Here is a 113,866-nt window from a genome sequence, read left to right on the forward strand (position 1 = left end):
ACGACCTCGCCGGGCGGCTGGAGGGTGTAGACAACTCGATCCAACGCCCGGCGAGGCCCCTGTCAACACCCCGCGCCGCTGCGATCTCACGCCAGGTTACGAACAGAACCTATGGAATGGCGCTTAGAGCAAAGGTTCGGGGTCGGCGGTTCCGGTGACCGGGAAAGCGACCTGGATTCCGCCCGACCCGGAACTCGTTCCGCCGACCTGGAGAGTTCCCGTGAGCGGCGTTAAGGTTCAGACAAGCTATCTACGCGGTTATGCTGGCTCTATCGATGCGAACGCGACGCGCTCGCTTGGGGAGATCCGGCGATACTGTGAGACGCATTGCAAAAACACCAGCGGCATGGATGGCACGCTGCGGCCGGCGCGCTGGATCACAGGGCAGATGGCCGACCATATGCTCGACCTGATCGGCCGAGCGGAACGGACGCTCACTGGAACGGCGAGCGACCTCCGGTCCTCCGCGACGTTCTACGACCAGGCCGACGAGAAGAGCGCCGAAGCGGTATGGGCTGCGGCTGATAAAGGGTTCTGGGACAGCACCGGTGTTCCCAAGAATTATCAAGAGAAGAACGCTCAGTGGTCGTCCGGCCAGGACGCGAAGTTTTCGCAGGGGGCGACGTTCGTGCTCAGGCCGCCCGCCGAGCACCATGAAGCGCAGGAACTCCGTCACCAGGTGCATGGAAAAGTGTCCTGGATCGACAAGATAATCAAGTACCTCACCGGCCAGGACCTGCTGACCAAGGTCATGCCGATTGTTCTCGGGGACTGGGGTGCTCTGCGTCGCGTCAGCGAGGCTTGGGGCCAGTTGGCGACTGCCTTTCGGGCTGTCGGTGATGATTTGTCGGAGGGGCTCAGCAAGGTCTCCTCTCATTGGGACAGCAGCGCTGACGGTCGCTCCGGGGCGTCCCGGAACTTCGACTACCAGATCAAAGGGTATTTGATTCCGGCTTTCAATGAGGTGGCCAAGATCTGCGAGGCGTTCCGGGACGCCTGCCAGTTCATGGCGACCTTCTACGAGGACTGCTGCCGAGACCTCATATTCTTGCTGAACTGGTATGGGAAGAAAATCAGGAAAGCTTGGATCGCGCTGAAAAGCGCCTACGGCATGGGCCTGTGGCCGTTGCTGAAGAACACCACCAAGCTGATTTCGGCACTATGGCGGGCAATTGAGGACCTGATTGAGTTGATCAAGACCGAGTATCAGAAGTACGAGGATCTCGTGAAGCTTCTGATTTCCGGTCACGAGGCCTTGCTGGGACGGTATCGGTTGAATGCGTTCCCGGAGACCGGCAAGTGAGATTTCTCGATCGGCACGGCGTTCGCTGGCGCCTCGGGCGCCGGTACTTGCCGTGGCGTCCGCGGGCTCACCCGTTTCTGGCGCGCAACGGCGATCTGATCACTGACATGGACGATCCGGTCAGCACTGTGATCAACGTGGCGTTGCTGTTTCTCGTACTGCCCTTCGCGATCTGGTTCTTCTTCTCCTGGACGTTCGCCTTGGCGCTGACCCCGTTCGTGGCCCTGGGAAGGATCCTTTTCCGCCGCCCGTGGCCGGTCGTCGCCTTCCGAGCCGGCGGCGTCTGGGAGTACCGGGAGTACACCCAGAGCTGGACAGAGGCCGGCCGTTTGATGAAGCAGGCCCGCGCTGAGATCGATGCCTACGGGCAGGCGTACTGCCTGACCGGCGGCATTGGTCAAGCCGATTCCGCCGGTACAGCTGCCCCCATCGGACAGGTCGCTCCTCCTGGCTCATACGGGGTGAATAGTCAGCAACGACCAGAGAATTGGGGGTCCTAGAGCGGGGGGCCGGTCAGGATGCCGTTTTGTACCAGGGTGCGGACGGCGGTGGACAGGGTTTCCGGGGAGACGTCCGGGAGGTGGGCGTTGTTGGCTTGGATGTGGGCTACCAGGGCCGGGTCTGGGGCGACGTTGTGGGTGCGGAGGTAGTAGGCGGTGGCTTCGGGCCAGAGCCAGGTGCCGTCGGTTCGGTAGCCGGAGGGGACCACGGACGGGTGGGCGTCGTCCAGGAGATCGGGGCCGGGGGCGCCGCCCGGGTAGACGACCGGGGCCTGCTCCAGATAGGCGAGGACGGTGTCGCGCTGGTCGGCGGGGACGGGCGGACGCGACGGGGCCAGGTCGGGCGCGGGCAGCGGGAAGGTCAGGCGTAGGGACTGCTCGTAGGCCGAAGCTTGGGTGACCAGGGCGTCCAGGGACGGGGACTCGGACTCGGGGGCGTCCGGGGCCAGGGCGCGGATCGCTTCCAGGGGTGGGACGCGGCGGGCGAACGCGTCGCGTAGGGCCTCGTAGAAGCCGCCGGACGCGTTCGTGCCCGCCAGGCCCGCGTCGGCGCGGGGGAGGTAGGCCGCTGCCTGGTCGGATGCCCACAGGTATCCGAGGATCAGGCCGTCCTCGCCGGATACGGGGCGGTAGGTCACCGGGCCGGACGCCTGCGTCGGGTAGGTCGGCGGCAGCTCGACGGTCAGGGGGCCCCAGCCCTTGGCGCGGTCGACGGGCGTGCCGTCGGGGAACTCGCCGTCCTGGATCAGGGGGCCTTCGGCGGGGGCGAGCTGCGGGTTCGCCAGGGACTGGACGGCGGCGAGGGAGTCGGCGCGCTGCGGGGACACGCCGGCGGGGACGCCGCCGGCGCGCGGCTCCGGCGGGACGCCGATCCAGTGGCGGATCGCCTCGCGCGCGGGGACGTCCTGCGCGGCGGCGGCCTCCAGGCGCTCGGCCCAGACGAGCGGGGCGTCGAAGGCCCGCTGCATGGTGTCCAGGCGGCGGACGAAGCTCGCCGCCCGGTCGGTCTCGCTCGCCCACAGGTAGCCGATCGGCTCGCCGTCCAGCACCACGGGCAGGTACTCGACGGGCTTGCGGGTGTAGGGCTCGTACTGCTGCATGGAGTCCTCTGCCGGATCAGGTTCGGATCAGCGCGACCGCCGCGCCGCGCGTCGCGTCGTCCACCTCGGGGGGCCGGAACCCGTTGCCGCGCGCGTGCGCGACGAGCTCCGGGTCGGGCGCGACGCCGTGCGCCTTCAGGTAGTAGCCGACCGCGCCGGACCACACCCACGTCCCGTCGGTGTGGAAGGTGAGCGGGACGCGCTGGGCGCGCTCGGAGTCCAGTTCGTCCGTGTCGAGGCTGCGCGCCGCCAGGACGATCGGGGCGCGTTCGAGGTACTGGACGAGCGCGTCCCTCTCGTCGTCCGGGACGTCCGGGCGGGTCTCGCCGTCCGGCGGCAGCGCCGGCCCGGCGAGGCGAAGGCCCTCGTGCCGGGGCGCCGTCTCGTAGGTGATCTCGTGGACGTCCGGGAAGGTGAGGCGGAGGGTGGCCGACGTCCACGGCTCGGACGCGCCCTGCTTCAGGACGGCGAACATCTCGTCCAACGCGGGCGGAGCGGCGAACGTGACCGTCCGGCCGTCCAGCCCGGTGACCTGGACGGACGAGCCGTCCGGCGCGTAACGGACGACACTTTCCGCCCATCCGGACGGCAGGAAGAGCCCGAGCAGCTGCGTGATGTCGCCGAGGAGCTGCTGCTGCTCGTCCGGCGTCAGCGTCCGGTCGACCGAGCGCGGCGCGCCGCCGAGCCACACCGGCAGCCAGTCGCGCGGGAACGCGGCCAGGTCGCGCCGGTACGCCTCGCCGCCGAGACCCGGGTCGAGATCGGCGTCGAACCACGTCCGGTACGCGCCGGGCGGCTCCAGCATGAACCGCATCCCGAACCAGGTGCCCGCGCCGGGCCGGTACATCATCGACCGCAGCTCGGCCGCGACGCCGAGGAACTCGCGCGGTGCCTGGAACTCGCGCACCGAGCCGTCCGCCATCACGACCGCGAGCGCGGCCCGCGAGGCGCCGCCCGCCATCGCGACGCGCAGGTCCACCCGCCGCCACCCGGACGGGGCGAGCGACGCCATCGCCGTCCCCATCCACTGCACGAGCTGGTCGTACCGCGCCTGGTCGTACGGCCACGGCCCGTACCCGGCCGGCGGCCGTTCCGCGGGCCCCTGAGTCATCGCTTCCGCCTCCTCGATCCGCCCGATCCTAGTGCTTTCCCGACAACCCTCATCCGCCCGGCCAGAGCCCTGCGAAGCCCCCTACCGAAGCAGACCCCGCTCCCGCAGCGAAGCCCGCTACCGCAGCGCAGCCCGCTACCGCACCGAAGCCCGCTACTGCAGCGGGGCCCGGACGAGGCTCAGACGGCGCAGCTCGATCGGGTCGTTGCCCTCGCGCTCGTTCCAGGCCCGGTAGTTCCAGCCGTCGGGGGACGCGATGCCGTAGCCGTCGCGGAAGGCGGCCGCGATCATGTCGGTGAGCCGCCGGTACGCGGCCGAGGACGCGGGCCACGGCAGGCGGTACCACCAGTCCTCGTGACCCTGCCGCGGGTCGGGCGCGTTCCACCCGGCCGCCGCGATGACCTGCCGCGCCTCGGGGGACGCCTGGTCGTCGGGGGCCAGGTAGGTGTTGTCGCACACGTACGCGACGAGACCGTCGTCATCCTGAGCGAACTGCGCGAAACGCCCGCCGTCGTCCCGCTCACTGATCACCAGGAGCGCCCCCGCCGGAAGCGCCGCGAGGTCGTCGGCCAATTCCGCCGCGAACGTCTGCCAGTCCATCGTCAACCCGTTCCTCTATCGCTCTCGGCCTGGCCCGGGTCAGAGCCCCTGGCTCACGGCCCAGTCGTGTTCGGCGAGGTAGTCGTTGCGTGCCAGACCCAGGGTGACCAGGGCCGTGTCCCGCATGAGGCGGATGGTCGTCTCGGCGCCCTTCCAGCGGATCTCCGCGTCCTCTCCGGGGATCCGGGACGTCGGCTCGCCGAGCACGGCGGTCGCCGCCTCCGCATCGTCGGTGAAGATGTCCTGCAACTCGCGCAGGCCTTCGGGAGTGTCGTCCGCATACCCGCAGACCGCCACGGAGAAGTGGGTGACGGCGCCCTCGGCGGAAAAGTCGACGTCGCCGGTGGAGAAGCCCATCGGCGTGGTCAGCGTCGCCGTTCGCTCGCCCCGGCCGTCCACCTGCCAGCCGAAGTCGGCGGCCAGAGCGTCGAGGTCCTCGGCGCGCCAGGACCACGCCAATTCCTTCAGCCGCCGGACAAGATCACTGAATTCTTCCCGGTTGATCCGCTCGCTCATGAACGCCATCCTAGCTGCCCGTCAAACCGGAGATCGCGCCCGGCGTATGCGGTCGGCCGTTGCGGGAGAGGTCGAATTCCGAGTAGTGCACGTTGCCCTTTGCGTCGGCGTGCACGTGGTAATAACGGATTCGCAGCGTTCCCTCCTTCAGGCTCTTCAGCAAATCGTCCCGCAATTGCTGGTTCCTGGGATCGGCCAGGGCGGCCTTCAGGTCCGGGTCGCGGGCGAGGATCCAGTCGAGGTATTCGGGCGAGCCCTGCTCGGCCTTCTTTCCGCCGTCCACGAGCCGACCGCCGAGCTGCGAACCCGCGCCCTTGGCCTCCACCACCACGAGGGTCGGTGGATTGCCGCGGACGTGGGCCGTCACGTCGAGAGTGCCGGGCATGCCGGGCTTGTTCTCGATCGGCGTGATCTGCTCCCCGCGCTGACCGTGCCGGGCGAAGTCCTCCGCCGCGGCCATTCCGAGCTCCTCGCTCTTGCGGACGAGCTTCTTGGCCTCCTCGTTGTACCTGATCGCTTTCTCGCGAACCTCGCGGAGGCCCTCGATCCGGCGGCGCTTCTCCTCGGGCGAGAGCGAAGGATCCTTCTCGATGTCCCGGCGCGCGGACCGGATCTTCGAATCCATCTTGCCCTCGCTGAGATCACTCATCTTCTTGATCCCGTGAGGCTCCTCGCGGAAGCTCTCGGCGCCGAGAAGGTGCAGGATCTCGTCCCTCAGTCGCTCCTTCTCCGCGACGAGATGGTTGCGCTCCTCCACGAGCCGCTTCAGCGTTCGCTCGGTCTCCTCGGAAGGCTTGTACGGGTTCGGCTCGCCCTCGGTCGCCTTGTGGTCGTAGGGCCGCTCCTTGAACGGGTCCGCCACCCATCGGCCGTTATCGCCGTGGAGGCGATGGGTGAGCTCGTTCCGGAAGGTGTTGTCCGGGTCACCGTTGAAGTGGAGCTTGCCGTCCTCTGTGCGGTAGGTGCCGTCCGAATCGCCGTCCCGGTGCAACCGGCCGTCCTCGCCCCGGTGGAGCGGCGGCTCCTGGTCCTGGTCCGGGGAGCGCTGGGGATCGTCGTCGCCTCGGGCTCGGGCGTGGTCGGGGGGTTCCTCGGACGGGTGGGTCGTCGAGTCGTGGCCGGGGGCGTGGCCCCGGCCGACCGGGTCGTTGCTGCCGTCCGGGTAGTGGGTCTTCCACTGGCCGTTCGGAGGCCAGTCGGGACGCAGGCGGCCTTCGGGGTCGTGGTGGCCGGACGAGGCGAACATGTTGCCCTCGTGGTCCGACCAGGCCAGGCCCTCGGGCGCGGTGACCCTCACGCCCAGGTGGTGGGCGAGCTGGCTGGCGAAATCGCCCTCCCCGGTGTGGCAGGAGAGCAGGAAGATCTCCTTACCGTTCCAGTTCGGGTCGTGGTAGATCAGCTCGGCCAGGTCCTTGGCGGAGATCTTGTGGCCGTTGATCGTGATGCCGTCCGGGCCGCCGTGCGCGTCGATCACGTAGCGGTTCGGGTCCGCGGCGATCCGGCGGGCCAGCTCGCGCATCGCGTGGTCCTCGGGACCGTAGAACGAGCGGCCCGACGGGGTCTCCTCGCTGGAGCGCCAGATGTCGTGCAGGTGCTCCGGGAGGTTGCGGGGGACGTCGTCCGGGTGCTGCGGCTGCTCGTCGTGATGCTGCTGCGGCTCGTGCTCGTTCTCGTGCGGCGGACGGTTCGTCCCCTCGTGCTCCTGATGGGGGGACGTCCTGCGGTCGTTGCCGCCGCCGTGGCCCGGGCCCGTGCCGGGGCGCTCGGCGGACGGCGTCCGGTCCGAGGACGTCGGCGTGCCTTCCGAGGACGTCGGCGTGCGGTCCGTTGTCGGGGTGCGGTCCGTTGTCGGAGTGCGGTCCGTGGACGGTGTCCGGTCCGTGGTGGGACCGCGGTCGTTGGTGGACGGCGTCCGGTCGGAGGACGTCGGGGTCCGCTCGGACGTCGTGGGGCCGTGGTTCGTCGTGGACGGATCGGTGGACGGGGTCCTGTCCGTGGACGACGGAGTGCGGTCGTTGGTCGGCGTCCGGTCCGAGGGGGTGGGGTTGTTCTCCGTGGGGGGAGTGCGGTCCGGCGCGGGTGTCCTGTCCGTGGGGGACGGGGTGCGGTCCGACGACGTGGGGGTGTGGTCGGTCGTCGGGGTCCGGTCCGTGGGCGTCGGCGTGCGGTCTGTCGGGGTCGGGGTCGGGGTGCGGTCTGCGGTGGGCGCCGTGTGGTCGGTCGGCGTCGGCGTCCGGTCGGTGGGCGTCGGGGTGCGGTCCGTGGTGGGGGACGGGGCGCGGTCCGGGGTGGACGTCGTGTCCGGCGCGCGGTCGGTCGGGTGCGTCGTGGTCGGGGTGCGGTCGCCGGACGGGGTGTGGTCCGTGGTCGGCGTCCGGTCCGGGGTCGGGGACGACGCGGAGTGGTCCGGGACGGTCGGCGTCCGGTCCGGGGTGGACGCCGTGGGCGTCCGGTCCGTGGCCGTGGGGGTGTGGTCGGGGGACGGGGTGTTGGTGGACGTCGCCGGCTCCGGGCGGGCCGTCGGGTGGGACGGGCCGGGCTCCGGCGGCGGGCCGTGCGGGACGACCCGGGCGTGGACGTCGTAGACGGGGTTGCCGTGGCTGTCCCAGCCGACCTGGTCGACGCGGGTGATCTGGTACTGGGTGCCCCGGGGCAGGACGAGTTCGCGCTGGTCCGGGTAGCGGCTGTCCCGGCCCATCCAGACGCCGTGGGTGCCCTCGGGGAGTTCGAGGTGGAGCTGGAACTTGAACGGGTTGCCGTCCACGACCGCGGGGCTGTTGCCGAGGGAGGTGGACATGTAGCCGGGCTCGGTCTGGGTCGTCCCGACGAGTTCGCGCGGGTCGCGGTTGCCGAGCGGCGAGCCGTCGCCGGTCTGCATGAAGGAGATGTCGTGCAGGCCGCGGCGCGCTTCGAGGGGTTCGGGCAGCGTGTGCGCTAGCGCGTTGTCCAGCTCGTTGATGCGGTTGTAGAAGACCTCGGCGTTCGGACGCTCACCGAAGTAGTCGGTGTAGAAGTCGAAGTGCGCCGCGCCGTGGGCGATCCCGTTGAGCGCGCCGTTCGGGTCCGGCGAGCTGAGGATGTAGCGGAGCAGGTCGCGCTGGTAGGGGTTCAGGTCCGGGCGGTTCCACATCTCGTGGACCTGCCGCAGGTTCGGCGGATGGCCGTTGTTCAGGAAGTTCAGGTGCGCCTGGGCGATGTGCTGCTGCTCCAGCTGGCTGAAGAAGTGCCCGACGTCGCCCGCGCCGGGGCGCAGGAAGCCGTTCTGGATCGACTGCTGGGTGTACCACTCCAGCGCGTTCCGGTGCTCCTCGGACAGGTTGTCGAAGACGTGTCCGAGGTGGTCCTCGCCGTAGCGCTCGCCCTCCTCGTCGGTGTCGAAGCGGCGGACGCCGTCCTCGTCGACGTGGCCGGGGCGCGGGTCGGGCTCCGGCTCGGTGCGCGGCTGCGCGGACGGCTCGTGGTTCGCCGGGGCGTGCTCGTTCGGGCGCGCCTCCGGCGTGTGGGTCGTCCAGCCGGAGGAGGTGGGGCGGCCGTGCTCGTCGATGTGGACGGGCCCCTGCGGCGTGACGACCTCGCGGCCCAGCTCGTTCGCGACACGCTGGCCGAAGTCGCCGCGTCCGGTGTCGTCGGACAGGAGGAGGACGTCCCGGCCGTTCCAGTTCGGGTCGTTGCGGAGGGTGTCGGCGAACTCCTCCGGCGTCATCCGGTGGTCGCCGACGGACGGACCGTGCTCGTCGCCCGGCGCGTCCGCCACGTAGTACTTCTCGTGCGGCGGGAGGCGGTCGGCGTTCGGGTGCGCCGGGTTGCCCTCGGCGTCGTGGAACGACCGTCCCGACGGCGTCTCGTCGCTCTGCCGGAAGTGGTCGCGCAGATGCTCCGGGACGTTGTCGGGGACGGGCCGCGGCTCATGGTCGCGCGGCGTCGGCTCGCGCTCTTCGGGGGTGGACGGCTCGTGGTCGCGCGGCGTCGGCTCGCGATCCTCGGGCGTGGACGGCTCATGGTCGCGCGGCGTCTGCTCGCGGTCCTCGGGCGTGTTCGGGTCACGGTCGCGGGGGCCGGGCTCGCGGTCCTCGGGGTTCGTACCGTCGTGGTCGCGCGAGGTCGGCTCGTGCTCTTCGGGAGCGTTCGGTTCGCGATCGCGCGTGGACGGCTCGTGGTCGCGGGACGCCGGGTCGCGGTCCTCGGGCGTGGACGGCTCGTGGTCGCTCGACGCTGGGTCGCGGTCCTCGGGAGTGGACGGTTCCTGGTCGCGCGGCGTCGGCTCGCGGTCCTCGGGGGTGGTCGGGTCGTGGTCGCGCGTGGTGGGGTCGTGCTCCTGCGGGGTCGCGGGGTCGTGTTCCGGCGTGGGGCCGGACTCGTGCTCCTGCGGCGTCGCCGGCTCGCGGTCCTGCGGGTTGGCGGGGTCGTGCTCTTGGGGCGTTGCGGGGTCGCGGTCCGGGGCGGGGCCGGATTCGTGGTCTTGCGGGTTCGACGGGTCGTGCTCGACGTTCGACGCGGGGTCGGGGGCGTTCTGCGGGTCCGTGGGCGTGCGGTCCTCGGGCGCGGGGGACTCGTCCTGCTGCGGGGACTGCTCGTCGGGGACGTGTTCGACCGGGGGCTGGTCGCTGTGGATGACGCCCTGGTCGTCCACCTGCGGGCCCGTCGTGCGCTGGTCCTCGCGCGGCGCGCGGTTGTCGGGGCGCGGCGACGGCTCGCCGCCGTTGCCGTTGGCCGAGGACGAGGTGGACGGCGGACGCGTCGTGCTTTCGCCGGACGGGCTCGCGCCGCGTCCCGCGGGGGACGAGCCGTTCGGGGCCGCGCCGTCGCCGCCGGGCATGAAGACCGGCATCGGCGTGACCGCCGGGCCGCCGTCCGCGTTCTGCGGGTCGCCGGTGTGGTCGCCTTCGCCGTCCGCGCCGTTGCGGTTGCGCGTCCCGTCGGGGGACGAGGACGACGTGGACGGTCCGGCGAGGTTCGTCCCGCGCGGGTTCGAGCCGCCGCTGCCCGTGGGCGACGGGGTCGTCCCGGACGGCGTGGACGACGGTCCGCCCGAGCCGGACGGACGGTCCGACACCGACGGGCCCGACGAAGACGGACCGGACGCGGACGGTCCAGAGGAAGACGGTCCAGACGAAGACGGGCCGGAGGTGGAGGGGGCCGCGGACGACGGGCCGGACGAGACCGGGCTCGCGCTGGACGGTCCGGAGGACGTCGGACCGGCGGACGTCGGTCCGGTTCCGGACGGACCGGACGCGGACGGTCCGGGACCGGACGGACCGCTGTTCGGGGACGTGGACGGCCCCGGTCCGCCGTCGTGCGGCATCCCGGACGGCGACGGCCCGGAGGACGAGGACGACGGCTGCGACGAGTTGTTCGTGGACGGCCCGGGATCGTCCCCATGCGGGTAGGACGCCAGGTCGGTGTGCGGCGTGTTGTTCCCGCCGCCGTTCAGCATCGACTCGATGCGGTTCCCGCCTCCGCCGGACGAGTCGTGCGACGGCGAAGAGGACGAGTAGTCCCCGCCGCCGCTGTGCGACGGCCCGGACGACGAGGACGGCTCGCTGCTCGGCCCCGGATCCCGGTAGGAGGCTGTGGTGGGCGAGTTGTCGTGCCCGCCGGAAGACGACGGCCGGTCGCCGCCGCCACCGCCACCGCCGTTGTCGTTCCCGCCGTGCGAGGAAGGCGACGTCGAAGGCTCGGAGGACGGCGAGGACGACGGCGACGACGACGGCGACGACGACGGCGACGACGACGGCTCGGAGGACGGCGACGACGAAGGCGAGGACGACGGGTCGGACGTGCTCGGCTCGTTCGTGGTGACCGGGTCGGTGGACGGGGTGTTCGTCGGCTCGGTGCTCGGCTCCGTGGACGGGCTGGTGTTGGTGTCCGGGGCGTGGATGCCGTTGTTGTACTCGTTGAGCCCGCCCTTGGCGCCGCCGATCGCGCCGCCGAAACCGCCGGACGTGCCGCCCTTCGCGGCGGCCTCCAGGTCGATGTCGCGGCCGTGCGCGAGGTCGGTGGCCATGGAGCCGAGCGCGCCGCCCGCCGCGCCGCCGATGGCCTCGCGGGTCGCGCCCTTGAGCATGTTGCCGACCGCGCTGTCGGCCGCGCCGGACAGGCCGGGGATCTTGCCGACGCCGTGCCCGACCGCGCCGCCGACCGCGCCGCCGATGGCGCCGTCCAGCATGGACGTGCCGACCTGCTTGAGGTCGATGCCGTCGCGGTGGCCCTGGGCGACCTGGATGCCCTGGATCAGCAGGTCCAGCCCGCCGCCCTGGAGCAGGCCCATGATCGCGCCCTTGGCGATGGAGGAGAGCAGGTTCTCGCCGAGCCGCTCCAGCAGCTGCGTCGCGATCGTCCGCGCGGTGGCCCACGCGCCCGCCTCGACCGCCGGGATCGCCGCCGTGGACGCGCCGAACGTCGCGAACGCCGCCGCGATCAGCCAGGCGATCTGGATCGCCGTGATGATCAGCAGGGCGATGAACATGTACTTGCCGTACTCGATCTCGGTGGCGCCCTGTTCGAGCACCTTGCCGAGCGCGTCGCAGGCCTCGGCGAGCTTCGGCAGGATCTCGGGGTCGGTGGTGGTCCACTTCTCCCAGTTCTTGCGGAAGTTCTCGGCCGCGCCGCTGTCCAGGCTGCCGAGCACGTCGCCGGCGGCCCGGTTCAGCTCCCCGATCAGGGAGGTCACGTCGGACGACGCCGTGTGCCACGCCTCGGCGGCGCGCCGCATCGCGGTCTCGTCGCCTTCGGGCCAGTCCGTGCCGATGAGCCAGGACAGCCACTTGACCTCGTCGGGGATCTCCATGCCCACGGGAAGGCCACCTCAGGGGAGTTCGGGGAGCGGGGGGACGTGCCAGACCGTGATCGACCGGCCGGGAAGGGCCGGGGCGGCGGCGGTGCCTGGCGGGGGTACGACCGCGTCCGCCCCGCCGTCCGCGCGGGGACGGCGGGGCGGGACGGGGTCAGCGGATCTTCGAGTGGTGCTCGGCCTTGTCGTAGTTGTCGGCCATCTCGTCGACGCCGCTCTTGATGCCGTGCAGGGCCTTGCCGAGGTCGCCGAACGACTTGAGCATGTTCGTCGCCGGCGTCTCGTAGTTCTTCGCGAACTCCTGGCCGGTCTTGTCGTTGCCCCAGCACTTGCCCTCGGCCGAGAGCTTGGTGTTGAGGCGGGTGAAGATGTCCTTCAGGTGGTCCGCGCCCGTGTCGAACCCGGTGCCCGCCTTGCGCAGCGCCTTGGTGTCGACTTCCAGGTATCCGCCGTCGCTCATTTGCCCAGCAATCCGTAGTGCTCGCGAATGGAGTCCATGTCGAACTTCTCCGGCAGCAGCTTGCCGAGGTCGGGGATGCCGCCGCCCGGCGCTCCGGCGGGCGCGACGTCCTCCATGATCTGGCGGGTCTGCTCGGCGACGTCCTCGGCCGCGTTGTTGGACGCCTCCAGCACCGCCTCGGACAGCTCGGTCGAGGCCAGCTTGCGGTACACGCGGGGGTCGAGTTCCAGCGCGGTGAGCCGGCCCTGCCGGTCGACGGTGACGCGGACCATGCCGTCGGCCGCCTCGCCGGTCGCCTCGATCGTCGCGAGCCGGTCCTGGAGCCCCTTGAGCTTGTCCCGCTGCTCGCGGTACTGGCCCAGAAGCTCGTCGATGTGCGCCTGCCACTCAGCGCGCATGCCGCTCCCTCCTGGTCGTCCGTCCCGGTCGTCCGTCCCGATGACGTTACATGGGCACTTGCCGGAGTTCGACCTAAAGTCTTCCTAGTTCTTCCAGATCAGCGTGTTCTGGACCTCGACGCCCAGTTCCGCCGCCGTCAGGTTGACCGGTCCGGACGCGCCGCCGACCGCGCCGCCGCGCGCGTAGTAGGACTGCGCGAACACGACGCTCGACCCCTGCGAGTACGTCCGCGTCCAGCGCTCGGGGTCGCCGCGCAGCACCGGGATGCCGCTGCTCTTGGCCGGGCCGAGCAGCTTCGGCTCGGCGTGCAGGTCGATCGAGCGGACGACGGCCCGGGCGTCCAGCGCGGACTCGAACTTCGCGATCGACAGCACGGTGATGATCGTCCGGGACGGGTTGACGTACACGCCGGACGCCATCCGGCCCGTGCACGGGTGCGTCCGCAGCGTCGAGAGCATCTGCGTGTTCGCGCGCGCGACGCACGACTCGTAACGGGTGCCCTCCTGGGTGAAGGTGTTGCCCTTCGCCGTCCGGATCGTCCGGGTGAGGATGCTCCACGGGTCGGCCGAGCCCCCGCCACCGCCACCACCGGCGGGCGAGGTCGGCGAGATGCGCGACGAGGGCGGCGTGTAGGACGGCACGGAGGACGGCGGCGGGACGATCGCCACATGCCGCTTCGGCTTGTCGTCACCGGACAGCAGGACGAACGCGCCGACGCCGCCGACGATCACCACCAGGGCGACGACGCCGAGGATGATCGCGAGCGCCGCGCCGCCGCCACCGCTCCGGGGCGGCCCCGGCGGCGGGAACCCCGGCGGTCCGGGCGGCGCCATCGGCCCGCCCGGGGATGCCACCGGGCCGCCCGGCGGCGTCATCGGCCCGCCAGGCCCGCTCGGCGAGCCCTGCGGGGCCTGCGGGAAGGGCTGCGGCGGCCCGCCCATGGCCTGGTTCGGTGGGAATCCCGGCTGGCCAGCAGGGGGCTGGCCGGGCCACTGAGGGTTCAATGCACACTCCGGACGAGGGGTTGGGGATCACCGTGGGCCTGGCGGGGTCCGGCAAGACTAACGGCAGTTCCGTGGCGGCTTCGTCCTGTTTTCGACGGACGGGACGGGCGATCGGTGCCGTCCGAATTCCCTCCGCTGCGAATTACGGGCCCGTTCCAGGCCGCGCGCCGGTCCGGACCGCCGACCGGACGCCTCCCGGCGCAGACGCGAGTCACCGGGGAAACCTGAGCCAGACGCCTGCGGAACCCGAGCGAGACGCTTGATAAACCCGAGCGAGACGCCTGGTAGGCCGAACGGGACGCTTGGGAAACCCGAGCGGGACGCCCGGTAGGCCGAGCGGGACGCCTGCGAGGGCCAAGCGAGACGCTTGGGAAACCCCGGCGAGACGCCTGGTAGGCCGAGCGGGACGCCTGCGAGCTCCGAGCGGGACGCCTGAGCGGCCCGAGCGGGACGCCTGCGAGGTTCGAGCTTGATCCCCGAGAGGCCCGAGCGGGGCGCTGCGAGATTCGAGCGGGACGTGCGGGAGACCCGAGAACGCGCGATCTCTCGGGCCGCGCGCGGTGCGTTGGGCGACACGAGTCTCGTAGGCTTGCCGATCGAGGGAAGGGAGGCAGGTGACCGACTCCAACTGGCAGCTGGCCGTACTGCGCGACCTCGGCGCGGCCCAGCGAGGCTTCGCCGACACCGCACCTGCCGAACCCCGTCCCGCCCCTGCTCAGATACCGGATCCGGCCGAGATCGCCGGGACCGCCCAGGTCGCCGCGCAGCATCCGGGGCAGGATCCGGTGACGGGGACGGGCGGTTTCCCCGGCATGCCCGCGTCCGCGCCGCCCGCGCCCGCGTCCTCCGCGCCCACGCCGTCGGCGGCTGGGCCGTCCGTGCCGTCGGCGTCCGGGGCGTCTGCGTCCGGGATGTCCGGGACGCCCGCATCCGGGGTGCCCGCTTCCGGCACTGCCGCGCCCGGCTTCGCCGCGTCCGGTACCGGCGCGGCCGGTGTTTCGGGGAGCGGCGAGTATCCGACCGGAGCCCAGCAGCCGCCCACGCCGCACGCCGACGCGCCCGTCGCAGGCCCCGCCGCGTCCTCGGACCTCGGAACCGCCACCGGCCCGGCGTCCGGCCCGGACGCTCCGTGGGGCGCGCCGCCGAGCGCCGACCAGCCGTCCACCGGCGGGGAAGGCTTCCCCGGCGTCCAGGACGGCCAACCCGCCACGAGCGGCGCACCGGGCGGCGACTCGCCCTGGAGCGCGCCTCCCGCGTCCGGTGATCACCCCGAGAACAGCGCCTGGAACGCGCCCGCCACGAGCGAGACCGGCGCCCAACCCGACACCGCGTGGGGCGCGACGGCCGGTGGCGACAAGCCGCTCGCCAGCCAGGACGACACCGCCGCCGGCGACGGCGCCCAGCCCGCGAACACTTGGGGCACCGGAGAGAGCGGCCAGCCTGCGAACGCGTCGGGCGACACTGGCCAGTCGGCGAATACGACCGGTGCGTCCGCGGCGGGTGACGGCGCCCAATCCACGAACGCGTGGGGTGCGCCTCCCGCTGGCGAGGGGGGCCAACCCGCGAACGCGTGGGGTGGGCCTGCTGCCGGTGAGGGTGGCCAACCCGCGAATGCGTGGGGTGCGTCTGGCGCCGGAGAGGGCGGCCAGCCTGCGAATGCGTGGGGTGCGCCTCCGGCAGGGGAGGGTGGTCAGCCCGCTAATGCGTGGGGGACGCCTGCGCCTGGGGCTGGCGGGGAGCCGAACTTGCAGGGGGAGGCGCCTTGGGGCGCGCCGCCCGCGACCGGCGGGAGCGGTGAGCAGCCTGCGCAGGACGGGTTCCCCGGAGTCGCCGCCCAACAGGACGCCCAGCAGAACGCGCAGCCGCTGAGCGCCCCGCCCGCCGCCAGTCCGGACGGCGGCTGGGGACAGCCCGGCGGCAATGACGACCCGTCCGGATTCCCCGGCGTGCAGGGGCAAGGTCCCGAGGCCGGACGTCCGGACGGCGCGACCGGTCAGCCCGGGGCCGGGCAGCCGGGCGCCGGGCAGCCCGAGCCGCTGCTTCACTCGGACTTCGCCTGGGAGGCCGCGATCAACCCCGTCCTCGGCGGGACGGAGCAGCAGGACGAGGCGCAGGCCCGGGAACAGCAGCAGGCCGCGCAGGCCCAGCAGCAACAGCAGCAGCCGGTGCCGGGTCCGCAGCAGCAGGCCCCGCAGGCCGCGGCCGGAGGCCCGCACCCGGCGGACGAACTCGTCCGCAAGAACGTGCACGGCGACAAGCTCGGCCGCCGACTCGGGCGCGGGATGCGCAAGGCGGTCGGCGGCGGGTCCGCGATGACCGCGCAGCAGCAGGCCGCGTTCGCCGACCTGATGGCGCGTCCGGTGCCGAGCTTCCGGCAGATCGCGGTCGCGAGCGTCCGCGGCGGCGCCGGCAAGACGACGATGGCCGCGCTCCTCGCCAGCGAGCTGGCCCGCAACCGGCAGGACCGGGTCGTCGCGATCGACGCGGACGCCGAGCTCGGTTCGCTGCCGCTGCGCCTCGGGCTCGTCCCGCAGCTGTCGCTGACCGAGCTGGCGCAGGCGAACCCGGCGACGTTCGACGAGGTGTCGCGGTTCCTGACCCGCACGCCGGACGGCCTGTGGGTGCTGTCGTCCACGCGCGGCGGGCGGATGTCGCAGGAGTTCTCGATCCAGACGTTCCAGCGGGCGCTGAGCTCGGTGAGCCGGTTCGTCAGCGCGGCCGTGGTGGACTGCGGCGCGGGCATCCTGACCGAGGTCAACCAGGGGGTCATCGCCCAGACGCACGCGCTGGTGCTGGTCACGCCGGGCACGGTGGACGGCGCGCTCAGCGCGCGCGGGGCGCTGGAGTGGTTCGCCAACAACGGAAGGCAGCACGTGTTCCAGCGCGCCGTGGTGGTCATGGTGTCGCACGCCCCGCAGATCAACGCCGACCTCGGCCGGGCGCAGGAGATGCTCACCGCCTGGGGGCTGCCGGTGGTGCACGTCCCGTACGACCGGCACGTGGCGACCGGCGCGGCGCTCGACCTCGACAAGATCGGCGGCGCCACCCGGCAGGCCACGACCAAGATCGTGTACCAGGCGTTCGCGCGCTCGCTCGGCCTGCCGGGGGTGGCCGGATGAGCCTGGACTTCGTGGCCCTCGCGCGGCGGCGGCCGGACGTGTTCGCGGTCGCGGACGGCCTCGCCGCGATGGGCGAGCCCATCCACATCCGGGGCGGCGAGCACGAGCCGCCGACCCGCCTGTTCGACGCGGCCGGACGGCTCCTCGTCTCGATCGAGGAACCGGTCGAGGTGACCGTCGCGAGCGAGATCGCGCGGCTGCTCGGCGCGGAGTTCGCCGCGCGGGTCGGCGCGCCGGTCTGGTGGGTGGACGTGCGGGCCGTCGCCGACATCCCTGAGGCCGCCCGCGTCGCGCGCCGCTTCTCCGACGCGCTCGTCCACTGGGTCGGCGGAACGGTCTACCCGGACGGCGAGTCCGACGGCCCGGCCCGGAGCTGGCGCGCCGAGGGCGCGTCCGGCGAGGACGCCTCCGTACCCGGCGTCATCGGCGGCGCTCCGGGCGTCTCCTGACGAGCGTCATCGTCGGCGCTCGGAAGCGCGTCCTGACCGGTGTCATCGTCGGCGCTTTGGGCGTCTCCTGCTTGGCGTCATCGGCGGCGCTCTGAGCGCGTCCTGCTCGGTGTCATCGGTGGTGCTCCGGGCACGTTCTGACCGGCGTCCATACCGGGCGACGCGAGATTGATGGTGTGATCTACGTCGCGTTCGGCATGAGGCGGGAGTAACCGGGTAGTTGCGGCGCGGGGTCGGATGTGGAACGAGGGCCGTCGCGGGAGGGGTCCCGCGGCGGCCCTCGGTGTGTCCACCGGTTCTCGACGCATGTGCGGCCGCCGTCAGCTCCGACGTTCCAGCGCGACCATCGTCACCGCGCCCTCGGGCTGACCCCGTGTCCCAGGCTGGCTACGCCCGACGCGCTCCCGGCCTGGCCGCCGCTGACGTCAGCGCGGGCTGGTCGCCGTCGGCGTCTGTGCGGGTGGGTGCGGAGCGGTGAGCGGGGTGGGTTAGGACGCGTGGGGGTTCTGGAGGTGCTGGAGCAAGCGGCGGTGGCGCTGCCAGCCCTCCGGGGAGCGGCCGTCGCCGAGCGGGAACAGCGTCATCGGCGCGCGCGGCGGCCCGACCTGCTGGCCGGGGATGCCCTGCGGCGCGGGGACGGCACCGGCGACGGCGAGCGCGACGGGCGCGGCGGTGCCGGTCCAGCGGGGCTCGGTGGTGAGGTCGGCGCGTCCGGGAGTGAGCTGCACGAGCAGGGACGCGACGGGCCGGTCGGCCGCGATCGCGCCGACGAGCTGGGGAAGGTGCGCGAGGGGCGGCGGATCCTGCGGGGCGTAGCCGACGGTGACCGTGGTGGCCTCGTTCACCGCGCCGCCGCCCGCCGCCGTGAACGCGCAGACCGCCTGCGCGGGGCGCGGGCCGTCCCCGGCGACGACGACGCGCGACGACTCCCGGTTGCGGACGTGCTCGGTGAACCGGTCCGGACGCCACGGCTCGGCGACCGGCTCGGACGTCCCCCAGCCCAGCGGGGACTTGCCGGTGAGCAGTTGCAACATGCGCTCGACGGTGCCGCCGACCTCGCCGTCCGCCGCGCCGTGCCGGACCCGGTAGATCAGACCTAGCTGCGCCCCCACCGGCCCGGACGGCCGGGAGGTGAAGCCGGGCGCGTAGTCGCGGGCGTCCGGGACGGGCTCGAAGGCCGCGCCGTTCCAGCGCATCGGCCGTCCGGTGAGGCCCTCGTAGTAGCCGTCGCCGTCGCGGATGACCCAGTGCGGGCCGGAGGCGGCCGCGCCGAGCCGCAGCGGGAGCGTGATCCGGGACCCCGGCGGCGTGACGAGCTGCACCGCGCGCCCGGACCCGGCGCAGTCGGCGAGCGCGCCGACCAGCCAGGCCGACAGCGGTACCACGGGCCGGTCCTGGAGGACGATCATTGCCCGTTCGGTCAGTGCGTCCACGGTGCTCATCGTTGGCGAAGTCTATTCCCGCCGGGGCACCGCGCCGTGCGGCGGGACGCCCCGCGCACCGCCGTAACAGGACGAATTTCGCGTGACACGCGGGATGGAAGACAGAGATGTGCTGAAATGTCCGCGATGCCGGAGGAGAAGCGCGCCCGGACGGGCCACAACGCGCCCCGGGCCGCACCCCCCACGCGCCCCGGCCCTCCCGGCACGCCCGCCCCCGGCCCGACCCCGCCGGGCCGTCCCATGCAGCCGGGCCACACCGCACCACCCGAACGTCCCGCGTCCTCCGGGCACCACCCCGCCCAGCCGGGACGTCCCACGCCGCCCAACCGCCCTACCTCCACCGATCGCCCCGCACCTTCGGCACGTCCCGCGCCCTCCGGTCGCACCGCGCAATCAGGACGTTCCGCGCCGTCAGGTCGTCCCCCGTCGCAGGGACGTCCGGCGTCGCAGGCGTCTGGTCGGTCGGGAGCGTCCGGGCGGGGTGCGGGGTCGGGCGGGGCTGGAGCCTCTGGGAGGCGGGCCGGGAAGCCGGCGCATGGGGCTGTGGCGGCGGAGCGGGCGGGGGCGCATGCGTTGCCGCCTGCGCGGATGTCGTCGCGGTCGGTGTTCGAGAGCGAGCCCGTGCCGCCCGGGGGCGGGGAGCCGCCGCACCGGACGGGACGGGCCTGGCGTGTCCTCGGCATCCTCTCGATCGTGATGTCGGTGGTGCTCGTCGCCGGGAGCATCACGGCGTACGCGCTGTGGCGGCGGATCGACGGGCAGATCGGGCGGGAGAACGTGACCGGGCAGCTGCCCGCGAACCGTCCGCCGAAGCTGAACAACGCGATGAACATCCTGCTCATCGGCTCGGACTCGCGGATGGGCGCGAACGCGCGGTACGGGACGGAGGTCGGCGAGCGGTCCGACACGACGATCCTGCTGCACCTGTCGCCGGGCGGTGACCAGGCGATCGGGATCAGCTTCCCGCGCGACTCGATGGTCCGGATCCCGGACTGCAAGCGCAAGAACGGCAACGTGATCCCCGGCCGGCTGGACATGATCAACTCGGCGTTCGCGCAGGGCGGGTCGGCCTGCACCTGGGCCACGATCGAGTCGCTGACCAAAATCCATATCGACCATTTCGTGAAGGTGGACTTCACCGGGTTCAAGCGGGTCGTGGACGCGCTCGGCGGCGTGGAGATCTGCGTGCCGCGCCGCATCGACGACCCGAAGGCCGAGCTGCACCTGCGCCGGGGCCGCCAGATCGTGCACGGCGACCAGGCGCTCGGCTACGTCCGCACCCGGTACGTCCTCGGGGACGGCTCGGACCTCGGCCGCATCCGCCGCCAGCAGCAGTTCATGGCGTCGGTGGTGAAGAAGGCCACCGACAAGGGGATGCTCAAGGACCCCGGCCGGGTCTACTCGTTCCTGTCCGCGGTGGCCAAGTCCATCAAGGTGGACGACGAGTTCACCATGCAGGCCATGGAGCGGCTGGCCACCGGGCTGCGCGGGATGAGCGCGGGCAAGGTGCGGTTCGTGACCGTCCCGGTCGAAGCGTACCCGGCGGACAAGAACCGGGTGCAGTTCGCCCAGGCGCAGGCCGAGCCGCTGTTCGAGGCGATCCGGCACGACAACGCCCCGCCCGCGCCCGCCCCGCCCGCCGCGGGCAAGGGGCCGGGAGGGCCGGCGGGGCCGGGAGGGCCGGCGGGTCAGGCCGGCCAGGCGGGTCCGCAGCAGCGGCCGGTTCAGGCCAGGCCCGTCCCGCCCGCCCAGGTGAAGGTGACCGTCCTGAACGCCACGTCCGAGCAGGGCCTGGCCGGACGCGTCGGAGAGCAGATCAGGGGCCGGGGATTCCAGGTCGTCAAGGTCGGGACGAAGAAGGGCGGCGCGCACCCGAGGACCGAGATCCTCTTCGGTCCGGGCGCGGACCGGCAGGCGGCCGCCCTCGCGGCGGCGGTCCCCGGCCATCCGCCGCGCGCGTTCGCGTCGGGCACTCCCGGCATGGTCTACCTGGTCATCGGCACCGACGGCGCGGACGTCGGCCCGGCGGCGCGGCGTCCGCTGCCGAAGGTCCCGGGGGAGATCCGGGCCGACCGGGACGTCTGCGGACCCCAGTGAGTACCGCGTCCGCAAGTGGCCGGTGAGCGGCCCGGAACGTAGCGCGACAGTTGTCGTTGACGCTTAACGTTCACTGAGAGATCTGACCAGAATAGACGGATTGGCGGTATCTTGTCCGCGCGCCCCAACATCCGTCACTCCCGCCTCGAGAGTCATGCAGTCCGAGCCATTCTGTTTGCTCATGACCGTTTACGGCGGCGACCGCCCGGAGTACCTCCGGGACGCCTTCCGCAGCGCGGTGCACGACCAGACCCTGCGTCCCGACCAGGTCGTGCTCGTCCAGGACGGCCCCGTGTCGCCCGGTCTGACGGCATGCCTCCACGAGCTGATCGCGGCCAGCCCGGTCGAGGTCACCTTCGTCGGCACCGAGGACAACCGCGGCCTCGGCCCGGCCCTGGACCTCGGCCTGTCGGTCTGCCGCCACGACATCGTCGCCCGCATGGACGCCGACGACATCGCGATGCCGCACCGCTTCGCCGTGCAGGTCCCGATCGTCCGGGACGGCGCGGACCTGGTGGGCGCGGGCCTGCTGGAGTTCGGCGCGGACCTGGACGACATCGTCGGCCTCCGAACCCCGCCGAGCAACCCGTCCGACATCGCCCGCTACGCCCGGCTGCACGACCCGTTCAACCACCCGACCGTGGTGTACCGGCGGCGCGCCGTCGCGGCGGCGGGCGGCTACGGAGACCTGCCGCTGATGGAGGACTACTGGCTGTTCGTCCGCATGATCGCCGCGGGCGCGCGCGCCGTGAACGTCCCCGAGCCGCTCGTCTACTACCGCGTCGGGAACGGCGCCTACGAGCGCCGCGGCGGCCGCGACCTGCTCCGCTCCGAGCTGCGCCTCCAGCGCGAGATGCTCCGCGCCGGCCACCTCAGCCGCCCCCAGTACGTCCGCAACCTGGTCGTCCGCGGCGGCTACCGCTTCGTCCCCACTGCGATCCGCCGCCCGGTGTACCGCCTGGTAGTGGCCCCCTACGGCGCCCGCCGCAACCGCACCCGCATCCGCGAGCAGGCCGAGCAGGCCGAGCAGATGAAGGCGCTCTCCCTCGCCCCCGCGCCGCAGCCCTCGGCCCCGGCCGATCCCGGCTGCTAGCCGTCCCGGACGCACCGAGCCCCCGAAGACGCACTACGTCCCCGAAGACGCGCTTGAGGCGTCTCCGGGGGCGTAGGGAGCGGATCAGCTCGCCGGACGGCTCCAGAGGACGGGACGGTCGCCCGAACCGTCCACCGAACGGCCGACGCCGATCAGCTTGCCGCCGAGCGGGGCGAGCCCGGTGATGCGCTGGTCGCCGTCGCCGCGCAGGCCGGTCTCGTTTGTGTCGGTCGCGGTCCAGGCCGTTCCGTCCGGAGAGGTCAGCGCGATCACGTCGGCGGCGCCGTCACGGCCCGTCGTGCCGGTGGCGGTGAAGCCCTTGGTGCCGGCGGCGAGTGCGGTGACGACCAGCCCGCCGCGGTTGCCCGGGGCGGGCAGCGGACGCCAGTTCCGCCCGCCGTCGCTCGACACGTAGCCGAGCCAGCCGGGGCCCTGCGGCGTCGCGACGGTGCCGGTCGCCACCAGCGTCCCGCCCTGCTGGGCGACCTGCGTCAGGAAGCCCTCGGAGCTCCCGGACGGCAGCCGGAGGGTGCGCAGCCGCCACTGCTTGCCGTCGGACGAGGTCCAGACGCCGGGCTGGTTGCCGCCCTTGGCGAGGTGGACGCCGCCGACCGCGGTGTATCCCGACGCTCCGCCGGTGACGCCCAGCATCCACCGGGTGTCGCGGCCGCCCGTCAGGTCGTCGCGGCCCGCGCCCCGGCCGCGCTCCCAGCGGGAGAGGTCGGCGGAGAACCAGGTCGCCGCCGACGGCCCCTCCGCCCCGACGATCACATAGCCGGACGGCCCGCTCGCCACCGCCGCCGTCACCGGCTGCGCCGGTCCCGAGCCGTGGAAGGCGGCGCCGGCGTCGGCGGCCGTCCAACTAGTCCCGTCGGGCGAGGTGGTGACCAGCGCGTGGCCCTGGTCGGAGCCGACCGCGACCCAGCCCTTCGCGCCGCCCGCCACCGCGGTGAGCCGCTGCGAACCCGCCCGCGTGAACGCCGCGCCCTGGCCGGTCGCGGGACGCCAGGTGGAGCCGTCGCCGGAGACCCACGCCGCGGCGTCGCCGCCCGCGCTGCCCACCGCGACGGCACGGCCGGAACCGGCCGCGACCGCCGCGACGGTGTGGTCGCGCCGGAGCGCGCCGGGCACCTTGGCGAGGTCCACCTCGCGCACGGCGCCGCCGTCCCAGACGGCGAGCAGCGCGTCCCCGTCGCCGCCCGTGCGGTGCCCGACCGCGACCGCGTGCCCGCCCGCGGACGTCGCGTCCTCGACGAACTGGCCGGACCGCACGGCGAGCGCGCCGCCGTCCTGCCAGGTCATGCCGTCGCGGCTGCCGGACACCAGCAGGTCGCGGCCCCGGTCCACCAGCGCGGAGTAGCCCTCCCCGTCGCCGAACAGCCGGACCGTCGAGCGGTAGCCGCCCGGCGCGAGGCGGCCCGCCTGCTTCCAGGACGTGCCGTCGGCCGAGGTGAACACCTGCCCGTAGTTCCTGCCGCCCTCGTTGACCTCGCGGACGGCCGCGAACCCGGACGGTCCGCCGCCGAGCACCAGGCCGTGCGAGCCCTTGGGCACCGGGGCGTCGGCCGCGGTCCAGGACCGTCCGCCGTCGTTCGAGCGCCACAGCCGCCGGACGCCTCCGGCCTTCTTGTTGTCGGGGGTGACGAGGCTCTCCATCACGACGGTCTGGTCGGTCGCGACGGCCTCGATCAGCCGCACGGCCCCCTTGCGGGTGGTCATGCCGATCTGCTGGACACCCCGGCGCGCCTCCCAGGACGTGCCGTCGGGCGAGCGCCACACCACCGGCTCGGCGTCGGACTGGTCGCCCTTCGCCGAGGTCTCGCCGATGGCGACGTAGCCGGCGGCGGTGGCGATGACGCGCTGCACGTGCGCGTTCGGGCCGAACACGTCGCCGACCGCGTCGGGCTGCCGCTTCCAGTCCTTGCCGTCGGCGCTGGTCCAGACGACTCCGCCGCCGCCCGGCCGGGTGCCGACCGCGACCCAGCCGCGCGACGAGCCGCCGACCGCCCGCGCGACCTCGCCGCGTCCGGGCACCGCGCCGTTCGCGCCCTGCACCGTGCCGGGGGTGAAGGACTTGCCGCCGTCGCCCGACACCAGGAACAGCGGGCGGGCGTCCTGCGGGTCGCTCTCGCCGCCGACCGTGACGACGGTCGAACCGGCCGCGGCGGTCCCGGCGAGCTCCTGGTCGCGCCCGTCACCGGACGCGCCGCCGGACGTGGGGAAGACCGAGTCGCCGACGCGTACCCCGGCCTTCGCGTCCTTGTCGTCGCCGCCGAACTTCATGAACGCGAACACGCCTCCGGCCGCCACCGCGGCGACGGCCAGCCCGGCGGCTCCGAAGACGAGGACCTTGCGGCCGGCCCCGCCGCGCTTGGCCTTCGTGCCGCCCTTGTCCGCGCCGGGCGTGCTGCCGCCGGTGCGCCAGGGTTCGTCGAACTGCGGGGGCGGTGCGACCGGCGCGTCCGGACGGGGGATGTCCATCCGGGTGCCGTCCATCCGGGTGCCGTCCATGCGGGTGGCGTCCATGCGGGCGGCGTCCGGACGCGGCAGGTCGCTCTGCGTCACGTCGCGCGGCGGGCTGGACGAGAGCGCGCCCGGCGAGGGTCGGCGGTCCGGGATCTCCTGCGCGTACGGGAAGGGCTCGGCGGCTGCGGGCCGTGCCGGAGGGATCTCCTGGGCGTACGGGAACGGAGCCGGTTCGGCCGTCTGGCCGGACGGGGTCTCCTGCGCGTACGGGAACGGTTGCGCCGGAGGGATCTCCTGCGCGTAAGGGAACGGAGCCGAGGCAGCGGACGGCTGCGCCGGAGGCTGCTGAGCAGAAGGAATCTGCTGCGTCGGGGGCTGCTGCGCTGGCGGCGTCTGCTGAGCGGGAGGAGTCTCCTGCACAGGCGGGGGCGGCGCGGGGAGTTCCTGCGCGTACGGGAACGGCTCCGGCTGCATCGGGAGGTCCGGCAGAAGCCCGGCGTCCGGGCCCGGTCCGTAGGGGTCCTGCCACTGCGGGGGAGGCGGGGCGTCGGGAGTCCCCCCGGCGGACTCGTCAGGAGCCCGGTCCTCGTCCGGCCGCTGGTTCGGAGTCCCGGGTGAAGTCACGCCCATCTCCCTGGTTGCCTGGTGTACGCCTCCGGATCATAGCGAGGCGATACGGATGAAAAGGCACGGTTCGGGCGGTGATCAGCGGTGACCGGTGCGCACGAGCAGCGTCAGGCGGACTCCCGCGGACGCCCAGACGCCCGCCGTCCGCCAGGGGCCGGCCTCGCCCAGCACCTTCCGCCGCTGCCCGGCCGCGTTGCCCGGCCCCGGACGGACGGCCCGGGACGACATGATCCACACGCGGTCGGCGGCGGCCAGCGCGGGCAGCATCGCCTCCGGCGGCGAATCCACGCCGACGTAGTTCCCCGCCCGGACCGGATCGACGGCCAGCCCGACGTCCCGCACCCGCCGGAACGCGTCCGGGTAGGCCAGCGAGCCCCAGCGGACGACGCCCGACAGGAAGACCATCGTGTCGCCGGGCCTGGCCTGCTGCCGCAGGACGTCCGCGGCGAGGCGCAGGTCCAGCCTGCTGTTCTCGCGCCTGATCTGTCCCTGGTGCGGCAGGCTGAGGTCCGCCAGCAGCGCGACCGTCGCCACGAGCGCCGTCATCCCGAGCCACCGGCCGGACGTCCGGCGGCCGAACCGCGCCACCCGCGCGAGCGCGAGGCCGACCAGCAGCGCCAGCGCCGGGACGCAGAAGAACACGTAACGGGAGAGGAAGACCGGGCTGCCGACGAACGACCAGGCCAGCAGCACCGCCGGCGGGAGCAGCAGCCACGGGACGGCCAGCGCCGCCGCCGGAATCCCCTCGCGCCCCGGCCGCCCGTCCGCTCCGGGCTGCGCTCCGGCTCCAGGCCGCCGGCCCACGATCGCGCCGACGACCGCGAGCACCGCCACCGGCAGGATCATCGAGCGCGTCCCGGCGAGGAACTCCGCCAGGTTGACCACCGTGGACCCGTTCGGCGGCTTCAGCCATTCCACCTGTTTCCGCTGGCCGGCCGCCGCGAGCACGAACGGGGCCAGCCCGGCGCCGGCGGCGACGGCCGCGATCAGCCAGCGCCACAGCAGCCCGGTCTCGCGGCGTCGTGCGAGCGCCAGCGTCACCAGGTGCGCCGGGACGAGGAGCAGCGCGTCCAGGTTGAGCATGCCGAGCAGCAGCACCGAGGCCGTGTAGCCGGCGAGCCAGGGGCCGCGCCTCCGCACGCCGTCCGCGCAGCCCCGGAGCAGCAGGTAGGACGCGAGGACGGCCACCGCCGCGACCAGCGAGTAGGAGCGGGCCTCCTGCGCGTACCGCGACACCGTGGGCAGCCCGCCGTAGGCGAGCCCGGCCGCCAGTCCGGCGGCGGTCCCGCCGAGCCGCCGGCCGAGGACGACGAGCCCGGCCGACGCCGCGGCGGCGGCAAGCGCGCTGGGCATCCGCAGGGACCACTCGCCGATGCCGAACACGTCCGCCCAGGGCCGCATCAGCAGGTAGTAGGTGGCGTGGACGAGATCGAGCCGATCGAAGACGCGCAGCATGTCGGGCAGCGGACGGCTCACCGCGCTCACCGTCGCCGCCTCGTCCGTCCAGTAGGACGGGCGGCCAAGCTGCACCAGGACGACGGCCAGCGTCGACGCCGCGGCGACGAGCGGGGCGACGAAGCCGGGCAGCGAGCGGAGACGGGCGGGCGACAGTCCGCCCCGGGTCAGCGCGCCCCGGGTCAGCGCGCCTCGGATCCCGCCCGCCGGGGGCCGCGTCGTCAGTGCCATCGAAGGTTCACTCCCGGGGGCCGGGATGATCGTCCGGCGTGGGCGGCGGCAGGGCGGTGGATCCGGCGGCCATGCCGTCGCGGTCCAGGCCCGCCTCGCGCAGCACCGAGCTGTTCGGACGGGGGCGGCCGAGCACCCCGGCCCGGACGCCGCGCGCGAGGGCGCGCCGGAGCACGGCCCGGTCGGCGGATCCGGCGAAGGTGTGCGACCAGCGCCGCAGCGTGGATCCGGCGTACAGCGCCCGCTCCGCGGGGGCCAGGCCGGGGCTGCGGGTGAACAGCCAGATCTTGTTGCGGACCTCGTAGAAGAACCGCTCGCCGGGATCGGCCTCGGTGCCGCCGAACGTTCCGGTCTTGTGGACGACCCGGCTGTCCGGGCAGTACAGGCCGCGCCGTCCCCGCAGCAGCCGGGTGGTGAACTCGAAGTCGTCGTTCCACAGGAAGTAGTCGGCGACCGGCAGCCCCCGCTCGCGCACGACCGCCGCGTCCACCAGCAGCGAGACGAAGGACGCCGACCTGATCGGACGGCAGCCCACCGCCCGCGCGGCCTCGCGTTCGGCCTTCGTCGCGCCGGGCTTGTCGCGCGGGGTGTTCATCGGGTGGTCCCGGCCGTCGGTCCACAGGACCCTGCTGGCCACCACGGCCGGCGGGGTTCCGGCGTACCGGTACCGCGCCGCGACCAGGGCCGAAAGGGCGGACGGCTCGGGCACGGTGTCGTCGTCCATCAGCCAGATCAGGGAGGCGCCCCGGTCCAGCGCCCGCGCCATCCCGGCGGCGAAGCCGCCCGCCCCGCCGATGTTGCGCGAGGTGCGGAGGATCTCCAGCGGGAACGGGTCGCCGGCGGCGTCGCACCGGGCCCGCAGCAGCGCGTCGGTTCCGTCCGACGAGGCGTTGTCGACCACGATCACCGCGTCCGGCGGGCGGGTCTGCGCCGCCAGGGCGTCCAGTGCCTCGGCCAGCAGCCTGCGCCGGTCGTAGGTGACCAGCACGGCGACGACGGACATCAGCCGGCCGCCCGGCGGGTGAGGCGGGGGCGGTCGTCCTCGGGCTCCTCGCCGTCGCCCTCGTCGCCGGTCTCCGGCGGCGGCGGAGGAGGCTCGACGCCCTTGAGCCGCTCCATCATGTGCCAGTAGCCGACCCGCAGCCGCCAGACGGCCGGGTTGCGCTCGCTCATGTGCCGGGCCATCAGCTTGGGCAGCGCGGTCCCGCGCTGCTCGTTCCGCTCGGCGTGCAGTTCCCCGAGCTCCTGGCGCAGGGCGGAGATCCGGTCGAGCAGCGCCAGGATCGTGTGCGACGCGGCGTCCACGACGGCGGCCGGGTCGGGCGGCGGCCGCTCGCCGTCCTCGCCGCGCTCGGGCGGGAGCAGTTCGGCGAGGTCGCCGACCACGTCGTAGCCGGCCTCGCGGACCGCCTCGACGAGCTCCTTGGCCTGGACCTCGGCCCAGGCCCGGCGGTCGGGGGGCAGCGGGACGCGGCCGGGCTCGCCCTGGCCGGGCAGCACCTGCAACGCCAGCAGGTCGGTGACCAGCCGGTGGTACAGCCACATGGGGACCTCGTCGTCGACCGCGTGGTTGACCGCGCGCAGCAGTTCGGTCTCGGTCCAGCTCAGCGACGAGTTGGAGCGCGCCGAATCGACGTCCACCGTGCTCGGGTCGGCGCCCACGATGCCCGCGAACCGCTCCCAGAGCAGCGTGCGCGGCGCCCCCTTGCGCGGGACCGTCAGCACGTGGACGCGCTCCGGGGGGACGTGCGCCGACCAGCGGCCGAGCACCTCGGGGATGTCGTGGACCCGCCAGAACCAGGCCGCGGCGGCCTGGTCGCGGGGGCCGTCGATCACCTCGCCCAGCCAGTGCCCGAAGTCGTAGTGGAAGCGGTGCTTGACGTACTCCTGCCACTCCGAGGGCAGCAGCCCGGCCAGGTCGCGCGCCGAGTACACGACGTGGACCGGCAGCGGGGCCAGCGACCGCACCGCGCGGGCGGCGGCCCGGGCGTCGGCCGCGGCGATGACCTCGTTGGAGATCACGGCGACCCGCGCGTCCGAGGCCTTGATCTCGGCGACGAGCGCGTCCCAGGCGCCGGTCCAGTCCGCCGCCGGGTCGCCCTCCTCGGGGACCAGCCCGCGCAGGTCGCGGGTCGCGCGCACGTGCGCGGCGAACGAGCCGCCGGGGAGGAGCACGCCCTGCTCGGCCAGCGTCGCGGCGTTGTTCCACAGCAGGCTCTGCAGGAAGGTCGTCCCGCTCTTCGGCGCGCCGATGTGGAGGAAGACGGCCGGTCCGGACGAACCGCCGGAGCCCGTGGCCGATTGCGGGCTGGGGTGGGCCTCGGCCACCTGAGTCTCCCCATTCCATGCTGACAAAGTTGGACGATTCTGTATCTTAACTGCGCACCACCGTTTGACAGGGCAAAGCTCCCAAAAGTCACGATGCGGCACCCGAGTGGCCGTGGAAAGTCGAGCCGTGAACGCTGATCTAGTTGTCGTGGGCTCCGGATTCTTCGGGCTCACCGTCGCCGAGCGCTGCGCCGCGGAACTGGGGCTCCGGGTCCTGGTCCTGGAGCGCAGGCAGCACCTCGGCGGCAACGCCTACAGTGAGCCCGAGCCGCAGACCGGCATCGAGATCCACCGCTACGGCGCGCACCTGTTCCACACCTCCAACGAGCGGGTGTGGGAGTACGCCAACCGGTTCACCGCCTTCACCGACTACCGGCACCGGGTGTACTCGACCTACAAGGGCCGCGTCTACGCGATGCCGATCAACCTCGGCACGATCTGCTCCTACTTCGGCCGCGCGTTCAGCCCGGACGAGGCCCGCGCGCTGATCGCCGGGCAGGCCGCGGAGGTCACCGACCCCGCGAACCTGGAGGAGAAGGCGATCTCGCTGATCGGACGGCCGCTGTACGAGGCGTTCATCCGCGGCTACACCGCCAAGCAGTGGCAGACCGACCCGCGCGAGCTGCCCGCCGAGATCATCTCCCGGCTGCCCGTCCGCTACACCTTCGACAACCGGTACTTCAACGACCGCTACGAGGGCCTGCCCGTCGACGGCTACACGGCCTGGCTGGAGCGGATGGCCGACCACCCGAACATCGAGATCCGGCTCGGCACCGACTTCTTCGACGTCCGGGACGATCTCGCCGGGTCCGTCCCGGTCGTCTACACCGGCCCGCTGGACCGCTACTTCGGCTTCGCCGAGGGCGAGCTCGGCTGGCGCACCCTCGACTTCGAGACCGAGGTGCTGCCCACGGGCGATTTCCAGGGCACCTCGGTGATGAATTTCGCGGACGAGGACGTCCCCTACACTCGGATCCACGAATTCCGGCACTTCCACCCCGAGCGGACGCACTACCCGTCCGACCGCACGGTGATCATGCGCGAGTTCTCGAGGTTCGCCCGGCGCGGCGACGAGCCGTACTACCCGATCAACACCCCCGCGGACCGGGCCCGGCTGCTGCGCTACCGGGAGATGGCGCGGCGCGAGGACGGCGTCCTGTTCGGCGGACGGCTCGGCACCTACAAGTACCTCGACATGCACATGGCGATCGCGAGCGCGCTCGGCATGGTCGACAACCGGCTGCGGCCCCACTTCACCGAGGGCGCGCCGCTGATCAGCGGAGGAATGGACGAGTGAGCGACACCACCGACACGGCCGCGGACGGGCCCGCGGCGGCCGCGACCGACGGCCTGCGGGTGCTGCACCGGGTCATCATGCCCGCCGAGCGCGACCTGGACGTCCTGCGCCTGTACGTGGACGGCAACGCGGTCTTCGGCCGCCGCTCGGTGGACCTCGCGGGGGCCGCCGAGCAGGTGCTCGCCGAGCAGGACACCGGGACGGGCCGCCCCGCCGCCGGGTACCGGCCGTCCTCCAAGGACGACAGCGCGGAGATCATCGGCCGGCGGAGCATCGTCGTGCCGTCCGGCGCGCGGGTCTCGTTCTGCTCCTACTTCAACGCCTTCCCGGCCGGGTACTGGCGGCGCTGGAGCACGGTCGAGACCGTCCGGCTGCGGCTGGCGGTGCGCGGCGAGGCGACGGTCCTCATCTACCGCTCGACCGGCAAGGGGCACCTGGAGCGGATCAAGGCGCTCCAGTTCGACTCCGACACCTCGGTCGAGCGCAGCGTCGACCTGCCGCTCGCGCCGTTCATCGACGGCGGCTGGTACTGGTTCGACATCATCGCCGACGGCCGCACCGCCGTGCTCGACCGCGCCGAGTGGTGCGCCGCCACCGAGCGGACCACGCCCGGCACCGCCACCATCGGCATCACCACCTTCAACCGGCCGAAGTTCTGCGTCGAGCAGCTCGTCGCCCTCGCCGGGGCGGGCGACGTCCTGGACGTCGTCGACGAGATCATCGTGGTGGACCAGGGCACCGACCGGATCGAGGACCACCCCGACTTCCCGGCCGCCGCGGCCGCCCTCGGCGACCGGCTGCGCGTCATCGACCAGGCCAACCTCGGCGGTTCCGGCGGCTTCGCGCGGGCCATGCACGAGACCGTCGAGGCCGGGCGCAGCACCTACACGCTGCTGCTGGACGACGACGTCATCCTCGAACCCGAGGGCATCGTGCGCGCGGTCACCTTCGCCGACCTCGCCCGCGGCCCGATGATCGTCGGCGGCCACATGCTGGACCTGTACAACCGGTCGGTGCTGCACGTCTTCGGCGAGACCATCGCCCGCTACCGCTGGTGGATGGAGCCCGCGCCGAACACCTTCCTCGGCCACGACCTGGCGCACACGCCCCTGCGGCACACGCCGTGGCTGCACCGCCGCGCCGACGTGGACTACAACGCCTGGTGGATGTGCCTCATCCCGGTCGACGTCATCCGCAAGATCGGGCTGTCGCTGCCGTTCTTCATCAAGTGGGACGACATCGAGTACGGCCTGCGCGCCAAGGAGGCGGGCATCCCCACCGTGTCGCTGCCCGGCGCGGCGGTCTGGCACGTCCCGTGGCACTCCAAGGACGTGATGACCGACTGGCAGGCCTACTTCACCGAGCGCAACCGCATCGTCACGGCGCTCGTCTACTCCCCGTACGAGCGCGGCGGGAACATGCTCAAGGAGAGCCTGTTCATCACCATCAAGCACGCCCTGGCCATGCAGTACTCCACGGCCGAGCTGATGCTCCTCGCCATCGAGGACGCCCTGAAGGGGCCGGACGACCTGCACCCGTCGATCGTCACCAAGATGGGTGAGCTGCGCGAGCTGCGCGCCGGCTTCATCGACGCCCGCGCCGAGAGCGACCTGGACGCGTTCCCGGCGGTGCGCCGCCGCAAGCCCCCGCGCAAGGGCCGCGGCGTCGCCCCGCCCAAGGACCGGAAGGCGATGATCCGCACCGCGCTGCTCGGCGCGGCCCGCCAGCTCAAGCCGGTGGACCAGCACCCGCGGACCCACCCCGAGGCCGTCGTCCCGCACGTGGACCAGACGTGGTGGCTGCTCACCAAGTTCGACAGCGCCCTGGTCTCGTCCGCGGACGGCACGAAGGTCGCCTGGTACCAGCGCGACCCGCGCCGGTTCTGGTCGCTGATCCGCCGCGCCAACGCGCTGCACGCCCGCCTCATGAAGGACTGGGACTCGCTGAGCGCCCGCTACCGGGCGGCGCTCCCCGAACTCACCGCGCCCGAGGCGTGGCGGGCCACCTTCGCCAAGGCGGACAAGCCCGCGCCCGCCGCCAAGTCGGCGGCCGCGGTCAAGGCCGCCGCGGCCGTCGAGGCCGCCACGTCCGCGCGCGTGGACGTCCCCGCCGTCTCCCTCGACTCCGCCGCCGACGCCGCCCCCGGCGCTTCCCCCTCGCCCGTCCCCGAACCCGAGCGTCCTGCGTCTCCCATGTCCGAGCAGCCCGCGCCTCCGGCGGCTGAGCGTTCTGTGCCTCCGGCGGCTGAGCGTCCTGCGTCTCCCGCGTCCGAGCAGCCCGCGCCTCCGGCGGCTGAGCAGCCCGCGCCTCCGGAGGCTGAGCGTCCTGCGCCTCCGAAGGCGGAGAGCGGCGGGGCCGGCTGATGTCCGCTTCGGGGGACCAACCGGACGGTGCCGTCGCGGACCCCGCGGCGGCGCCGGCCGACGCGGGGGCGACGGCGTCGGCGGGCGCCGGCCGAGAGGCGGACCCCGCCGCCGAGCCCGGGCTGGTCGCGCCGGGGCAGGGCGGCGGCCTGGGGGACGTGTTCCGCCGGCGCTACCTGCTGCGCCTCATCGTCCGGCGGGAGCTGCGCGCCCGCTACCAGGGGTCGCTGCTCGGGTTCGGCTGGTCGTACGTGCGGCCGGCCGCGCACTTCTCGGTCTTCTACTTCGTGGTCGGGCAGTTCCTCGGCATGAGCCAGCGGGTCCAGCACTTCCCGATCTTCATGTTCTCCGCGCTGGTGCTGGTCTCCTTCTTCAACGAGACGCTGATCAACGGCACCCACGCGGTGCTGGGCAACGCGGCGCTGGTGCGCAAGGTGTACCTGCCGCGCGAGCTGTTCCCGGTGGCGTCGCTGCTGGTCTCGCTCGTCCATCTGGTGCCCGGCGTCGGGATCGTGCTGGTCGTCGCGGCGACCTGGGGCTGGTCGCCGTCGCCGGTCGCGCTCGGCTCGGCGGTGCTCGGGTTCCTCATCGTCGCGACCCTCGGCCTCGGCCTCGGCCTAGCCTGCGCGGCCCTGCACGTGTTCTACCGGGACACCGACAAGGTCGTGGACATCGCGACGCTGTTCGTCACCTGGTCGGTGCCGATGATCTACCCCTGGCACGTCGTCCGGGACACCGCCCCGCACTGGGCCGCCGAGCTGTACCTGGCCAACCCGCTGGCCGAGGCGGTGCTGCTGTTCCAGCGGGCGTTCTGGTGGCCCACCACCGACCGGACGTTCGCGTTCCCGCCGCACCTGACCCGCGACGCGCTGGCCGCGCTCGCCGGATCGGTGCTCGTCCTGGTCGCCGGGCAGTACATCTTCGCCCGGATGCAGCGACGCTTCGCCGAGGAGCTCTGAGGTGACACAGGCGCTGGTGCTCGACCGGGTGAGCAAGGAGTTCACCCTGCGGCACGCCCGGTCGATCAAGAACATGACGGTCCGGGCGCTGCGCCGGGAGCGGCTGCGCGACCGGTTCACCGCGCTGAACGAGGTGTCGGCCGAGCTGGCGGTGGGCGACTCGGTGGCCCTGCTCGGCACCAACGGGTCCGGCAAGTCCACCCTGCTGAAGATCATTTCAGGGGTGCTGCCGCCGGACCGCGGCCGGGTCCTGGTCCGCGGCCGGGTGGCCGGCCTGATCGAGGTCGGCGCGGGCCTGCACCCCGAGCTGACGGGCCGGGAGAACGTCTTCCTCAACGGCGCGATCCTCGGCATGGACCGGGCCGAGACGCTGGCCAAGTTCGACGCGATCGTCGAGTTCGCCGACATCGGCGACTTCCTGGACCAGCCGGTCCGCTTCTACTCGTCCGGCATGTTCATGCGGCTGGCGTTCTCCATCGCCGTCCACACCGACCCGGACGTCTTCCTCATCGACGAGGTCCTCGCGGTCGGCGATCCGCTGTTCCGCGAGAAGTGCATCGCGCGCCTCACCGAGTTCCGCGCCAGCGGCCGCACGATGGTGATGGTCGCGCACGACGTCAGCCTCCTGCGCGACCTGTGCTCCCGCGGCATCTTCCTGGAACGCGGCCAGGTCGTCTGGGACGGCGACATCGACACCGCCGCCGACCTGCTCGTCCGCAAGCGCAAGGAGAGGCGCGCCGCCATCGCCGCCGGGAGGACCGCGTGACCCGCCCGATGACCCGTCCGGACGCCCGCCCCCGGCTCCGCGAACTCGACCTCCTCCGCTTCGTCGCCGCCTTCGCGGTGCTCGGCCACCACTACGTGGGCCGCATCGCCGGATGGGGGCCGGAGAACTACTGGAAGCTGCCCGGGCTCGCCCGGGTGACCGCCTACGGCAACCTCGGCGTGGACCTGTTCTTCCTGATCAGCGGGTTCGTCATCCTGATGAGCGCGTGGGGGCGGACGGTCGGCGACTTCGCCGTCTCGCGGGTCACCCGCATCTTCCCCGCGTACTGGTTCGCCGTGGTGCTGGCGCTGGTGGTGTTCAAGACCACGGGGTTCACGCAGGTCCCGCCCGAGGCGGACGGGCGCGGACCGCTGCGCGCGCTGTTCCCGAACCTGACGATGCTGGAGTTCGGCACGGACACCAAGCCGATGGTGTCGGTGTTCTGGACGCTCGGCATCGAGCTGCACTTCTACGTGCTGATCGCGCTGCTGGTCTGGCGCGGACTGACCTACCGGCGCTGCGTCACCTTCATGATCGTGTGGCTGCTGGCCGGGGTGTTCGCCCAGGAGGCGCACTTCGAGCCCGGCGTGGTGATGCTGTTCCCCGCGTGGGCGCCGTACTTCGTGGCCGGCATGGCGTTCTACCTGATCTACCGGTTCGGCTCGAACATGGCGCTGTGGATGATCGCCGCCTGTGGCTGGGCGCTGGCCGTCTGGTACCGCAGCACGATCGTCAACCCGGACATCAAGCTGCCGCCCGAGCACGACCTGGTGATCATCACGGTGGTCTCGCTGATCTTCGTGGTGATGGCGCTGGTCGCCACGCGCCGGCTGTCCTGGCTCGCGGTGCCGGGTGCGACCGTCCTCGGCGGCCTGACCTACCCGCTCTACCTCATGCACGAGACGCTCGGCATGCCGATGCGCGACTGGTTCCGCGACCGGCTCGGGTACTGGTCGCAGCTGGTCCTCGGCGTCGCCGTCGCCCTGCTGGCCGCGTACCTGGTGTACCGGCTGATCGAGCGTCCGGCCCAGAAGTGGATGCGGCCGAGGCTGGCCGCGGCGCTGGCCCAGATCCGCGACCGCTCGGCCGCCGCCGAGGCTCAGGAGGCCACGGCGCACGCGCCGGCTTCGCCGCACGTGCCGGCACCCGCGTTCGGTCCCCTGCCCGTCCCCGCAACCGCGCCTGGACAGATGCCCGCCTCCGCAACCGCGCCTGGACAGATGCCCGCCTCCGCAACCGCGCCTGGACAGATGCCTGTCCCCCCGACCGCCGCCGGGCAGGTGTCCGCCTCCGCAACCGCGCCTGGACAGATGCCTGTCCCCCCGACCGCCGCCGGGCAGATGTCCGCCACCGCAACCGCGTCCGGTCAGGTGCCGACGCCCGGTCCGGCGGCGCATGGGCGGCCCGAGCCGGAGGCGTCGGCGCCTGGGCTAAGTTGATGGACGGCCCGGTGGTGTCCGAAAGGTAGGGAAGTGTTCCGTTCGAGGGTGCGGCGCCTGATGTGCGGCCTGCTCGCAGTCGTGCTGCTCCTCAGCGGATGCGGCGCCGACCGCAAGGAGCGGAGCAAGCCGAAGGCCAAGGGCGGGACGGCGTCGCCGGCGCAGGGCGGGCGGAAGCCGAACATCCTCTACGTCCTCACCGACGACCTGTCGTGGGATCTGGTCGACTACATGCCGAACGTCAAGCGGCTCCAGCAGCAGGGCATGACGTTCTCGAACTACTTCGTGGCCGACACGCTGTGCTGCCCGTCCCGCGCGACGATCCTCACCGGGCGCTACCCGCACAACACCGGCGTGCTCAGCAACGACCCGCCGACCGGTGGCTACGACGTGTTCAACCAGCGCGGCAACGAGCAGTCCACGTTCGCCGTCGCGCTGAAGAACGCGGGCTACCGGACGGGCCTGATGGGCAAATACCTCAACGGCTACGAGTCCACCAAGAAGCAGGGATCGTCCCGCACCTACGTCCCTCCGGGCTGGACCGAATGGGACGTCACCGGGCTCGGCTATGCGAATTACAACTACGACCTCAACAGCAACGGGACGCTGACCCACCACGGCTGGAAGCCGGGCGACTACCTGAACACCGTCATCTCCGGTAAGGGCGTCGATTTCATCAACCGCTCGGCGGACGCCAAGCAGCCGTTCCTTTTGGAGATGTCCACGTTCTCCCCGCACGGGCCGGCGACCGCGGCTCCCGAGGACAACCATAAGTTCCGGTCGCTCAAGGCCCCCCGGACGCCCGGCTTCAACGAGCCCGACATCGGGGACAAGCCCGGCTGGCTGCGCCGCTACCCGCTCCTCCGGAAGAAGCAGATCGCCGACATCGACGAGGCGTTCCGGCAGCGCGTCCGCGCCGTCCAGTCGGTGGACCGGATGATCGGCAAGCTGCTCGACACCGTCCGGGCGCGGGGGCTCGCGGACGACACCTACGTCGTCTTCAACTCCGACAACGGCTACCACCTGGGGCAGCACCGGCTGGAAGAGGGGAAGCTGACCGCGTACGACACCGACATCAAGGTGCCGCTGATCGTCGCCGGTCCCGGTGTCAAGGCCGGCGCCGTCGAGTCCCGCTTCGCCCAGAACACCGATATCTGCCCCACCTTCCAGGACCTCGCGGGCCTCACTCCGCCCCCGTCCGTGGACGGCCGCACTCTCGTTCCGCTCCTGCACGGCCAGCCGGTGACCGGTTGGCGTACGACCGCCTATATCGAGCACCTCGGCCCGCGCTTCAACAAGGACGACCCCGACCTGCCCAAGCAGTTCGGCGGCAACCCCCCGACCTACCACGCCGTCCGCACCGCGAACGAACTCTACGTCGAATACGAGAACGGCGACCGCGAGTATTACGACCTCACTCGCGATCCCTGGGAGCTGGGCAATCTCTATCCCCAGGCTCCAGCGTCACGCAAAGCCGAGCTCAGCGCTCTGGTCAACGAATACCGGACGTGCGGCGGCCCCAACTGCCGCAATCTCTGACCGGTCCCGGAACCGTCAGGACAGGGGAAGGGCGTTCTTCCAGAGACGGTACGTCCAGACGCCCCAGCGCCCGTCCGGCGTCCAGCCGTCGGCGACGGTGTGCACTACCTGTAGAAGACGTGCCGGGTCTATCCCTCCTCGACGACGGTGGGCGCGTAGGGCGAGCAGGGCCGTCGCCGACGTCTTCAGGCCGGTGAGGGCACGCTTGCTCCCGCGTGGGCGTCGGTTCACGTGGTGCTTCCCTTCAGGTGGGCGCTGAGCCAGCGGAGGACCTGCGGGAGGACGCGGTTCCAGGTCTCGAAGTTGTGGCCGCCGACCGGGAGGGTGAGGGCGTCGGCGCGCATGGGCGGTTTGACCAGGGAGAGGAACTTCTTGGTACCGGCCTCGTTGGTCTCGCCCTGCTCGCTGGTGGTGACCAGCGTGGAGATCGGCGGGGTGGGCAGGTTGCGCAGCCGCCAGAGCAGGTCGTTCTCGTTCCGGACGGCCTGGCTGCCGCCGTACAGGTCGCCGGTGGTCACGTCCTTGATGGCGTTGTAGTAGCCGGACATGGACGCGGCGGCGGAGAAGACGTTCGAGGCGCGCATCGCCAGCTTCAGCGCGCAGTAGCCGCCGGTGGACAGGCCGAAGACGCCCCAGCCCGTGCGGTCGGCGGCGACCGGGTAGGTGTTGCGGATCGCCTCGGGCAGGTCCTGGGTGAGGAACGAGGCGGTCTGCGGGCCGCCGAGGACGTCCATGCACTCGGTGTCGCGCCCCTGGCCGACGACCGGCCGCAGCAGCACGTAGATCGTCGGCTGGACGCGGTTCGCCTTCAGCTCGTCGAGGGCGGTCTGCGGCACCTTAACGTTGGTGACGAGGTTGCGCACCGCGCCGGGGTATCCGCTCAGGCCCACGGCCACGGGGTAGCGGCGGTTCTTCCCGTCCGGCTGGAAGTACTGCGGTGGCAGGTAGACGTAGGCGCGGGCGTGCAGGCCGGAGCGGACGCCGCGGATGTCCACGGTGTCCAGGCGGCCGTCGGTCTGCGGGGAGCCGCCGAAGGACAGGTCCGGGTCCCGCTGGATGATCTCCGAGGCCGCCGACGCGTTGCCCTTGGTGGACGGCACGATGCGGCCGCCTCCGCCGCCGCCGGCGCCCGCGAGCTCGCCCCAGGTCGCGTAGAAGCTGAAGTGGCGGTTCACCATGACGAGCACGAGCAGGATGACGAGGACCTGCGTGCCCGCGAACGCGCCGAGCCGGGCCAGGACGGACACCGGTCCCGGGCGGGCCAGCCGCCGCCAGCCGGCGACGATGCCGGTCACCGCGGCGAGCACCGCGACGATCAGCAGGATCAGCAGCGGCCAGCCGGTCAGGGACACGGATGCTCCTTGGGCGGTCTGGGGTGTCCGGAGGTGGTCAGGGGAGATTATCGGCTTTGTGATTCTTCTGATGATGCGGGCGAGATCCTTTACGATGCCGGACTTTGACGCGATCTCCAGGAGGTGCCGTGAAGCTCCCGTCCCGCCGCTCGGCGGCCGTGGGAACCGCGCTCGCCGTCGTCGTCGCAGGTGGGGGCGCCGCGGCCTGGGCGACCTCGTCCGAGAGCGGTCGCCCGGCGCCCGCCGGCCTGTCGGCGGACGCTTCCGCCGCCGCGTCCGGGCCGAAGCTGGTGATCCCGACGACCTTCGCGGACCCCGGCGTCCTCAAGGTCGGCCGGACGTACTACGCGTACTCGACCAACACCAAGGGCAGGACGCTGCCGGTGGCCACCGCCGCGTCGATGCGCGGACCGTGGAGCATCCAGCCCGCTGACGCGCTGCCCAAGCTCGGCGCGTGGGCGTCCGGCGGTCTGACCTGGGGCCCGGACGTGGCCCGGCGCGCGGACGGCTCGTACGTCCTCTACTACACCGCCCACAGCAAGGCCCGCGGCACCGGATGCGTCGGCGCGGCGGTCGCGAAGAGCCCGCTCGGACCGTTCAGCCCGGTCGGCACGGGGCCGCTGGTGTGCGACGCGCCCAAGGAGGCGAGCTGGGGCAGGCTGCGCGGCGAGATCATCGGCGCGGCGGCCTACGGCGAGAGCGGACGGCGCTACCTGGTCTACAAGGTCGGCTACAACGGCGCGAACCCGTGGAAACCGTCCTTCCTGCTGCTCCAGAAGCTGTCGGCGGACGGCCTGCACCGCGTGGGCGCGCCCCGCGTCATCCTCAAGCAGACCAACGAGCCGTACACGACCGAGGCCCCGTACCTGGTCAAGCACGGCGGCTCCTACGTGCTGTTCTACTCGTCCGGGCTCTACAGCCGCAGCAAGTACGAGACGCGGTACGCGGTGTCTTCCAAGCTGGGCGGCCCCTACAAGAAGGCGGGGACGCTGATGACGACCCAGAGCCTTCGGGGCAAGGTCAACGGCCCCGGCAGCGCGTCGGTCCTCCGCGACGGCAACACTTGGTGGATCGTCTTCCACGGCGCGCTCGACTATCCCGCCCACCCGACGTGGCCGTCCAAGGCCGAGCGTCCGAACCCGCTCGTGCGCGGGATGTACGTCGCCGAGCTCGGATGGTCCGGCTCGCGCCCGCACCTCCGGTGAAGCACCGCCAGCCTTCGCTAAAGCGCCCCAAGCTCCGATGAAGCGCCCCAACCTCCGATGAACCCGACGAAGAGGTCTCATGCGTAAGTCCCTGATCGCAGTCTCGGCGGCCGTCGCGGTCGCGGCCGTCGCCGGTGGCGCCGCCGCGTGGCCGCCGGGCGGCGAGCACCGGTCGTCCGCGCTCTCCGGGGCCGACTCCGCGCGTGCCGCGAGCGCGCCCCGGTCCGTGGCGAAGGTGATGTCCCAGGGATTCGCCGACCCCGGCGCCCTCAAGGTGGGACGGACGTACTACGCCTACGGGACGAACGGTCCGTCCCGCCACATGCCGGTCGCGTCCGCGCCGTCCGCGCTGGGGCCGTGGAAGCTGAACGGCGCGGACGGCCTGCCGAAGCTCGGCGCCTGGGCGAACCCGCGCAAGCCGGTCTGGGCGCCGGACGTGTCGCGCCGTCCGGACGGCTCGTACCTGCTCTACTACACCGCCTGGAGCGACAAGTACGCGCACATGTGCGTGGGCGCGGCCGTCGCGGGAAGCCCCGCGGGACCGTTCCGGCCGGTGGGCGCCGGCCCGGTCGAGTGCGTCGCCCCGAAGGCCGCCCGGCATCCGGGGACCAAGCCCGGCGAGATCATCGACGCGTCGGCGTTCACCACCGGCCGCGACCACTACCTGCTCTACAAGGTCGGCTACAACGGCGCGAAGCCGTGGAAGCCGTCCTTCCTCGTGATCCAGAAGATGACGTCGGACGGGACACACAAGTCTGGCGCGGCCAAAGTGATCCTCACCGAGACGAGCGAGCCCTACACGGTCGAGGCCCCGTACCTGGTCAGGCACGGTAAGTCCTACGTGCTGTTCTACGCGGCGGGCTTCTACGGCAACGACACCTACCAGACCCGCTACGCGGTGGCGTCCAAGCCGACCGGCCCGTACAAAAAGGGCGGCGTGCTGATGAGCACGTCCAGTCTGGGCGGCAAGGTCCACGGTCCGGGCGGTGCGACAGTGCTCAACGACGGCGGGACCTGGCGCGTCTTCTTCCATGGAGCGCTCAAGCAGAAGCCCCTCGTCCGCACCCTCTACACGGCCCAACTCGCCTGGACCGGCAGCCGCCCGTCCGTCCGCTGACGGCCGTCCTCCCGCCTCCGGAGCGGTCGCTCGGGTGGGTGATTACGGGGGAGTGGTGGCCGGATGTGGACAAGGGGGTGGGGAGTTTGGGTGATCTTGCGGCAGGTGGGGCTGGTGACTGGATTGGCGAGCCAAGTCGGGCATCAGGGGCCGTGTTCGGTTGAACGGGGCGCGCGGGGCGGGGTAGGTCTTTAGTCTGGGCGGGAGGAGCCTCAGCCGAGCCCGCCCCGAAGAGCCCGCACCGTCGTAACCAGGGGTCTGCCGACGTGACCGAAGTGCCGAGCGGTTCCGCGAGGGCGCGGATGGTCCAGGCTGACCGGCTTTACGTCGGGTGGCGGTACGCGCAGGTGCATCCGGACCCGGGGCCGCCGCCGAGCGCGCCCGAGCCGGTCCGGGCGGAGGGCGGACGGGCCGCCTACGCCACCTCGCGGGAGCTGAGCGCCGAGCATCTCGCCGGACGGCCGTTGCGGATCGCGGCGGCCGGGGGCGGGGCGTTCGCGGCGCTGATCATGCTGTGCGCGGTGTTCGGGGCGCTGCCGTGGGCGTTCGCCGGGGCCGGGCTGGTCGCGTGCGCCGTCGTGCTCGCCATCACCGGGACGCCGTTGTGGCGTAGCCAGCAGCACGCGCGGGCGCGCGCGGAGGCCGAGGCCGTGCTGGCCGAGCAGGAGCGCGTCGCGCGGGAGCGAGAGCGTCTGGCCGTCGTGCGCGCGCACGAGGACGCGCGGAAGGACTGGGAGCGGAAGCGGTCCGCCTACGAGGAGCAGCGCGAGTGGTATCCGGTCGCCGTGCCGAACGGCGTCGACCGGGTCGATGTCGTCGGCGGGACGCTCGCCGGGTGGACGGCCGCGGTGACGACGATGGGTGCGGCTCGGCTCGCGGTGGGGGCGCGCGTCACCGTCATCGACCTGTCGGAAGGCGCGGTCGCGCGGGACCTGCTCGGCGTCGCGGCGCAGCGGGGGGACGACCCGCTCGTGTGGGTGCTGCCCGGCGATCTGCCCCGGCTGGACGCCACGCGGGGGCTCGGGCCCGAGGCGCTCGCCGACGTCCTGTCGCTCGTGGTGAGCGCCGGGGAGCAGGAGGGCGGGACGCAGGACCTCTCGTTCGACAACTCGATCCTCGAACGGATCATCGAGGTGCTCGGGCCGGGCGCGACCATTCCGCGGATCACGGCCGCGCTGCGGGTGCTCGCGCAGGTGGGAGATCCCCGGGACGATCTGCGGCGGGGACTGCTGACCGACGACGAGCTCGCGCGGGTCGCGTCCCTGTTCGGACGGGACGCGACGGACCGGATCGTCGTCCGGCGGGCGTGGGCGCTGGAGGCGCAGCTCAGGAAGCTGGAGCGGCTCGCGACCGAGCCCGTCCACCTGCCGCCGTCGCGGCTGCACGTGATCTCCATGGACCGGCGTGCGGGGGTGCTCACCAACCGCGTCCTCGGGACGTACGTGACGACCGCGCTGACGCACCGGGTGCGGGAGGCGCCGCCGTCCGGACGCTGGGACCACACGCTGTTCCTCTGCGGCGCGGAGAAGCTGCGCGGCGACGTGCTCGACCGGCTCATCGACGCCTGCGAGGCGACGGGCACGGGGCTCGTCCTGATGTATCGTTCCATCGCCCCGCACGTCCGGGAGCGGCTCGGACGGCGCGGGCACGCGGCGGTCGGGTTCATGCGGCTCGGCAACACCGCGGACGCGCGGGTCGCCGCCGAGCACATCGGCGCGGGGCCGCCGCTGCTCGTCGCCGAGATCACCGACGCGCTGGGGGAGAACCTCCGGGACACCGCCGACGGCTACGCCAGCACGGTCGCGTTCGCCCGGCGGCGCGGCGACGACCTCAACGACCCGGTCTGGACGCCGCTGCCCGAGCCCGCCGCCGACGACTCGGTGCTGGTCGAGCAGATCAGCACGGCCACGTCCTGGGGGCAGAGCCTGCTCGGCACGCCCGAGGGCAAGCAGAGCCACCGGGAACTGGTCGTCGAGCCCGGCCAGCTCCAGGAACTGCCGCCGACCGCGATGATCTTCACGCACGCGGGCGCCGCGGGCCGGCGGACCCTCCTCGTGGACGCCAATCCCGGCATCATCACGCTGCCGACCGCGCACACCATGGAGTTCGAGGAGTACCTCCGCGAGCAGCAGGCCCTCCCCGAGGAGGAGCGACGACCGCTCCCCGAGGCGGAAACCGGAGCCGCAGCCGAGGCCGAGCGACCCTCGCGCGGAGGCGAGCGACCCTCGCATGAAGGCGAGCGGTCGCATGAAGGCGAGCGGTCGTTGCCCGCGGACGACGAGCCTCCGCCGCCGCTCGCCGCTCCCGTCAACGAGACCGGTCTGCCGCGGGTGCGGGAGGCGCTGGCCGAGCTGAGCGCGTCGGAGCGCCTGCCACGGCAGGCGCGCGGACGGCACGCGCAGACGTCCGGACAGTGGCGGATCGTCCCGCCACTGCGCTCCACCGGCCGCCACGCCGCCGACGACGACTAGACGACGAGCAGCGGGTCACGGCGGGCCCAAGGTGCTGGCGGTCGCGCCGACCGGCGGGTAAGGATGCACGGGTGACCTTCCCTCCGGGTACGCCGCCGCCGAGCTTCCCGTCCGGGCGGGGGCCCTACCCGCCGCCGCCGGACGAGTGGACGAACGTCCCGCGCCAGCCGCCGCAGGACGCCCCGCGCCAGTCCCCGCAGGACGTCCCGCGCCAGTATCCGCAGGATGACCCGCGCCGTTATCCGCAGGACGGCCCGGGCCGGTATCAGCAGGAGGTGCCGCTTCAGGAGTCGCGTCTCCAGAAAGTGGTGCTGCCCGGGCCGTGGTACCGGATCCAGGCGATTCCGGCACCCGAGCGGGCCGCGTCCGCGGAAGGGGACTTCGTGAGCGTCCTGCCGGCGGCGCTGTCGGCGGCCCGGCTCGGGCGGCCGTTCGTCGTCGGATGGCTGTCGCGGGGCGGCGGGGCGCCGCTGGAACTGGTCACGAACGCCGGTCCGGTCGGTCCCGGCAGCGGGTTGCTGTTCCCGAGCGGCGCGCGCGGCGTCCAGATCGGCGAGGAGTGGCTGGACCGCGCCGAGCGCATGGTCTGGACGCGCTGCCCCGGACGGCTCGCCCCGCCCGGCCCGACGACCGGCGGCGAGAGCGGTCCGGGACTGTTCGAGTCGACGCTGGTCACGCTGATGGAGCGGCCGTTCGGCTGGTTCGTCGTCGCCGATCCCTGCGACGAGAGGCAGCTCGACGCGGAGATGCGCGAGCTGCACCACGAGCTGCGGATGCTGCGGCGCGGCGAGGACGAGCAGGCGCGGCTCGCCGTCGCGCGCGCCGACCGCCGCCTCGCCGAGCTGGACGCGTTCCGCGAGGCCGGGCTGTGGCGGGTCCGGGTGCTGGCGGGCGCGGCGTCCGAGGCGGAGCTGGCGCAGATCGCGCCCGTCCTCGTCGGGTCGCTGGAGATCGGCCACCATCCCTACCGGCTGCGGTCGGGGCACGGCAGCGGCGGGTTCGCCGAGATGCTCGCCCCGGACGCGGCGCCCGAACGCGCCGGCGCGCCCGTCCTGCCGGACGCGGAGCAGAAGTTCGGGTTCACCGCGACGGCGGGCGCGCTCGCGGCCCTCGCCGGGCTGCCCCGCCGCGAGGTCCCCGGCCTGCGCGTGCTGGACGCGGGGTACTTCGACGTGACGTCCGAGACCGGCGAGGACGGGACGGCCACCGACGCGATCGGGCTCGGCGACATCCTGGACGGCCAGGACCGCGTCGTCGGCCGGTTCGCGGTGCCGCGCTCGACCGTCAACCGGCACGTGTTCGTGACCGGCGCGACCGGCGGCGGGAAGTCCCAGACCGTCCGGCACCTGCTGGAGCAGCTGACCCGCGCGGGCATCCCGTGGCTGGCGATCGAGCCCGCCAAGTCGGAGTACGCGGCGATGGCGGGCCGGATCGCCGACCTCGGCGCGAAGGTCACCGTGGTCAACCCGTCCGACCCGGCGGCGGTGCCGCTGTCGGTGAACCCGCTCGCGCCCGAGCCCGGCTACCCGGTGCAGGCGCACATCGACATGGTCCGCGCGCTGTTCCAGGCCGCGTTCGACGCCGAGGAGCCGTTCCCGCAGATCATGGCGCAGGCGCTGCAGCGGGTGTACGAGGCGTGCGGCTGGGACGTGGTGACCGGCGGCGGCGTGCCCGGCTCGCTGATCGAGCCGACCGTCCCGACGCTGGAGCAGCTCCAGAACGCGGCGCTCCAGGTCATCCAGGACGTCGGGTACGGCCGCGAGCTGATGGCCGACGTGCAGGGCTTCGTGGACGTGCGGCTGCGGTCGCTGCGGATCGGGTCGGCCGGACGGTTCTTCGAGGGCGGGCATCCGGCCGACATCGGCGGGCTGCTGCGCGACAACATCGTCCTCGCCATCGAGGACGTCGCGAACGATGAGGACAAGGCGTTCCTCATGGGCACGCTGATCATCCGCGTGGTCGAGCACCTGCGGATGCGGTCGCGCGCGCACGGCCCGGCCGAGGGGCTGCGGCACGTGATCGTGATCGAGGAGGCGCACCGGCTGCTGCGCAACCGCGGCCCCGAGCGGACGTCGTCGCACGCGGTCGAGCTGTTCGCGGGGCTGCTCGCGGAGATCCGCGCGTACGGCGAGGGGATCGTGGTCGCCGAGCAGATCCCGACCAAGCTCGTCCCGGACGTCATCAAGAACACCGCGCTGAAGGTCGTGCACCGGCTGCCCGCGTTCGACGACCGGCACGTGGTCGGCGCGGCGATGAACCTCGACGCCGACCAGTCCCGCGAGGTGGTGTCGCTGCGTCCGGGCGTCGCGGCGGTGTTCGCGGACGGCATGGACCGTCCGCTGCGGGTGCGGATCCCGCTCGGCGAGGGCCGCGAGGAGGCGCGCCCCGGCCCGCCCCCGCCGGTGGACGGGCGGCGCTCGGCCGCGTGCGGCTGCGAATGCCGCGCCGGACGCGCCTGCACCCTGTACGAGCTGCGCGAGGCCGACCTGCTCGCCGGGCACGCCGACTGGGCGTGGCTGCGGCTGTGGGGCGAGACGCTCGTGCTCGCGCACGTGGTGGACCGTCCGCTGCCCGCCGTCCCGGCCGAGCTGGGCCGGGCCTGGTCGCGGCTCGCGCCGAGGCTGCGCGAGTGCACCCTCGCGACGGTCGTGGACCGGGCGGTGACCCGCCGCGCCCGCGCGCTGCGCACCGCCTACCCGCCCGCCGACCTGACCGCGGCCGTCGCCGACGTCGGCACCAAGCTGCTGTCCGGCGCGCACGACCAGGCGGGCGTCCGGCCGGGCGGGCAGTGGGTGATCGCCCAGCTGCGCTGGCTGCACGAGCTCGACCGGCTGTTCCCCTACGGCGCGGGCGCGCCCGACAAGCACGCGCTCGCGCCGCCGCTCGACTACCGGCTGCCCGGCCTGCGGGACGTCCCGGAGGCGCGCCTCGGCCACCGCCTGCGCGGGCTGCGCCGCCACCCGCTGTCGATGGAGCTGGCGGCGAACCGTCCGCCGGCGCTGCTCGCGCTCGCGGGCGAGGACGACCACGCCGCCTTCTACGCCGACCTCTCCCTGGTCGCGATCGGCATGGAGGAGGACGAGCAGATCGGCTTCGTCGCGGCCGCGATGCGCGTCGAGTCGTGGCTGGAACCCGTGCTGAGCTGGCCCGCCCGCTTCATCGCCCCGTTCGAGGACCCGTCCGAAGGGCTGCCCTTCCTGGTCGGCTGACAGCCTGCTTCCGGAGCGCCGACGGTCTCTTCCGGAGCGCCTGACGGCCCGTCCGGACGGCTGGGCGACGGTTTCGTCACGATTGCGGGGCGGGAGTCCCGGTGTGCACCGAGTGACGGTACTTTCTTGCCCTCTACGTGAGCCGGAGGTCGGATGGTGACCGTCGCAGAGTCCGTCGCATCCCCGTTCGGGCACGTGCGGCCCGTCCCCGGGTCCGCCGGGCGGCCCTTGCAGAGCACGACCCGCCACCTGAGCGCGGCCGTCTACCTGAACCGGGCCGTCTGCGCGGCGGTGATCGGCGAGTACCTGCACGACCAGCACCGGGCCGTCGCGCCGTCCTTCGGCTTCGACCTCGAACCGGTCATCCGGCACGCGCTGCGCGCCCGGCGGCTGCGGATCTTCCGCGACGTCGCGCTGCTCGCCGCCTGGACCGTTCTGTACGTCGTGCTGCCGGGCGTCGCCCTCGCCGCCGGTTGGTTCCTGATCCCGACCGCGATCGCCGCCCGCGTCCGGTGGCGGGAACTGGCCTGGCAGTGGCGGGTCGTGGTCGGCGCGGTCCTCGCGATCCCGCTCCTCTACCTGGTGGCCATCCTGTTCCTGTTCTCCGGCGGCGGCTCGGAGGAGGACGTCCCGGCGAGCGGAGGTCTCGAACGGCTCCGCGAGTCGATGCTGATCGAGCATCCGTGGGCGTCGCTGCTGCTCGCGGCGCTGCTGTTCCTCGTCATCTACTTCGGGCACCTCGCGCTGGTGTTCTGGACGCTGTCGCGCGAGCTCGGGCCCGGCGCGCAGGGCCCCGGTCCGGCGGTCCTCAGCGGACGCGTGAACGCCCTGCTGGAGCGGATCCGGGCCGCGCAGCTCGGCAACGTCACGCTCTACTCGGGCGACAACCCGTTCCTCGGCGCGGGCCCGATCCGCTCCGACCTGTCCCGCACCTGGTCGGTCGTCCTGGAGCTCGACCGGTCGGCCGGAGACCCGCTGACCGGGAAGCCGGGCGGCAACCCCCTGTCGATGGACGCGGTCGGGCGGCCCGACCCGATGACGATGCAGCGGCGCGTCCGGGAGAGCGTCCTGTCGATGCGCGACGAGTGGCCGCCCAGCCCGGACGGCGCCCCGATCGACCGCGGCACCTGGCTGCCGCCCAACGAGCGCGTCGCCGGGCTGAACACCGGCTGGCACGTCGTCGCCCCGGGCCTGTGCGAGCAGCGGCGGCGCCCGGTCGCGCCGGCCGACCCGCGCCCCTTCGACGGCCATCCGCTGATCGACGCCGCCGCGCGGCTGCCGTACTCGCTGGCCGGGGACGAGGCGGTGGACGCGCTCGTCCGGCACCCGCAGGGCGCGGTCCGCTGCTTTCAGCGGATCACCGTCGGCGCGCAGTCCCAGCCGGTGATGCGGCGTGACGGCAGCGCGCTCGCACCCGCCGAGGAACGCGACGCCGTCCTCACCACGTTCGTCCACCTCGCCGTCGAGGGGCGGATGCTGTACGGGCAGTTCGTCGCGGCCGTGCTGCCGCCCGTCCGGCCCGAGTTCCAGATCGTGGACCTACTGCCCGCGTGGAGCGCTCCGGTCATCCTCTGGCAGTCCGTCCGGGCCGGGTGGCGGGGCGCGGCCGAGGCCGTCCTGCTCCCGCTGCCGAGGACGGTCGGAGCGGTGTGGCGGCTCGCGAGCGGGGCGCTGACCGCCGCGGGCGGCGGTGACCCGGCGGCGCGGATCGCGCACGACTACGGGGCGCGGCTGAGCGTCCGCGAGCTGGTGGCCGACACCGGCATGCACGACTTCCTGCAGGTCGCGGACGTGGACAAGTACGCGAAGCTGATCGAGCGGCGGGTCAGCGAGGCGCTGCTCGACTACCTGTCGAACGAGTGCGGCGTGGACGTGACGGCCTACCGCCAGCAGGCCGGGGTCGTGCTCAACCAGGGCGTGATCATGACCGGCGGGCGGGTCAGCGGGCAGATCTCGGTCAGCGGACCCGGCTCGCGCGTCCGCCAGGCCCAGGGCGTCAACCCGTAAGGCGTCAACCTATGAGGAGGGAACGGGCCATGCGTGACAACCGCGGCGTGAACATCAGCGGGAACGCCCGGGTCTCCGGGCAGATCTCGACCGGCGACAACACCGTGCAGACGCAGGGCGGTCCGGCCGCCGGGCCGGACGACGCCACCACCGCCGCGCTCGACCGCGTCGAGGACCTGCTCGACGACCACGAGGCCGACCTCCCCGAGGCCGCCCGCGCCCGCCGCGACCTCGCCGACCTGCGCGAGGAGGCCGAGTCGGACGACCCGGACGAGGACCGCGTGTCCGGCGCGCTCGCCCGCCTGGCCCGCCGCGTCGGCGGCGTCGCGGCGCTCGCCGAAGCCGTCCACGCCTTGGCGGGACAGCTCGGCGCGGGCGGCTGAGACCGCGCGCCCCGGAACAGGGCAGGGCTAGCCCCGGAACAGGGCTAGATGCCGGCCTCGGTGCGGGGGGCGAGGTTCGCCTTGGTCGCGACCGGGTTCCAGTAGCCGATGAACTCGCGCTTGGCGTCGGTGGCCTGCTGGTTCACGTCGGCGACGTCCTCGTCGGACGGGCAGCCCGGCGACAGCGCGATGTACTTCTGGTTGGACGCCACGGACGCCTGCAACGCCCGGACCAGGGCGTCCTTGAGCTGCTGGCCGTTGTCGAGCGCGCTGACGTCCAGGCTCTGCGCGGTCGCGAGCTGCGTCTGCCGCTCGCCGCGGATCCGCTCCAGCCCGGAGGTCTCGCAGCCGCCGGTCAGGACGCTCTGGAGCTCGCCGCGCGTGGAGGACATGTCGTCCAGCAGCGCGTTCACCTTGCCCGCCTGCCCGGCCAGGTCGGCGCTCGGCGACGCCGACGACGGCTGGCCCGTGGGCGTGTCGGACGGCTGGTTCTGCGTCGTCGCCGACTGCGTCTGCTGCGGCGTCGTCGGGCTCTCGCCGCCCGCGCGGTTCGCCTTGCCGGACCCGCTCGGCCAGAACACGATGCCGAGCGCGACCGCGGCGAGGACGACCAGGCCGGTCGCGATCAGCAGGTACGGCGGGCGCTTCTTCTGCGGCGGAGGCGGGCTCCACACCTGCGGCTCGGCCGCCCACGGCTCCGGCGACAGCGTGATCGTGTGCTCGTCCGACCCTCCGGGCGGCGGCGCGGGCGGCGGCGGGACGGGCGGCAGCGCGGACCAGCCCCGCTGCTCGGCCCCGCCCCACGGCTCGGGCGGCGGGCCGTACGCCGCGCCGGGGTCGCCGGGCGGCGGGGTCCCCGGGTCGTACGCGGTCGGCGGGGACGAGTAGCCGGGATCGAGCTCGGTCGGCGTCGGCTGACCGGAATCCGGCAGGGGAGCCTGGCCGTGGTCGGCCGGATACGTCGGCTCGTGCCCGGCGGGCGCGCTCGGATACGGCGCGGGCGGGTGCTCCGCGGCGGAGCCGTAACCGGGGAAGGGCGACGCGGCGTCCGGCGCGGACGACCAAGGCGCAGCTTCCGGCGCGGCCTTCGACTCGGACGGCCAGGGCGCGGGATCCGGGGCGGACGGCCGGGACGCAGGTTCCGGCGCGGGCTTCGGTTCGGGCGGCCAGGGCGCAGGCTCCGGCGTGGACGGCCAGGGCGCGGCGTCCGACGCGGGCTTCGGTTCGGGCGGCCAAGGCGCGGCGTCCGGTGTGGACGGCCAGGGCGCGGGAGCGGGATTCGATTCGGATGGCCAGGGCGGCGACTGGGGCCAGCCGTCCTCGCGCGCCGCAGGCTCGTCACGCTGCGCCGAATCTTCACGCCCTGCCGGGTCCTGACGCTGGGCCGCGTCGTCGCGCCGTGCCGGGGCGTCGCGCGGTGCCGGGTCGTTGCGCGGTGCCGGGTCGTCGCGCGGTGCCGGGGCGTCGCCTCGTGTCTCGTCCTGAGGCTGGGACGGGTTCTCGCGCCGGGGCGCGTCATCGTGCCGCGCGGCGTCGTCGCGCTGGGTGGCGTCGTCGCCGGACGCGGGCGCGCCCGTGTTCAGGGGCGCGGCGCAACGCGTGCAGTAGGGCAGCGCCGGGGTGGTGTCGCTATCGCAGGCAGGGCACCGCATGAAAGCCCCTCACGGTCGGGGTCCGTCGCGAATAACCTACCGTGACGCGCCGCACATCGGGACGGTCCCGGTACGCCCCGCTACCCGCTTGTGACCAGGCCCACCAGCGCGTCCGCCACTGGCCGCGTCCTGATTCGGACCGGCTCGGACCCGCGAACCGGACGGGCCGCAGCGTCCCGTTACGGACGCCGCCGGATCACCTCCGGAACCGGACGGGCCGCAGCGTCCCGTTACGGACGCCGCCGGATCACCTCCGGAACCGGACGGGCCGCAGCGCCCGTAGGGGACGCCGACGGACCGCATCGCGGACCCGGACGGGCCGGAGCGTCCCGTATCGGACGCCGCCGGCCTCGCGCCGGTTCCGGGAGGGGCTCAGGAGATCAGACGCCGGTCCAGTGGCGCGCGGGCTGGCCGGTCTTGCGCGCGACCGGGTTCCAGAGGTCCACGAAGGACTTCTTGGAGGAGGTCGCGCGGCGCTCGGCGTCGGCGCGGCCGGGGGCGTGCGCGGCGTCCGGCTTCGGCTTGCCCTTGCAGCCCTTCTGCGACTGGGTCGCCCAGGTCAGCAGCGCCTGGTCGACGTCCAGGGACGCCTGGAGGGAGTCGCGCAGGGACGAGCGGAGCTTCTCGCCGTTCGCGAGCTTGTCCACCTTGAGGGCCGCGGTGCGCTTCAGCTGGTTCTGGCGGCGCTGCGCGACCAGCTTGAAGGAGTCGGTCGCGGCGCCGAGGTCCTCGCACTTGCGGGACTGCCCGAGGCCCTTCACCAGCGTCCGCTTGGTGTCGGCGCTGGCGTTCAGGATCGCGTTGAGCGCGCCGGCCTGCTCGCGGGCCGCGTCGTCCGCCGGGAGCTTGCTCTTCTGCGCGACCGGCGACTTGGACGAGTTCGGCGACGCGCCGCCCTTGCCGCCGGTCGGCCACATCACGACCGTGACGGCGACCGCGGCGGCGGCGACGAGCGCGCCGACGCCGATCAGCAGCGGCTTGCCCGGCTTCTTCTTCCGGGACCCGGACGGCGGCGCGCCCTGGAAGCCCTGCTGCCCGAACCCGCCCTGGTCGAATCCGCCCTGGTCGAATCCGCCCTGCTCGTAGCCCTGCTGGCCGAACCCGCCGCCCGGGCCGCCGAAGCCCGGGTCGTGACCGAAACCGGCGTCCTGCCCGAAGCCGGGCTGCTGACCGAAACCCTGCTGCTGGCCGAAACCGGGCTGCTGGCCGAAGTCCTGCTGCTGCCCGAAACCGCCGGGAGCGCTGGGCGACAGGCCGCCGCCGTCCAGCATCGTGGTCGGCTGCTCGCCGGCGCCGGGCTGGCCGAAACCGCCCGGCGGGGGCGGCGGCTGCTGGCCCCAGCCCTGGTCGGCGACGGTGTGCTGCGGCTGCCACTGCTGCGGTCCGGACTGCTCGGCCTGCTCGTCCGGACGGCGCGGCTTGGCGTACCAGGACTCCGGGACGATCGACTCGGCCGGGTTCTCGGCCGCGCCGTCCTGCCAGTTCTGCGCGGCGGCGGCCGCGGCGGGCGACGGCGCGATGATCGTCTTCATCTCGGCCGGGTGCGGGTCGGCAGGGGGCGCCTGCTGGTGCTCGCCGGACTCGGCCGGGTCGAACACCCACGCCGCGGTGGACTCGGGGTCGGCCGCGGCGGGCTCGGACGACGCCCACGCCGGAACCGGCGGCGGGGGCACGTCACCGCCGCCGCCCTCCCCGTTTCCGGACGGCCCGGAGAACCCGTTCGCAGCCGGCCCGGACGGCCCGGACGGCACAGAGAACCCGTTCGCGGACGGCCCGGACGCCGCGGACGCCGCGGTCGTCGGGGACGCCGCGGGCGGTGCGGACAGCGGCATGCCGTCCTGGCCGCCGAACCCGGGGCCGGGGACGACGACGGTCCGCTCGCCGAACGCCTCGCCTCCGCCGGGCCGCGCCGGGCCGTCCAGGGCGGTGGCCCCGCCGAGATCCCGCGCGGGCGCCGCAGCCGTCGGCGTTCCGCAGTTCGCGCACCTGTCGAGCGTCCCGGCCGTGGTGGACCCGCACGTCGGACACTGCATCGCTCAGACCTCGCTTGTCGCCGCTTCGCACGCCTCGCGGCCCACGCCCTCCACGGGGCGGACCTCCCCACTCCGGCCGCGGGGTTTCGACAAAAGGTACTGCGTACCGTCGGTCGCGTACGCGGTGACGGGAATCCGCGGGGCCTTCCGTTCGGCCGCCGTCGCAACGTCACCGGGGCTGGCACCGAATCACGACATGTCTCTCACGGTCAAGGTCGGCCCCGGAGGTTTACCGGGACCCCGTGTGATGCTCGTCGCATTCTCCCGTCCCGCCCGGCGCGTGATCGGACCCACGCCGAGTCCGGCCCCGCACCGACTACCCTCGGGAAGGTCGCTGAGGCGCCCCAGAGACACGCAAACAGAGAAGACGGAGTTCATGAGCGATCTTCCGCTGCGTTCGCAGCTGGCCGTCGCGCTCGGTCGTACGGCCGCGAAGATGTCCCGGATGGCGGGCAAGGGGGACGGGTCGGTGATCGGCGGCAAGGTCGGTCTCAAGCTCGACCCCGAGCTGCTCACCCGGCTGTCCCGGGACCGCAAGCTCGTCCTCGTCTCGGCCACCAACGGCAAGACGACGACGACCCGGCTGATCACCTCGGCGATGACGCCGCTGGGGGAGGTCGCCACCAACGCGTTCGGCGCGAACATGCCCACCGGGCACGTGTCCGCCCTCGCGTCCGCGCCGGACGCCAAGTACGGCGTGCTGGAGTGTGACGAGAAGTACGTCCCGGCCGTCCTGCGGGAGACCGGCGCGAACGTGGTCGCGCTGATGAACCTGTCCCGCGACCAGATGGACCGCGCCGCCGAGATCTGGCTGCTGGCGGGCAAGTGGCGCAAGGCCCTGGCCGACGCGCCGCAGGCCCACGTCGTGGCCAACTGCGACGACCCGCTGGTGACCTGGGGCGCGGCCACCGCCAAGTCGGTGACCTGGGTCGCGGCGGGCCAGCACTGGCGCGAGGACTCCTGGTGCTGCCCCGAGTGCGGCGGCCCGCTCGACCGGCAGGAGGGTGAGGAGAACTCCGACTGGGCCTGCCGCCAGTGCCACTTCCGCCGGCCGCGTCCGGACTGGGTGCTCCACAACGGCGCGGTCTACGACCCGCACGGCCGCGCGTTCCCGCTGGACGCCGTCCAGCTTCCGGGCCGCGCGAACCGGTCGAACGCGGCGGTCGCGCTCGCCGTCGTCGCGCAGTTCGGCGTCCCGCCGGAGCAGGCGCTGCCGCTGCTGGCGACGGTGAAGTCCGTCGCGGGCCGGTACACCACCGTCGAGGCGCAGGGCCGGACGCTGCGGCTGCTGCTCGCCAAGAATCCGGCGGGCTGGCTGGAGGCGTTCGACGTGCTGCGGCCCGCGCCGTCGCCGCTGATCCTGTCGATCAACGCGCAGGGCCCGGACGGCCGGGACACCTCCTGGCTGTGGGACGTGGACTTCCGGCTGCTGCGCGGCCGTCCGGTCTGGGTCACCGGCGAGCGCCGGATCGACCTGGCCGCCCGGCTGGAGGCCGCCGAGGTCGGGTTCACCGTCGTGGACGACGTGGAGCGGGCGATCGTCGCCGTCCAGCCGGGGCACCTCGACGTGATCGCCAACTACACCGCCTTCCAGAACATCCGAACGAGGTACGGCCGTGTCGTCTGACCGCTTGAAGATCGTCTGGATCTATCCGGACCTGCTGTCCACCTACGGCGACCAGGGCAACACGATCGTCCTGGAGCGGCGGGCCGCGCTGCGCGGCATCCCGACCGAGACCGTCCACCTGCGCTCGGACGAGCCCGTCCCCCCGGACGGCCACATCTACCTGCTCGGCGGCGGCGAGGACCGGCCTCAGATCCTCGCCGCGCAGCGGCTGCGCGGCGACGGCGGCCTGCACCGCGCGGTGGAGAACGGCGCGGTCGTGTTCGCGGTCTGCGCGGGCTTCCAGATCATCGGGCACGAGTTCGGCGGGGACGAGGGCCAGCCGCTGCCCGGCCTCGGCATCCTCGACATCCGCTCGTTCCGGGGCCAGCAGCGCGCGGTCGGCGAGGTCGTCTCGGACGTCGCGTCCGAGCTGCGCGTGCCGCGCGTCACCGGCTTCGAGAACCACCAGGGCGCGACCAGCATCGGCCCGAACGCCCGGCCGTTCGGCAAGGTCGTGTCCGGTATCGGCAACGGTGACGGGCAGGGCTTCGAGGGGGCCTACCAGGGCCGCGTCCTCGGCACCTACATGCACGGCCCGGCGCTCGTCCGCAACCCGGCGCTCGCCGACCTGCTGCTGCGCTGGGCCGTCGGCCAGGAACTCCAGCCCGTGGACGACTCCTGGGCGGGCCGTCTCCGCGAGGAGCGCCTCGGCGCCGTCCTGGGCGCCTCGGCCCAGTAGTCCCGGCGTTCCCCGGCCGTCCCCGCGTGCGTGCGGGGGCGGCCGGGCGCGTTTCCGGCCGGGCGCGTTCTGCGGCTGGTTGCGTTTGGGTCTGGTGGGGTTCACCGGGCGCTGCGACGCTGCGTCCATGATCTGCTGTGCGGTGAGCCGCCGGGACGTGCTGCGGCTGAGCGCGATCGCGGCCGGGTTCACGCTGGTCCCGGCGATCGAGACGGCGCCGGCGTCGGCGGCGTCCGCTGTCGCTCCGGTGAACCTGGAGCTGGTCACGCTGACCGAGACCGGGGCCGTCCTGACCTGGTACACGGGCGTTCCCGGGACGGACGACGGCCTCGGCCGGATGAAGCCCGCCGCCGCCGACGCCGAAGTCCGCTACGGGACGCATCCGGCGCGGCTGAACCGGGTCGCGCACGGGCCGTCCGGGACGCCGTACCACTACGTCGAGTTGCAGGGCCTCGAACCGGGCCGCACCTATTACTACAAGGCCATGTCACGCGGACGTCCCGCGTCCGAAACGCCGCTCAACGGCGGACACGCCGCCGGGACGCCGCTTCGCGAAGGGCACGCCGCAGGGACGCCGCGCGGTGACGGGATCTTCGCCTTCACGACGCCGCAGCCGCCGCCCGGACGCTTCCTGTTCGCCGTCGCGCTCTGCAACGACCTGCACCTCGGCGAGACCGTCGCGGGCCTCGTCGGCGGCCTGCCGTGGATCAAGGGCGTCGAGCAGGTCCCCGGCCACCCGCCGTATCCCGAGATCATGGCGACCGCCCTCGTGGACGACGCGAAGGCGCGCGGCGCGACGCACCTGCTCGCCGCGGGCGACGTCAGCGCCGAGGCCGCCCCCGGCGACCTCGCGCGCGCCAAGGCCCTGCTCGACCGATTCGGGGATTACGGCTCCGGCTACCTCGTCACGCGGGGCAACCACGACCGCGCGCACGACGGGCACCCGTCCTGCACGCCCGGCCGCTGGCAGGGGGACGACTGCTTCGGCGACGCGTTCTTCCGGGGCCGTCCGACGTACTTCACGCACGACCTGAACGGCCTGCGGATCATCGGCCTCGACACCTACGACAAACCCGGCAACGGAGGCGACTCGGGCGGGCTGGGCCGCGAGCAGATGGCCTGGTTCCAGGACGAGCTGAAACGCGATCCGGACCGTCCGACGCTGGTCTTCGGCCACCACCCGCTCTTCACCGAGAACGACCCGCTCGCCGTCACCGGGACACACTCCCTGGACGCGGGCCAGTCCCTCCAGATCCTGGCCGCCTACGCCCGGACGCCGGGCGTCCTCCTCCACCACGCCGGACACACCCACCGGAACCGGCGCTCGGTGTTCCCGCTCGCGCCCCGGGTCGTCCAGCAGGAGGTCGCGGCCGTGAAGGAGTACCCGGGCGGGTTCACGCTCCTGCGCGTCCACTCCGGCGGCTACGCGCTCAACTTCTACAAGACCCGCGCGCCGCTGGCCCGCGAATGGAGCGAACGCAGCCGGCAGGAGCTGTCCGGCGCCTGGCCCCGGCTCTCCTTCGGCGACCGCGTCACCGACCGCAACAGCCTCGTCGGCCGGGACCTCTCCGGCCTGCACGCCTGACCCCCGGCGCCTCGGCAGGTCAGTAGACGAGGGCTTGGACGCCCTCGGCGGAGATCTCCTCGACGAAGGTCGGCGCGCCCGCGATGCGGATGCCGGGGATCACGTCGTCCGGGCCGATGCCGCGGCGTCCGGCGCACTGCGTGCACAGCGTCACCCGGCCCGCCGCCAGGACGACCTGGAGCAGCTCGTCCAGCGGGGTCGCGAGCGGCAGCTCCAGCTCCGCGGCCCGGCCGGGCAGCGCGTACCAGGCGGACTCGCCGGTCAGCCAGAGCGACACCTCCAGCCCGCTCGCGACGGCCGCCGCCGCGACCGTGAACGCCTGGTTCACCCGCTCCGGGCCGTCCGCGCCCGCCGTAGCCTTGATCACCAAAGAACGCGCCATACCGCGCACTGTAGCCCCCAACCCCACCTTTCCCACGGCCCTGCCTGCCCCGTCCCCGCGCGTGCCGCTGTCGCGGGGTGGTGGTGCCGCGTGGTGCGGTCGATGCGTGGGGGCGCGGGGTTAGGGTGGTTCGGCATGGGTGGACTGGTGAACGCGGGCGTGCTGGTCCTGGCCTGCGCCGGGACGGTGATCGTCGCGACCCTGCTGGTCGTCCGGTTGTTCCGGCTCCGCTGATCCGCGCCGGGCCCGGACGCCGCGAGCCGCGCGTCCGGCGGCTTCCGACCGATAACCTGCGGGGCATGGAGCCTGAGCTGCACGACGACCTCAAACCGCTGGAATTCCTCCTGGGCACCTGGAAGGGCGCCGGGGTCGGCGACTACCCGACGATCGAGGCGTTCAACTTCGGCCAGGAGATCACGTTCGGCCACAACGGCAAGCCGTTCCTGATCTACTCCAGCCGGAGCTGGCTGATCGAGCCGGACGGCACGGTCGGGCGTCCGCTGGCGACCGAGACCGGCTACTGGCGCCCGCAGCCGGGCAACCGCGTCGAGGTGACGCTCGCGCACCCGACCGGCATCGTCGAGATCTACCTGGGCAGCATCGCCTTCCACCAGGTGGAGATGGTCACCGACGTGATCGCCCGCACCGACACCGCCAAGGAGGTCAAGGCGGGCAAGCGGCTGTACGGGCTCATGCCGGAGAAGAACGGCGCGCGCGACCTCGGCTGGGTCTACGAGATGGCCGCGATGGGGCAGCCCCTCCAGGCGCACCTGTCCGCGCAGCTCAAGAAGGCCGACTGACCGGTCTCCGCGCGGACGGTGGAAGCGGCCGGGGCATCGGAGGAGTCTGGGATGGCCGAAGCGGCCGGCCGGACGAGGCGTCGGAAGCGGCCGAAGCGGCCGAAGCGGCCGGGCCGGACGGGCGTCGGAAGCGGCCGGGGCGGCCGGGGAATGAAACGACCCCCGGACCTTTCCCGCCGGGATGGCGGGACGACGTACAGGACTGGTACGTCGGTCCGGGGGCCGGGTAACTGCCTGGTATTCGCCGGTCACCGTCCGATGACCGGCAGCCGCCGTACGAGACGGCGACGCCGCGGCAGGACGGCGACTAGCGGACAGCCACCTCGCGAGTCCTAGAATCAACCATTTTCTTGGACCACCTCCTTTCGCGCGTGCCGCCAAGTTATGCGACGGTCCGGCCAGGGGGCAAACCCTTTTTTCGGACGGGTTTCCTGCGGCAGGTCAGGGCGCCGGGGACATAGGATGCGGGCATGGCCGACACGTGGCAGGAGGAGCTGCGGGCGAAGGGCTACCGGGTCACGCCGCAGCGGCAGCTCGTGCTGGAGGCCGTCACCAAGCTGGAGCACGGCACCCCCGAGGAGATCTGCACCGAGGTCCAGCGCACCGCGCGCGGCGTCAACATCTCCACCGTCTACCGGACGCTGGAGCTGCTGGAGGAGCTGGGCCTGGTCAAGCACGCCCACCTCGGGCACGGCCCGCCGAACTACCATCTCGCGGCGGAGGCCGAGCACATCCACCTCGTCTGCCGCGACTGCGGCCGGGTGAACGACATCCCGCTGGACGCCGCCGCCGGACTCGCCGCCGGGCTCGACCGCGACTACGGCTTCGAGACCGACGTCCAGCACCTCACCGTCTACGGGCGCTGCAAGGAGTGCCGCGCCGGTTGACCCACGCGGCTCCGTCCCATGGACGGCGCTGTGCTTTTGCCGCCCCGACGCCCCACCATCGCCCGCGCCCCGTCCCATGGACGAGCCCTGCGATCCTGCCGCCTGGGCCGCTCCACCATCGCCCGTGGCTCCGTCCCATGGGCGGGCCCTGCGGCCCTGGTCGCCCGGACGCTCCACCGTCACGCGTGGCTCCGCCCCGTGGGCTGGCCCTGCGGCCCTGTCGCCCGGACGCTCCACCGTCACGCGTGGCTCCGCCCCGTGGGCTGGCCCTGCGGCCCTGTCGCCCGGGCGTTCCACCGTCACGCGCGCCGTCCTATGGGCGGGCCGTCAGGACGGGCGGCGGGGCGAATACTCTGGGCGGCATGGAGAGCCCGCTGCTGAAGCTGCACGGGGCCGTCGCCGCCGACGCGCCCGACCAGGAGATCGCCGCGCACTACGGGGACCCGGTCCGCGAACAACGGCTGCTCGAAGCGGGCAAGGCGTTCGTCGACCGGAGCGACCGCGGCGTCCTGCGGGTCTCCGGGCCGGACCGGCTGTCCTGGCTGCACAGCCTGCTCAGCCAGCACCTGGAGGCGCTGGAGCCGGGCGTCGCGACGCAGGCGCTGCTGCTGACGGTCAACGGCCACATCGAGCACCACCTGCACCTGGTGGACGACGGCGAGACCGCGTGGATCCACGTCGAGCCCGGCACCGCGCCCGCGCTCGCCGACTTCCTCGACCGCATGCGGTTCTTCCTGCGCGTCGAGGTCGAGGACGTGTCCGACCGGTACGCCGTGATCACCGGCCCGCCCGGCGACGGCGTGTCCTTCCCGGACGTCGCGGGCCTGACCACCCGGATCGTCCCGCGGTCCGAGCTGGGCGAAGGCGACCTGCCCCCGGCGGGCCTCTGGGCCTACGAGGCGCTGCGGATCGCCGCGCACGTCGCCCGCTTCAACCTCGACACCGACCACCGGACGATCCCGCACGAGATCGGTGTGATCGGGACGGCCGTCCACCTCAACAAGGGCTGCTACCGGGGCCAGGAGACGGTCGCGCGGGTCGAGAACCTCGGCCGTCCGCCGCGCCGCCTGGTCTTCCTGCATCTGGACGGCAGCGTCGACCGCCTCCCCGCGCACGGCGACCCGGTGGAGATCCCCGGTGGCCGCCAGGTCGGCTTCGTCGGCTCCGCGGCGCGGCACCACGAGCTCGGCCCGATCGCGCTCGCCCTCGTGAAGCGCAACACGCCCGTCGACGCCGAGCTCGTCGCGGGCGGGGTCGCGGCGTCCCAGGAGGTCGTCGTCCCGCCGGACACCGGCGCGAACGCCAAGATCGAGCTGCGCCGCACCGCCGCCGACCGGTAGTGGCGGACGACCCGAAACGCGCGTAGAACGCGGGCCGCAGGGGCAGAATCGTCCTCACGGGAGCGGTGGCCGTCGAAGGGACCACCGCCACCCCGAGGAGGTGGTTCCGCCCCGTGCCCGCAGATCCGGGAAACGAGCAGCGCCCGCGCCGTCCCCCCGAAGACGGCGACACCTGGGTGGCCGGCTCCCTCCCCGACCCCTCCTCCCCACCCGACGAGCCCACCCCACCCCCCGCGAACGCCGTCCCTCCACGCAACGAGCCCGACCCACGAGGCGAGGCCGTTCCTGCGTGGGGAGATGCCGCCGCTCCGCGGGGCGGGGCCGCGCTTCCGCGGGGGGAGGCTGGTCCTCGGCCGGGGGAGGCCGGCCGTGCGCGTGGGGGCAGCGGTTTTCCGCGTGGGGGTGCTGCTTTTTCGCCGGACGCGGGTGGGGCTGCGCGGGCTGGCGGGGCGGCGGGGCAGGCCGGGACGGCTGGACGGGGCGCGCGGCGGCGGCCTCGGCGGGAGCCGCACGCTGTTTGGTGGGCGGGGTTCGCTTTGTGGGCTGCGGCGTCCTGGCTGGCGGGCTCTTGGCGGCTCGCGCTGCTCGGGCTGGCCGCGTGGTGCCTGTACGAGTTCCTGCTGATCCCGACCGTGTGCCGGGTGATGACCGAGAAGGGTTATCCGTGCCGCGAACCGGTCCGGGGCAGGCCGTTCGCCTGCACTCCGGATCACCAGGCCTACAAGAACGAGGGGATCATGCGGCTGCTCGGCGTCCGCCGCCGGGCACGGCCGAACGGCCCGTCCAACGGTCGGCCGGACGGACGCCAGGCGGGGGTGCCGGCGCGGGACGGGCGGGTGCTCGTGCACTCGTCCGCCGTCCGGTCGCGGCTCGCGCAGGCGGACCAGGCGTGCCTGATCCTCGCGGGCACCGGCACGGTCGTCGCCATCGCCGGAATGATCTACGGGTTCGGCGCCTGACCCCGGCGGCTCAGTAGTCGAGGATCACCGTGATGGGGCCGTCGTTGACGAGCTCCACCTGCATGTCGGCGCCGAAGACGCCGGTCTCGACCTTCGCGCCGAGGGCGCGGAGCTCGGTGACGACGGCGTCCACCAGGGGTTCGGCGACCGGGCCGGGCGCGGCGGCCGTCCAGGTCGGACGGCGGCCCTTGCGGGCGTCGCCGTAGAGGGTGAACTGGCTCACGACGAGCAGCGGGGCGCCGAGGTCGGAGCAGGACTTCTCGTCCGCCAGGATCCGCAGGCCCCACAGCTTGGCGGCGAGCTTCGCGGCCTTCTCCGGCGTGTCGTCGTGGGTGACGCCGACCAGGACCATCAGGCCCGGTCCGTCGATCGCCCCGACGACGCGTCCCCCGACGGTCACGCTCGCCCTGCTCACCCTCTGGACTACCGCACGCATGACACGCCATTCTGCCTGCATGGGAGCAATGACGCTCATCACGGTGGCCCCGACCGGGGCGGAGTCGGCGAAGGCCGACGTCCCGGCCCTTCCCGTCACCCTGGACGAGCTGGTACAGACGGCCAAGGAATGCGAGGCGGCCGGCGCCGCCGTCATCCACGTGCACATCCGCGACGACGACGCGCGGCCGACGCTGGACCTCGCGCGGCTGCGCGACACGGTCCAGGCGCTGCGGGAGGGCACGGGGTTGATCGTCCAGCTTTCGACCGGCGGCGCGGTGACCGACCCGTACGAGCACCGGCTGCGCGTCCTGGACGCCGAACCGGACGGCTGCTCGCTGACCTGCGGGACCGTCAACTTCGGCGACGACGTGTTCATGAACCCCTGGCCGTTCATGGCCGAGCTCTACCAGCGCACGCAGGCGCAGGGGGTCGTCCCCGAGTTCGAGCTGTTCGACCTCGGCCACATCGCGGCGCTGCACCGGCTGCTGGACAAGTACGGCCCGCCGTTCGGCGGCCACGTCCACTGCGACCTGGTCATGGGCGTTCCGGGCGGGATGCCCGGTGACGCGCGCACGCTGGTCGCCGCCGTCGAGGCGCTGCCGGACGGCGCGTCCTGGTCAGCGACCGGCGTGGGGCGGACGTCCGTCCCGGTGATGTTCGCGGCCCTGTCGGCGGGCGGCCATCTGCGCGTCGGTATGGAGGACACCCTCACCTTCGCCAAGGGGCAGCCCGTGACGTCGAACGCGCAGCTCGTGGAGCGCGCCGCCGAGCTGGCCCGGCACGCCCAGCGTCCGCCGATGCCGCCCGCCGAGGCGCGCGCGTTCCTCGGCGTCCGCTGACCCGAAACCCTGTCGCGGCGCCGAAACCGCGCCGCCGCCTCGTCGTCGCCCCGAAGCCCCGTCGCCGCGCCGCAGTCCCGTCACCGTCCCGCAGCCTCGTCGCCGCCCCGTCGTCGCGCCGCAGCCCTGTCGTCGCGCCCGCAGCCCGCGGTCAGGGGCTGCGGGGCGTTCCCGCTGGGACCGACCGCGCTGCCGGGTGCCCGCGTTCGGCGTGGTGGGACGGGTCGGGTATGAGTGGGAGAGGACGTGTCTGAGTTTGTGGGGGTTGGTGTGACGATGGTGTCCACGCCTGTTCTGGTCGAGGTGGAGCGCTCCGGCTTCGTGGAGTCGCGCCACCGCGGCAGCGCGGTGGGGTTGGCGACCGACGGGACCACGGTGGTGCACGCGGGCTTCCCGGCGGAGCCGATCTTCCCGCGGTCGGCGAACAAGCCGATGCAGGCGGTCGCGATGGTGCGCTCGGGGCTCGACCTGGAGGGCGAGCTGCTGGCGATCGCGGCGGGCAGCCACTCCGGCGAGGACTTCCACGTGGAGGGCGCGGAGCGCATCCTCGCAGCGGCCGGGCTGACCGCCGAGGCGCTCCGCTGCCCGGAGCAGTGGCCGCTGGACCAGGAGGTCGCGCTGGACGTGGCGCGCCGCGGCGACGGCAGGTCCCGGCTGCGGATGAACTGCTCCGGCAAGCACGCCGCGATGCTCGCGACCTGCGTCGCCGCGGGCTGGTCCACCGAGGACTACCTCGACCCGTCGCATCCGCTCCAGGTGGCCTCGCGCGAGGCGGTCGAGGACCTCGCGGGGGAGAAGGTCGCCGCCGTCGGCGTGGACGGCTGCGGCGCGCCGCTGTTCGGGCTGTCCGCGACGGGCGTCGCGCGGGCGTTCCGGGCGCTGGTCCTCGCGGCGCCGGGCACGCCGGAGCGCAAGGTCGCCGACGCCATGCGGGCCTACCCCGCCTGGACGTCCGGCACCCGGCGCGAGGAGCGCCGGCTGATGGAGGCCGTGCCGGGCCTGCTGGTCAAGTGCGGTGCGGAGGGCGTGGACGCCTTCGCGTTCGCGGACGGCCGCGCCGGCGTCATCAAGATCGACGACGGCTCCATGCGGGCCCGCACCCCGGTCACCGTGGCGCTGCTGCGCGCGCTGGGCGTGGAGCCCGCCGACCCGGCGGTGCTCGACGAGCTGGCGACCGTCCCGCTCTACGGCGGCGAGGCCGTCGTCGGCGAGATCCGAGCCGTCCCGAACCTCTTCTAACCCCCACCCGAAGCAAGCCCCCCGCGGCCCGCACTCCCGCGCGGTACGCACTCCCGCGCGGTACGCGCTCCTGCGCGGCGTGCATTCCCGCGCGGCGTGCATTCCCGCGCGGCGTGCATTCCCGCGCGGCGTGCATTCCCGCGCGGCGTGCATTCCCGCGCGGCGTGCATTCCCGCGCGGCGTGCATTCCCGCGCGGCGTGCACTCTCGCGCGGGGCGCACTCTCGCGCGGGGCGCACTCCCGCGCGGGGCGCGCTCCCGCGCGGGGTGGAAGGGGGCCCGCGCGGGGGCTTGCCGAGGGACACGGGCGGGAGCGCGGGGTTGGATCGTTCCAAGTACGCGCCTCCCGCCGGGGGACGGGGTCAGTCGAGGATGCGGGCGCGGCCGGCGCCCAGGCCGGGGACGATCTCGGTGACCGCGATCGCGATCACGAGCGTCACCGGGACCGTCCAGCCGGACGTCGCGTCGTGCAGCGCGCCGATCAGCAGCGGGCCGAGCGCGGAGATCACGTAGCCGACGCCCTGCACCATGCCGGACAGCTGGGCGGCGGTCGCCGCGTCCGGGGCGCGCAGCCCGATCATCGACAGCGCGAGCGCGAAGGACGCGCCCTGGCCGAGGCCGAGGATCACGACGAACACCCACATCCCGCCGAGCGGGGCCCAGGCGAGCCCGGCGAACCCGGCCGCCGTCAGCACGCCCACCAGGACCGCGATGGGCCGCTGGTCGCGCAGCCGCGCGGTGAGCAGCGGCAGGCACATGTTCCCGACGATCTGGATCAGGCTGGACGCGGCGGTCACGAACCCCGCGCTGCTCTCCGACAGCCCGCGGTCGGCGAGCAGCGTCGGCAGCCAGGCGAACAGCACGTACGCCAGCGACGACTGGAGCCCGAAGAACAGCGTGATCTGCCACGCCAGCGGAGATCGCCAGACTTTCCGGGCCACGTCGCGGTGCGAGGCGGCCTGCGGGACGGGCCCGGCGGCGGCAGCCGCGGCAGCCGCGCGGCGGACGCGCAGAAGGCGCGGCAGCCAGACCATCGCGGCCAGCGCCGACGGGACGACCAGCAGCGACAGCGGCGCCCGCCAGCTCCCGCCGGTCGCGTGCTGGAGCGGCACCGAGAGCCCGGAGCCGAGCGCCGCGCCGCCGCTCAGCGCGACCGTGTAGAGCGCGGTGACGGCCGTGATCGAGCGCGGATGGTCCCGCTTGATGATGCCGGGGACGGCGATGTTGCCGATGCTGATCGCCATCCCCGCGACCAGCGAGCCCGCGAAAAGCGCCGCCGTGACCGGGATCATCCGCAGCCCGATCGCCGCGGTCAGCGCGACCATCGCGACGACCATCAAGGCTTCCGGACGCAGCGGACGGCGCAGGAACGCCGCCAGCAGCCCGTAGGAGCCGAGGAACATCAGCGGCAGCGTCGTCAGCGCGCCCGCCGCCGTCCCGGACAGGTGCAGGTCGTCGCGGATCTCGCCGACCAGCGGCCCGACGGCGGTCAGCGCGGGCCGCAGGTTGATCGCCACCAGGACGATCAGCACCAGCCCGCCGACGGCCCCGGCCGTCCACCGCGGCCTCGCCTCCCCGGTCACGCGAGCGCCTGCCACGTCACCCGACGCGTTGCCCGCCATGTCGCCCGGCGCAGCGCTTGCGGCGTCGCCCGGCGCAGCGCTTGCCGCGTCGCCCGGCATAGCGCCCGGCGCGGCGTCCGACGCAGCGTCTGAGACAGCGCCCGGCGCAGCGTCTGAGACAGCGCCCGACGCAGCGTCTGAGACAGCGCCCGGCGCGGCGTCCGGGACGGCGCCCGGCGCGTTGCTCGGGACGGGTGGCCGGGCCGGTATGCCGGGCTTGGCGGGCGGTGGGGCTTCGGAGTCTTCGCGTAGGGTCACCGGGGGGCCTCCTCGGCGGAGTCGGGGCCGACCAGCGAGTCCAGGACGGCCAGGGTGGGCTCGATGATCGCCCGGGCGGCGCGCTCGGCGGCCTCGGGATCGCGGGCGGCGACGGCCGCGAGGACGGCGCCGTGCGCCTCCTGCGTGGCCTCGGGGACGGCGCAGTCGGCGCGCAGCGCGGCCATGGCCTCGCCGAGCCGTCCGTCGAAGTAGCGGTACGCCTCGACCAGCAGCGGGTTCTTCCCGGCCTCGACGACGCCGAGGTGGAAGCGCGCGTCGGCCTCGCCGAACTCGCGGTCGTCCGCGGCGGCGCCGCGCGCGGCCAGCAGCCCTTCCAGCCGGGCGAGGTCGGCGTCCGTGCGGCGGCGCGCGGCGAGGCGCGCGGCCTGGACGTCGTAGGCGAGCTGCACCTCGAACACGTCGATCAGCGTCGAGCGCGCCACGCCGTTGAGCATCGGCCGGGGATCGACGCGGCTGCGCACGTACGTCCCGTCGCCGCGGCGGACTTCGAGGACGCCGATGTGGGTCAGCGCGCGGATCGCCTCCCGGACGGCCGGACGGCTCACGCCCAGCTCGCCCGCGAGGTGCAGCTCGCCGGGGAGCCGCTCGCCGACCTTCCAGCCGCCGCCGGTGATCTCCGACTGGAGCTGGTCCAGCACGGCGTCCACGGTGGAGCCGGTGGGGACGGGGTTGAGGGCCATGCCACCTCCACAGGTCAGATGTCAGACATCTTACCTGGAGAGGGAGCCGGCCTCTCGACCGTGGTCCCCCTACGTCCGTGTCAGTGCTGGCTGCGGTTCTCGTAGTCCTCGGGGACGGCGGCGTCCCGGCGGGTGCGCTGCGAGGGGCTGCCCTCGATGATCCCGCCCTTCACCGGTCCGCGGTCGGAGCTTCCGCCCTGGAAGCGGCGGTCCTCCGGGTGGACGCGCTTGCGCGAGGCCCGCCGGGTCAGCAGGACCCAGACCAAAAGTGCCAGCCCGATGAGGATCGGGGCCAGCACGAGCCAGTAGTTGTTCCCGACGTGATGGCCGCCAGTGGCGGCGAGGGTTGTTGCGAGCACCGGTGACACCTCCTCGCCGTCGCCCCTACCCGACGGACGGGCTTCAACCCTCGCGCCCCGCGTGGCCGCCACCACAGGTCAACGCGCTCGCACGCCCCGCCACCGGGGCTCGCACGCCCCGCCACCGGCGCTCGCACCGTCCGCCATCGACGCTCACATGGTGCGCCACCGGCGCTCCCGCGGTGCGCTACCGGCGCTCGTCACCCGCCCAGGGCAGCGATCACCCGCCCCAGGCGGCGATCACCAGCCCGGGGCAGCGGTCATGCCAAGGCGTCGCCCGTCCCGGACGGTGGTCACCCGCCCGGAGCGGGGGTCACATGCCTCGGGACTGGGAGATCGAGCCGGACGTCGCGAGGGTGAAGGTGCGCATGGACTCGGCGAAGCGGGACAGGTCCCACTCGGCGGGACCCTCGTACCAGTAGAGGTTGTCGGCGCCCTCGGCGCGGACGCCGGCGTCCTCGACGGTGCGGGCCCAGCGGTCCACGACGTCGAAGACGACGGCGTACGGCAGGAACCGGGAGAACAGGGCGATGCGCTGCTGGGACGGCATGTCCGCCTCGGGCAGGGCGCCGCGCTCCAGGAACGCGCGGAAGCCGATGGTGTGCGCGAGGACCGTCGATCCGCGGGCGGTCTTGGCGGGCATGTACTGGCCGCCGTAGGCGAGCGCCGCGCCGGCGACGATCACGGCGAGGCCGACGAGGGCCAGGTCCGAGGTGACCGCGAGCACGACGGTGGCGATGATGCCGAGGCCGGTGAGGGCCATGCCCGCGATCGTCCAGCGGGACCGGACGGTGTCGGGGCGGCGCGCGAACCAGCCCTGCTCGACCACGTCGTCGTACATCGCCGCGCGGACGCGGGCGAGCTGGGTCGCGAAGGTGCCGCCGAGCGCGGAGAGCTTCACCGCGTCGCGGCCGTCGAACAGGGCGCCGAGCAGGATGCGCTCGTAGCGCAGCAGGTCGGCGTCGCCGCCCGGACGCTGGAGGCGGCGCAGCGTCCAGTCGAGGCGGCCGGTGGCGGCGCGGTCGTCCTCCTCGATCAGCAGGTGGCCGCGGACGGCGAGGTCGACGATGGTGGCGGTGACGTCGATCACGTCCGCCTGCTCGTCGATCAGGGTGCCGATCTGGCCGGGCCGGACGCCGTTCGGCGGTTCGAAGTGCTCGCCGGTGACGTGCGCCTGGTCGCCCTCGGCGGCCTTCTTGCCGACGACGCGGGCGTCCCGTCCGCGCAGCATGTAGAGGGCGACGATGCCGCCGACGAGCAGCACGAGCAGCGCGCCCAGCGCGGACGCCGTGACGCCGTTCACCGAGAACGCCGTCGCGGCCGTGTGCCGCCGCTCGAAGAGGGCCTTGCCGCCGGTCGCCCCGGCGGGCAGCCCGACGACGACGGTGAGGTTGTCCTCGGGGAGCATCTGGCTCTGGCTGAACACGCCCTGCGTGTGCGTGTGGTTCGTGTAGTACTGCGTGCAGCCGACCGTGCTGTCGAGCGCGCCCGCGAAGCAGTTGACGTTTTGCACCATGGCGGGCGCGTCGACCGTGGCGCGCGCCTGGCCGACGGGGACCTTCCAGCCGCCGACGGCCGTCCAGTGGAACTCCTCGGCCTGCTTCAGCTGCGCGACCGCGCCGCGCACGTCGTACTCCAGCACGACGGTGTGCTGCCCGGACGCCGCGCCGCCGGAGAGCGTCGCGGTCGTGGTCGTCCCGGACGAGGAGACCGAGGCGGCGGTCGGGCCGCCGTCCGGGCTGGACGCCTTCAGGTGCTCGATCTTGAAGACCCGGTCCTCGGTGATGCTGGAGTGCGTCCGGGTGGTGAAGACCCGCTCGAAGCCGGCGCTGGTGAACTGGTAGACGATCGTCTCGCGGACGTGCGCGACGCCGCCCTTGCCGAGGGTGATCGCCGCCTCGTCCCGGACGACGCGGTCGGAGGTCCGCAAGGACGAGCCGAGCGGGCCCGAAGCGGCCGCGGCCACCCCGGAGGCGTGCCGGACCGGCGCGGCCGTACCGCTCGCGGCCTGCGCGGGAAGCGCGAGCGCGGCGGACAGAACGGCGGCCAGTGGCAGGGAGGCGACCAATGGCCGCAGGCGACCCAACATGGCGGCAAATGGTAGCGGTCCCGCCCGTATAGTTCTGCCCTATGGCTGGTCATTACCCCCCTCCGGCCGGACGGCCGGGGCAACCGCCGTACGGTCCGCCCCCTCAGGGGCCGCCCTACGGCGGGCCTCCGCACGGCGCGCCCCCGGCGCCGCCGTACGGCGGGCAGCCCCGTCCTCCCTATGGCGCGCCTCCGCCCCGTCCGGGGTACGGCCCGCCACCGCAGGGACCGCCTCCGCCGCAGGGACCGCCGCAGGGGCCACCGCCCCCGCCGTACCGGCCGCAGCAGCCGTACCCGGCGGGTCCGCCGGTCGCCTACCGCTACATGCCGCCGCGCCGCCCGCCGCGCCGCAGCGCGGGCGGGACGGTCGCGGGCGTCATCGGCGGGTTCGCCGCGCTCGGCGTGATCCTGATCGTCATCCTGTCGGCCGTGTCGTCCAACCATCCGACGGTGTCCACGGGCGGCGGCGGGGTGACCGCGCGCGGCCAGCAGGGCAGCGGCGGCGGGAGCGGGGCGCCGCAGACCGCCACCCGCGCGACCGCGACGAACAACAAGCTGTACTCGACCGGGGCGCTGACCTCGGTGAGCTGCCACCTGCCGGCGCTGGACCAGTCGCCGGACTCGATGCGCCGCTTCATGAACCAGCTCAGCGACTGCCTCGACGCGACGTGGAAGGCGCAGTTCGGCAAGATCGACATGTCGTTCGCGCCGCCGAACCGGGTGTTCTGGCTGAGCCCCGGCAACAGCCCGTGCGGCAACTACCCGGCCCCCGGCTCGTCGGCGTTCTACTGCCCGGCGAACAACACGATGTACGTCGGGCTGAAGCACGTGATCGAGACGTCGGGGGACGAGTCGGTCGCGCACTTCGCGGTGTTCGCGCGGGTCATCGCCCACGAGTACGGCCACCACGTCCAGGACCGGGCGGGCATCCTGCTCTACGGCGACCACCTCATGGACCAGAGCGACCCGATCGGACGCGCCGAGGCCAGCCGCCGCATCGAGCTCCAGGCCCAGTGCTTCGCGGGCGAGTTCCTCGGCGCCAACCGCACGACCCTGCCGCTGACGCAGGACCAGTACAACGCCCTGATCCTGGACGTCCAGGGCCGCGGCGACGAGAACCAGCCGGTCGACAAGCGCGACCACGGTTCCGGCAAGCACTACGCGGGCTGGGTCGTCCGGGGCATCAGGACCCAGGACCTCTCCGTCTGCAACACCTGGAGCGCTCCGCCCAGCGCCGTCTCCTGACCCGCGCCCCCGGCCCGGCCGTCGTCCGGGCCGGGCCGGTGCGGGCCGCGGTTCGCGCCGGGCCGCGGTTCGGGCCGGGGTTCGGGGTTCGGGGTTCGGCGGACGGTCAGAGCTTGGAGCCGCCGGTGGCGTCCAGGGCGCTGCCGGTCACCCAGCGGGAGTCGTCGGACGCGAGGAAGGCGACCACGTCCGCGACGTCCTCGGGCTCGCCGACCCGGCCGAGCGCGGACATCGCGGCCGACTGGTCCCACGCCTCCTGGTTGTTCCGCAGCCAGGAGGCGTTGATGTCGGTGTCGATGATCCCCGGCCGCACCGAGTTGACCGTGATGCCGCGCGGTCCGAGCAGCTCGGCCAGGTTCAGGGTGAAGTTCTCCAGCGCGCCCTTGGTCGCGCCGTAGGCGATGATCTCCGGCATCGCGAGCCGGGCCAGGCCGCTGGTGATGTTGACGATCCGGCCGCCGTCGTTCAGCCGCGACAGGCCCTGCTGGACGATGAAGAACGGCGCGCGGACGTTCACCGCGAAGACCTCGTCGAAGCCGTCCTCGGTCAGGCTCTCCAGGTCCGAGCTGCGTCCGGCGCCCGCGTTGTTCACGATGACGTCCACCCGCGCGCCGCCGGTCGCCGCGTCGTAGGCCTCCCACATCGCGGCGGCGTCGCCGTGCCGGCCGAACTCGGCGCGGATCGCGATCGCCCGCCCGCCGTCCTTCTCGATCCGCTGGACGGTCTCGTCCGCCGCCGCCTCGTCCCGCGCGTAGGTCAGCACGACAGTGGCGCCGTCCGCCGCGAGACGGATCGCGATGGCCCGTCCGATGCCCCGGCTGCCGCCGGTGACCAGCGCGTACTTCCCGTCCAGCTTCCCGTCCAGCTTCCCGCCCGGCTTCCCGTCCGCCGCGCCGTTCCGCCGACCGTTCCGCTGCTCGCGCACCGCGTTCTCGCCCATGGTCGTCCGACCGCCTCTCATTTCTTGAATGATCGCTCAAGAAGAACGGTAGCACGACTTTTTGAGTGAGCGCTATAGAATCGGTGCCATGACCGAGACCCGCCGGGGCCGTCCCCGCGCCTTCGACCGCGATGCCGCGCTGGAGGCCGCCACCAGGCTGTTCTGGGAGCGCGGCTACGAGGCCACCTCCATCGGCGACCTGACCGAGGCCATGGGCATCCGCCCGGCGAGCCTCTACGCCGCCTTCGGCGACAAGAAGACCCTGTTCAAGGAGGTCGTCCAGGGCTACCAGCGGACGGACGCGGCGGCCTTCGTGTCCCGCGCCCTCGCCGAGGAGCCGACCGCCTACCGCGGGTTCGCCCGCGCGCTGCGGGAGGCCGCCGAGATCTACACCGACCCGTCCCATCCCGCCGGCTGCCTGGTCATCCGGGCCGCGACGAACATCGCGCCGCGGGACGCCGAGATCGAGACGCATCTCCGCGACATCCGCAACGGCAACGTCGCCGCCTTCGCCGACCTGGTGCGCCGGGCCGTCGCGCGCGGCGAGCTGCCCGAGGGCACCGACCCGGACGCCGTGGCGCAGCTCTTCGCGCTGCTCCTGCAGGGCCTCTCGCAGCGGGCGGGGGACGGCGCGACCGCCGCCGACCTGCGTCCGGCGGTGGAGATGGCGCTCGCCGCGTGGCCGGGGCCGCGGGAGTGAGCGACGTCCGCAGCGGCCGGGACGGGTGTGAGCGGCCTCACCGGGAAAGTGCTAGCAGCCCGCTTGCAATAGCAAGCACCATGGCGGAGGGTGGAGGCATGGCGAGTTCGAAGGTCGGCTCCATCGGGGAGTACATCCGCGAGCAGCGGACGCGCGCGAAGATCTCGCTGCGCCAGCTCGCGGACGTCTCGGGCATCTCCAACCCGTACCTGAGCCAGATCGAGCGCGGCCTGCGCAAGCCGAGCGCGGAGATCCTGCAGCAGATCGCGAAGGGCCTGCGCATCTCCGCCGAGGCGCTGTACGTCCAGGCGGGCATCCTCGAGGCCCGCGAGGCGGAGAGCGACGTGCAGGCCGCGGTCCGGGCCGACCTGATCCTCACGGAGCGCCAGAAGCAGGTGTTGCTCGACATCTACGAGTCGTTCCGCAAGGAGAACGAAGCAGCCGGAGTCGTCCCCGGTCCGGCCCCCCAGGGCGCGGACGGACGGGGCGGCGAGCAGGCACCACCCCCGGAACAGGAAGGGAAAGAGGTCCCATGACGCTTGCCGACAACCTCCGCGAGAACAAGGTCGTCTACACCGTCGCCGGCGCGGGCGACCTCGCGGTCGAGAAGCTCCGCGAGGCCCCCGAGCAGGTCGGGAAGGCACGCCAGACGGCCGCGAAGTACCAGGGCGAGGTCCGCGAGAACCTCGACAAGTACCGCGGTGGCGTCCGGGAGAATCTGGACAAGTACAGCGGTGAGGTGCGCGAGAACCTGGACAAGTACCGGGAGCAGGTACGCGACGCGGTGGCGAAGTACCGCGACGAGGTCCGCAAGAACGTCGACCGCTACCGGGGCGGGGCGCGCGAGAACGTCGGCCGCCTCCAGGAGAAGGTCGAGGTCAAGGACCTTCCGGGCGCGGCCGTCGCGTACGTGACGCACTTCGGCACCCGCGCGGTCGAGTTCGTGGACGAGCTGGCCGAGCGCGGCAAGAAGGTCGTGCACGGCGCCGCCGCCGAGGTCGCCCAGGGCGCCGAGGCCGTCGCCGAGGTCGCCGCGGCCGACCAGGCCAAGGGCGCGTCCAAGGCCAAGGCCACGCGGACCAAGAAGGCCGCGGAGGAGCAGACCCGCTCCAGCGCGAGCACCCCCCGTTCCGACTCCTGACGCCCCACGGCGTGCAGAACACGGAACCCCCGGGCGCCGACGCGGCGCGGAGCACGGAACTTCCGGGCCGCAACGCGACGTGCGGAACGCGAAGACCTCCGGGCCGCAAGGCGACGTGCGGAGAGCGAAGAGCTCCGGGCCGCATCGCGGCGCCGGGGAGCACGACAGGAGAGGGGCCCGGCCGGGGAACACCCGGCCGGGCCCCTTCGTCGTTCCGGGTACCGGCTGGACAGGCCGCATAGGGTGGGAGTCCACTCGCCGAAACGCGGTGCCGGTCGCGGCGCCGCCCGGAACGGACAGGAGCGTTGATCGTCGGTGACCGGCTTCGGTGTGCTCGACTACTTCTTCTGGATCCTGCTGCTCATCGCGTTCGTGATGGAGGCGTGGGCGCTGATCGACGCGCTGACCGTGCCGCCGAACGCCTACGCCGCGGCGAGCAAGCAGACCAAGAAGCTCTGGATGATCATCCTGATCGTCGCGGCCGTGGTGGGTCTCGCGGCGGCCGTGCTGCCGCTCCAGGGCTCCTCGCCGGTCGCGGTCCTCTTCGGGATCCTGCCGGTGGCCGCGTTCATCGCCGCCGCCGTGTACCTCGCCGACGTCCGTCCCGCGGTCAAGCCGTTCAAGGGACGCGGCGGAGGCCGTGGCTCCAACATGGGCCCCTACGGTCCCTGGTAGCAGGCGGTTCCGGGCGTTCCGCCCGCGAGGCCGGGGCGCCTCGCGAGCGCGCGGCATGAGCCCGGGCCTGTTGCAAGTAAGTCCTTACTTAGGGCACCCTGGTCGGGACCGATGATCCGTGCGAAGCGAGGCCCCTCGTGACCAGTGCCGCCGCCCTGCCGGTCCCCGCCGGACCCGACCCGGACCGGGACGCCGCCGACGAGCCGATCCCGCCGGTCTTCCGCGAGCTGCTCAGCGGACCGTCCCTCGTGGCGGGCGGGGCCAACGTCATCATGCAGCTCTCCCGCCTGCCGGTCGGGCTCGGCGTGGTCGAGAGCAAGGTCGACTCCGGACGCATCGACAAGCACCCCGTGAAGCGCACCCGCACGACGCTCACCTACCTCGTCGTCGCCATGCTCGGCACCGCCGAGGAACGCGCCTGGATGCGCGAGGAGGTCAACAGGCAGCACCGGCACGTGCGCAACGAGCCCGGCGCGTCCGTCCGGTACAACGCGTTCGACCGCGAGCTCCAGCTATGGGTCGCCGCCTGCATCTACTGGGGCATGGAGGACGTCTACCGGCGTTTCTACGGCGAGCCGTCCGCCGAGGCGCTCGCAGATTTCTACCGCCACGGACGCCGTTTCGCGACGACGCTCCAGGTACCCGAGGACATGTGGCCCGAGACCCGCGAGGCGTTCGAGGAGTACTGGCGAGAGGGGGTCAAGCAGATCGGCAGCACCCCGCAAACGCGCGCCTACCTGCGCGGACTCGCGAAGGCGGCGTTCCTGCCCAGGCCCGTCCAGCGGGTCGTCGGCCCGGTGAACCGGCTGTTCGCGGTCGGGTTCCTGCCGCCGGAGTTCCGCGAGAACCTCGGCCTCAGCTGGACGGACCGGGAGCAGAAGGCGTTCGACGCGGCCGTCCGCGCGATCGCGTTCGCCAACCGGACGATGCCCAGGCCGATGCGCGAGTTCCCGTTCAACGTCTACCTGCGGGACTTCCGCCGCCGTATGCGCACCGGCCGCTCGTTCGTCTGAACAAGGCAAGAAAGTGCGGCGCGTCCGGACGGTCCGTGGTTGCCGACCGTGAAACCGTCCGGACGCGCCGCAGGTCTGATCACTCCCAGGCGGGCGGGCAGCAGGTCACGCCTTCGCGGCGGGCCCCCGCTGGAACAGGACGTACAGCCAGGTCATCGACGGGACGATGATGAGCGCGCCCACGCCGAGCGCCGCGAACACCACGTCCAGCACGGCGGTCTGCGCGACCGAGCCGGTCAGGTCGAGGTCGGCCATGGACGCCGCCCCCCACAGCACGCTGACCACCGCGAGCGCGCCGGTCACCCGGACGGCCAGGTACCGCCGCCGGAGGACCAGGACGAGCGAGACCAGCCCCGCCGCCGCCGACACCAGGATCAGCGGCGACCGGACGCCGAGCGCCGCCGCGCCCGGCAGCGCGAACAGCCCGACCGCGACCCCGGACAGCAGCGCGTAGCCGCGGAAGTGGAGCAGGATGTCCGGGTCGCCGATCCGCCGCGCGTCCCAGATGAGGTAGACGGCGGCGAGGTAGGCGCAGAGCGCCGTGGTCAGCACCCCGCCGTACACCCCGGCGAGGCTCAGCCAGCTCGACTTCCCGGTGGCGACGGTCGTCGCGACCGCGCCGAGGCAGTACGGCGTGACGATCGACGAGATCCCGAAGATCGGCGCGTGCCACTTCTGGTCGGGCGCGGCCTTGGCGAACACGAACGTCGAGCCGCGCGCGACGATGCCGAGGACGGCGAGCGACAGCGGGATCCAGTGCTCGGCCATCACGTTCGCGAAGATCGGCGGGAAGGCCGTCCAGGACAGCACCAGGACGAAGATCAGCCAGACGTGGTTGGCCTCCCACACCGGTCCCATGGCGTGCTCGATGACCTCCTGGTCGCCGCGGCGGCGCCGGGACGCCAGGTGCCACAGCCCCGCGCCGAAGTCGGCGCCGCCGAACAGCAGGTAGGCCGAGAGGCCGACCAGGATCAGCCCGAAGGCGACGTCCGCGTGCGTCATCGCGTGCTCCCCACGAGTTCCGGCTGGTCGGCGGGCACGGCGACCGGGCGGCGGCGCATCCGGCGCAGCACGCTGATCGTCGCGATCCCGAGGACGGTGTAGACGGCGAGGACGGCGTACAGGCCGTACCGCAGGCCCGGGTTCGGGTTGATCGCCTCTTCGGTGCGCATGACGCCGTAGACGATCCAGGGCTGCCGTCCGACCTCGGTGGTCGTCCAGCCCGCCTCCATGGCGATCACGGCGGCGGCCCCGGCGAACGCCGCGATCCGCAGGAACCAGCCCGTCCAGACCAGGTCGGCGGCGCCGCGGCGCCTGCGCCACCAGGTGAAGCCCCACCAGGCGGCGAGCGCGAGCAGCGCCGTCCCGATCGCGATCATGAGCTCGTAGGACGTCTTGACCACCTCGGCCGGCGGCCGGTTCTCCACCGGCACGGTGTCCATGCCGCGGATCGTCGCGTGCGGGTCGAACTTCAGCATCAGCGACAGGACGTCCGGGAACCGGAGGAACGCGAACTTCAGCGGCGCGCCCGCCTGCGTGTGGTCCACGCCTTCCATGGCCGCGAACTTCGCGGGCTGGTGCGAGTAGACGAACCGCACCGCGATGTCGCCGACGAGGATCTGCAACGGGGCGCACACGGCCGCGAGCGTGAACGGGATGGCGAAGCCGATGCGGTGGTAGCGGTCGACGCGTCCGGCCCGGCGGTCGCGGAGCAGCGCCACCGCGTACACCGACGCGGCGAGGAAGCCGCAGACCATCAGCGACGCGAGGATCAGGTGGACGGCCTGGACGGGCGTGGCCGGGTTGAACATGGCCGCGAGCGGGTCCACGTCGGTGACCTTGCCGTTCACCAGCTTGAAGCCGCGCGGCTGGTTCATCCAGGAGTTGACGGTCAGCACGAACGACGCGGACAGCAGGCCCGCGACGACGACCGGGATCCCGGTGAGGAAGTGCGCGCGCGGGGACAGCCGGTCCCAGCCGTACAGGTAGACGCCCATGAAGATCGCCTCGACGAAGAAGGCGATGCCCTCCAGGGCGAACGCCGCCCCGAAGACCTGGCCGTACTGCTCCATGAACTTCGGCCAGAGCGTGCCCATCTCGAAGGACAGGACGGTCCCGGACACCGCGCCGACGGCGAACAGCACGCCCGCCGCCTTCATCCACCTGCGGGCCAACTCCGCGTAGACGCGGTCGCCGGTGCGCAGCGAGCGCCACTCGGCGATCAGCGTCATGGCGGGCAGGCCGATGCCGATGGACGCCAGCACGATGTGGAAGCCCAGGGTGAACGCCATCTGCTGGCGCGCGGCCATGTAGTCGGCCGGGGACGCGGCCCCGTGGGAGTCCGCGGTCCGCGAGAGCGCCGCGTGCGACGCCTCGGTCAAGAGCTGGAGGCTGCTCATACGACCGAATGTAGTACTACAAGTCGTAGTACTTAAGTCGGTAGTACTACCCCGTGTGGTGATCTCGCTCACCCGTCGCTTACAGTGGACGGCGTGAAGGGTCTGGGAGAGCTTGAACGCACCGTCATGGAGGTCTGCTGGGCGCGCGAGGAGGCGGGCCTCGCCCCCGCCACCGCGCGGGACGTGAGCCGCGCGCTCGCCGACGAGCGCGACCTCGCGCACACCACCGTCATGACGGTGCTGGACCGGCTGGCCAAGAAGGGTTTCCTTGATCGTGAGCGGGACGGTCGCGCGTGGCGGTACCGTCCAGTTGCGAGCAGGGAGGGATATGTGACCGAGCTCATGCTGGGCGCGCTGGACGAGACCGGCGACCGCGACGCCGCGCTGGCGCACTTCGTCCGGTCGGTGTCGCAGGACGAGATCGACGTCATCCGCCAGGCGCTCGCCGACGTGGTCAAGGAGCCACCGGCATGACCGGCACGGCCCTGCTCGCGGCGGTCGCGCTCGCGACCGTCCTCGGCGCGCACGGGCTCTCGAAGGCCCGCTGGACGTGGCGCACCCCGCGGATCGCGATCGGCCTGTGGCAGGCGCTCGGGCTCGGCTGGGGCATCGCCACCATCGGCGCGCTGCTCGGCGTCGCGCTGCTGCCCTACCAGCGCGGCATCGGCCGCGGGCTGCCGCGCATGGTCGCCGACTCCGCCGCCCGGCTCGACGCGGTGCACATGGCCGCGCTGCTGGCGGCCGTCGCGCTGACCTTCGTGCTGCTCACCATGCTCGCCACCGCGGTGTTCCGCGTGGTGCGCGCCCGCCGCCGGCACCGCGCGCTGCTCGCGCTGGTCGCCCGCGGCGACTCGGCCGCCCCCGACGCGCTGGTCCTCGACCACCCGGGAGCGGCCGCCTACTGCGTTCCGGGCGTCCGGTCGTCCAAGGTCGTCGTCAGCGCCGGGACGCTGGAGCTGCTCGACGACCGGGAGCTCGCCGCCGTCCTCGCGCACGAGCGGGCGCACGCCCGCGAGCGGCACGACCTCGTGCTGCTGCCCTTCTACTCGCTGCGCCAGGTCTTCCCGCAGATCCGCCTGGTCGGACGATGTCTCGACGCGGTCGAGCTGCTGATCGAGATGGCCGCCGACGACCGGGCCCGCCGTCACCGCCCCGCGAAGGAGCTGGCGACGGCGCTGCTGCGTTTCGCGGCGGCCCGTCCGGGGCCCGCGCCGTCCGGCACGCTCGGCGTCGCGGCGGCCGACGACATCCCGGTGCTCGCCCGGGTGAACCGGCTGCTCCGTCCCGAGCGGCAGCCGCGCCGCATCCGCGTCGCGGCCGCCGTCGCCATCCCGGTGCTGGTCGCCCTTCCGGCGCTGCTCTGGGCGCTGCCCCTCTAGCGTCCCGGCTCCTTCCGGCCCTCAGATCCGCCGGTCCAGAACGCGCGTTCCGGGCCGGCGTTCGCGCGTTTCCGGGACGCTCGTCGCCGGAACGTCCGCCTCCGGGACGGCCGCTTCCGGGACGCTCGTTTCCGGGACGGCCGCTTCCGGGACGGCCCGCGCCCGCGACCGGGGGAGCAGGAACGACAGCGGGATCGTGGCCAGCGTCAGCGCCAGGTTGACCAGCAGCGTGTCCTGCGCCGCCCGGACGAGCCCGTGCCGTCCGGCGAGGGTGAAGAACAGCGCGCCGAGCGCCGCGACGCCCGCCGCCGCCGCGAACTGCTGGAAGGTGGTCAGCAGCCCGGACGCCGCACCGGCCCGTTCCGGACGCACCCCGGACAGCGCCGCCCCGATCACGCCGGGCAGCGTCAGCCCGCTGCCGAGGCCGAGCAGCGCGAGCGGCGCGAGCAGCGCGGCGACGCCGCCGCCCGCGTGCAGGACGACCTCGATCCCGGCCACGCCGACCCCGGTGATCGCGCAGCCCGCGGTCAGAACCCGGTCGCCGTGCCGCGCGACCAGCGGCCGTCCGGCGAGGGACGCCAGCATCGTCGCGACCGCGAGCGGCCCGAACGCCAGCCCCGCGCGGACCGGGCTCAGCCCGAACCCGTACTGGAGCAGCAGCGTGTTCACCAGCATCAGGCTGCCGAACGACATCATGAACGCCACGTTCAGCGCGGACCCGACGGTGAAGGAGCGGGTGCGGAACAGCGCGAGGTCCACGACGGGCGCGGCCGTCCGGCGCTCCCACCACAGCGTCGCGCCGAGGACCGGGACGCTCGCGGCGAGCGACAGCCACGTCCACAGCGGCCAGCCCTCCTCGCGGCCGAGCACGAGCGGGACCAGCGCGAGCGCGAGCCCCGCCGAGACGCCGAGCACGCCCGGGACGTCCAGCCGCGGCCTGGCCCGGGTCTCCGCGCGCGGCAGGACGCGGGTGGCGAGCAGCGCCGCCGGGACGCCGACCGGCACGTTCACCAGGAAGATCGTCCGCCAGCCGAGCCCGAGCAGGTCGGCCTGGAGCAGCAGGCCGCCGAGCACCTGCCCGCAGACCGCGCCGAGCCCGGTCACCACGCCGAACCAGGCCATCGCGCGGGCCCGCTCGTCCGCCCCGAACGACGCGGTGATCAGCGCGAGCACCTGCGGCACCATCGCGGCGGCCGTGACGCCCTGGAGCAGCCGCGCCGCGACCAGCGTCCCGGCGTCCGGGGCGAGCCCGCACAGCAGCGAGGCCAGCGTGAACGCGGCCATGCCGAGCGCGAACATCCGGCGGTGCCCGAACAGGTCGCCGAGCCGCCCGCCCGTCACCAGCCCGGCCGCGTAGGTGAACGCGTAGCCGCCGATCACCAGCTCCAGCGCGGCGGACCCGGCGTGCAGGTCGCGTTGCAGCGACGGCGCGGCCACGTTCACGACCATGTAGTCGAACGAGGCCATGAACGTCGCCGACAGGATCACCGGCAGGGTGAGTCTCATCGGATCCCTCCTAAGATCGCCTTCGGTCCGAAGGTGGCCTTCTGAAGAGGTCCGCCGCATCTGTCGGAATACGTACGCCGCTCTTCGGGGCTCTTCAGATCCGGGAGGTGGTCCGGTGGCCTTCGTCGGACGGACGGCCGAGCTCGCGGCCCTCGCCGGGGCGTTCGCCGACCCCGCCGTCACGGCCGTGCTGGTCGGCGCGGACGCGGGCATGGGCAAGTCCCGCCTGATGGCGGAGTTCGCCGCCCGCCGCGCCGCCGACGCCCGCTCGGTCGTCGGGGGCTGCCTGGAGCTGGACGGCCTGCCTTACGCGCCGCATGTCGCGGTCGCGCGCCGCTTGGTCGCCGAACTCGGCGCCGAGCGCGTCGCGCGGCTCGTTCCGGGCGGCGGACGGCGCGGTCTCGCGCACTGGCTGCCGGCGTTCGGCCGTCCCGAGCCCGTGACCGATCCGGCGCTCGGCCGCACGGCGCTGTTCCAGGACGTCCTGGCGCTGGTCGAGGCGGCGGTGGCGGACCGTCCGCTGATCGTCGTCCTGGAGGACCTGCACTGGGCCGACCCGTCCAGCCGCGACCTGCTGACCTTCCTCGTCCGCAACCTGAGCGGCGCGAACCTGCTGCTCGTCGGCACGTACCGGACCGTCCCGGACGATCATCCGCTGCGGGCCGTCCTGACGGGTCTCGCCCGGTCACCGGCCGTGCGGACGCTGGAACCCGCCCCGCTGGACGCCGCCGACGTGCGCGACCTGCTCGCGTCCCGGCTGGGCGCCGCGCCGCCCGACCGCCTCGCCGCCGAGATCGTCCGGCGCAGCGAGGGCAACCCGCTGTTCGCCGAGGCGCTCGCCGACGCTGGCCCGGCCGGCACGCCGACGCCCCTGCGCGACCTGCTGCTGACCGGCTTCCGCGCGCTCCCGGACGGTCCGCGCGAGGTCGTCCGGGCCCTGTCGGCGGCGGAGGGACCCGCCGGGACCGCGCTGCTCGCCGCCGTCACCGACCGGACGGAGGCCGAGCTGGAAGCGGACCTGCGCGTCGCGATCGAGCAGCGCGTCCTGGCCCGGTCCGCGCTCGACTGCCACGCCTTCGCGCACGATCTCGTCCGGCAGGCGGTGTACGAGGACCTCTTGCCGAGCGAGCGCAAGCGGTTGCACCAGCGGTTCGGTTGCGCGCTGCGCGCCGACCCGTCCCTGACCGAGGACGGTCGCGCGCTGCCGCTGCTCGCCGCCCACTGGCTCGGCGCCGGGGAGCGCGACGAAGCGCTGGCGGCGTACTGGCGCGCCGCGCAGGCCGCCGCCGAGGTGCACGCCTACCCCGAGCAGCTCCGGATGCTCGAACGCTTCCTTTCGCTGCTGCCCCCGGACGCGGACCGGACCCTCGCCCTCTCGCTCGCCGCCGTCGCCTGCCTCTACGCGGGCGAGGCCGCGCGGGGCGTCGAGCTGGCGTCCGAGGCGCTCCTGCGGATCGAGTCGCCGCGCCGCAGGGCGCTCCTCCTGGAACTGCGCAGCACCCTGGCCCACCGGCTCGGCGAGGACGGCCTCACCGACCTGCGCGAGGGCGTCGCCCTGCTTCCGGACGGCCCGGAACGCGCCCGCCTGACGTCCACCCTGGCCAACCGCCTGTTCCTGATGTCGCAGTTCGACGAGGCGCGGACGCTCGCCCACCGCGCGCTGGAGATGGACGGCGACGAGCGCGTCCGCGCCTGGGCGCACCTCACCCTCGCCGCCCTCGCGGGCCTGGACGGCGACCTCGCCGAGACGACGGCCCGGGCGGCCGAGGCCGAGCGCCTCGCCCGCGCGGCCGACGACGCCACGTCCCGCTGCATCGCGATCACGTGCGAGGCCGACGCCCTGCACGCCCTGGGCGAGGACGAGCGGGCCTGGGAACGCGCCAGGCAGGGCATCGAGATCGCCCGGGCGCACGGCCTCGCCCGCGACCAGGGCGCCGGGCTGACCGCCGTGTCCGCCGAGACGCTCGTCGCGCTCGGCCGCTGGACGGAGGCGCGCGCCGTCCTCGCCGACTGCCTCGCGCAGGACCCGCCGCCGCTGTTCCGCGCGCTGGCCCTCACCACCCGCGGCATGATCGACCTCGCCGAGGGCGACCTCGACGCCGCGACGTCGGCCGCCGAGGAGGCCCGCCGGAACCTCGGCGCGACCTACCGGGGCCGCATGTTCCAGTTGCGGCTCCTCGACCTCGAATGCGCCGTGGCGCCCGACCCGGACGAGCTGCTCGCGGACGTCCTCCACGCGCCCGATCTCCTGGCGCACTCCCGGCAGGTCTGGCCGCTGCTGGAGACCGCCGCCCGGCGGACCCGGACGCACCGTCCGCGCGTCCGGGCCCTGGCCGCCGAGCTGCGCGTGGTCGGGCCCGTCCAGGAGGCGCACCGGGCGACCGTCCGAGCCGAGCTGGGCGACGCGTCCTGGACGGCCGCCGCCGAAGCCTGGCGCGCGCTCGACCATCCGTACCGCCTGGCGTACGCCCTCGCGCGCGCGGGCGCGATAGGCGAAGCGACGGCGCTGACCACGTCCCTAGGCGCAGCGCCCTTCACGACCGGAACCCCGCTTTCCCTGACGCCGCGCGAGACCGAAGTGCTGCGCTTGGTGGCGCTCGGCTACAGCAATCGCCAGATCGGCGAGCACCTGTTCATCTCGGGCCGGACGGCCGGCGTCCACGTCTCCAACATCCTCGCGAAGCTCCAGGTCTCGTCCCGGACGCAGGCCGCCGCCGTGGCCCACCGCCTCGGGCTCCTCACGAGTGACCGATGACGCGGTGCGGGCGGTAGGGGGCCTCCAGCCGCTCGACCTCGGCTTCGGTGAGCTCCAGCTCGGTGGCGGCGACCGCGTCGTCCACGTGCTCGATCTTGGTCGCGCCCACGATCGGGGCGGTGACGGCGTCCTTGCCGAGCAGCCAGGCGAGCGCCACCTGCGCGGGAGCGACGCCCCGCTCCGCCGCCACCTCCCGGACGACCCGGACGACGTCCGCGTCCGACTCGTCGTAGAACTGCTTCAGGAGCGGATCGCCGTCGAGCCGCGCCGTCCCGGCCTCGCGCGCCAGCAGGCCGCGCGCCAGCGGGCTGTACGGCAGGACGCCGACGCCCTGGTCGGCGCAGAGCGGGATCATCTCCCGCTCCTCCTCGCGGTAGACGAGGTTGTAGTGGTTCTGCATCGAGACGAACCGCGTGGGCGCGCAGTGCTGCGCCTTCGCGAACTGCCAGGCGAACATGCTGGACGCGCCGATGTAGCGGGCCTTGCCCGCCCGCACGATGTCGTGCAGCGCCTCCATCGTCTCCTCGATCGGCGTCGCGTCGTCCCAGCGGTGGATCTGGTACAGGTCCACGTAGTCGGTGCCGAGCCTGCGGAGCGAGGCGTCGATGGACGCCATGACGTGCTTGCGTCCCAGCCCGCCGTCGTTGGGGCCGGGACCGGTCGGAAAGTAGACCTTGGTGGCGAGCACGTAGTCCTCGCGCCGATCGAACAGCGCCGCCAGCAACCTGCCGGTGACCTCCTCGGACCGGCCGCCGGAGTACGCGTCGGCGGTGTCGAAGAACGTCACGCCGCTCTCGACCGCCCGCCGGACGATCGGCTCGGCCTGGTCCTGCTCCAGGACCCACGAGCGGTTCGTCCGGTCGCCGTAGCTCATCATCCCCAGGCAGATCCGCGAGACCCGCAGTCCCGACGATCCGAGCCGCACCTGCCGCATACCGTGCTCCTTCCGCCGGTCCGCACTCACTCGGGACGCTGGAACGTGTGGGAGGCCACCTCGTCCGGGGCCGGTCCCGCCTCGGCGAGGGTCTCGCCGGACGCGGACCAGATGCCGGAGCGTCCGGACGTCCGGTCGAAGCCGTGGCCGGTCGGGCCCGCGAAGGCGGCCGTGGCGGCCCAGACGCCGTACTCGGCCGCGACCCGCCGGGCGCGCTCGCCGGCCACGTGCACCTCCTGGCCGGAGTGGACGACCCCGGCGACGTACCCGTCGATGCCGAGCGCGGCGGTGCGGGCGGCGTGCTCGGGAATCCCGGTGTCGCGGCAGATCGCGAGCCCGAGCCGCCATCCGTCCACCTCCAGGACGGCGGGCGCGGAGCCGGGGACGAACCGGTCGAACTCCTCGCCGTGCAGGTGCTGCTTGGCGTAGGCGACCCGCGCCCCGGACGCGTCGACGGCCAGGAACCCGATGTGCGGGCCGGGCACGGGCGCGCCCACCAGCGCGATCGCCCCGGTCCCGGCGCAGGCCGCGACGATGGGCGCCAGGCGCTCGTCCCCGGGGGACACGACCTCGGCGTCGAGCTGGTAGCCGGTCAGCGAGTGCTCGGGGAAGACGACGACGCGCGCCTGCGCGGCGATCACGGACTTGGCGTGCGCCTCCGCGTTCAGCGCCACGTCGTAGGCGGTGCAGCTCGGCTGGGCCACGGCGATCGTGAGCGAGCGGGCCGGGGGGACTGGGGCATCGGACATTCTCGCCACCTCCGGTGATCATCCTTCCAGTCCGGAGAGAATGGCGGAATGCTGACCGACCGGCTGCGCGCCTGGATCGAGGACGCCCCGCGGCTGCCCGCCTTCGTGTACGACCTGGACGCGCTGGAAGCGCACGCCCGCCGCATCCGGGAGGCGGTGCCGATCGAGATCTTCTACGCCGCGAAGGCCAACCCGGACGCGCCGGTCCTGCGGACGCTCGCGCCCTTCGTGGACGGCTTCGAGGTCGCGTCCGGGGGTGAGCTGCGGCATGTCCGGGACGCGGTGCCGTCGGCGCGGCTGGCCTTCGGCGGTCCCGGCAAGACCGATTCCGAACTCGACCTGCGCGCCGAGCGCGTCCACGTGGAGTCGCCGCGCGAGCTGGCCCGGCTGGCGGCGAAGCGGCGCGAGACCGACGTGCTGCTGCGCGTGAACCTGGCGGGGGACCGGCAGGGCGTCGCGCTCGCGATGTCCGGCCCGTTCGGCATGGACCCCGACCTGATCGAGGAGTGCCACGCCGTCCTGGCGTCCGCGCCGTGGATCCGGTTGCGCGGCGTGCACGCCCACCTCGCGTCGGGGCTGGACGTCCCGGAGCTCCTGGCCCAGTCGCGGGAGATCCTGGACTGGGCGCGTCCGTGGGCGGAGAAGGCCGGCATCGAGAATCCGGAATTCAACCTGGGCGGCGGAATGGCCGTCGATTACGCCTCTCCGGACCGGACGTTCGACTGGGAGGACTACGGCCGCGAGATCGGAAAGCTGGCCCGTCCGGGCGAAACTCTGCGGATCGAGCCCGGACGGGCCGTCACCGTCTACTGCGGCTGGTACGTCACGGAAGTGCTGGACCTGAAACCGGCCCATGGACGCTGGTACGCCGTCCTCAAAGGCGGCACCATGCATCTCCGCACGCCCGTCACCAAGCAGCACGACCAGCCTTTCACCGTGGTGGCCAAGTCGGCCGAGCCCCTTCGCGATATCGAAGCGACGCTGGTCGGGCAGCTCTGCACGCCCAAGGACGTCTTCGCGCGCGATGTCCCCGTCACCGAGATCGGTGTCGGGGACATCGTCGCTTTCGCCATGTCGGGCGCTTACGGATGGAACATCTCGCACCGGGACTTCCTCATGCACGACCCTCCCGGCTTCCACTACCTCGGCGGTCAGACGGCCAGGACGGTGCCGTAGAGGCGGTCGGCGCGGAGCCGGATGATCAAGCGGCGGTCCTTCACCATCTGCTCCAGGAAGGCCGCCTCGTCCGCCGGGTCGGCGAAGCCGCCCGCCATTTCCAGGAGCTCCCGCGAGACCGCGTCCCCGGCCTCGGTGGCGACCTCGGACAGTTCGGCCGTTCCTTCGGCGACGGCGAAGGACATGTGGTCCGCGCTGGAAACATAGAGCGCCGCACGCGGGTCGTTCTTGAGCTGCCGGACCTTCAATCGGTCAGCGGTGGTCGAGATGCGGGCGAGGCGCTCGTCCTTGTCCCACGCGAAGACGACGGTGGAAAGGTGCGGGTGGCCGCTCTTCTTGGTGGTCGCCAGAGCGGCGAAAGTGCTCCCGCCGATCAGGTCGGAAAGGGCGTCGTCGGTGAGGGCGGCGGGGGCCGGGCCGTCTCCGGGGCCGTATTCGGTCATCGTTCTCTCTCCTCTGTGAGACGGGCCGGAATCAGTGGGCGATCAGAGTGTCCTGTTCCGGTGCGTCGACCGGTTCCGGAGCGGGGGTGGAGCGGCGCAGCACGGTCAGCGACAGGACGATTCCGGCCGCCAGGAGCCCGGCCCCCGCCCAGAAGGCGACGTGGTAGCCGCGGGTCAGCGCCTCGCGCGACGTCCCGTCCGAGCCGGCGGCGGCGACGGCGGACAGGGCCGCGACGCCGAGCGCCGCGCCGATCTGCTGCGTCGTGTTGAAGACGCCCGAGACCACCCCGGCGTCGGCGGGCCTCGCGCCGGACATCCCGAGCCCGGTCAGCGCGGGCATCACCAGGCCGAACCCGCCGGTCAGGATCATCACCGGCAGCAGGTCCACGGCGAAGTGGCCGTCCACCGGGACGCGGGTGAGCAGCAGCCGCGCCGCCAGCAGCAGGGCGAGCCCGGTCACCAGCACGGCCTTCGGCCCGAACCGGGTGATCAGCCGCGCCGACACGAAGAGCGAGACGACGGCGTTCGCCGCCGCGGCGGGCAGCATCGCGAGCCCGGTCTCGGACGCGTCGTAGCGCAGCACGTTCTGCATGTAGAGGGCGATCATGACCTGGAAGCCGAACATCGCGGCCAGGAGCGTCAGCTGGACGAGGTTCGCGCCCCACACGTTCCGGCCGCGCAGCACGCGCAGCGGCATCAGCGGCACGGACGCGGTCACCTGCCGCAGCACGAACCCGCCGATCAGCGCGAGCGACCCGGCGCCGAGGGCGAGCGTCCGCGTGCCCCAGCCGTGCTGCTCGGTCTGGACGATCGTGTAGACGCCGAGCATGGTCCCGGAGGTCACCAGGACGCCGCCGAGCACGTCCGCCCCCGCCGCGAACCCGAGGCCCCGCTCGGCGGGCAGGTACCGCAGCGCGGCGAGCGCCGCGGCCAGGCCGAGCGGCAGGTTGATCAGGAAGATCCAGTGCCAGCTCAGCGCGTCGGTGAGCACCCCGCCGAGCACCTGCCCGAGGGACGCGCCGACCGCGCCGGTGAACGCGAACGCCGACAGCGCGCGGGTGCGCTCGGCGGGCTCGGGGAACAGCGTCGTGATCATGCCGAGGCCGACCGCGGAGCTGAGCGCCCCGCCGGCGCCCTGCGCGAACCGCGCGGCGATCAGCATGCCCGGCCCGGTGGCCAGGCCGCACGCGACCGAGGCGGCGGTGAACACCGCGATCCCGGCGACGAAGACCGACCGCCGTCCGACCAGGTCGCCGAGCCGTCCGGCCAGCAGCAGCAAGCCGCCGAACGCGATGACGTAGCCGTTGACGACCCAAGTCAGGCCCGTGTCGCCGAACCCGAGGTCGCGCTGCATCGCGGGCAGCGCCACCGTCACGATCGACCCGTCGAGGATGATCATCAATGTTCCGGCGCACAGCACCGCCAGGGCCCCTGCCCGCGAACGAACGCGTCCCACGCTCTTCTCCTCTGCCCGAAAGCCCGGCTCGCGTCCCGGCCGGGGCGCGACAGAAGAGACAGTAGCAGATAGTTTTGTCGCAGACTATATATCTCGGACCTAATGCTCCCGCTCGAAGAAAGCCCTGGTCAGGCGGTGCGTTCGCGGCTCCGGCGGGCGGACGTGGACGCCACCGGCTCGGCCAGCAGCCCGGTCGCCAGCAGGTTCAGCGCCCGCAGGAAGACCTCGCGGTCCGGCTCGGGCAGCGCGTTCAGCACCTCGGCGTGGACGGAGTCGACGATCTTCTGGCTCCGCGCGGCCGTCTCGGCGCCCTTGGCGGTCACGGCGATGACGCGCGCGCGGCGGTCCTTGGAGGACGGGCGGCGCTCGGCCAGCCCCTCGCGCTCCAGGGCGTCCACCGTGACGACCATCGTGGTCTTGTCCATGTCGCCGATCTCGGCGAGCTGGTTCTGCGTGCGCTCCTCCTCCAGGGCGTGGACGAGGACGCAGTGCATGCGCGGCGTCAGTCCGATCTCGGCCAGGGCGGCGGACATCCGCGTCTTCAGCACGTGGGAGTTGTGGTCGAACAGGAAGGAGATGTCGTGGGCGACGTCGGAGGCGGGTGCGAGAGAGGTCATGCCGCCAGTCTAGTTCCGTAGCGGATTATCCGCTTAGGTCATTGATCCCGGAACCTCCGGCCGGGTATCGTGGACCCGTGCAGCGCTTCGCATGTCTCGGCTGGTGGCCGTCCACGGACGGCTGATCCAGGCATGCGCGCAGGCCGTCCGACGATCGGGCGGCCTTCTCTCTTTCGAGCCCCGGGTCGCCCCCGAACTCGAAGGAACCAGAGATGACCCTCACCGCCCCCGAACTGGACGAGCTCGTCGCCGCGGACGCCGCCCAGCACCGCGTCCTCACCGGCGACCGCCCCACCGGCCCCCTCCACCTCGGCCACTACTTCGGCACCCTCGCCAACCGCGTCCGGCTGCAACGCGCCGGGGTGGACGTCTTCGTGCTGGTCGCCGACTACCAGGTGCTCACCGACCGGGACGTCGCCGAACGGCTGGAGGAGCGCGTCTTCGGCCTGGTCGCCGACTACCTCGCCGCCGGCATCGACCCCGCCACCGCCACGATCTTCACGCACACCGCCGTCCCCGCCCTGAACCAGCTGCTGCTGCCGTTCCTGTCCCTGGTGTCGGTCTCGGAGCTGGGCCGCAACCCGACCGTCAAGGACGAGATCCAGCACTCCCGGCAGGACGCCGTCAGCGGCCTGATGTTCACCTACCCCGTCCACCAGGCCGCCGACATCCTGTTCTGCAAGGCCGACCTGGTGCCGGTCGGCCGCGACCAGGCCCCGCACCTGGAGATCACCCGGACCGTCGCGCGCCGCTTCAACGAGCGGTACGGCCCGGTCTTCCCACTCCCCGAGACGCTGCTGTCCGAAGCGCCGCTGCTGCTCGGCACCGACGGCCAGAAGATGAGCAAGTCGCGCGGCAACGCCATCTCGCTGACGACGCCGCCGGACGAGGTCGCGCGGCTGGTCAAGCGGGCCAAGACCGACGCCGACCGGCACATCGCGTACGCGCCGGAGACCCGTCCCGAGGTGTCCAACCTGGTGCTGCTCGCCGCGCTCGCTCAGGGACGGCGTCCCGAGGACGTCGCGGCCGAGATCGGCGACGGCGGCGCGGCGCAGCTCAAGCGCGTCGTGACCGAGTCGGTCAACGAGTTCCTCCGCCCGATCCGCGCCCGCCGCGCCGAGTTCGCCGGCGACCCGGCGCAGCTCAAGGCCGTCCTCGCGGCCGGGAACGCGCGCGCGAACGAGATCGCCGACGCGACGCTGGCCGAGGTCAAGGCCGCGATGGGCATGGACTACATGCGCTGACGCCGCGCGGCGGGGCTCGGTTCTCGCGCCCCGCCCGTCGTTCAGCTCGGTGTCTGGTTCGCGGTTCCGGTGAGGCCGGGGAGGATCGCGCGGACCAGGTCGTCCAGCCGCTCGCCGGACGGCGGCTCGACCGCCGACGGGTCGCCGCCGCGCAGGAGCATCGACAGCACCGACTCGTGGCAGATGCCGACGATCAGGGAGGCGACCGCGTCGACCGGTGCGTCCGGGACGACGCGGCCCAGGTCCCGTTCGGCGCGCAGCCAGTCGCGGAGGCGGTCGCGCCAGTCCACGCCGCTCTCGCGCGGGGCGTTCAGGCGCGCGAGCAGCTCGGGACGCCCGAGCAGTCCGGACATCGCGGGCACGACGGCCCGGTGCAGGGCCAGTCCGTGGCCGATCTGGGCGCGCAGGCCGTCCGCGAGGGTTCCCTCACCCGGCCGGGGGAGCGGCGGCAACCCGTCCTCGATGGCCCGGACGTGCGCGTGCCACGCCTCCGCCAGCAGCTCGTCCTTGTCGGCGAAGTGGTTGTAGAGGACGCCGTCGGCCACCCCGGCGGCGCGCGCGATCGCGCGGACGGTCAGGCCGGCCGTGCCGCGCTCGGCGATCAGCCGCCCGGCCGCCGCCACCAGGTGCTCGCGCAGGCTGCGACCGCCGTCCCGCACCGCCGCCGCTGTTCTCGGGGACATCACCGCCCATCGTAACGGCCGGTCACCAGCCAGGCCGTCCCGCGCGTCCGGACGCCATCGGGACCCTGGAACCCGGCCATCCGGTCGTAGACGGCCTCGCGCGCCGCGCCGACCGTCTCGGGATCGGCCTGCGAGAACGCGTGGACCATCGGTCCCCAGCCGCAGAAGAACTCCGTCGCGTCGGCGGCGTTCCGGCCCCACACCTGCGGAGCCTCGACCCGCCGCACGCCGATGTCCGCGAACCCGGCCTCGGTCAGGACGCGCTCGGTGCGCTCCGGGTCGGCGAGGGAAGTCGGTCCGGTGCCGTCCGCGCCGGTCGCGGGGCTCGCCGCGCCGAGCGCGCCGAGGATCGCGTCGAGCAGGACGCCCAGGTCCGTGCCCGCCACCGACGTCATGCAGACGAACGCGAGCCGTCCGCCGGGACGGAGGGCCCGTCCGATGTTGGCGAAGGCGGCGACGGGATCGGCGAAGAACATCACACCGAACCGGCTCAGCGCGACGTCGTAGGACGCCGGCGCGAACGGGAAGACCTGCGCGTCGCCCTGCTCGAAACGGACGTTGCCCACGTCTTCGGCGCGGGCGAGTTCGCGCGCCCGCGCGAGCATCGGCCGCGACAGGTCCACTCCCGTCGCGTCGCCGGTGTGCGCGGCTCCGGCGACTCGGGCCGCCTGCGCCGCCAGCCGGGTGAGCTGGCCGTTGCCGCACCCCACGTCGAGGACGCGGTCGCCGGGCCGGACGTGCTGGAGCAGGTACTCGTTGAAACCGCTGTTGACCAGGTCGTAGCGGTCGTGGCGGGCGGCCCAGTGCGCCCCCTCGCCGCCGTTCCACGCCTCGGCCTGCGCGGTGTTCACGATGCGTGCGGTCATGCCGTCCTCCTAAATGAACGTGTGTTCATGAACGTACGTTCATAATGCTCCGGCCGTCAATGGCCGACCGCCACGGGGGCGTGTCGGCCCGGAACCGGTGTTCGATGCCCGCCTCCCTCGGGGCGGGCATCGAACGGCCGGAAATTTTTTCTCCGCGGGGCGATGAGTTCTCGCCGGGGCGCCGGTCTACATGGGCGAACGGAACGGGCCGGGGAACCTCGGCCCCGGTGAAGCCCCCACCACCGAGAGGACGAGAACCATGGCGACGATCACCGCCTCCACCCTCCGCACCGCCGCCGCCGAGGCGCCCCGCACCGGACGCAGGTTCGGCGCCGTCCTGTGGACCTTCCAGGTCCTGATGGCCCTGGCGTTCCTCATCGCCGGATCGACGAAGCTGGCCGCGACCGAGCAGGCCGTGCAGGGGTTCAACAAGATCGGATTCGGCGAGCCCGGCCTGTACGTGATCGGCACGCTGGAGGTGCTCGGCGCGATCGCGCTGCTGATCCCGATTCTTTCCGGACTCTCCGGGGCGGCGCTGAGCACGCTGCTGGTCGGCGCGACGATCACCGAGCTGGTCGCGGACTCGCCGAGCATGGCGGTGGTCCCGCTCGCCTACCTCATCCCGGTCGGGATCGTCGCCTACGGGCGGCGCGGGCAGACCGTCCGGCTGCTGAACGTCGTCCGGGCCGTCCGCGAGGCGCGGCGCTGAGCGCCCGGACCCGCGTGGACGGTCGCTGACCACCGATCCCGGAGCCGTGACAGGCGGCTCCGGGATCGGCGCGCGCCGTCGAGGACCCCGGGGCACGGCCGTCCCGCTCGGGACGGCCGGGGGTCTTCGGCGGCGCTCCCCCTTCCGGGCCGGTCCCGGCGCGACCTCCGGGTGATCCGGATCGCGATCGCGGGGGAGGTGCGGCGGGACGGCCCCGGCGGACGCTGGACGCGAACAAATCCCTGATCTTGGAGTTCGCCGTGTCCGAAGCCGTCCCCCTGCACCGCCGTCCGAACCGATTCGCCGCCGCGTACGCGCGCCTCCACGGCCGTCCGGTCGCGGGCGTCCCGCGCTGGCTCGTGATCGCCGCCCATGCCACGCCCTGGGTCGTCCTGCCGTCCTGCGTGTGGCGGCTCGCGTTCGGCGTGTTCGGCCTGCCGGTCGCCGAGCATCCCGACATCCCCGGCGGCGGGCGCGGCGGCGTGCCCGCCCACGTTCCGCAGTGGGCCTACATGATCGTGCTGTGCGCGGTCAGCGAGGCGGCGGCGTTCCTCACCGTGGGCCTCGTCAGCACCTGGGGCGAGCGGTTCCCGCGCTGGATCCCCGTGCTCGGCGGACGCCGCGTCCCGACGTTGGCGGCGGTGATCCCGGCGGCGCTCGGAGCGGCGCTGATCACGTTCATCTGCGCGTTCTTCTTCTTCGGCGCGAAGGCGAACGACAACTTCCACAAGACGTTCGCCCACGCGTGGCAGCTCGACCTGCTCTACGCCTGCTACGCGCCGCTGCTCGCCTGGGGACCGCTCCTGGCGATCGTCACCGCGGCCTACTACCGGCGTCGTCGCGCCGAGTCTCGTAGCGCCGAGTCTCGTGGCGCCGAGTCTCGTGGCGCCGAGTCTCGTGGCGCCGAGCGTCGTCGCGCCGAGTCCCGTCGCGCCGAGCGTCGCCGCGCCGAGCGCTGACGGTCGCAGCGGCCTAGGACTGACCGGTCGGAGTGATCGCGCGGGCCTGCCGGACCAGCGCCGCGCGCAGCCGCTCCTCGCCGAGGTCGGGCAGCAGCGCCGAGACGTGCTCGGCGCTGAGCGCGGCGAGGATGCCGTGGGCGGCGGCCTCGGGGTCGGGGTCGCCGTCCAGCAGCAGCGCGAGGTGCAGGTGCCAGAACCGGTAGGCGCCGATGCGGTACCGCGCGCCGGGGGAGGCGGTCTCCGACATCCGCACCAGCGGCAGGTGTTTCAGCAGGTAGTCGAGGTAGGCGAGGACGAACGCCTCGACCCGCTCGGCCGCCGGCGCGTCCGGCCCGAGCGGCGGCGGACCGGACAGGACGGCCTCCTGCAACGCGCGCTCGCGGGCGTCCAGCAACGCCACGGCGAGGCCCGCCTTGTCGCCGAAGCGGCGGAACAGCGTGCCCTTGCCGACCCCGGCCGCCGCCGCGACCTGGTCCATGGACACCGCGTCCGGGCCGTGCTCGGCGAACAACCGGGCCGCCGCCTCCAGCACGGCGGCCCGGTTGCGCGCCGCGTCCGCGCGCTCCTTGGGCGGCGGCGTGCGCAGCAGTTCCAGCGGCGTTGCCAAAGCGGACCGTGGTCCGTTACGGTTCTCGGACATGAAACGGACTATAGTCCGAATTCCGAGAGGATGTGGCATGACCGCACTCATCACCCGCGACGAGCTCCAGCGCGAAGTGGACGCCGGATCCGTCACGCTCGTGGACGCGCTCGGCGGCGAGTACTGGGCCAAGCAGCACCTTCCGGGCGCCGTCCCGCTGGCCCCCGGCGAGGTGGACGCCAAGGCGGCCGAGCGGCTGCCCGACCGCGACGCCGCGATCGTCACCTACTGCTCCAACACCGCCTGCCCCAACAGCGGCCAGGTCGCCGACCGGCTCACCGCCCTCGGCTACACCAACGTCCGCAAGTACCGCGAAGGCATCGAGGACTGGACCACCGCCGGCCTCCCCGTCGAATCCGCCTGACCCACCCTCCCCGGCGCACCGACCCGCCCCGGTGCGTCGGCACGATCCCCGGCGCGTCGGCCCGACCCCCGGTGCGTCGGCCCGACCCTGGCGCGTTAGCGCGGCTTCCTGCGCGTCCGACCCGGCGCGCTGCGCGTCAGCTCGGCGCGCCGCGCGTCCGGCCGCTTCGGGGGCGGGCCGGACGCGCTAGGGGGTGGTGGTGGCGATCTCGGCCTCTTCGGCGGCGCGGCGGTCGTAGGCGTCGCGGGCGGCGGCGATCGCGTTCTTGTGGGCCTCCGTCCAGTCGACGAGGGCCTTGATCGTGGCGTGCAGGCTGCGGCCGAGGGGCGTCAGCGCGTAGTCGACGCGCGGCGGCACGACCGGATGGACGGTCCGCTGAACGAGCCCGTCCCGCTCCAGGTGGCGCAGCGTGCGGGTCAGCATCCGCTGGCTCACGCCCTGGACGGCCCGGCGCAGCTCGGTGAAGCGCAGGCTGCGCTCGTCCAGGAGCGCGATCACGAGCAGCGACCACTTGTCGGCGACCCGGTCGAGGATCTGGCGGGTCTCGCAGTCCTCGCGCGAGTCCCAGTGCGAGATGTCGAAGCCCTGGTCAGCGTCGGTATACGCGCAGGAACCGAGGGACTTCGAAGTGCCGTCTTCCATACTCACCGATCGTGCCCGACGATGCAGTCAGTTACAAGAAGGAACCGACGGGCCTTAAGGGAACCGTCGGTCCACGCTGCAAAAGAGGTGTCGGGACCGATGAGTACCACTCGCCGCTGGGGCGCGCTCCTGGTGTTGTGCGGCGCGATCTTCCTTGAGGGCATCGACGTGGCGATGCTGAACGTCGCGCTGCCGTCGATCCGCGCGGACCTCGGACTTTCCACGGGCGCGCTGAGCGGCGTCGTCAGCGCCTACGTCCTCGGGTACGCCGGATTCATGCTGCTCGGCGGACGCGCCGCCGACCTGTTCGGACGCCGCCGGATGTTCCTGTCCTGGCTCGTCGTGTTCGTGATCTTCTCCGGACTCGGCGGCCTCGCCACCGAGGGCTGGATGCTGCTGGTCGCCCGCTTCGTGACCGGCGTCGCGGCGGCGTTCCTCGCGCCGGCCGGGCTCTCCCTGGTCACCGCCGCGTTCCCGGACGGCCCCGAGCGGACCCGCGCGCTGTCGATCTACGCCGCGACGGCCGCGGGCGGCTTCACGCTCGGCCTCGTCGCGGGCGGGCTGCTCACCCCGCTCGGCTGGCGCTGGGTGTTCTTCGCGCCGGTGATCATCTCCCTGCTCGTGCTCGCCGCCGCCGTCCCGCTGGTGAAGGACGACGCGGAGAACGAACGCGGCAAGCTGGACATGCCGGGCGCGCTGCTCGTCACGTCCGCGATGTCGGCGCTGGTCTACGGCGTCGTCCGGCTGGAGCACCCCTCGGACGCTCCACTCCTCACCGCCGCGGTCTTCGCCGCCGGCGTCGCCCTCCTCGCCGCGTTCGTCCTGGTGGAGCGGCGCGTCCAGGAACCCCTGGTCAGGCTGGGCGCCCTGCGTTCCGCGCCGCTCCTGCGAGCGAACGCCGGAGCCCTCCTGTTCGTCGGCGCGTTCGGCGGATTCCAGCTCCTCATGACGCTCTACCTCCAGGAGATCCGAGGCTGGACGCCGACCGAGACCGGCCTCGCGATGCTCGTCGTCGGGCTGGACCTCGTCCTCGCCCCGACCCTGACGCCCCGCCTGGTCGGCCGCTTCGGCGTGACGCCGGTCATCCTGGTCGCGCTGCTGTGCTCCGCCGCCTGCTACGCCGTCTTCCTGGGCGCGGGTCTGGACTGGACGTACGCCACGATGCTCCCCGGCCTCGTCCTGCTGGGCGTGGCGTTCACCCTCGGCTACGGCCCCCTGACCATGGCCGCCACCGAAAGCCTGGACGAGTCGGAGCAGGGCCTGGCCGGCGGCCTCCTCTACACGTCCACGCAGTTCGGTACGGCCCTGGGCGTCTCGGTCGTCACCGCGGTGAACGTAGCGGCCCTCTCCGGCGAAACGCCCGCCGCGAAACTGTCCGCCGTCCACGCCGCGATGACCGTCCCGCTGATGGCCGTACTCCTGGGAGCCCTGATCACCGCCCTCGGCCTACGCCGCCGCTCCACCGCACCTTCCGAGCCCGTCTCCGAACCCGTCCGCGCGGAGGTCTGACCATGGCCGCCACCACGACCGCGTTCGCAGACGTCCGCCCCGAGTTCGAGCGCTACATCGGCGACATCGTCTACGCCACGATGATCACCGTCGACGCGAAGTCCCGCCCCCGCGCCCGCCTCCTGATCCCCGTCTGGGAGATCATCGAGGGCAGCCCGACCGGCTGGCTCGCCACCTACCGGACGCCCGTGAAGACCGCCCACCTGGCCCGCAACCCGCACACCACGTTCTCCTATTGGAGCCCCCGCCAGAACGCCGTCCACATCGACGCGTCCGCAGCCTGGCAGGACGACCCGGAAACCCGCCGCCACGTCTGGGACCTCTACCGAAAGGGCAGCCCGCCCGGTGCCGGCTACAACCCCGCCAACTTCTGGCGCAAAGGACCGCAAGACCCCGAATTCGCCGTCCTGCGCCTGACCCCGTGGCGCATCCAAACGGTCCGAGGCGCCGACCTACGAAGCCTCATCTGGCAAGCCCCCGACCCGTAACCCCCGCGGCGGGCACCCCCCACCCGCCACCCAAATAGAGAACGCCCGAGTCCGGGATTTCCCGCATTCTCGCAACCTCACGCTTCTCCGCGGCCCGCTTGCCACGATGTGCACATGGCGAAACAGCGACCGCCGTCGATGCGGATGCGGAGGCTCGCGACCGAGCTGCGCACGCTGCGGGAAGAACGCGGGCTCGGCCTGGACGAGGCGAGCGCGCTGCTGTGCATGTCGAAGTCGTCCCTGCACAGGCTCGAACGCGCACAGGTGATCATCAGGGCGCGCGACGTCAACCACGCGCTGGTCTCGTATGGCGTGCAGGACGAAGGCCGCCGACGCCACCTGCTGAGCCTCGCGCAGCCCGGCCGCTCGAAGAAATGGATCAAGCACTATTCGCGTCTCCTCGGGCAACCGGTGGTGGGCGAGACGATCCACATCGAACAGGATGCGCTGGTACCAGACGTCAGTGCTTCCCGGGCTGCTGCTCGGTGTGCTTGTCGAAGGATGGTTCGCGTGACCGCATCAAGGAAGTCCTCCGGGAGTTGGGCGGGTCCGTGGCGTAAGAGCAGCCACGGCGACGGCACGTCCAGTGAGCATTGCGTGGAACTCGCCCTGCTCGGCGAGGGGCCGGTGGGCGTGGGAGTTCGGGACTCCAAGGATCCGGACGGGGCGGTGCTCGCGCTCGCTTCGGGGGAGTGGCGGGGGCTGCTGGGGGCGATCAAGGGCTAGCCGGAATGTCGGTGGGACGTGGGACGATGCGGGGATGATCGAGATTGGTCCGCTTCGTCCGGATGAGCGTGCTGCCTGGGAGGTGCTCGCGCGCGGGTACAACGGGTTCCTTCGCTACGGCTACGCGCTCTGACATGCCCCGGGTGCTGGGACGCCGGGAGCTGAACCGGGCGCTGCTCGCGCGGCAACTGCTGTTGCGGCGCCATCGCATGGGCGCGCTGGAGACCGTCGAGCATCTCGTCGGAATGCAGGCGCAAGCCCCGAATCCGCCGTATCTCGGGCTGTGGACGCGGCTCGAAGAGTTCGACTTCGACGAGCCGGGCCGGCTGCTGCACGAGCGCAAGGCCGTCCGCATGGTGCTCATGCGCGGCACGTTGCACCTGGTCAGCGCCCGTGACGCGGTCGCCCTGCGGCCGATCACGCAGACCATCCTGGACGGGTACCTGCGGACGCAGCGCGGTCGCGACCTCGACGGCGTGGACCTCGGGGAGCTGCGCGAGTACGTCCGGGAGCTGCTGGCGGCGGCGCCGCTGACGGACAAGGAGGTCCGGACGGCGCTGGCCGAGCGCTTCCCGGGCCATGACGCCGAGCGGCTGAACTGGGCGGCGCGGTGCATGTTGCCGCTGGTCCAGGTGCCGCCGCGCGGTGTCTGGGGCTCGTCCGGGCTGGCGCGGCACACCACGCTGGACGCCTGGCTGGACGAGCCGTTCGCCGAGCCCGACGCCGAGCGGCTCGTCCGCCGGTACCTGGCCGCGTTCGGCCCCGCGACCGTGCGGGACGCGCAGCACTGGTCCGGCCTCACCAGGCTCGACGAGGTGTTCGCGCGGCTCGCGCCGGAGCTGGTCACCTTCGAGGACGAGAACGGCCGCGTCCTCTACGACCTGCCCGACGCGCCCCGCCCGGACGCCGACGTTGAGGCGCCCGTCCGGTTCGTCCCGGAGTTCGACAACCTCACGCTGTCGCACGCCGACCGGGCGCGGATCGTCAGCGAGGAGCACCGCAAGCGGCTGTTCACCGTGAACGGGATCATCCGCGCGGCCGTGCTCGTGGACGGCTTCGTCCAGGGCATGTGGAAGGCCGAGGCCAAGCGCGGAGCGGCGACGCTGCGCATCGAGGAGTTCGCGCCGATCCCGGCCGCCGCCCGCGAGGAGCTGACGGCCGAGGGCCTGCGCCTGCTGGAGGCGGCCTACCCGAAGGCGGCCGACCGGGAGGTCGTCTTCACACGCTGAGCCGGTCGGGCGGGGCTCACGGCGTGAGCTGGGCGGCCAGCCGTTTCGGCGCGAGCAGCCGGTAGCTCTCGGTGACCAGCTCGGTGATCTCCTCCCAGTCGACGTCGGGCAGGTCGAGCCGAGCGGCGACCCAGCCGTGCTGGCCCATGTAGGGCGCGCTGTAGAACCGCTCCGGATCGGACCCGACGAGCGCCTGCTGCTCGTCGAGCGTGACCTTCACCCACAGCGAGATGCGGTTGTCGCCGTGATGGTTGTCCACATACCAGGCGAAGGTCTTCTTGCGCACCCGGTAGGTGACGTGCGGCCCGTGCCCGGACGGCTCGGCGGACGCCTCCGGCAGCCCGACGCAGATCTCGGTGAGCCGGGCTTTGCGCTGCTCGGTCTCGTTCTCGTCCATGTCGGCCATCATGCGCGACGGCTCTGACAGTTCCGCCGTCCGGGCACCGACCGCCGACCGACCGGGCACCGACCGCCGACCGTCCGGGCTGCGTGGTCAGGCGTCCAGGTAGCGCAGGACGGCCAGGACGCGCCGGTGGTCGCCCGGCGCGGGCGGCAGGCCCAGCTTGGTGAAGATGTTCGCGACGTGCTTCTCCACGGCCCGTTCGGTGACGACCAGGGTGGCCGCGATCGCGGCGTTCGTGCGGCCCTCGGCCATCAGCGCGAGCACCTCCCGCTCGCGTGGGGTGAGGCCGGGCAGGCGTCCGCCGCCGCTGCCGAGAAGCTGCGCGACGACTTCCGGGTCGAGCGCCGTGCCGCCCGACGCGACGCGCCGCAGCGCCGCCTCGAACTCGGCCAGGTCGGAGACGCGCTCCTTCAGCAGGTAGCCGACTCCGGCGGGCGACCCCGCGAGCAGTTCGGCCGCGTACCGCGTCTCGATGTACTGCGAGAACAGCAGGATGCCGACGGACGGGTGGTCGCGGCGGAGCGCGAGCGCCGCGCGAAGGCCCTCGTCGGTGTGCGTGGGCGGCATCCGGACGTCCACGACCGCGACGTCCGGAACGTGCTCGGCGACGGCGGTGACCAGCGCGTCCGCGTCGCCCACGGCGGCGGCGACCTCGTGCCCGCGCAGGCGCAGCAGCTGGACGAGCCCGTCGCGCAGGATCGCCGCGTCTTCGGCGATCACCACTCGCAGCGGCGTCACGGCGTGCGGAGGGGAAGCGTCACGGTCACGGTGGTCGGGCCTCCGGGCGGGCTGTGCACGGTCAGTTCGCCGTCAACGGTAGCGACCCGGTCGGCCAGTCCGGCGAGCCCGCCGCCCGGCCTGACCTCCGCGCCGCCGCGTCCGTCGTCGGTGACGCGCAGCACGAGGCGGCCCCCGGCCAGCTCCGCCTCGATCTTGAGGCGCGAGGCGTCCGCGTGCTTGGCGGCGTTCGCGACGAGCTCGGCGGCGCAGAAGTAGGCCATCGACTCGATCGCGGCGGACGGACGTTCGGGCAGGTCGGTGGCCAGTTCGGCGCGGACCGGGCTGCGCGCGCCGAGGGTCGCGAGCGCCGCGTCCAGACCCTTGTCCAGGACGGGCGGGTGGATGCCGCGGACCAGCTCGCGCAGCTCGCCGATCGCGGCGCGGGCCTCCTCGTGCGCGGCGTCGACCAGTTCGCGCACCTCGGGCGGCGCGTCCGGCGGGAGCGTCTCCTTCAGCATCGCCAGCCGGATCGTGACCGAGACCAGCCTGACCTGCGCGCCGTCGTGCAGGTCGCGCTCGATCCGCCGGACGGTCGCGACCGCGTCCTCGACCGCGTACGAGCGGCTCTCCTCCAGCGCGCGGATGCGCCGCTCGGCCGGTCCCGGACGGAAGACGAAGCGCAGGACCCGCAGGTCGAGCCGGGCGGCGGCGCGGGTCGCGGCGGGCGCGGCGACCAGCAGCAGCGCGCCGACGACGGAGAGCGCGATCGCGCGCGGCCAGGTGTCGAACCAGATCCCGGCGAGCTTGAACCCGTGCCGGACGTGTCCTGATGCGTCCGTCTCGGTCGTCTCGTTCCACCGCAGCCGCCACAGCAGCGGATACAGCAGGAGGAGCGTCCCGTACGCCCAGGTGACCAGCACGGACAGCAGGCCGAGCAGCCCGGACGGCACGCTCGCGATCAGGTAGCCGAACGCGCGGTAGCCGAGCGGGCCGTGCTGCTCGCGCACCCATCCGCGCAGGTCACGGCGCTTACCGCGGGTCGGCCACGGGACGTCCTCGGCGAGCAGCCGGGACGCCAGCGCGCGCCGCGCCTCCGCCATCCAGACGGCCCCGTGCAGCACGGCGGCCGAAGCGGGCGCGCCGACCCGGGTGAGCGAGAGCACGAGCGCCGCGAGGCCCGCGTAGAGCGCGTAGTAGACCCCGACGACGCTCAGCGCGCCGCCCGCCACCAGGTAGAGCGCGGGCGCCCAGAAGCGCCGGCCGAAGGGGTTCCACTTCATGCGTCCAGGGTCGCGGACGGCGGCCACCGCCGTCGATCGTGCCTCCACGCCTCCGGGGTTCGGTTAACCCCACCGTCCGGGAGCGGAGCTCAGGCGGCGTCGCAGTCGGAATCGCCGGGTTCGGAGTCGCCGGAGTCGGTCGGGGCGAACCCGGTACCGGCCCGGATCCCGTCGTCGTCCGGGCACCCGTCCCCGGCGGACGGGACGTCGTCGTCAGGGCAGAGCGCGGACGCGGGTGGCTCGGGATCGGTGGGGCAGACCGGGGTGTCCGGGCAGACGGGCGCGTCCGGGTCGAGCCCGACGAGCAGGGTCGCCAGGATGTCGTCGAAGGCCGCGCGCTGCTCCGGCGTGAGCCGGTCGAAGACCAGGCGGCGGACCTCGCCGACGTGTCCGGGCGCGGCCTTCTCGACGACCTTCATGCCCTCGTCGGTCAGGGACGCGATGATCGCGCGCCGGTCGCCGGTGTGCCGGCTGCGGACCACCCAGCCGTTCGCCTGGAGCTTGTTGACCGCGTGCGACAGGCGGCTCGGGGACGCGCGGACGACCGAGGCCAGCTCGGTCATGGTGAGCGAGCGCCCCGGCGCCTCGGAGAGCATCGCGAGGATCAGGTAGTAGCTGAAGGGCAGGCCCTCGTCGCGGTGGAGCTGCCGCTCCATCGCCTCCGACAGCAGCCGGCTGAACGCGACGAAGGCGCGCCAGGTCCGCTGCTCCTCCTCGTCGAGCCACCGGGTGTCCGTCATGGCACCATCGTACTTGAAGTTTCAATGATTAGTCCGTCCGGCCTCCGCGGAATCTCCCGGAGGCGGACGGACCCTGACGAAACCGGACGGAGACCGACAGACGCCGACGGACGCCGACGGACGCGCAGGGATCGGACAGGGTGGCCGCCGGGACGGTCAGTCCATCTCGGCGAAGCCCTGGCGCCACGACTCCAGGCGCGGCTTCCATCCGAGGTCGCGCGCCCGGGCGTTCGACACCGGACGGCCCAGCGGAGCGGCGTGCCGCGCGGTCGGCGGCGTCGGCGCGCCGAGGGCCGCGCTGTAGACGGGCAGCCACTCCGAGGCGGTGGCGGGCTCGTCGTCCACGATGTTCACCGGACCGGCGGGCCAGTCGAGCGCCGCGACGGCGGCCGAGGCGGCGTCGTCCACGTGCACGAAGCAGGTCCAGGACGGGGTGAGCGACAGCGCGCCCGCGTGCACCCGCTGCGCGATGGCGCCCTCCGGCGCGTACCAGGTGCCGGGACCGTAAAACGCTCCATAACGGAGCACGACGCCGTGCGGCATCTCGCCCACGGCCTGCTCCAGCGCGGCCACGCCGGCGTACGGCGGCGCCGACGCGTCGAGCTCGTCGGTCTCGGTGGCCGGTTCGGTGCCGGGCAGGTAGATCCACGAGATCGACTGGGCGATCATCTTCTGGACCCCCGCGGCCCGCGCCGCGTCCACCAGGTTCCGGGTGCCGGCGATGCGCAGCCGCGAGTTGGCCGCGAAGTCCTCCGCGGACAGGTCGGTGAGCTGGTGGATCACCACATCGGGCGAGTGCTCGGCGAGCGCCCCGGTCAGGGCGCCGGCGTCGAGCACGTCCACGACGACCGGGGTGGCGTGCTGGTCGGCGAGGGTCTGCGCGCGCTCGGGGCTGCGGGTCGTTCCGACGACCTCGTGACCGGCCCGCACGAGCAGCGGCACCAGCCGCCGCCCGACCACGCCGGTCGCGCCCGCGACGAAAATCTTCAAGGGGGGCACCTCCACGACTTTCACACCATTGTGGTCGTTGTAGCGGCAGGATAGTGCCGCCTGTGACGACGTTTTCTCCGGCGGTTCGCTCGTTGGTGGCCGGGCCGCAACCACGGGCCCAGCGGTCCGGCCGGGGATCGGCCGCCGAATTATCGGTACTTTCCGGTATTCCATGAAACCCGATGACGACGGCGCGCGCTGGCCGTTTGGCCCGTCCCGGCCCCGGCTTCCGCGTTCCCGCACCGGGTTTAACGCTCCGGCCCCCGGAGCAGGGTTCCCGCTGGGAACCGGAGGTCGTCCGCGTTTCCGGGCCGGCCGGCGCGCCGCCGGCGGCCCGGCCGGGACGCCGGGCAGGGGCGGAAGGGAAGCGATGAAGATCACTCTGGTGCGCGGCGACATCACCGAGCAGCACGTGGACGCGGTGGTGAACGCCGCCAACTCCTCGCTGCTGGGCGGGGGCGGCGTGGACGGAGCCATCCACCGGCGCGGCGGGCCGGAGATCCTCGAAGCGTGCCGCAAGCTGCGCGCCTCGCACTACGGCGGCGGCCTGCCCACGGGCCAGGCGGTCGCCACCCCGGCCGGGCGGCTGCCCGCGCGCTGGGTCATCCACACCGTCGGGCCGGTCTACTCGGCGGCCGACGACCGCTCGGCGCTGCTGGCGTCCTGCTACCGCGAGTCGCTCCGCACGGCGGACGAGCTGGACGTCGAGTCGATCGCCTTCCCGGCCGTCTCCGCCGGGATCTACGGCTGGCCGGTCGACGACGCCGCCCGGATCGCGCTGACCACGGTCGCGGCCACCCCGACCAAGGTCGAGGACGCCCGCTTCGTCCTGTTCACCGAGGACGCGTACGGCGCCTTCGAACGGGCGCTGAAGTCACTGGGCGGTTAGATCCCGCTGACCGCTCCGCCACGGAACCCGAACGCTGCGGCCAGGTCGCTGGGCGTCTCCCTGACGTAGACGCGAAAATCCCAGGCTCTGCACCCGGAATTCCGGCCTCAGCCGCCTGCCCGCCCGGCCTTGCGTCCAAGGTCCCGGACGGCGCTGCGGCTGGTCAGGAGGGCGCCGGGAGCCGTCCGGTTCGGGAGCGGAAGAGGGGAAGCCGCCGGCCGAACCGGACGCGACGGAGGGTCAGTCCTGCTTCGCGGGCGGGACGACCAGGGTGGCGCGGTGGGTGTGGTGCAGCACGCGGGTGGACACGCTGCCGAGGATCATCGAACGGGCTCCGGCGAGGCCGCGCGAGCCGGTCACGATGAGGTCGGCGTCCACCTCGTCCGCGACGTCCACGATGCCCGCCCAGATCGGGCCGGTGGTGCGGGCCGAGCGCGCCTCCACCTGCTCGAACCCGGCCTTGCGGGCGAGTTCGGCGCCCGCGAGGGCGAGCTGCCGGGCCTGCTCCTCCTCGGGCCACTCGTCGGAGTCGTCGTTCACCGTCAGCGCGCCGGCGGCGGCGAGCGGGGCCCAGTTGATCTGGCTGAGCAGGGGCTCCCAGACGGTCAGGACGACGACGGGGGCGGGGCTGAGCGTGCGCGCGGCGAACTCGATGGCGGTGCGCGCGTCGTCGGAGCCGTCGAAAGCGATCAAAATGGTCATGCCTCAGTCCTATCCCTCGATCGGCGAAATCCAACCCGCTCGTGCCGAAGATCACCTTTGTGACGGCCGCCCGCCATCCCGTCGAGAGTCCCTGGTCAGCGCCTTGCGTGCGCCCCGAGGCCGCCCGAGTCGGAGCACCGGTCGGAGCACCGGTCGGGGCGCCCGATCGGTGCTGCGCGCTCAGGTGCGCGGGGGGCGGTCTTCGCCGGGAGGGCCGGCGAAGGTCTGGATGATCTCCAGCCAGCGTCCGGCGTCCGGGCCGTGCGCGGTCACGTCCACGTCGGCGCGGTTGCGGCGGCGGGTGGCGAGCAGGCAGAAGTCGAGCGCGGGGGCGGTCACGCGCTGCGCGGCGTCCGCCGGGCCCCAGGTCCAGGGCTCGCCGCCGTCCGGCGGGGTGATCTCGACGCGGAACTCCTCGGCGGGCGGGGTCAGGCCGCGGTTGTGGAAGGCGAAGTCGCGCGCCCGGACGGCGATGTGCGCGACGTGCCGGAGCCGGCGCGTCGGGGCGCGGACGACGCCGAGCGCGTCCGCGACGTCCTCGCCGTGCGCCCAGGTCTCCATGATCCGCGCGGTCGCCATGGAACCGGCGGCCATCGGCGGGCCGAACCAGGGCAGCCGCGTGCCGGGCGGGAGCGCGGCGAGCGCCGTCCCCAGTTCGGCCAGGCCCTTGCGCCAGCGGTCGAGGAGTTCGGCGGGGTCGAGGCGCGCGCCCTCGGCGGCGACCCGGTCCACGTCCTCCATCCGCGGCAGGTTCGACAGGAACGCCTCGGGGTCGGTGGCGGCGACGAGGGCCTGCTCCTCCGTCCAGGTCAGGTGGGCGATCTGGTGGGCGATCGTCCAGCCTTCGGCGGGCGTGGGCGTCGCCCAGGCGGCGGCGTCGAGGGGCGCGACGAGCGCGTCGAGGGACGCGCCCTCGTCCGCCATGTCCGCGAGCAGCGCGTTGAGATCCGGCATCCCGCCAGCATCGCCGGTCGCCCGCCCGGACGGAAGACCTCAACCGAACAGGATTCGGGCCGCGGCGTAGTCGGCCTTGCCGTTCGGCAGCCGCAGCGAGTCCGCCGTCCGCGCGAACGCCTTGGGGATCTTGTAGCGGGCGAGGTGCTCGGCGCAGCCTTCGCGCAGCTCGGCGTCCGAAGGCCCGGGCTCGGTCGCGGGCCGGACGACGGCGACGATCTCGCTGCCCCACCGCTCGCTCGGACGCCCGACGACCAGCGCGTCCGCGACGCCGGGCAGGCCGCGCAGCACGGTCTCGACCTCCTCGGCGAACACCTTCTCGCCGCCGGTGTTGATCGTCGTGGCCTCGCGCCCGTGCACGTGGACGGTGCCGTCCGGGAGCAGGCGGGCGCGGTCGCCGGCGACCACGACGCGCGTCCCGCCGAGCGTGACGAACGTCGCCGCGGTCTTGTCCGGATCGTTGAGGTAGCCCAGCGGGATCGTGCCGCGCTTGGCGAGCCACCCCAGCTCGTCCTCGCCGGGCGCGAGCGCGCGGGACCGGTCGGCGCTCAGCACCACCGCGCCGGGTGCGGCGGCGAACGGCCGATCGTCCGCCCCCTGCCGCGTCACCTGGAACCCGGTTTCGGACGACCCGAGCACGTCAATGATCCGCGCGCCGGGAACCAGCTCCAGCAGGCGTTCCTTCACGCCGGGGCTGATTCCTGCGGCCGAGTTCAGCAGCGACCGCAGCGCGCTCAGGTCGTACCGGCGGCGTTCCAGCTCCGCCACGATCGGACGGGCGAACGCGTCGCCGACGAGCGGGATGCGGGTGATCTTCTCGCGTTCCGCGACGGCGAGCAGGTCGGCGGCGTCCAGGCCGTCCACGCGGGAGGGGAAGACCACGCACGCGCCCGCGCACCACGCCCCGAGCGCCGACCACGTTCCGGCGCCGTGCATCAACGGCGGCGCGACCAGCACCCGCGCGTCCGACCGAACGGCCCGCGCGACCGCCTCGTCGAGGTCGGTGATGGGCGTGTGGTCGCGGCGGCGCATCCCGAGGGGGCCGAGCATGAGATCGCCGATCCGCCACAGGACGCCCTTCGGCAGCCCGGTCGTCCCGCCCGTGTAGAGGATGTGCAGGTCGTCCGGGGCGGGCTGCACATCGAGCGGCTCTTGCGAGGACGCCTCTAGCGCTTCCTCGTACGCGCGCGCATACGGCGGCTGCGGTGTTCCGGTTCCGTCATCCACAAAGAGGAGCAGAGGTTGGAGGCCGACGCGCTCCAGGACTTCAATGATCCGAGGGGCGTACCCGGCGTGGTAGATCACCGCGGCCGGGCGGGCGTCCCCGAAGAGCTGCGCCAGCTCGTCCCCGGTGTAGCGGTAGTTGACGTTGAACGGCGCGACCCGGGCCATGTGCGCGCCGACCAGGCCCTCCAGGTATTCGGGCCCGTTGTGCAGGTAGAGAGCGAGGTGATCATGAGCCGACTCCCACGGCGCGGTCCGCCGACCGCGCCGTCCCAGGCCGCGCCCGTGCAGCACGCGCGCGAGGCGACGGCCGCGTCCCACCATGTCCCGCCACGCCCGCGCCCGTCGGCCGTCGCGGTCATGCCACACCACGCACTCGCGTTCCGGCACCGCGGCCGCGATCGCCTCCAGCAACCCCGCCAACTCCAACCCGGCCCGCTCGCCCCCGACGTTCCAAAGGTCAAGCGCTTCCTCCGGGCTGCGGGCCTGCTGTGGATCACGGCCATCCTGCGGGTGGAGTGGCTCTTGGGCGGAGCGGGCTTTGTCCGGGGTGTCGGCTGGATCGCCGGCTTGCGGGGCGTGTGGGGGCTGAGGCGTGGTCGGGGCGGTCGGGATGGGGCTCTGGGTGGGGTCGGGCATCGGAGCTCCCTGGGGTCGCCTCGGCACGGGGGCGGAGGCCGGCGCTGGCGCGGACGGGCGTCGGAGATCACCGTAACCGATTGCTTACGGGCGGCAGAATCCCGTTCGGTCGGTGGGGCGGGCGAAAATCGTGGGTGTGGCGCGCTCGACCAAGCCCCAGGGGGAGGTGACCCGGGGAACGACCCATCCCAACCGGCTCCGCCGCGCGGACCGGTGGACGGCGGCCACCCAGGGCCGCTTGCTGCGGTCCGTGCCGCGTCCGCTCGCCGTCGATCTCGGCTACGGCGCGTCCCCGATCACCACGATCGAGTTCCACGCGCGCCTGCGTGCCGTCGCGCCCGCCCTGGAGGTCGTCGGCATCGAGATCGAGCCGGACCGCGTCGCGGCGGGACGGGCCGTCCAGGCGGCGTATCCGGGGCTGTCGTTCGTCCGGGGCGGGTTCGAGCTGCCCGTGGACCGGCCGCCCACGCTCGTGCGCGCGTTCAACGTGCTCCGCCAGTACGACGAGGACGCCGCCTGGCGGGCCTGGGACGACCTGACCGCGCGCCTCGACCCGTCCGGCGTGCTGGTCGAGGGCACCTGCGACGAGATCGGCCGCCGCGCGGTCTGGGTCACGCTCGACCGCACCGGTCCCCGGACGGTCACCTTCGCCGCGCACCTGCCGTCCCTGGAACGGCCGTCCGACCTCGCGCCCCGGCTGCCGAAGACGCTGATCCACCGCAACGTCGAGGGCGAGGCCGTGCACGCGCTGCTCGCCGACTTCGACCGCGCCTGGGCCGTCGCCGCGCCGCAGTCGGTGTTCGGCGCGCGCGCCCGCTGGATCGCGGCCGTCGAGCATCTGGCGGCGACCCACCCGGTCTGCGCGAGCCCGCCCTACGGCGGACGGAGCCGCTGGCGGCTCGGCGAGCTCACCGTTCCCTGGACGGCGGTCGCCCCGAGCCGATAATTTCCGTCTCCTTATGACAACCTCAGGCGTCCGCGCGGCGCTCGGACGCCGGTCCGGCCTGGTCATCGGCGCCGCCGCCGTGCTCGTGGTGCTGATCCTCGGGATCGGCGGCTGGTACCTCACCCGCGAACCGCACGACTACCGCCTCGACGGTCCGCACGGGTCGTTCCCGGCCGCCCTCGGCTCGGGCGCGCCCCTGCCGTCCCGGACGGTCGCGACGGCGAGCCGTACGGTCGAGCTGGCGGGCGGGCTGGCGCTGCTGCCGGGCAAGGCCACACTTTCCTTCCCGGACGGCAAGCAGAGCGTCACGGGCACCGCGCGCGGCATCACCGCCGTGAACCTGCGCGACCACCGCGCCTACTGGGCGTACACCCGGCCCCGGCACGCCGTCGTGGACGTCGCGGCCACCGGCGCCGACGCGTTCGCGCTCTGGACCGACGGCCAGCTCACCCGCATCGACGCCCGCAGCGGCAAGCCGCGCTGGCGGCACCGGCTCGACAAGGCCCTCGCCACGGCGGGCCGGGGGCACGCCCAGCTCGTCGCGCCGCAGCACGGCCTGGTGCTGCTGGTCGCGTCCGGCCGCGTGGACGCCTTCGCCGCCGACTCGGGCGAGCCGCGCTGGACGGCCCGTCCGGCGGACGGCTGCCCGTTCGCGCTCGACCAGGACCCCGTGTTCACCGGCTCGACCGTGGTCATGGCGTCCCGGGACGACCGCTGCACGGCCACCGCCTACCGCCTCGACAACGGAAGCCGCGCCTGGACCGGCCCGGCCGGGACCGCCGGAGTCGCCGCCCGCCCGGTCGCCGTGGACGACGCCACCGTCCTGCTCACCGGACGCCAGGGCGGCACGGTCGTGGCCGCGGCCGACGGCCGTCCGGTCCGGCAGGTGACCACGCCCGTCGAGCTGTGGGACGCCCGCGACGGCCTGGTCGTCGGGGCGGGCCAGCCCGAGGACAGCGGCCGCGACGTCCTCGGCGTCTGGGACGCGCGCACCGGCCGCCGCCTCTGGCAGAACCCGGTCCCCGCCGGCTCCCGCCTCGACGGCGGCCCGCTCCTCGCGGGCGGCCGGGTCTACGTGACCCTCACCCCGGAGGACGGCGCGGCCAAGCCCAGCCTGGTCGTCCTGGACGCCCGGACCGGCGCGAGCAAGGCGTCCCTGTTCCCGCCCATCGTCGTCCCGAGCGGGCTTTCCGGCGACGACGCCGACTCGTTCCGCGACGAGGTCCAGACCCAGGTCCTGACCATCGGCGAGGGCGTCCTGGTCGTCCTGGAAGGCGACGAGGCCGCCTTCCAGGACGAAGCGAAGGGCTCCGTGGCCCTGATCTCCTGACCCCGCAAAACCCCTCGTTCAAGCCTCACGGCAGAGGCCGGCGACGGCCGCGTCCGCTCAGGCTTCGCGACGGAGGCGGACGCCGACCGGCTTCGCGCGGGTTTCGCGGGGAGGCCGGCGGCGGCCGGGGCGATCAGGGTTCGCGGTGGAGTTTGTGGGGGGCTGCCTGGACGCGGGGCTGGACGTCGATCCGGTCGATGTTGACGTGGGCAGGACGGGTCACGGCCCAGGCGACGCAGTCGGCGATGTCGGCGGCGACGAGCGGTTCCGGCACGCCCTGGTACGGCTTCTCGGCGCGCTCGGTGTCGCCCCGGAAGCGCACGAGGCTGAATTCCTCCGTCTTCACCAGGCCGGGCGCGATCTCGGTGACCCGGACGGGCTTGTCGACCAGTTCGAGCCGCATGACCTCGTTCACCGCGTACGCGGCGTGCTTGGCCGCGTTGTAGCCGGCGCCGCCCTCGTAGGGGACGTGCCCGGCGAGCGAGGTGATGTTCACCACGTGCCCGGCCCCCGAGGCGATCATCTTCGGCAGCAGGGCCTTGGTCACCCGCAGCAGTCCGAGGACGTTGGTGTCGTACATCGCCTGCCAGTCGGCCGGGTCGGCGTCGATGACCGGCTCGATGCCGACCGCGCCGCCCGCGTTGTTCACCAGGACGTGGCAGGAGTCGAGCGCGGCGGCCAGCTCGTCCACCGAGTCCTGCGAGGTCACGTCGAGGGTCACCGGGACGACCTTGGCCGCGCCCGGCACCTCCTCGGAGATCGTCTTGGCGAGGGCGTCGAGGCGGTCCCGGCGGCGCGCCGCCGCCACGACGTTGAACCCCTCCGCGGCCAGCCGCCGCGCCGTGGCCGCCCCGATACCGCTGCTTGCTCCGGTCACTACCGCCGTCTTACGCATGCCGCACAGCTTCCCAGACCGGCTCGGCGGCCAAGGTCACAGGGTGGCCGCCTCTGTGAGGGAACAGTCGGACCACTGGATAGGTTGCACTACCGGAGGTGGTGTCCGTTGTCGGGTCGTATCAACCGAGTTGCGACGATCAGTCTGCATACTTCGCCCCTGGACCAGCCCGGCACGGGCGACGCGGGCGGCATGAACGTCTACGTCGTCGAGACCGCCAAACGCCTGGCCGAACGCGGTGTCGAGGTGGACATCTTCACCCGCGCGACCTCCCGCGCCCTCCCGCCGGTCAGCGAGCTCGCCCCCGGCGTGCTCGTCCGGAACGTCGTCGCCGGGCCGTTCGAGGAGCTCGACAAGAGCGAGCTGCCCCGCCACCTCTGCGCCTTCACGTCCGGCGTGCTGCGGGTCGAGGCGTCCTACGAGCCCGGCCACTACGACTTGATCCACACCCACTACTGGCTTTCCGGACAGGCCGGATGGGCCGCCAAGCGGCGCTGGGGCGTCCCGCTCGTGCACTCCATGCACACCATGGCCAAGGTCAAGAACGCCGCGCTCGCCGCGGGCGACACCCCCGAACCCGCCCTCCGCGTGGACGGCGAGCAGCAGATCGTCGACACCGCCGACCACCTCGTCGCCAACACGGCCAAGGAGACCCGCGAGCTCACCGGGCTCTACGGCGCCGACCCGTCCCGCATCTCGACCGTCAGCCCCGGCGTGGACCTGTCCCTCTTCCGGCCCGAGTCGCCGATCATCGCGCGCGGCACCGGCCTGCTGCCCCACCGCACCGGACCCGCGCGCCGCCGCCTCGGCCTGCCCCGGGACGCCTACGTCCTGCTGTTCGTCGGCCGGATCCAGCCGCTCAAGGCCCCCGACGTGCTGCTCCGCGCCGTCGCGCTCATGCTCCACCAGGAACCGGCGATGCGCTCGCGGCTCGTCGTCGCGGTCGTCGGCGGGCCGTCCGGCGCCGGACGCTGCCGTCCCGAGGGCCTCCAGCGCCTCGCCGCCGAACTCGGCATCACCGACGTCGTCCGGTTCGAGCCGCCGTGCCCGCAGCGCGAGCTCGCCGACTGGTACCGCGCGGCGGACGTGACGGTCGTCCCGTCCCACAACGAGTCGTTCGGGCTGGTCGCCGTCGAGTCCCAGGCGTGCGGCACGCCCGTCGTGGCGGCGTCCGTGGGCGGGCTCCAGACCGCCGTCAAGCACGGCGAATCCGGCATCCTGATCGAGGGGCACGACCCGGCCGACTACGCGTCCGTCCTGCGCCGCCTGTACGCCGAGCCCGGCACCCACCTCCGGCTCGCGCGCGGCGCCGTCCGGCACGCCCAGGCCTTCGGCTGGGACGCGACCGTGGACCGCCTGCTAGAGGTGTATACCGGTGCGACGACCCGCGAGGCGATGGTGAAGGAGATGGCCCGGTGAGCCACGGCGAAACAGACGTCCCGTCCGACCTCGGCCAGGCGGACGGCCAGACGGACGGCCGGGCGGACCATGACGGTCGCTCCGCCGCCGCCCCTGCCGCCTCCTCGAACTCCGGCTCCGCGGCGAGCGATCCCGTCGCGGTGATCGAGGAGACGCTGAAGGCCGCCGAGCTGGAGTACAGCACGCCGCGCGAGGACGCGTTCTTCGTGAAGCTGCCCGGCCAGCACAAGCTCGCCACGATGACCTGGCTGATCGTCGGCGACCACAGCCTGCACGTCGAGGCGTTCTTCTGCCGCCGGCCGGACGAGAACCACGCCGAGTTCTACCGGTTCCTCCTGGAACGCAACGGCCGCATGTACGGCATGTCGTTCGCGCTGGACGAGGTCGGCGACGTCTACATCGTCGGGCGCGTCCCGGTCCACTCGGTCACCCCGGACGAGATCGACCGGCTCCTCGGCTGCGTCCTCACCTACTCGGACGAGAACTTCGACAAGGCCCTGGAACGCGGCTTCAAGACGTCCATCCAGAAGGAATGGGACTGGCGCGTGAAGCGCGGCGAGTCCCTGGCGAACCTGCGCGCCTTCGCGTCCTTCGCCGACCCCGCCAACCGCTGACCCCACCGCCCGGGCCGCCCGCACCGACCGCACTGACCGGCGGGTTCGGGGGCCGGGGTGTCCGGCCGCCGCGGGCGCGGCGGGTTCGGGGCCCGTTCGGTCGCGGCGGCGTCGACCGCTAGGCTCTGCTGTCATGGCGACCCTGGTTTTGCTGCGGCACGGCGAGAGTGTGTGGAACGCGGAGAACCTGTTCACCGGCTGGGTGGACGTGGACCTCTCCGCCAAGGGCGAGAGCGAGGCGACGCGCGGCGGCGACCTGCTGCTCGACGCCGACATCACCCCCGACGTGGTGCACACCTCGCTGCTGAAGCGGGCCATCCGCACGGCCAACATCGCGCTGGACGTCGCGGACCTGCTGTGGATCCCGGTCCGCCGGTCGTGGCGGCTGAACGAGCGGCACTACGGCGCGCTCCAGGGCAAGAACAAGGCCCAGACGCGCGAGGAGTACGGCGAGGACCAGTTCATGATCTGGCGCCGCTCCTACGACACCCCGCCGCCGCCGATCAAGGACGACGACCCGCTGTCCCAGGTCAACGACCTGCGCTACGCGTCGCTGCCGTCCGAGCTGATCCCGCGCACCGAGTGCCTCGCCGACGTCGTCGACCGGCTGCTGCCCTACTGGTACGACGCGATCGTCCCGGACCTCGCCGACGGCCGGACCGTCCTCGTCACCGCGCACGGCAACTCGCTGCGCGCCCTGGTCAAGCACCTGGACGGCGTCTCCGACGAGGACATCGTCGGCCTGAACATCCCCACCGGCATCCCGCTCGTCTACGAGCTGGACGACGACTTCGCGCCGCTGAAGCGCGGCGGCGAGTACCTCGACCCGGCCGCCGCCAAGGCCGCCATCGAGGCGGTCAAGAACCAGGGCGCCAAGAAGAAGTGACCCCGGCCGGCTGAGCGCCGGGGGCCGCTGAACGGACGGCGAAGCCCGCCGCGTCCTTCTGGGGAGGACGCGGCGGGCTTCTTCTCCATGGGCCGGCCGGTCGGCTCGGGGCGGCGCCGGGCGGCGCGGCGGAAGGTCAGCCGGCCTCGACGATCTCCTGCGGACGCTGGCCCGTGACGAGGTAGACGACGTTCTCCGCGACGTGGACGGCGTGGTCGGCGAACCGCTCGAAGTACCGTCCGGCGAGGGTGATGTCCACGGCCGGCTCGACCCCGTGCTTCCACTTGGGGGAGAGCAGGATGTCGAACAGGCGGCGGTGCAGGCGGTCCATCTGGTCGTCGTCGGCGTCCAGTTCGAGGCCCATCTCGACGTCCCGGGACGCGATCACCGACCCCGCCTTGGCGATCATCCGCTCGGCGATCTGCCCCATCTCCAGCACGGTGGACTGGAGCTCGGGCGGCACGGCCGACTCCGGGTGGCGGCGGCGGGCGGTCTTGGCGATGTGGACGGCGAGGTCGCCCATGCGCTCCAGGTCGCTGCTCATCCGCAGCGTGGTGACCAGGGTCCGCAGGTCGCCGGCCACCGGCTGCTGCCGGGCCATCAGGTCGAAGACGGTCTCCTCGATCTCGGTGTCGATCTTGTTGACCTGCTCGTCGGCGGTGATGACCTCCTCCGACAGCCGCAGGTCGGCGTCCAGCAGCGCGGTCACCGCGCGGGACATCGCCGACCGGACCAGGCGGGTCATCTCGACCAGCTTGTCGGCGAGGGAGTCGAGTTCCTCGTGGTAAACGTCGCGCAAGGCTAGAACCTCGGATTCCGGGGAGGGCCGGCCCGGAGGCCGGCTCGATGGTGCCCGGGCGGCGTCGCGCCGCCCGCTCGGGATGGGGTCGCGGGCGACCGGAGCGCGCCGCCCGCACGGGCCGTCGCGCACGGTCCCGTGCCCCGGAACGTCCCGAGGGGCGGGGCGTACTCGCCCACGCCACACCCTGCCCTACCGGCGTGAACCCGCACGGATGAAGAGGTGAACATTGGGCTAACGGCTCACGCTCCGGCACCCCCATGGTGTGGGGCGGCCTCGTTCGCCACCTACGATCCAGATGTGGAGGTCGAGGTTGTCGCAGGTCTGACCGGGCTCGCCGGGCTCGCGATCGGACTCGCGACTGGATTGGCGGTACGGGTGAGCGAGCGTGCCCAGCGAACCGTGCCCCCGGCGCAGCCCCAGGGCGGGCTGCCGCCGGGGATAGCGTCGGTGCTGAGCGTCCTGAGATCGTCGGGCGTCGTCGTGGACGCCGAGGACAGGGTGCTGCGCGCCAGCTCCGCCG

General features: G+C 73.3%; 99 protein-coding genes (1 of these 99 cut by a window edge). 52 read left to right on the top strand and 47 right to left on the bottom strand.

Annotation, left to right across the window (positions count from 1 at the left end; genetic code table 11):
• Positions 1-220: 220 nt before the first annotated feature.
• Entirely contained in the window at positions 221-1,303 is a 1,083-nt protein-coding gene (locus tag ACFPCY_RS38485; protein WP_378263967.1) for a hypothetical protein, read from the top strand.
• A 107-nt stretch (positions 1,304-1,410) separates the two neighbouring features.
• Positions 1,411-1,803: a hypothetical protein gene (locus ACFPCY_RS38490; protein ID WP_378263969.1), complete on the top strand. Its 393-nt coding sequence runs from the start codon at positions 1,411-1,413 to the stop codon at positions 1,801-1,803.
• Here the strand turns inward: ACFPCY_RS38490 and ACFPCY_RS38495 are convergent.
• From ACFPCY_RS38495 to ACFPCY_RS38540, 10 genes are all read right to left on the bottom strand, one after another.
• Positions 1,800-2,903 carry a hypothetical protein gene (locus tag ACFPCY_RS38495; RefSeq protein WP_378263971.1) on the bottom strand — a complete coding sequence of 368 codons (1,104 nt, stop codon included), beginning with the start codon at positions 2,901-2,903 and terminating at the stop codon, positions 1,800-1,802. The genes ACFPCY_RS38490 and ACFPCY_RS38495 overlap by 4 nt on opposite strands.
• Before the next feature lie 16 nt (positions 2,904-2,919).
• A complete protein-coding gene (locus ACFPCY_RS38500; protein WP_378263973.1) occupies positions 2,920-4,014 on the bottom strand; it encodes a hypothetical protein in 1,095 nt (364 codons plus the stop codon).
• Between the two features lie 153 nt (positions 4,015-4,167).
• A complete protein-coding gene (locus ACFPCY_RS38505; RefSeq protein ID WP_378263977.1) occupies positions 4,168-4,614 on the bottom strand; it encodes a TY-Chap domain-containing protein in 447 nt (148 codons plus the stop codon).
• A gap of 39 nt (positions 4,615-4,653) precedes the next feature.
• On the bottom strand, positions 4,654-5,130 hold the full coding sequence (locus tag ACFPCY_RS38510; RefSeq protein ID WP_378263979.1) for a DUF6301 family protein: 477 nt from the start codon (positions 5,128-5,130) through the stop codon (positions 4,654-4,656).
• 10 nt (positions 5,131-5,140) lie between these two features.
• On the bottom strand, positions 5,141-11,917 hold the full coding sequence (locus tag ACFPCY_RS38515) for a WXG100-like domain-containing protein (RefSeq protein ID WP_378264246.1): 6,777 nt from the start codon (positions 11,915-11,917) through the stop codon (positions 5,141-5,143).
• A gap of 157 nt (positions 11,918-12,074) precedes the next feature.
• Positions 12,075-12,380, bottom strand: coding sequence for a WXG100 family type VII secretion target (locus tag ACFPCY_RS38520; protein WP_378263981.1), 306 nt, complete (start codon positions 12,378-12,380; stop codon positions 12,075-12,077).
• On the bottom strand, positions 12,377-12,778 hold the full coding sequence (locus tag ACFPCY_RS38525) for a YbaB/EbfC family nucleoid-associated protein (RefSeq protein WP_378263983.1): 402 nt from the start codon (positions 12,776-12,778) through the stop codon (positions 12,377-12,379). The genes ACFPCY_RS38520 and ACFPCY_RS38525 overlap by 4 nt, the downstream gene beginning before the upstream one ends.
• A gap of 84 nt (positions 12,779-12,862) precedes the next feature.
• Positions 12,863-13,612, bottom strand: a complete 750-nt coding sequence (locus tag ACFPCY_RS38530) for a flagellar basal body-associated FliL family protein (RefSeq protein ID WP_378263985.1) — start codon at positions 13,610-13,612, stop codon at positions 12,863-12,865.
• Between the two features lie 886 nt (positions 13,613-14,498).
• Positions 14,499-14,948 carry a hypothetical protein gene (locus ACFPCY_RS38535; protein ID WP_378263987.1) on the bottom strand — a complete coding sequence of 150 codons (450 nt, stop codon included), beginning with the start codon at positions 14,946-14,948 and terminating at the stop codon, positions 14,499-14,501.
• Between the two features lie 99 nt (positions 14,949-15,047).
• Entirely contained in the window at positions 15,048-15,206 is a 159-nt protein-coding gene (locus ACFPCY_RS38540) for a hypothetical protein (protein ID WP_378263989.1), read from the bottom strand.
• 322 nt (positions 15,207-15,528) lie between these two features.
• On the opposite strand from ACFPCY_RS38540, the gene ACFPCY_RS38545 reads away from it, so the two are divergent.
• A complete protein-coding gene (locus ACFPCY_RS38545; protein WP_378263991.1) occupies positions 15,529-16,902 on the top strand; it encodes a MinD/ParA family ATP-binding protein in 1,374 nt (457 codons plus the stop codon).
• Positions 16,899-17,351 carry a hypothetical protein gene (locus ACFPCY_RS38550; protein ID WP_378263993.1) on the top strand — a complete coding sequence of 151 codons (453 nt, stop codon included), beginning with the start codon at positions 16,899-16,901 and terminating at the stop codon, positions 17,349-17,351. The genes ACFPCY_RS38545 and ACFPCY_RS38550 overlap by 4 nt, the downstream gene beginning before the upstream one ends.
• A gap of 488 nt (positions 17,352-17,839) precedes the next feature.
• Here the strand turns inward: ACFPCY_RS38550 and ACFPCY_RS38555 are convergent, their stop codons facing one another.
• A complete protein-coding gene (locus tag ACFPCY_RS38555) occupies positions 17,840-18,793 on the bottom strand; it encodes a DUF6177 family protein (protein WP_378263995.1) in 954 nt (317 codons plus the stop codon).
• A gap of 588 nt (positions 18,794-19,381) precedes the next feature.
• Between ACFPCY_RS38555 and ACFPCY_RS38560 the strand changes: the two genes are divergently transcribed.
• The gene (locus tag ACFPCY_RS38560) at positions 19,382-20,890 is read left to right on the top strand and encodes an LCP family protein (protein WP_378263997.1); all 1,509 of its coding nucleotides are present in this window, start codon (positions 19,382-19,384) and stop codon (positions 20,888-20,890) included.
• 181 nt (positions 20,891-21,071) lie between these two features.
• Positions 21,072-21,983, top strand: coding sequence for a glycosyltransferase (locus tag ACFPCY_RS38565; RefSeq protein WP_378263999.1), 912 nt, complete (start codon positions 21,072-21,074; stop codon positions 21,981-21,983).
• Positions 21,984-22,067: 84 nt separating this feature from the next.
• On the opposite strand, the gene ACFPCY_RS38570 is transcribed toward ACFPCY_RS38565, so the two are convergent.
• From ACFPCY_RS38570 to ACFPCY_RS38585, 4 genes are all read right to left on the bottom strand, one after another.
• Positions 22,068-25,073, bottom strand: a complete 3,006-nt coding sequence (locus ACFPCY_RS38570; protein WP_378264001.1) for a hypothetical protein — start codon at positions 25,071-25,073, stop codon at positions 22,068-22,070.
• An 81-nt stretch (positions 25,074-25,154) separates the two neighbouring features.
• The gene (locus tag ACFPCY_RS38575) at positions 25,155-26,762 is read right to left on the bottom strand and encodes a glycosyltransferase family 39 protein (RefSeq protein WP_378264003.1); all 1,608 of its coding nucleotides are present in this window, start codon (positions 26,760-26,762) and stop codon (positions 25,155-25,157) included.
• Positions 26,763-26,769: 7 nt separating this feature from the next.
• Positions 26,770-27,765 carry a glycosyltransferase gene (locus ACFPCY_RS38580; protein ID WP_378264005.1) on the bottom strand — a complete coding sequence of 332 codons (996 nt, stop codon included), beginning with the start codon at positions 27,763-27,765 and terminating at the stop codon, positions 26,770-26,772.
• Entirely contained in the window at positions 27,765-29,090 is a 1,326-nt protein-coding gene (locus ACFPCY_RS38585) for a hypothetical protein (protein WP_378264007.1), read from the bottom strand. Before ACFPCY_RS38585 ends, ACFPCY_RS38580 begins: the two co-directional genes overlap by 1 nt.
• Positions 29,091-29,217: 127 nt before the next feature.
• On the opposite strand from ACFPCY_RS38585, the gene glf reads away from it, so the two are divergent.
• Genes glf through ACFPCY_RS38615 form a run of 6 tightly spaced genes read left to right on the top strand, consistent with a single transcriptional unit; the run spans position 29,218 to position 37,453 of the window.
• Entirely contained in the window at positions 29,218-30,387 is a 1,170-nt protein-coding gene (gene glf, locus ACFPCY_RS38590) for a UDP-galactopyranose mutase (protein ID WP_378264009.1), read from the top strand.
• Complete coding sequence (locus ACFPCY_RS38595) at positions 30,384-32,750, top strand: glycosyltransferase (RefSeq protein ID WP_378264011.1); 2,367 nt, start codon at positions 30,384-30,386, stop codon at positions 32,748-32,750. The genes glf and ACFPCY_RS38595 overlap by 4 nt, the downstream gene beginning before the upstream one ends.
• Positions 32,750-33,709: an ABC transporter permease gene (locus tag ACFPCY_RS38600; RefSeq protein ID WP_378264013.1), complete on the top strand. Its 960-nt coding sequence runs from the start codon at positions 32,750-32,752 to the stop codon at positions 33,707-33,709. Before ACFPCY_RS38595 ends, ACFPCY_RS38600 begins: the two co-directional genes overlap by 1 nt.
• 1 nt (position 33,710) lies before the next feature.
• On the top strand, positions 33,711-34,475 hold the full coding sequence (locus tag ACFPCY_RS38605; RefSeq protein ID WP_378264015.1) for an ABC transporter ATP-binding protein: 765 nt from the start codon (positions 33,711-33,713) through the stop codon (positions 34,473-34,475).
• Positions 34,472-35,914 (top strand): acyltransferase family protein, encoded by a 1,443-nt coding sequence (locus ACFPCY_RS38610; protein WP_378264017.1) that lies wholly within the window; start codon positions 34,472-34,474, stop codon positions 35,912-35,914. The genes ACFPCY_RS38605 and ACFPCY_RS38610 overlap by 4 nt, the downstream gene beginning before the upstream one ends.
• 33 nt (positions 35,915-35,947) lie before the next feature.
• Positions 35,948-37,453 (top strand): sulfatase family protein, encoded by a 1,506-nt coding sequence (locus ACFPCY_RS38615; RefSeq protein ID WP_378264019.1) that lies wholly within the window; start codon positions 35,948-35,950, stop codon positions 37,451-37,453.
• Between the two features lie 227 nt (positions 37,454-37,680).
• On the opposite strand, the gene ACFPCY_RS38620 is transcribed toward ACFPCY_RS38615, so the two are convergent.
• Entirely contained in the window at positions 37,681-38,805 is a 1,125-nt protein-coding gene (locus ACFPCY_RS38620) for an alpha/beta hydrolase (protein ID WP_378264021.1), read from the bottom strand.
• A 128-nt stretch (positions 38,806-38,933) separates the two neighbouring features.
• Here ACFPCY_RS38620 and ACFPCY_RS38625 point away from each other — a divergent pair, with 128 nt between their 5' ends.
• The 6 genes from ACFPCY_RS38625 (at position 38,934) to ACFPCY_RS38650 (ending at position 49,197) form a co-directional block, all read left to right on the top strand.
• On the top strand, positions 38,934-40,010 hold the full coding sequence (locus ACFPCY_RS38625; RefSeq protein WP_378264023.1) for a glycoside hydrolase family 43 protein: 1,077 nt from the start codon (positions 38,934-38,936) through the stop codon (positions 40,008-40,010).
• A 79-nt stretch (positions 40,011-40,089) separates the two neighbouring features.
• On the top strand, positions 40,090-41,127 hold the full coding sequence (locus ACFPCY_RS38630) for a glycoside hydrolase family 43 protein (RefSeq protein WP_378264025.1): 1,038 nt from the start codon (positions 40,090-40,092) through the stop codon (positions 41,125-41,127).
• Positions 41,128-41,429: 302 nt separating this feature from the next.
• On the top strand, positions 41,430-43,598 hold the full coding sequence (locus ACFPCY_RS38635) for a hypothetical protein (protein WP_378264027.1): 2,169 nt from the start codon (positions 41,430-41,432) through the stop codon (positions 43,596-43,598).
• Positions 43,599-43,669: 71 nt separating this feature from the next.
• Entirely contained in the window at positions 43,670-46,807 is a 3,138-nt protein-coding gene (locus ACFPCY_RS38640) for an ATP-binding protein (protein ID WP_378264029.1), read from the top strand.
• Between the two features lie 153 nt (positions 46,808-46,960).
• Positions 46,961-48,814: a hypothetical protein gene (locus ACFPCY_RS38645; protein ID WP_378264031.1), complete on the top strand. Its 1,854-nt coding sequence runs from the start codon at positions 46,961-46,963 to the stop codon at positions 48,812-48,814.
• A gap of 29 nt (positions 48,815-48,843) precedes the next feature.
• Entirely contained in the window at positions 48,844-49,197 is a 354-nt protein-coding gene (locus ACFPCY_RS38650) for a DUF5955 family protein (RefSeq protein WP_378264033.1), read from the top strand.
• Positions 49,198-49,241: 44 nt separating this feature from the next.
• On the opposite strand, the gene ACFPCY_RS38655 is transcribed toward ACFPCY_RS38650, so the two are convergent.
• On the bottom strand, positions 49,242-50,849 hold the full coding sequence (locus ACFPCY_RS38655) for a hypothetical protein (protein WP_378264035.1): 1,608 nt from the start codon (positions 50,847-50,849) through the stop codon (positions 49,242-49,244).
• 380 nt (positions 50,850-51,229) lie between these two features.
• Entirely contained in the window at positions 51,230-52,882 is a 1,653-nt protein-coding gene (locus ACFPCY_RS38660; RefSeq protein ID WP_378264037.1) for a hypothetical protein, read from the bottom strand.
• 376 nt (positions 52,883-53,258) lie between these two features.
• On the opposite strand from ACFPCY_RS38660, the gene ACFPCY_RS38665 reads away from it, so the two are divergent.
• The 3 genes from ACFPCY_RS38665 to ACFPCY_RS38675 all read left to right on the top strand — a co-directional run bounded on the left by ACFPCY_RS38665 (position 53,259) and on the right by ACFPCY_RS38675 (position 56,812).
• Positions 53,259-54,509 (top strand): MurT ligase domain-containing protein, encoded by a 1,251-nt coding sequence (locus tag ACFPCY_RS38665; RefSeq protein WP_378264039.1) that lies wholly within the window; start codon positions 53,259-53,261, stop codon positions 54,507-54,509.
• Positions 54,499-55,227, top strand: a complete 729-nt coding sequence (locus tag ACFPCY_RS38670; RefSeq protein ID WP_378264041.1) for a type 1 glutamine amidotransferase — start codon at positions 54,499-54,501, stop codon at positions 55,225-55,227. Before ACFPCY_RS38665 ends, ACFPCY_RS38670 begins: the two co-directional genes overlap by 11 nt.
• 127 nt (positions 55,228-55,354) lie before the next feature.
• Positions 55,355-56,812, top strand: a complete 1,458-nt coding sequence (locus ACFPCY_RS38675; RefSeq protein WP_378264043.1) for a purple acid phosphatase family protein — start codon at positions 55,355-55,357, stop codon at positions 56,810-56,812.
• Positions 56,813-56,831: 19 nt separating this feature from the next.
• Here the strand turns inward: ACFPCY_RS38675 and ACFPCY_RS38680 are convergent, their stop codons facing one another.
• Entirely contained in the window at positions 56,832-57,194 is a 363-nt protein-coding gene (locus ACFPCY_RS38680; RefSeq protein ID WP_378264045.1) for a DsrE family protein, read from the bottom strand.
• Between the two features lie 299 nt (positions 57,195-57,493).
• Between ACFPCY_RS38680 and ACFPCY_RS38685 the strand changes: the two genes are divergently transcribed.
• The 4 genes from ACFPCY_RS38685 to ACFPCY_RS38700 all read left to right on the top strand — a co-directional run bounded on the left by ACFPCY_RS38685 (position 57,494) and on the right by ACFPCY_RS38700 (position 61,180).
• Positions 57,494-57,994 (top strand): heme-binding beta-barrel domain-containing protein, encoded by a 501-nt coding sequence (locus tag ACFPCY_RS38685; protein WP_378264047.1) that lies wholly within the window; start codon positions 57,494-57,496, stop codon positions 57,992-57,994.
• A gap of 470 nt (positions 57,995-58,464) precedes the next feature.
• Entirely contained in the window at positions 58,465-58,881 is a 417-nt protein-coding gene (locus ACFPCY_RS38690; protein WP_378264049.1) for a Fur family transcriptional regulator, read from the top strand.
• Positions 58,882-59,243: 362 nt separating this feature from the next.
• Entirely contained in the window at positions 59,244-60,221 is a 978-nt protein-coding gene (gene ygfZ, locus ACFPCY_RS38695; protein WP_378264051.1) for a CAF17-like 4Fe-4S cluster assembly/insertion protein YgfZ, read from the top strand.
• Between the two features lie 536 nt (positions 60,222-60,757).
• Positions 60,758-61,180, top strand: a complete 423-nt coding sequence (locus ACFPCY_RS38700) for a hypothetical protein (protein ID WP_378264053.1) — start codon at positions 60,758-60,760, stop codon at positions 61,178-61,180.
• Positions 61,181-61,190: 10 nt separating this feature from the next.
• Here the strand turns inward: ACFPCY_RS38700 and dtd are convergent, their stop codons facing one another.
• Positions 61,191-61,616, bottom strand: coding sequence for a D-aminoacyl-tRNA deacylase (dtd, locus tag ACFPCY_RS38705; RefSeq protein WP_378264055.1), 426 nt, complete (start codon positions 61,614-61,616; stop codon positions 61,191-61,193).
• Between the two features lie 19 nt (positions 61,617-61,635).
• Here dtd and ACFPCY_RS38710 point away from each other — a divergent pair, with 19 nt between their 5' ends.
• Both ACFPCY_RS38710 and ACFPCY_RS38715 read left to right on the top strand, forming a co-directional pair.
• The gene (locus ACFPCY_RS38710) at positions 61,636-62,457 is read left to right on the top strand and encodes a beta-keto acid cleavage family enzyme (protein ID WP_378264057.1); all 822 of its coding nucleotides are present in this window, start codon (positions 61,636-61,638) and stop codon (positions 62,455-62,457) included.
• A gap of 276 nt (positions 62,458-62,733) precedes the next feature.
• Positions 62,734-63,696 (top strand): asparaginase, encoded by a 963-nt coding sequence (locus tag ACFPCY_RS38715; protein ID WP_378264248.1) that lies wholly within the window; start codon positions 62,734-62,736, stop codon positions 63,694-63,696.
• Between the two features lie 361 nt (positions 63,697-64,057).
• Here ACFPCY_RS38715 and ACFPCY_RS38720 read toward each other — a convergent pair whose 3' ends face one another.
• The 4 genes from ACFPCY_RS38720 to ACFPCY_RS38735 all read right to left on the bottom strand — a co-directional run bounded on the left by ACFPCY_RS38720 (position 64,058) and on the right by ACFPCY_RS38735 (position 68,724).
• Positions 64,058-65,278, bottom strand: coding sequence for a CynX/NimT family MFS transporter (locus ACFPCY_RS38720; protein ID WP_378264059.1), 1,221 nt, complete (start codon positions 65,276-65,278; stop codon positions 64,058-64,060).
• Positions 65,279-65,571: 293 nt separating this feature from the next.
• The gene (locus ACFPCY_RS38725) at positions 65,572-66,276 is read right to left on the bottom strand and encodes a FadR/GntR family transcriptional regulator (protein WP_378264061.1); all 705 of its coding nucleotides are present in this window, start codon (positions 66,274-66,276) and stop codon (positions 65,572-65,574) included.
• Positions 66,277-66,356: 80 nt separating this feature from the next.
• Entirely contained in the window at positions 66,357-66,635 is a 279-nt protein-coding gene (locus ACFPCY_RS38730) for a hypothetical protein (RefSeq protein WP_378264063.1), read from the bottom strand.
• Positions 66,636-66,948: 313 nt separating this feature from the next.
• A complete protein-coding gene (locus tag ACFPCY_RS38735) occupies positions 66,949-68,724 on the bottom strand; it encodes a DUF2207 domain-containing protein (protein ID WP_378264065.1) in 1,776 nt (591 codons plus the stop codon).
• 323 nt (positions 68,725-69,047) lie between these two features.
• On the opposite strand from ACFPCY_RS38735, the gene ACFPCY_RS38740 reads away from it, so the two are divergent.
• The gene (locus ACFPCY_RS38740) at positions 69,048-69,968 is read left to right on the top strand and encodes a neutral zinc metallopeptidase (protein WP_378264067.1); all 921 of its coding nucleotides are present in this window, start codon (positions 69,048-69,050) and stop codon (positions 69,966-69,968) included.
• A 106-nt stretch (positions 69,969-70,074) separates the two neighbouring features.
• Here ACFPCY_RS38740 and ACFPCY_RS38745 read toward each other — a convergent pair whose 3' ends face one another.
• The gene (locus ACFPCY_RS38745; RefSeq protein WP_378264069.1) at positions 70,075-70,929 is read right to left on the bottom strand and encodes an SDR family NAD(P)-dependent oxidoreductase; all 855 of its coding nucleotides are present in this window, start codon (positions 70,927-70,929) and stop codon (positions 70,075-70,077) included.
• 67 nt (positions 70,930-70,996) lie between these two features.
• Here ACFPCY_RS38745 and ACFPCY_RS38750 point away from each other — a divergent pair, with 67 nt between their 5' ends.
• The 5 genes from ACFPCY_RS38750 (at position 70,997) to ACFPCY_RS38770 (ending at position 74,437) form a co-directional block, all read left to right on the top strand.
• Positions 70,997-71,608, top strand: coding sequence for a TetR/AcrR family transcriptional regulator (locus ACFPCY_RS38750; RefSeq protein WP_378264071.1), 612 nt, complete (start codon positions 70,997-70,999; stop codon positions 71,606-71,608).
• Positions 71,609-71,706: 98 nt separating this feature from the next.
• Positions 71,707-72,144 carry a helix-turn-helix domain-containing protein gene (locus ACFPCY_RS38755; protein WP_378264073.1) on the top strand — a complete coding sequence of 146 codons (438 nt, stop codon included), beginning with the start codon at positions 71,707-71,709 and terminating at the stop codon, positions 72,142-72,144.
• Positions 72,141-72,749 (top strand): hypothetical protein, encoded by a 609-nt coding sequence (locus ACFPCY_RS38760; protein ID WP_378264075.1) that lies wholly within the window; start codon positions 72,141-72,143, stop codon positions 72,747-72,749. Before ACFPCY_RS38755 ends, ACFPCY_RS38760 begins: the two co-directional genes overlap by 4 nt.
• Before the next feature lie 315 nt (positions 72,750-73,064).
• A complete protein-coding gene (locus ACFPCY_RS38765) occupies positions 73,065-73,424 on the top strand; it encodes a DUF2516 family protein (RefSeq protein ID WP_378264077.1) in 360 nt (119 codons plus the stop codon).
• Positions 73,425-73,561: 137 nt separating this feature from the next.
• Entirely contained in the window at positions 73,562-74,437 is an 876-nt protein-coding gene (locus ACFPCY_RS38770; protein WP_378264079.1) for an oxygenase MpaB family protein, read from the top strand.
• Between the two features lie 105 nt (positions 74,438-74,542).
• Here the strand turns inward: ACFPCY_RS38770 and ACFPCY_RS38775 are convergent, their stop codons facing one another.
• Together ACFPCY_RS38775 and ACFPCY_RS38780 are read right to left on the bottom strand one after the other, a co-directional pair.
• Positions 74,543-75,439: a cytochrome d ubiquinol oxidase subunit II gene (locus tag ACFPCY_RS38775; RefSeq protein WP_378264081.1), complete on the bottom strand. Its 897-nt coding sequence runs from the start codon at positions 75,437-75,439 to the stop codon at positions 74,543-74,545.
• Complete coding sequence (locus ACFPCY_RS38780) at positions 75,436-76,836, bottom strand: cytochrome ubiquinol oxidase subunit I (RefSeq protein ID WP_378264083.1); 1,401 nt, start codon at positions 76,834-76,836, stop codon at positions 75,436-75,438. The genes ACFPCY_RS38775 and ACFPCY_RS38780 overlap by 4 nt, the downstream gene beginning before the upstream one ends.
• A 93-nt stretch (positions 76,837-76,929) precedes the next feature.
• Between ACFPCY_RS38780 and ACFPCY_RS38785 the strand changes: the two genes are divergently transcribed.
• Together ACFPCY_RS38785 and ACFPCY_RS38790 are read left to right on the top strand one after the other, a co-directional pair.
• Positions 76,930-77,310 carry a BlaI/MecI/CopY family transcriptional regulator gene (locus ACFPCY_RS38785; protein WP_378264085.1) on the top strand — a complete coding sequence of 127 codons (381 nt, stop codon included), beginning with the start codon at positions 76,930-76,932 and terminating at the stop codon, positions 77,308-77,310.
• On the top strand, positions 77,307-78,215 hold the full coding sequence (locus ACFPCY_RS38790) for a M56 family metallopeptidase (RefSeq protein ID WP_378264087.1): 909 nt from the start codon (positions 77,307-77,309) through the stop codon (positions 78,213-78,215). The genes ACFPCY_RS38785 and ACFPCY_RS38790 overlap by 4 nt, the downstream gene beginning before the upstream one ends.
• Positions 78,216-78,236: 21 nt before the next feature.
• On the opposite strand, the gene ACFPCY_RS38795 is transcribed toward ACFPCY_RS38790, so the two are convergent.
• On the bottom strand, positions 78,237-79,721 hold the full coding sequence (locus tag ACFPCY_RS38795; protein WP_378264089.1) for an MFS transporter: 1,485 nt from the start codon (positions 79,719-79,721) through the stop codon (positions 78,237-78,239).
• A gap of 115 nt (positions 79,722-79,836) precedes the next feature.
• Between ACFPCY_RS38795 and ACFPCY_RS38800 the strand changes: the two genes are divergently transcribed.
• Positions 79,837-82,476 (top strand): ATP-binding protein, encoded by a 2,640-nt coding sequence (locus tag ACFPCY_RS38800; protein ID WP_378264091.1) that lies wholly within the window; start codon positions 79,837-79,839, stop codon positions 82,474-82,476.
• Here the strand turns inward: ACFPCY_RS38800 and ACFPCY_RS38805 are convergent.
• Complete coding sequence (locus ACFPCY_RS38805) at positions 82,460-83,410, bottom strand: aldo/keto reductase (protein WP_378264093.1); 951 nt, start codon at positions 83,408-83,410, stop codon at positions 82,460-82,462. The genes ACFPCY_RS38800 and ACFPCY_RS38805 overlap by 17 nt on opposite strands.
• Positions 83,411-83,436: 26 nt before the next feature.
• Entirely contained in the window at positions 83,437-84,159 is a 723-nt protein-coding gene (locus tag ACFPCY_RS38810) for a carbon-nitrogen hydrolase family protein (RefSeq protein ID WP_378264095.1), read from the bottom strand.
• Positions 84,160-84,207: 48 nt separating this feature from the next.
• Between ACFPCY_RS38810 and ACFPCY_RS38815 the strand changes: the two genes are divergently transcribed.
• Complete coding sequence (locus ACFPCY_RS38815) at positions 84,208-85,335, top strand: alanine racemase (RefSeq protein ID WP_378264097.1); 1,128 nt, start codon at positions 84,208-84,210, stop codon at positions 85,333-85,335.
• On the opposite strand, the gene ACFPCY_RS38820 is transcribed toward ACFPCY_RS38815, so the two are convergent.
• The 3 genes from ACFPCY_RS38820 to ACFPCY_RS38830 form a co-directional block, all read right to left on the bottom strand.
• The gene (locus ACFPCY_RS38820) at positions 85,311-85,778 is read right to left on the bottom strand and encodes a TIGR03618 family F420-dependent PPOX class oxidoreductase (RefSeq protein ID WP_378264099.1); all 468 of its coding nucleotides are present in this window, start codon (positions 85,776-85,778) and stop codon (positions 85,311-85,313) included. The genes ACFPCY_RS38815 and ACFPCY_RS38820 overlap by 25 nt on opposite strands.
• A gap of 31 nt (positions 85,779-85,809) precedes the next feature.
• On the bottom strand, positions 85,810-87,234 hold the full coding sequence (locus tag ACFPCY_RS38825; protein WP_378264101.1) for an MFS transporter: 1,425 nt from the start codon (positions 87,232-87,234) through the stop codon (positions 85,810-85,812).
• 128 nt (positions 87,235-87,362) lie between these two features.
• Positions 87,363-87,851, bottom strand: a complete 489-nt coding sequence (locus ACFPCY_RS38830) for a MarR family winged helix-turn-helix transcriptional regulator (protein WP_378264103.1) — start codon at positions 87,849-87,851, stop codon at positions 87,363-87,365.
• A gap of 212 nt (positions 87,852-88,063) precedes the next feature.
• On the opposite strand from ACFPCY_RS38830, the gene trpS reads away from it, so the two are divergent.
• A complete protein-coding gene (gene trpS / locus ACFPCY_RS38835; RefSeq protein ID WP_378264105.1) occupies positions 88,064-89,095 on the top strand; it encodes a tryptophan--tRNA ligase in 1,032 nt (343 codons plus the stop codon).
• 41 nt (positions 89,096-89,136) lie between these two features.
• Here trpS and ACFPCY_RS38840 read toward each other — a convergent pair whose 3' ends face one another.
• Entirely contained in the window at positions 89,137-89,778 is a 642-nt protein-coding gene (locus ACFPCY_RS38840) for a TetR/AcrR family transcriptional regulator (RefSeq protein WP_378264107.1), read from the bottom strand.
• Complete coding sequence (locus ACFPCY_RS38845; RefSeq protein WP_378264109.1) at positions 89,778-90,644, bottom strand: class I SAM-dependent methyltransferase; 867 nt, start codon at positions 90,642-90,644, stop codon at positions 89,778-89,780. The genes ACFPCY_RS38840 and ACFPCY_RS38845 overlap by 1 nt, the downstream gene beginning before the upstream one ends.
• Before the next feature lie 259 nt (positions 90,645-90,903).
• On the opposite strand from ACFPCY_RS38845, the gene ACFPCY_RS38850 reads away from it, so the two are divergent.
• Positions 90,904-91,353: a DoxX family protein gene (locus tag ACFPCY_RS38850; protein WP_378264111.1), complete on the top strand. Its 450-nt coding sequence runs from the start codon at positions 90,904-90,906 to the stop codon at positions 91,351-91,353.
• 260 nt (positions 91,354-91,613) lie between these two features.
• A complete protein-coding gene (locus tag ACFPCY_RS38855) occupies positions 91,614-92,312 on the top strand; it encodes a hypothetical protein (RefSeq protein ID WP_378264113.1) in 699 nt (232 codons plus the stop codon).
• Between the two features lie 13 nt (positions 92,313-92,325).
• Here ACFPCY_RS38855 and ACFPCY_RS38860 read toward each other — a convergent pair whose 3' ends face one another.
• Positions 92,326-92,955 carry a TetR/AcrR family transcriptional regulator gene (locus ACFPCY_RS38860; protein WP_378264115.1) on the bottom strand — a complete coding sequence of 210 codons (630 nt, stop codon included), beginning with the start codon at positions 92,953-92,955 and terminating at the stop codon, positions 92,326-92,328.
• A gap of 37 nt (positions 92,956-92,992) precedes the next feature.
• On the opposite strand from ACFPCY_RS38860, the gene ACFPCY_RS38865 reads away from it, so the two are divergent.
• The gene (locus ACFPCY_RS38865) at positions 92,993-93,319 is read left to right on the top strand and encodes a rhodanese-like domain-containing protein (protein WP_378264117.1); all 327 of its coding nucleotides are present in this window, start codon (positions 92,993-92,995) and stop codon (positions 93,317-93,319) included.
• 186 nt (positions 93,320-93,505) lie between these two features.
• Here the strand turns inward: ACFPCY_RS38865 and ACFPCY_RS38870 are convergent, their stop codons facing one another.
• Positions 93,506-93,961, bottom strand: coding sequence for a winged helix-turn-helix transcriptional regulator (locus tag ACFPCY_RS38870; protein WP_378264119.1), 456 nt, complete (start codon positions 93,959-93,961; stop codon positions 93,506-93,508).
• 99 nt (positions 93,962-94,060) lie between these two features.
• Here ACFPCY_RS38870 and ACFPCY_RS38875 point away from each other — a divergent pair, with 99 nt between their 5' ends.
• From ACFPCY_RS38875 to ACFPCY_RS38890, 4 genes are all read left to right on the top strand, one after another.
• On the top strand, positions 94,061-95,470 hold the full coding sequence (locus ACFPCY_RS38875; protein ID WP_378264121.1) for an MFS transporter: 1,410 nt from the start codon (positions 94,061-94,063) through the stop codon (positions 95,468-95,470).
• A 2-nt stretch (positions 95,471-95,472) separates the two neighbouring features.
• Entirely contained in the window at positions 95,473-95,958 is a 486-nt protein-coding gene (locus ACFPCY_RS38880) for a pyridoxamine 5'-phosphate oxidase family protein (protein WP_378264123.1), read from the top strand.
• A 114-nt stretch (positions 95,959-96,072) separates the two neighbouring features.
• Positions 96,073-96,684, top strand: a complete 612-nt coding sequence (locus tag ACFPCY_RS38885; RefSeq protein ID WP_378264125.1) for a DUF397 domain-containing protein — start codon at positions 96,073-96,075, stop codon at positions 96,682-96,684.
• A 134-nt stretch (positions 96,685-96,818) separates the two neighbouring features.
• Positions 96,819-97,913, top strand: a complete 1,095-nt coding sequence (locus ACFPCY_RS38890; RefSeq protein ID WP_378264127.1) for a winged helix DNA-binding domain-containing protein — start codon at positions 96,819-96,821, stop codon at positions 97,911-97,913.
• Positions 97,914-97,929: 16 nt separating this feature from the next.
• Here the strand turns inward: ACFPCY_RS38890 and ACFPCY_RS38895 are convergent, their stop codons facing one another.
• The 5 genes from ACFPCY_RS38895 to ACFPCY_RS38915 all read right to left on the bottom strand — a co-directional run bounded on the left by ACFPCY_RS38895 (position 97,930) and on the right by ACFPCY_RS38915 (position 102,046).
• Positions 97,930-98,310, bottom strand: coding sequence for an MmcQ/YjbR family DNA-binding protein (locus ACFPCY_RS38895; protein WP_378264129.1), 381 nt, complete (start codon positions 98,308-98,310; stop codon positions 97,930-97,932).
• A 96-nt stretch (positions 98,311-98,406) separates the two neighbouring features.
• Entirely contained in the window at positions 98,407-99,045 is a 639-nt protein-coding gene (locus ACFPCY_RS38900) for a LuxR C-terminal-related transcriptional regulator (RefSeq protein ID WP_378264250.1), read from the bottom strand.
• A 5-nt stretch (positions 99,046-99,050) separates the two neighbouring features.
• On the bottom strand, positions 99,051-100,316 hold the full coding sequence (locus ACFPCY_RS38905; protein WP_378264131.1) for a sensor histidine kinase: 1,266 nt from the start codon (positions 100,314-100,316) through the stop codon (positions 99,051-99,053).
• Between the two features lie 89 nt (positions 100,317-100,405).
• On the bottom strand, positions 100,406-101,056 hold the full coding sequence (locus tag ACFPCY_RS38910) for a MarR family winged helix-turn-helix transcriptional regulator (protein ID WP_378264133.1): 651 nt from the start codon (positions 101,054-101,056) through the stop codon (positions 100,406-100,408).
• Positions 101,057-101,212: 156 nt separating this feature from the next.
• Positions 101,213-102,046 carry an NAD-dependent epimerase/dehydratase family protein gene (locus tag ACFPCY_RS38915; protein ID WP_378264135.1) on the bottom strand — a complete coding sequence of 278 codons (834 nt, stop codon included), beginning with the start codon at positions 102,044-102,046 and terminating at the stop codon, positions 101,213-101,215.
• Positions 102,047-102,416: 370 nt separating this feature from the next.
• Between ACFPCY_RS38915 and ACFPCY_RS38920 the strand changes: the two genes are divergently transcribed.
• Positions 102,417-102,935, top strand: a complete 519-nt coding sequence (locus ACFPCY_RS38920) for an O-acetyl-ADP-ribose deacetylase (protein ID WP_378264137.1) — start codon at positions 102,417-102,419, stop codon at positions 102,933-102,935.
• A 240-nt stretch (positions 102,936-103,175) separates the two neighbouring features.
• On the opposite strand, the gene ACFPCY_RS38925 is transcribed toward ACFPCY_RS38920, so the two are convergent.
• From ACFPCY_RS38925 to ACFPCY_RS38935, 3 genes are all read right to left on the bottom strand, one after another.
• The gene (locus tag ACFPCY_RS38925; protein ID WP_378264139.1) at positions 103,176-103,637 is read right to left on the bottom strand and encodes a universal stress protein; all 462 of its coding nucleotides are present in this window, start codon (positions 103,635-103,637) and stop codon (positions 103,176-103,178) included.
• Between the two features lie 180 nt (positions 103,638-103,817).
• Positions 103,818-104,591, bottom strand: coding sequence for a TIGR03084 family metal-binding protein (locus tag ACFPCY_RS38930; RefSeq protein ID WP_378264141.1), 774 nt, complete (start codon positions 104,589-104,591; stop codon positions 103,818-103,820).
• A gap of 39 nt (positions 104,592-104,630) precedes the next feature.
• Positions 104,631-106,244, bottom strand: coding sequence for an AMP-binding protein (locus tag ACFPCY_RS38935; protein WP_378264143.1), 1,614 nt, complete (start codon positions 106,242-106,244; stop codon positions 104,631-104,633).
• A 346-nt stretch (positions 106,245-106,590) separates the two neighbouring features.
• Here ACFPCY_RS38935 and ACFPCY_RS38940 point away from each other — a divergent pair, with 346 nt between their 5' ends.
• Complete coding sequence (locus ACFPCY_RS38940; protein WP_378264145.1) at positions 106,591-107,400, top strand: class I SAM-dependent methyltransferase; 810 nt, start codon at positions 106,591-106,593, stop codon at positions 107,398-107,400.
• 13 nt (positions 107,401-107,413) lie between these two features.
• Positions 107,414-108,730 (top strand): outer membrane protein assembly factor BamB family protein, encoded by a 1,317-nt coding sequence (locus tag ACFPCY_RS38945; RefSeq protein ID WP_378264147.1) that lies wholly within the window; start codon positions 107,414-107,416, stop codon positions 108,728-108,730.
• 133 nt (positions 108,731-108,863) lie between these two features.
• Here ACFPCY_RS38945 and ACFPCY_RS38950 read toward each other — a convergent pair whose 3' ends face one another.
• A complete protein-coding gene (locus ACFPCY_RS38950; RefSeq protein ID WP_378264149.1) occupies positions 108,864-109,625 on the bottom strand; it encodes an SDR family NAD(P)-dependent oxidoreductase in 762 nt (253 codons plus the stop codon).
• Positions 109,626-109,733: 108 nt separating this feature from the next.
• On the opposite strand from ACFPCY_RS38950, the gene mshA reads away from it, so the two are divergent.
• The 3 genes from mshA to ACFPCY_RS38965 all read left to right on the top strand — a co-directional run bounded on the left by mshA (position 109,734) and on the right by ACFPCY_RS38965 (position 112,544).
• On the top strand, positions 109,734-111,044 hold the full coding sequence (gene mshA / locus ACFPCY_RS38955; RefSeq protein WP_378264151.1) for a D-inositol-3-phosphate glycosyltransferase: 1,311 nt from the start codon (positions 109,734-109,736) through the stop codon (positions 111,042-111,044).
• A 140-nt stretch (positions 111,045-111,184) separates the two neighbouring features.
• Positions 111,185-111,658, top strand: coding sequence for a type III secretion system chaperone family protein (locus tag ACFPCY_RS38960; RefSeq protein ID WP_378264252.1), 474 nt, complete (start codon positions 111,185-111,187; stop codon positions 111,656-111,658).
• Positions 111,659-111,791: 133 nt separating this feature from the next.
• Positions 111,792-112,544, top strand: coding sequence for a phosphoglyceromutase (locus tag ACFPCY_RS38965; RefSeq protein WP_378264153.1), 753 nt, complete (start codon positions 111,792-111,794; stop codon positions 112,542-112,544).
• Between the two features lie 136 nt (positions 112,545-112,680).
• Here ACFPCY_RS38965 and phoU read toward each other — a convergent pair whose 3' ends face one another.
• The gene (phoU, locus tag ACFPCY_RS38970) at positions 112,681-113,343 is read right to left on the bottom strand and encodes a phosphate signaling complex protein PhoU (protein ID WP_378264155.1); all 663 of its coding nucleotides are present in this window, start codon (positions 113,341-113,343) and stop codon (positions 112,681-112,683) included.
• 300 nt (positions 113,344-113,643) lie between these two features.
• On the opposite strand from phoU, the gene ACFPCY_RS38975 reads away from it, so the two are divergent.
• Positions 113,644-113,866, top strand: the start of a protein-coding gene (locus tag ACFPCY_RS38975; protein WP_378264157.1) for a sensor histidine kinase. The gene runs 1,073 nt beyond the window's last position; 223 of the gene's 1,296 nt are visible here — the first part of the coding sequence; it begins with the start codon at positions 113,644-113,646; its stop codon lies off the right edge, out of view.

It is taken from the genome of Actinomadura gamaensis (genome assembly GCF_042652125.1).
GTDB classification, from domain to species: domain Bacteria; phylum Actinomycetota; class Actinomycetes; order Streptosporangiales; family Streptosporangiaceae; genus Spirillospora; species Spirillospora gamaensis.

What these genes read in the sequence shown, in the direction of transcription:
- ACFPCY_RS38490 (WP_378263969.1), top strand. Translation starts at nt 1,411, where the DNA reads ATGGACGATCCGGTCAGCACTGTGATCAACGTGGCGTTGCTGTTTCTC.
- ACFPCY_RS38495 (WP_378263971.1), bottom strand. Translation starts at nt 2,903, where the DNA reads ATGCAGCAGTACGAGCCCTACACCCGCAAGCCCGTCGAGTACCTGCCC.
- ACFPCY_RS38500 (WP_378263973.1), bottom strand. Translation starts at nt 4,014, where the DNA reads ATGACTCAGGGGCCCGCGGAACGGCCGCCGGCCGGGTACGGGCCGTGG.
- ACFPCY_RS38505 (WP_378263977.1), bottom strand. Translation starts at nt 4,614, where the DNA reads ATGGACTGGCAGACGTTCGCGGCGGAATTGGCCGACGACCTCGCGGCG.
- ACFPCY_RS38510 (WP_378263979.1), bottom strand. Translation starts at nt 5,130, where the DNA reads ATGAGCGAGCGGATCAACCGGGAAGAATTCAGTGATCTTGTCCGGCGG.
- ACFPCY_RS38515 (WP_378264246.1), bottom strand. Translation starts at nt 11,917, where the DNA reads ATGGAGATCCCCGACGAGGTCAAGTGGCTGTCCTGGCTCATCGGCACG.
- ACFPCY_RS38520 (WP_378263981.1), bottom strand. Translation starts at nt 12,380, where the DNA reads ATGAGCGACGGCGGATACCTGGAAGTCGACACCAAGGCGCTGCGCAAG.
- ACFPCY_RS38525 (WP_378263983.1), bottom strand. Translation starts at nt 12,778, where the DNA reads ATGCGCGCTGAGTGGCAGGCGCACATCGACGAGCTTCTGGGCCAGTAC.
- ACFPCY_RS38530 (WP_378263985.1), bottom strand. Translation starts at nt 13,612, where the DNA reads ATGGCGCCGCCCGGACCGCCGGGGTTCCCGCCGCCGGGGCCGCCCCGG.
- ACFPCY_RS38550 (WP_378263993.1), top strand. Translation starts at nt 16,899, where the DNA reads ATGAGCCTGGACTTCGTGGCCCTCGCGCGGCGGCGGCCGGACGTGTTC.
- ACFPCY_RS38555 (WP_378263995.1), bottom strand. Translation starts at nt 18,793, where the DNA reads ATGAGCACCGTGGACGCACTGACCGAACGGGCAATGATCGTCCTCCAG.
- ACFPCY_RS38560 (WP_378263997.1), top strand. Translation starts at nt 19,382, where the DNA reads ATGTCGTCGCGGTCGGTGTTCGAGAGCGAGCCCGTGCCGCCCGGGGGC.
- ACFPCY_RS38565 (WP_378263999.1), top strand. Translation starts at nt 21,072, where the DNA reads ATGACCGTTTACGGCGGCGACCGCCCGGAGTACCTCCGGGACGCCTTC.
- ACFPCY_RS38575 (WP_378264003.1), bottom strand. Translation starts at nt 26,762, where the DNA reads ATGGCACTGACGACGCGGCCCCCGGCGGGCGGGATCCGAGGCGCGCTG.
- ACFPCY_RS38580 (WP_378264005.1), bottom strand. Translation starts at nt 27,765, where the DNA reads ATGTCCGTCGTCGCCGTGCTGGTCACCTACGACCGGCGCAGGCTGCTG.
- ACFPCY_RS38600 (WP_378264013.1), top strand. Translation starts at nt 32,750, where the DNA reads ATGTCCGCTTCGGGGGACCAACCGGACGGTGCCGTCGCGGACCCCGCG.
- ACFPCY_RS38630 (WP_378264025.1), top strand. Translation starts at nt 40,090, where the DNA reads ATGCGTAAGTCCCTGATCGCAGTCTCGGCGGCCGTCGCGGTCGCGGCC.
- ACFPCY_RS38635 (WP_378264027.1), top strand. Translation starts at nt 41,430, where the DNA reads ATGGTCCAGGCTGACCGGCTTTACGTCGGGTGGCGGTACGCGCAGGTG.
- ACFPCY_RS38645 (WP_378264031.1), top strand. Translation starts at nt 46,961, where the DNA reads ATGGTGACCGTCGCAGAGTCCGTCGCATCCCCGTTCGGGCACGTGCGG.
- ACFPCY_RS38650 (WP_378264033.1), top strand. Translation starts at nt 48,844, where the DNA reads ATGCGTGACAACCGCGGCGTGAACATCAGCGGGAACGCCCGGGTCTCC.
- ACFPCY_RS38655 (WP_378264035.1), bottom strand. Translation starts at nt 50,849, where the DNA reads ATGCGGTGCCCTGCCTGCGATAGCGACACCACCCCGGCGCTGCCCTAC.
- ACFPCY_RS38660 (WP_378264037.1), bottom strand. Translation starts at nt 52,882, where the DNA reads ATGCAGTGTCCGACGTGCGGGTCCACCACGGCCGGGACGCTCGACAGG.
- ACFPCY_RS38665 (WP_378264039.1), top strand. Translation starts at nt 53,259, where the DNA reads ATGAGCGATCTTCCGCTGCGTTCGCAGCTGGCCGTCGCGCTCGGTCGT.
- ACFPCY_RS38675 (WP_378264043.1), top strand. Translation starts at nt 55,355, where the DNA reads ATGATCTGCTGTGCGGTGAGCCGCCGGGACGTGCTGCGGCTGAGCGCG.
- ACFPCY_RS38680 (WP_378264045.1), bottom strand. Translation starts at nt 57,194, where the DNA reads ATGGCGCGTTCTTTGGTGATCAAGGCTACGGCGGGCGCGGACGGCCCG.
- ACFPCY_RS38685 (WP_378264047.1), top strand. Translation starts at nt 57,494, where the DNA reads ATGGAGCCTGAGCTGCACGACGACCTCAAACCGCTGGAATTCCTCCTG.
- ACFPCY_RS38690 (WP_378264049.1), top strand. Translation starts at nt 58,465, where the DNA reads ATGGCCGACACGTGGCAGGAGGAGCTGCGGGCGAAGGGCTACCGGGTC.
- ygfZ (WP_378264051.1), top strand. Translation starts at nt 59,244, where the DNA reads ATGGAGAGCCCGCTGCTGAAGCTGCACGGGGCCGTCGCCGCCGACGCG.
- dtd (WP_378264055.1), bottom strand. Translation starts at nt 61,616, where the DNA reads ATGCGTGCGGTAGTCCAGAGGGTGAGCAGGGCGAGCGTGACCGTCGGG.
- ACFPCY_RS38710 (WP_378264057.1), top strand. Translation starts at nt 61,636, where the DNA reads ATGGGAGCAATGACGCTCATCACGGTGGCCCCGACCGGGGCGGAGTCG.
- ACFPCY_RS38715 (WP_378264248.1), top strand. Translation starts at nt 62,734, where the DNA reads ATGGTGTCCACGCCTGTTCTGGTCGAGGTGGAGCGCTCCGGCTTCGTG.
- ACFPCY_RS38725 (WP_378264061.1), bottom strand. Translation starts at nt 66,276, where the DNA reads ATGGCCCTCAACCCCGTCCCCACCGGCTCCACCGTGGACGCCGTGCTG.
- ACFPCY_RS38735 (WP_378264065.1), bottom strand. Translation starts at nt 68,724, where the DNA reads ATGTTGGGTCGCCTGCGGCCATTGGTCGCCTCCCTGCCACTGGCCGCC.
- ACFPCY_RS38740 (WP_378264067.1), top strand. Translation starts at nt 69,048, where the DNA reads ATGCCGCCGCGCCGCCCGCCGCGCCGCAGCGCGGGCGGGACGGTCGCG.
- ACFPCY_RS38745 (WP_378264069.1), bottom strand. Translation starts at nt 70,929, where the DNA reads ATGAGAGGCGGTCGGACGACCATGGGCGAGAACGCGGTGCGCGAGCAG.
- ACFPCY_RS38750 (WP_378264071.1), top strand. Translation starts at nt 70,997, where the DNA reads ATGACCGAGACCCGCCGGGGCCGTCCCCGCGCCTTCGACCGCGATGCC.
- ACFPCY_RS38755 (WP_378264073.1), top strand. Translation starts at nt 71,707, where the DNA reads ATGGCGAGTTCGAAGGTCGGCTCCATCGGGGAGTACATCCGCGAGCAG.
- ACFPCY_RS38760 (WP_378264075.1), top strand. Translation starts at nt 72,141, where the DNA reads ATGACGCTTGCCGACAACCTCCGCGAGAACAAGGTCGTCTACACCGTC.
- ACFPCY_RS38775 (WP_378264081.1), bottom strand. Translation starts at nt 75,439, where the DNA reads ATGACGCACGCGGACGTCGCCTTCGGGCTGATCCTGGTCGGCCTCTCG.
- ACFPCY_RS38780 (WP_378264083.1), bottom strand. Translation starts at nt 76,836, where the DNA reads ATGAGCAGCCTCCAGCTCTTGACCGAGGCGTCGCACGCGGCGCTCTCG.
- ACFPCY_RS38790 (WP_378264087.1), top strand. Translation starts at nt 77,307, where the DNA reads ATGACCGGCACGGCCCTGCTCGCGGCGGTCGCGCTCGCGACCGTCCTC.
- ACFPCY_RS38795 (WP_378264089.1), bottom strand. Translation starts at nt 79,721, where the DNA reads ATGAGACTCACCCTGCCGGTGATCCTGTCGGCGACGTTCATGGCCTCG.
- ACFPCY_RS38805 (WP_378264093.1), bottom strand. Translation starts at nt 83,410, where the DNA reads ATGCGGCAGGTGCGGCTCGGATCGTCGGGACTGCGGGTCTCGCGGATC.
- ACFPCY_RS38810 (WP_378264095.1), bottom strand. Translation starts at nt 84,159, where the DNA reads ATGTCCGATGCCCCAGTCCCCCCGGCCCGCTCGCTCACGATCGCCGTG.
- ACFPCY_RS38815 (WP_378264097.1), top strand. Translation starts at nt 84,208, where the DNA reads ATGCTGACCGACCGGCTGCGCGCCTGGATCGAGGACGCCCCGCGGCTG.
- ACFPCY_RS38820 (WP_378264099.1), bottom strand. Translation starts at nt 85,778, where the DNA reads ATGACCGAATACGGCCCCGGAGACGGCCCGGCCCCCGCCGCCCTCACC.
- ACFPCY_RS38830 (WP_378264103.1), bottom strand. Translation starts at nt 87,851, where the DNA reads ATGACCTCTCTCGCACCCGCCTCCGACGTCGCCCACGACATCTCCTTC.
- trpS (WP_378264105.1), top strand. Translation starts at nt 88,064, where the DNA reads ATGACCCTCACCGCCCCCGAACTGGACGAGCTCGTCGCCGCGGACGCC.
- ACFPCY_RS38840 (WP_378264107.1), bottom strand. Translation starts at nt 89,778, where the DNA reads ATGTCCCCGAGAACAGCGGCGGCGGTGCGGGACGGCGGTCGCAGCCTG.
- ACFPCY_RS38845 (WP_378264109.1), bottom strand. Translation starts at nt 90,644, where the DNA reads ATGACCGCACGCATCGTGAACACCGCGCAGGCCGAGGCGTGGAACGGC.
- ACFPCY_RS38850 (WP_378264111.1), top strand. Translation starts at nt 90,904, where the DNA reads ATGGCGACGATCACCGCCTCCACCCTCCGCACCGCCGCCGCCGAGGCG.
- ACFPCY_RS38860 (WP_378264115.1), bottom strand. Translation starts at nt 92,955, where the DNA reads ATGTCCGAGAACCGTAACGGACCACGGTCCGCTTTGGCAACGCCGCTG.
- ACFPCY_RS38865 (WP_378264117.1), top strand. Translation starts at nt 92,993, where the DNA reads ATGACCGCACTCATCACCCGCGACGAGCTCCAGCGCGAAGTGGACGCC.
- ACFPCY_RS38870 (WP_378264119.1), bottom strand. Translation starts at nt 93,961, where the DNA reads ATGGAAGACGGCACTTCGAAGTCCCTCGGTTCCTGCGCGTATACCGAC.
- ACFPCY_RS38875 (WP_378264121.1), top strand. Translation starts at nt 94,061, where the DNA reads ATGAGTACCACTCGCCGCTGGGGCGCGCTCCTGGTGTTGTGCGGCGCG.
- ACFPCY_RS38880 (WP_378264123.1), top strand. Translation starts at nt 95,473, where the DNA reads ATGGCCGCCACCACGACCGCGTTCGCAGACGTCCGCCCCGAGTTCGAG.
- ACFPCY_RS38885 (WP_378264125.1), top strand. Translation starts at nt 96,073, where the DNA reads ATGGCGAAACAGCGACCGCCGTCGATGCGGATGCGGAGGCTCGCGACC.
- ACFPCY_RS38890 (WP_378264127.1), top strand. Translation starts at nt 96,819, where the DNA reads ATGCCCCGGGTGCTGGGACGCCGGGAGCTGAACCGGGCGCTGCTCGCG.
- ACFPCY_RS38895 (WP_378264129.1), bottom strand. Translation starts at nt 98,310, where the DNA reads ATGGACGAGAACGAGACCGAGCAGCGCAAAGCCCGGCTCACCGAGATC.
- ACFPCY_RS38905 (WP_378264131.1), bottom strand. Translation starts at nt 100,316, where the DNA reads ATGAAGTGGAACCCCTTCGGCCGGCGCTTCTGGGCGCCCGCGCTCTAC.
- ACFPCY_RS38910 (WP_378264133.1), bottom strand. Translation starts at nt 101,056, where the DNA reads ATGACGGACACCCGGTGGCTCGACGAGGAGGAGCAGCGGACCTGGCGC.
- ACFPCY_RS38920 (WP_378264137.1), top strand. Translation starts at nt 102,417, where the DNA reads ATGAAGATCACTCTGGTGCGCGGCGACATCACCGAGCAGCACGTGGAC.
- ACFPCY_RS38925 (WP_378264139.1), bottom strand. Translation starts at nt 103,637, where the DNA reads ATGACCATTTTGATCGCTTTCGACGGCTCCGACGACGCGCGCACCGCC.
- ACFPCY_RS38930 (WP_378264141.1), bottom strand. Translation starts at nt 104,591, where the DNA reads ATGCCGGATCTCAACGCGCTGCTCGCGGACATGGCGGACGAGGGCGCG.
- ACFPCY_RS38945 (WP_378264147.1), top strand. Translation starts at nt 107,414, where the DNA reads ATGACAACCTCAGGCGTCCGCGCGGCGCTCGGACGCCGGTCCGGCCTG.
- ACFPCY_RS38950 (WP_378264149.1), bottom strand. Translation starts at nt 109,625, where the DNA reads ATGCGTAAGACGGCGGTAGTGACCGGAGCAAGCAGCGGTATCGGGGCG.
- ACFPCY_RS38965 (WP_378264153.1), top strand. Translation starts at nt 111,792, where the DNA reads ATGGCGACCCTGGTTTTGCTGCGGCACGGCGAGAGTGTGTGGAACGCG.